General features: G+C 61.5%; 82 protein-coding genes. 66 read left to right on the plus strand and 16 right to left on the minus strand.

Translation table 11 applies throughout. From position 1 onward, the window contains the following. The 42 genes from K8I61_11500 to K8I61_11705 all read left to right on the plus strand — a co-directional run. On the plus strand, positions 1-796 hold a 796-nt coding region (locus tag K8I61_11500), incomplete at its 5' end, for a phage head morphogenesis protein (GenBank protein ID MBZ0272653.1). Position 797: 1 nt separating this feature from the next. Next, a complete protein-coding gene (locus K8I61_11505) occupies positions 798-1,295 on the plus strand; it encodes a hypothetical protein (GenBank protein ID MBZ0272654.1) in 498 nt (165 codons plus the stop codon). Then, a complete protein-coding gene (locus K8I61_11510) occupies positions 1,292-1,639 on the plus strand; it encodes a hypothetical protein (GenBank protein MBZ0272655.1) in 348 nt (115 codons plus the stop codon). Before K8I61_11505 ends, K8I61_11510 begins: the two co-directional genes overlap by 4 nt. Before the next feature lie 388 nt (positions 1,640-2,027). Continuing rightward, positions 2,028-5,459 carry a DNA adenine methylase gene (locus K8I61_11515; protein ID MBZ0272656.1) on the plus strand — a complete coding sequence of 1,144 codons (3,432 nt, stop codon included), beginning with the start codon at positions 2,028-2,030 and terminating at the stop codon, positions 5,457-5,459. A gap of 1 nt (position 5,460) precedes the next feature. Then, entirely contained in the window at positions 5,461-5,832 is a 372-nt protein-coding gene (locus K8I61_11520) for a DUF2190 family protein (GenBank protein ID MBZ0272657.1), read from the plus strand. Positions 5,833-5,842: 10 nt separating this feature from the next. Further along, the gene (locus tag K8I61_11525; GenBank protein ID MBZ0272658.1) at positions 5,843-6,712 is read left to right on the plus strand and encodes a hypothetical protein; all 870 of its coding nucleotides are present in this window, start codon (positions 5,843-5,845) and stop codon (positions 6,710-6,712) included. 13 nt (positions 6,713-6,725) lie between these two features. Continuing rightward, positions 6,726-7,067 carry a hypothetical protein gene (locus tag K8I61_11530; protein ID MBZ0272659.1) on the plus strand — a complete coding sequence of 114 codons (342 nt, stop codon included), beginning with the start codon at positions 6,726-6,728 and terminating at the stop codon, positions 7,065-7,067. Beyond that, positions 7,051-7,497 (plus strand): hypothetical protein, encoded by a 447-nt coding sequence (locus K8I61_11535; GenBank protein ID MBZ0272660.1) that lies wholly within the window; start codon positions 7,051-7,053, stop codon positions 7,495-7,497. Before K8I61_11530 ends, K8I61_11535 begins: the two co-directional genes overlap by 17 nt. Next, the gene (locus K8I61_11540) at positions 7,488-7,862 is read left to right on the plus strand and encodes a hypothetical protein (protein MBZ0272661.1); all 375 of its coding nucleotides are present in this window, start codon (positions 7,488-7,490) and stop codon (positions 7,860-7,862) included. Before K8I61_11535 ends, K8I61_11540 begins: the two co-directional genes overlap by 10 nt. Before the next feature lie 4 nt (positions 7,863-7,866). Beyond that, the gene (locus K8I61_11545) at positions 7,867-8,430 is read left to right on the plus strand and encodes a hypothetical protein (GenBank protein MBZ0272662.1); all 564 of its coding nucleotides are present in this window, start codon (positions 7,867-7,869) and stop codon (positions 8,428-8,430) included. An 18-nt stretch (positions 8,431-8,448) separates the two neighbouring features. Beyond that, positions 8,449-8,871: a hypothetical protein gene (locus tag K8I61_11550; GenBank protein MBZ0272663.1), complete on the plus strand. Its 423-nt coding sequence runs from the start codon at positions 8,449-8,451 to the stop codon at positions 8,869-8,871. Positions 8,872-8,901: 30 nt separating this feature from the next. Next, positions 8,902-9,432: an HK97 gp10 family phage protein gene (locus K8I61_11555; GenBank protein ID MBZ0272664.1), complete on the plus strand. Its 531-nt coding sequence runs from the start codon at positions 8,902-8,904 to the stop codon at positions 9,430-9,432. Next, complete coding sequence (locus tag K8I61_11560; GenBank protein MBZ0272665.1) at positions 9,429-9,974, plus strand: hypothetical protein; 546 nt, start codon at positions 9,429-9,431, stop codon at positions 9,972-9,974. Before K8I61_11555 ends, K8I61_11560 begins: the two co-directional genes overlap by 4 nt. 2 nt (positions 9,975-9,976) lie before the next feature. Further along, entirely contained in the window at positions 9,977-10,231 is a 255-nt protein-coding gene (locus tag K8I61_11565; GenBank protein MBZ0272666.1) for a hypothetical protein, read from the plus strand. A 3-nt stretch (positions 10,232-10,234) separates the two neighbouring features. Next, positions 10,235-12,475: a DUF2586 family protein gene (locus K8I61_11570; protein MBZ0272667.1), complete on the plus strand. Its 2,241-nt coding sequence runs from the start codon at positions 10,235-10,237 to the stop codon at positions 12,473-12,475. A gap of 14 nt (positions 12,476-12,489) precedes the next feature. Further along, complete coding sequence (locus K8I61_11575; protein MBZ0272668.1) at positions 12,490-12,966, plus strand: hypothetical protein; 477 nt, start codon at positions 12,490-12,492, stop codon at positions 12,964-12,966. 8 nt (positions 12,967-12,974) lie between these two features. Beyond that, positions 12,975-13,298 (plus strand): hypothetical protein, encoded by a 324-nt coding sequence (locus tag K8I61_11580; protein MBZ0272669.1) that lies wholly within the window; start codon positions 12,975-12,977, stop codon positions 13,296-13,298. Positions 13,299-13,507: 209 nt separating this feature from the next. Continuing rightward, positions 13,508-13,678 carry a hypothetical protein gene (locus K8I61_11585; GenBank protein MBZ0272670.1) on the plus strand — a complete coding sequence of 57 codons (171 nt, stop codon included), beginning with the start codon at positions 13,508-13,510 and terminating at the stop codon, positions 13,676-13,678. A gap of 4 nt (positions 13,679-13,682) precedes the next feature. Beyond that, the gene (locus K8I61_11590; protein MBZ0272671.1) at positions 13,683-16,103 is read left to right on the plus strand and encodes a phage tail tape measure protein; all 2,421 of its coding nucleotides are present in this window, start codon (positions 13,683-13,685) and stop codon (positions 16,101-16,103) included. Then, positions 16,093-16,812 (plus strand): hypothetical protein, encoded by a 720-nt coding sequence (locus tag K8I61_11595; protein MBZ0272672.1) that lies wholly within the window; start codon positions 16,093-16,095, stop codon positions 16,810-16,812. Before K8I61_11590 ends, K8I61_11595 begins: the two co-directional genes overlap by 11 nt. After that, a complete protein-coding gene (locus tag K8I61_11600; GenBank protein ID MBZ0272673.1) occupies positions 16,812-17,597 on the plus strand; it encodes a hypothetical protein in 786 nt (261 codons plus the stop codon). The genes K8I61_11595 and K8I61_11600 overlap by 1 nt, the downstream gene beginning before the upstream one ends. Then, positions 17,587-18,747 (plus strand): phage baseplate assembly protein V, encoded by a 1,161-nt coding sequence (locus tag K8I61_11605; protein ID MBZ0272674.1) that lies wholly within the window; start codon positions 17,587-17,589, stop codon positions 18,745-18,747. The genes K8I61_11600 and K8I61_11605 overlap by 11 nt, the downstream gene beginning before the upstream one ends. A 38-nt stretch (positions 18,748-18,785) precedes the next feature. Continuing rightward, positions 18,786-18,995, plus strand: a complete 210-nt coding sequence (locus tag K8I61_11610) for a hypothetical protein (GenBank protein ID MBZ0272675.1) — start codon at positions 18,786-18,788, stop codon at positions 18,993-18,995. Beyond that, positions 18,992-20,251: a hypothetical protein gene (locus tag K8I61_11615; protein MBZ0272676.1), complete on the plus strand. Its 1,260-nt coding sequence runs from the start codon at positions 18,992-18,994 to the stop codon at positions 20,249-20,251. The genes K8I61_11610 and K8I61_11615 overlap by 4 nt, the downstream gene beginning before the upstream one ends. A gap of 1 nt (position 20,252) precedes the next feature. Beyond that, a complete protein-coding gene (locus K8I61_11620; GenBank protein ID MBZ0272677.1) occupies positions 20,253-21,320 on the plus strand; it encodes a GPW/gp25 family protein in 1,068 nt (355 codons plus the stop codon). Next, complete coding sequence (locus K8I61_11625) at positions 21,317-22,447, plus strand: baseplate J/gp47 family protein (GenBank protein MBZ0272678.1); 1,131 nt, start codon at positions 21,317-21,319, stop codon at positions 22,445-22,447. Before K8I61_11620 ends, K8I61_11625 begins: the two co-directional genes overlap by 4 nt. Further along, positions 22,444-23,088 carry a hypothetical protein gene (locus K8I61_11630; protein MBZ0272679.1) on the plus strand — a complete coding sequence of 215 codons (645 nt, stop codon included), beginning with the start codon at positions 22,444-22,446 and terminating at the stop codon, positions 23,086-23,088. The genes K8I61_11625 and K8I61_11630 overlap by 4 nt, the downstream gene beginning before the upstream one ends. Beyond that, positions 23,085-25,277 carry a hypothetical protein gene (locus K8I61_11635; GenBank protein MBZ0272680.1) on the plus strand — a complete coding sequence of 731 codons (2,193 nt, stop codon included), beginning with the start codon at positions 23,085-23,087 and terminating at the stop codon, positions 25,275-25,277. Before K8I61_11630 ends, K8I61_11635 begins: the two co-directional genes overlap by 4 nt. 12 nt (positions 25,278-25,289) lie before the next feature. Next, positions 25,290-25,688 (plus strand): hypothetical protein, encoded by a 399-nt coding sequence (locus K8I61_11640; protein MBZ0272681.1) that lies wholly within the window; start codon positions 25,290-25,292, stop codon positions 25,686-25,688. 12 nt (positions 25,689-25,700) lie between these two features. Continuing rightward, a complete protein-coding gene (locus tag K8I61_11645; GenBank protein MBZ0272682.1) occupies positions 25,701-25,991 on the plus strand; it encodes a hypothetical protein in 291 nt (96 codons plus the stop codon). After that, positions 25,991-26,521, plus strand: coding sequence for a peptidoglycan recognition protein family protein (locus K8I61_11650; GenBank protein ID MBZ0272683.1), 531 nt, complete (start codon positions 25,991-25,993; stop codon positions 26,519-26,521). Before K8I61_11645 ends, K8I61_11650 begins: the two co-directional genes overlap by 1 nt. A 156-nt stretch (positions 26,522-26,677) precedes the next feature. Beyond that, positions 26,678-27,595: an amidoligase family protein gene (locus K8I61_11655; protein ID MBZ0272684.1), complete on the plus strand. Its 918-nt coding sequence runs from the start codon at positions 26,678-26,680 to the stop codon at positions 27,593-27,595. Next, positions 27,570-28,025, plus strand: coding sequence for a gamma-glutamylcyclotransferase (locus tag K8I61_11660; protein MBZ0272685.1), 456 nt, complete (start codon positions 27,570-27,572; stop codon positions 28,023-28,025). Before K8I61_11655 ends, K8I61_11660 begins: the two co-directional genes overlap by 26 nt. A gap of 190 nt (positions 28,026-28,215) precedes the next feature. Beyond that, positions 28,216-31,446 carry a DISARM system SNF2-like helicase DrmD gene (gene drmD / locus K8I61_11665; GenBank protein ID MBZ0272686.1) on the plus strand — a complete coding sequence of 1,077 codons (3,231 nt, stop codon included), beginning with the start codon at positions 28,216-28,218 and terminating at the stop codon, positions 31,444-31,446. Then, complete coding sequence (locus K8I61_11670) at positions 31,443-36,452, plus strand: hypothetical protein (GenBank protein MBZ0272687.1); 5,010 nt, start codon at positions 31,443-31,445, stop codon at positions 36,450-36,452. Before drmD ends, K8I61_11670 begins: the two co-directional genes overlap by 4 nt. Beyond that, positions 36,449-41,281, plus strand: coding sequence for a DEAD/DEAH box helicase (locus K8I61_11675; GenBank protein ID MBZ0272688.1), 4,833 nt, complete (start codon positions 36,449-36,451; stop codon positions 41,279-41,281). Before K8I61_11670 ends, K8I61_11675 begins: the two co-directional genes overlap by 4 nt. Further along, positions 41,278-41,865, plus strand: a complete 588-nt coding sequence (locus tag K8I61_11680) for a hypothetical protein (protein MBZ0272689.1) — start codon at positions 41,278-41,280, stop codon at positions 41,863-41,865. Before K8I61_11675 ends, K8I61_11680 begins: the two co-directional genes overlap by 4 nt. 31 nt (positions 41,866-41,896) lie before the next feature. Further along, the gene (locus K8I61_11685) at positions 41,897-43,303 is read left to right on the plus strand and encodes an SIR2 family protein (protein MBZ0272690.1); all 1,407 of its coding nucleotides are present in this window, start codon (positions 41,897-41,899) and stop codon (positions 43,301-43,303) included. Next, entirely contained in the window at positions 43,293-45,506 is a 2,214-nt protein-coding gene (locus K8I61_11690; GenBank protein ID MBZ0272691.1) for a DUF87 domain-containing protein, read from the plus strand. The genes K8I61_11685 and K8I61_11690 overlap by 11 nt, the downstream gene beginning before the upstream one ends. 216 nt (positions 45,507-45,722) lie before the next feature. Beyond that, a complete protein-coding gene (locus tag K8I61_11695; GenBank protein ID MBZ0272692.1) occupies positions 45,723-46,184 on the plus strand; it encodes an ATP-binding protein in 462 nt (153 codons plus the stop codon). Between the two features lie 1,022 nt (positions 46,185-47,206). Beyond that, positions 47,207-47,773 (plus strand): hypothetical protein, encoded by a 567-nt coding sequence (locus K8I61_11700; protein ID MBZ0272693.1) that lies wholly within the window; start codon positions 47,207-47,209, stop codon positions 47,771-47,773. Positions 47,774-48,037: 264 nt separating this feature from the next. Then, the gene (locus tag K8I61_11705) at positions 48,038-49,426 is read left to right on the plus strand and encodes a hypothetical protein (GenBank protein ID MBZ0272694.1); all 1,389 of its coding nucleotides are present in this window, start codon (positions 48,038-48,040) and stop codon (positions 49,424-49,426) included. 107 nt (positions 49,427-49,533) lie between these two features. On the opposite strand, the gene K8I61_11710 is transcribed toward K8I61_11705, so the two are convergent. The 5 genes from K8I61_11710 to K8I61_11730 form a co-directional block, all read right to left on the minus strand. Continuing rightward, positions 49,534-49,689 (minus strand): hypothetical protein, encoded by a 156-nt coding sequence (locus tag K8I61_11710; GenBank protein MBZ0272695.1) that lies wholly within the window; start codon positions 49,687-49,689, stop codon positions 49,534-49,536. Between the two features lie 84 nt (positions 49,690-49,773). Continuing rightward, positions 49,774-50,820 (minus strand): carboxypeptidase-like regulatory domain-containing protein, encoded by a 1,047-nt coding sequence (locus K8I61_11715; GenBank protein MBZ0272696.1) that lies wholly within the window; start codon positions 50,818-50,820, stop codon positions 49,774-49,776. Between the two features lie 57 nt (positions 50,821-50,877). Then, a complete protein-coding gene (locus K8I61_11720) occupies positions 50,878-52,335 on the minus strand; it encodes a neutral/alkaline non-lysosomal ceramidase N-terminal domain-containing protein (protein ID MBZ0272697.1) in 1,458 nt (485 codons plus the stop codon). A gap of 10 nt (positions 52,336-52,345) precedes the next feature. Continuing rightward, the gene (locus K8I61_11725; GenBank protein ID MBZ0272698.1) at positions 52,346-52,558 is read right to left on the minus strand and encodes a DUF433 domain-containing protein; all 213 of its coding nucleotides are present in this window, start codon (positions 52,556-52,558) and stop codon (positions 52,346-52,348) included. Positions 52,559-52,601: 43 nt separating this feature from the next. After that, positions 52,602-53,537 carry a decaprenyl-phosphate phosphoribosyltransferase gene (locus tag K8I61_11730; protein ID MBZ0272699.1) on the minus strand — a complete coding sequence of 312 codons (936 nt, stop codon included), beginning with the start codon at positions 53,535-53,537 and terminating at the stop codon, positions 52,602-52,604. A gap of 266 nt (positions 53,538-53,803) precedes the next feature. Here K8I61_11730 and K8I61_11735 point away from each other — a divergent pair, with 266 nt between their 5' ends. From K8I61_11735 to K8I61_11765, 7 genes are all read left to right on the plus strand, one after another. Beyond that, entirely contained in the window at positions 53,804-54,151 is a 348-nt protein-coding gene (locus tag K8I61_11735) for a hypothetical protein (GenBank protein ID MBZ0272700.1), read from the plus strand. A gap of 40 nt (positions 54,152-54,191) precedes the next feature. Then, positions 54,192-54,623 (plus strand): DUF3592 domain-containing protein, encoded by a 432-nt coding sequence (locus K8I61_11740; GenBank protein ID MBZ0272701.1) that lies wholly within the window; start codon positions 54,192-54,194, stop codon positions 54,621-54,623. Between the two features lie 56 nt (positions 54,624-54,679). Next, positions 54,680-55,603 (plus strand): zinc ribbon domain-containing protein, encoded by a 924-nt coding sequence (locus K8I61_11745; GenBank protein MBZ0272702.1) that lies wholly within the window; start codon positions 54,680-54,682, stop codon positions 55,601-55,603. A 467-nt stretch (positions 55,604-56,070) separates the two neighbouring features. Beyond that, entirely contained in the window at positions 56,071-57,480 is a 1,410-nt protein-coding gene (locus tag K8I61_11750) for a hypothetical protein (GenBank protein ID MBZ0272703.1), read from the plus strand. 106 nt (positions 57,481-57,586) lie between these two features. Further along, on the plus strand, positions 57,587-58,144 hold the full coding sequence (locus tag K8I61_11755) for a DUF1579 family protein (protein ID MBZ0272704.1): 558 nt from the start codon (positions 57,587-57,589) through the stop codon (positions 58,142-58,144). A gap of 56 nt (positions 58,145-58,200) precedes the next feature. Then, positions 58,201-59,706 (plus strand): hypothetical protein, encoded by a 1,506-nt coding sequence (locus K8I61_11760; GenBank protein MBZ0272705.1) that lies wholly within the window; start codon positions 58,201-58,203, stop codon positions 59,704-59,706. Positions 59,707-59,761: 55 nt separating this feature from the next. Beyond that, complete coding sequence (locus K8I61_11765) at positions 59,762-60,499, plus strand: hypothetical protein (protein MBZ0272706.1); 738 nt, start codon at positions 59,762-59,764, stop codon at positions 60,497-60,499. Between the two features lie 28 nt (positions 60,500-60,527). On the opposite strand, the gene K8I61_11770 is transcribed toward K8I61_11765, so the two are convergent. The 8 genes from K8I61_11770 to K8I61_11805 form a co-directional block, all read right to left on the minus strand. Then, on the minus strand, positions 60,528-60,947 hold the full coding sequence (locus K8I61_11770) for a PIN domain-containing protein (GenBank protein ID MBZ0272707.1): 420 nt from the start codon (positions 60,945-60,947) through the stop codon (positions 60,528-60,530). After that, a complete protein-coding gene (locus K8I61_11775; GenBank protein ID MBZ0272708.1) occupies positions 60,934-61,233 on the minus strand; it encodes a CopG family transcriptional regulator in 300 nt (99 codons plus the stop codon). The genes K8I61_11770 and K8I61_11775 overlap by 14 nt, the downstream gene beginning before the upstream one ends. Next, positions 61,230-61,472 (minus strand): hypothetical protein, encoded by a 243-nt coding sequence (locus K8I61_11780; protein MBZ0272709.1) that lies wholly within the window; start codon positions 61,470-61,472, stop codon positions 61,230-61,232. The genes K8I61_11775 and K8I61_11780 overlap by 4 nt, the downstream gene beginning before the upstream one ends. 172 nt (positions 61,473-61,644) lie before the next feature. Continuing rightward, the gene (locus tag K8I61_11785; GenBank protein ID MBZ0272710.1) at positions 61,645-63,222 is read right to left on the minus strand and encodes a GTP-binding protein; all 1,578 of its coding nucleotides are present in this window, start codon (positions 63,220-63,222) and stop codon (positions 61,645-61,647) included. 89 nt (positions 63,223-63,311) lie between these two features. Then, positions 63,312-64,112: a sulfate adenylyltransferase subunit 2 gene (locus K8I61_11790; GenBank protein ID MBZ0272711.1), complete on the minus strand. Its 801-nt coding sequence runs from the start codon at positions 64,110-64,112 to the stop codon at positions 63,312-63,314. Positions 64,113-64,172: 60 nt separating this feature from the next. Next, the gene (locus K8I61_11795) at positions 64,173-64,883 is read right to left on the minus strand and encodes a phosphoadenylyl-sulfate reductase (protein MBZ0272712.1); all 711 of its coding nucleotides are present in this window, start codon (positions 64,881-64,883) and stop codon (positions 64,173-64,175) included. A 271-nt stretch (positions 64,884-65,154) separates the two neighbouring features. Continuing rightward, complete coding sequence (locus K8I61_11800; protein ID MBZ0272713.1) at positions 65,155-65,604, minus strand: Rrf2 family transcriptional regulator; 450 nt, start codon at positions 65,602-65,604, stop codon at positions 65,155-65,157. 243 nt (positions 65,605-65,847) lie between these two features. Then, positions 65,848-67,329, minus strand: coding sequence for a chitobiase/beta-hexosaminidase C-terminal domain-containing protein (locus tag K8I61_11805; protein ID MBZ0272714.1), 1,482 nt, complete (start codon positions 67,327-67,329; stop codon positions 65,848-65,850). A 524-nt stretch (positions 67,330-67,853) separates the two neighbouring features. Between K8I61_11805 and K8I61_11810 the strand changes: the two genes are divergently transcribed. The 3 genes from K8I61_11810 (at position 67,854) to K8I61_11820 (ending at position 70,101) form a co-directional block, all read left to right on the plus strand. After that, positions 67,854-68,645 (plus strand): ParA family protein, encoded by a 792-nt coding sequence (locus K8I61_11810; protein ID MBZ0272715.1) that lies wholly within the window; start codon positions 67,854-67,856, stop codon positions 68,643-68,645. Then, complete coding sequence (locus K8I61_11815; protein ID MBZ0272716.1) at positions 68,642-69,580, plus strand: ParB/RepB/Spo0J family partition protein; 939 nt, start codon at positions 68,642-68,644, stop codon at positions 69,578-69,580. Before K8I61_11810 ends, K8I61_11815 begins: the two co-directional genes overlap by 4 nt. A 74-nt stretch (positions 69,581-69,654) precedes the next feature. After that, entirely contained in the window at positions 69,655-70,101 is a 447-nt protein-coding gene (locus K8I61_11820) for a polymer-forming cytoskeletal protein (GenBank protein ID MBZ0272717.1), read from the plus strand. A gap of 9 nt (positions 70,102-70,110) precedes the next feature. Here the strand turns inward: K8I61_11820 and K8I61_11825 are convergent, their stop codons facing one another. Next, complete coding sequence (locus K8I61_11825) at positions 70,111-70,518, minus strand: hypothetical protein (protein MBZ0272718.1); 408 nt, start codon at positions 70,516-70,518, stop codon at positions 70,111-70,113. 159 nt (positions 70,519-70,677) lie between these two features. Continuing rightward, complete coding sequence (locus K8I61_11830) at positions 70,678-71,211, minus strand: excisionase family DNA-binding protein (protein ID MBZ0272719.1); 534 nt, start codon at positions 71,209-71,211, stop codon at positions 70,678-70,680. Between the two features lie 232 nt (positions 71,212-71,443). On the opposite strand from K8I61_11830, the gene K8I61_11835 reads away from it, so the two are divergent. From K8I61_11835 to K8I61_11855, 5 genes are all read left to right on the plus strand, one after another. Continuing rightward, positions 71,444-72,970, plus strand: a complete 1,527-nt coding sequence (locus tag K8I61_11835) for a sodium:proton antiporter (protein MBZ0272720.1) — start codon at positions 71,444-71,446, stop codon at positions 72,968-72,970. 13 nt (positions 72,971-72,983) lie between these two features. Beyond that, the gene (locus tag K8I61_11840) at positions 72,984-73,571 is read left to right on the plus strand and encodes a hypothetical protein (GenBank protein MBZ0272721.1); all 588 of its coding nucleotides are present in this window, start codon (positions 72,984-72,986) and stop codon (positions 73,569-73,571) included. Positions 73,572-73,831: 260 nt separating this feature from the next. Next, the gene (locus tag K8I61_11845) at positions 73,832-74,254 is read left to right on the plus strand and encodes an ATP synthase F0 subunit B (protein ID MBZ0272722.1); all 423 of its coding nucleotides are present in this window, start codon (positions 73,832-73,834) and stop codon (positions 74,252-74,254) included. Between the two features lie 376 nt (positions 74,255-74,630). After that, positions 74,631-76,601, plus strand: coding sequence for a hypothetical protein (locus K8I61_11850; protein ID MBZ0272723.1), 1,971 nt, complete (start codon positions 74,631-74,633; stop codon positions 76,599-76,601). Between the two features lie 69 nt (positions 76,602-76,670). Next, positions 76,671-77,855: an IS1634 family transposase gene (locus K8I61_11855; protein ID MBZ0272724.1), complete on the plus strand. Its 1,185-nt coding sequence runs from the start codon at positions 76,671-76,673 to the stop codon at positions 77,853-77,855. Positions 77,856-77,914: 59 nt separating this feature from the next. Here the strand turns inward: K8I61_11855 and K8I61_11860 are convergent, their stop codons facing one another. Continuing rightward, positions 77,915-78,370 carry a transposase gene (locus tag K8I61_11860; protein MBZ0272725.1) on the minus strand — a complete coding sequence of 152 codons (456 nt, stop codon included), beginning with the start codon at positions 78,368-78,370 and terminating at the stop codon, positions 77,915-77,917. 103 nt (positions 78,371-78,473) lie between these two features. On the opposite strand from K8I61_11860, the gene K8I61_11865 reads away from it, so the two are divergent. From K8I61_11865 to K8I61_11905, 9 genes are all read left to right on the plus strand, one after another. After that, positions 78,474-78,746: a hypothetical protein gene (locus K8I61_11865; GenBank protein ID MBZ0272726.1), complete on the plus strand. Its 273-nt coding sequence runs from the start codon at positions 78,474-78,476 to the stop codon at positions 78,744-78,746. 119 nt (positions 78,747-78,865) lie between these two features. Further along, entirely contained in the window at positions 78,866-80,230 is a 1,365-nt protein-coding gene (locus tag K8I61_11870; protein ID MBZ0272727.1) for a TolC family protein, read from the plus strand. A gap of 1 nt (position 80,231) precedes the next feature. Then, positions 80,232-81,323 (plus strand): efflux RND transporter periplasmic adaptor subunit, encoded by a 1,092-nt coding sequence (locus K8I61_11875; protein MBZ0272728.1) that lies wholly within the window; start codon positions 80,232-80,234, stop codon positions 81,321-81,323. After that, positions 81,323-84,637 carry an efflux RND transporter permease subunit gene (locus K8I61_11880; protein MBZ0272729.1) on the plus strand — a complete coding sequence of 1,105 codons (3,315 nt, stop codon included), beginning with the start codon at positions 81,323-81,325 and terminating at the stop codon, positions 84,635-84,637. The genes K8I61_11875 and K8I61_11880 overlap by 1 nt, the downstream gene beginning before the upstream one ends. Further along, a complete protein-coding gene (locus K8I61_11885) occupies positions 84,634-84,927 on the plus strand; it encodes a hypothetical protein (protein ID MBZ0272730.1) in 294 nt (97 codons plus the stop codon). Before K8I61_11880 ends, K8I61_11885 begins: the two co-directional genes overlap by 4 nt. 14 nt (positions 84,928-84,941) lie before the next feature. After that, complete coding sequence (locus K8I61_11890) at positions 84,942-85,151, plus strand: DUF2892 domain-containing protein (protein ID MBZ0272731.1); 210 nt, start codon at positions 84,942-84,944, stop codon at positions 85,149-85,151. 189 nt (positions 85,152-85,340) lie between these two features. Further along, positions 85,341-86,336: a hypothetical protein gene (locus tag K8I61_11895; GenBank protein ID MBZ0272732.1), complete on the plus strand. Its 996-nt coding sequence runs from the start codon at positions 85,341-85,343 to the stop codon at positions 86,334-86,336. Positions 86,337-86,377: 41 nt separating this feature from the next. Then, positions 86,378-87,136 carry a hypothetical protein gene (locus K8I61_11900; protein MBZ0272733.1) on the plus strand — a complete coding sequence of 253 codons (759 nt, stop codon included), beginning with the start codon at positions 86,378-86,380 and terminating at the stop codon, positions 87,134-87,136. A 67-nt stretch (positions 87,137-87,203) separates the two neighbouring features. Beyond that, a partial coding sequence (locus K8I61_11905; protein ID MBZ0272734.1) for a hypothetical protein occupies positions 87,204-88,369 on the plus strand: 1,166 nt, incomplete at its 3' end.

The raw sequence follows: 88,369 nt of genomic DNA on the forward strand, positions 1-88,369 counted from the left end.
CATCCAGAGCATCGACAACTCGCCGCGCTTCAAGAAGGTGCTGACCTCGATGAAAAACAAAACGAAGCAGGAGCAGGTGCGGGCCATGCGCGATTTCTGGAGCACGGAACTGGGCGTGCCGGACGTGACCGCGCTACCGCATTACGATCCGTTCGGGCAGTTCCAGCAGGCGACGCACGGCAAGCTCGAAGGCGCGGGACGCCGAGTCCAGATGCGTTTCGACCTGACCGACAACGACCTGGAGCGGCAGATGAGCGGCTACTCACTTCGCCACACGCTGACCCACAACAACGACATGGCGAAATTCGTGGAAACGGCCCTGGAGAACAACGGTGCGATGGTCTCCACGGTCGAGAAGATGCGGATCGGACTCACGCCGGGCGGCATGTCGCCGGTCGCCGACATGGAGTCCGGCGGCGGGACGTATTTTTTCACGCGCATCCGCACGACGCCGACGAAGGCGAATCCCGGCAGTGTCGGATTGTACTTCAAGAAGAACCTGCTGCGCCGGATGGACTCGATCACGTATGATAACGACAAATACGGACGTTGCACCGGCGACACGGTTCGGCGGCTCCGCAAGTCGCAGGTCGACCAATGGAAAAAGATTGTCCAGCGCGACGCGAGCGACGAGACGATTTTCAAATACTCCGTGACTCTGGTCGACAACCTGGACGCCATCGTCGCACCGACCCAGAAGGCGCGGATGGAAATTCTCATGTCTTTCAAGAAGCGCGGTATCTCGAATCTGCCGGACGGCCGGAAGATTGAGGACATCGTGTTTGCGAGTTACTGAAATGGGCAAGATCGACGTAAAAACGGAAGCGGCCAAACTGCAGGAGACGCTCGACGGGATCACCAGGAACGGCTTCTGGTTCGGGGTGTATTTCCCGGAAGGCGACAACCTGACGTTCCATCCCTATCGCTTGGAGGTGCTGGGCGCGCATCCCGATCTCGCGCCGGACGGTTCGGTGAAGGCATGGAATTACTCGGTCCTCATGATCGACCGTGGCTTCGTCGACTTCGGGGCGAGCATGCACGGCAACCACCTGCACTTCGTGACGAAGATCGAATGGCTTCGGGCGCCCGATGGCCGGATTTACGCGGGTCGCCTCTTTGACGACGACGGCAACAAGATCGTCATCAACGAACTCGACTGGAGCGAAGACCCGGAGCTTGCCGACGAATGGAAAGCTTACGTCGTGCGGCTCGACGCCATGCCCAAGCGCGTGGAGGAGTGCCGAAAGTGTGTGATCCGGGAATTCATGGAGATGGTGGAGGCGCGGTTCCGATGAAGCTGCGGTACATGATAGACTACGTTTATGATGAGAAGCGTTTTGAAAAGGGCCTTGATCCGTATGTGCCGTGCGGCTTGTGGGTCGTGACGCCGACAGGTTTCGACGCCGGATATCTTCCCGGCTTTGAGGAACGCGAGGACGAGGTCAACTGGCTCGTCAACGGCTGGGTCGAGCAGGACATCAAGCCGTGTTTGAATCCCGGCTTCCTGGAATACTGGCGCGAGAGCCGGTCGCCCTATCGCGGCGCGTTCGGCGAGACCGTCGAGACCGAGGAGTACGAAAGCTCCGGCAAGTGCATTGAGGCTGTTCGGGAACGACTTCGTGGAGAACAGCGAAAGTAGGTTGCGACCGCCGTTGGGGGTGGAAGTAACGCGGGGTGAAAACTTCCATTTTTTGAACTTGCCATATCCGAAACGGAACCATATTCTGCTCGCATGAAGAAGCTGATGGCCTATCTGGAAAAGCTCATTGCCGAGGGATTTTTCGGCACGGTGACGCTCAGTTTCCAGAGTGGCAAGCTCTGCAACGTGAAGGTCGAACGGAGTCTGAAGCCGATCGACCTTTGACAACGAGATAGACACACGGGGTTGTCGAAAACATCGAGCCCCGGTGAAGCCTGAAGGCAAAACCTTCGTTTAGACCGGTGTGGTTGTCGGAAAAACCGAGCCCGCCGGTGACAGAAGGTGAGTTCTTCGGCTTCGCCGGGGCTTTTTGTTTTATGGAGCGAGCGTGGCGCTGCAAACGGACATGAATCGGCTGACCTTCCTGCTCGAAGCGGAAGCGGAGCTTGCGCTCTTCGGCGACGAGGCGCTATCGGCTCAGGCCGCCGACGAGCAGCGCCGCTACGTCACGAACTACATCGGCAGCAAGCAGAAGCTGATCGATTTCATCTGGGAAAACACGCCGGACGACGCCCGCGCCGTGGCCGACCTCTTTTCCGGCTCGTCGGTCGTCGGCTTCATGTTCAAGCAGAAGGGCCTCGCGGTCACTGCGAACGACAAGCTGCGGTATTGCTACCACATCGCCCGCGCGATCATCGAGAACCCCGGCCAGACGATCACCGACGACGAGATCGCGGCGCTGCTGGCCGACAACTCGCAGGCGGGCGACTTCGTCCGCAAGCACTTCGCGGGCATCTATTTCTCCGACGGCGTCCACGGGATCATCGATTCCATCCGCGCCAACATCGACAAGCTCGCCACGGACGGCTTCAAGAGGGACATCGCGCTCTTCGCACTGGGCAAATCGTGCATCACCGGCAAGGGCGGCTTCGGGCATTTCGGGACCACCATCCCGCACGGCGACCGCCAGGACAGCCCCGAGCGGTTCAAGCAGCGCTTCACCGACAACGTCCATACGATCAACTCGCTCGCCTTTGACAACGGCCAACCATGCAGGGCGGCGTGCGCCGACATCATGGACGTCGGCCCGCAGGTGAAGGCCGATCTCGCGTACTTCGACCCGCCGTATGCGACGCACTTCTCGCAGACGAACTACGAGCGGTCCTACCACTTCGTGGAAGGGCTGATGACGTATTGGGACGGCAAGGAGATCAAGGAGGGTACCAAAACCAAGATTTACCGGATCGAGAAATCCGGGATGACGAAGACCAACGCGGCCAACTTCTTCAGGGATTTCCTCGGGGCCTGCACGCACATCCGGAACTGGATCATCAGTTACCGCGACCAGGCTTATCCGACCGAGAACGAGGTCAAGCGGATCATCGCCGATTTGGGCCGCGATGTTTCCCTTAAGAGCAAGGACCACCACTACCAGATCAGCGCCAAGCATGGCGACGCCAGCAACGCGAAGGAGCACCTGTTTCTTTGCTCGGCGAAAGAAGCAGCGCAGGAATTGGACGAGGCCGCCGATTTCCACGAACTGGGAATGTTTGCGCTGGGCGACTGCGATCTCGATCTGCTGTCGGCGTTCGCGGCCGACGACAAGGTCCGCGTTTCGCCGTACATGGGCAGCAAGTATTTCGCGCTGGAATGGATTTGGAAGAACAGCCCGCAGGATGCGAAGTCCATGCTGGACGCGTTTTCCGGCGGCGGGAACGTCGCGTACTTCTTCAAGCACAAAGGGCTGACGGTCTACGCGAGCGACCTGATGCGCTACCCGTGGCACATCGCCAGGGCCGTTGTGGAGAATAAGACCGAGACGGTTTCCGATGCTGAGATCGAGGCGCTGCTCGCGGATAACCCCGACGCCGGGAAGTTCTGCGAGAAGACGTTCACCGACTACTACTTCACGCCGGAAATCCTCCATTTCCTCGACAACACCTGGGCCAACGCCCAGAAGCTCCCCGGCTACAAGAAAGACATCGCGCTTTTTGCGATGGGCTACGCCTGCATGACGAAGGCGCGGTTCGGCGAATTCGGCCGCAGCAAGAAGGGCATGACCGGACGCCCCGAAGACGAGAGCAAGCGCGACACGAGCCTGGGCGAGATCCCGATTGAGGATTTCCGGGATCTGTTCGTGAAGAACGTCCGCAAGATCAACAATCTCGTGTTCGATTCGGGGACGCTGTGCAAGGCGTTCTGCGGCGAGATTCGCGAGATCCTGCCCAAGCTCGACGTGGACCTGGTTTACGCCGATCCGCCGTACATCACCGAGTTCGGGGCCAACGATTACGAAGGCAAGATGCACTTCGTCGAGGGCCTCATGACCATGTGGGCGGGGAAGCAGATCCGCGACAACGCCCGCCGCGATTACGAGTCCGGCACCAAATACAACAAGGAGACCATCGCGGCGCTGATCGGCGACGTCGTCGATAAATCCCGCGCGAAGTCAATCTTGATGTCTTACCGGGACAAGGCTTTCCCCCGCGAGCCGGAAGTCGTCGAGATGCTCAAAAAGCGCTTCGGCCAGGTTGCGGTGAAGCGCATGGATGTCCGGTACAACATCGCCCGCTATGGCGCGCCGGGCGGCGGTGCCGACGCGCAGGAACTGCTCTTCGTGGCCAGCGGCCCGCTCGCGGCGCAGGCCAATACCCACGCCAACTTCCACACCCGGATCACCGGGCAGGTCATCACCAAGTCGCTCATCGCGCAGGCGCAGACCGACGAGGGCGACAAGCGGTTCTCGTTCATCCTGACGCACGTAGGCGCCAATAAGAACGGCGATTTCTTCACCGAAGAGGAATGCCGCCGAGCCTACCAGACGGTCGTCGGCACGAAGATCGACGTCGCCCACAGCCAGGATTTCCGCGACATCGTCGGCGGCGTCGTGTCCTCGGAATACGTCGAGGACGGCGAGCAGAGCCGCATCGAGTGTGTGGGAGAGATTTACACCGGTGTGACCGAAGCGGCGCGCCAGGCTTACGCGCTCGTCCGCAAGGGGATCATCAAGCAGGTCTCGATGGAGTGCGATTACGCCGAGGGCGAGTGCTCGATCTGCGGAAAAAAGGTCAAGAGCAAGGCGGAATACTGCGTCCACCTCAAGAACTACAAGGGCGGCGCGTATCAGAACAAGCCGTGCTTCGAGATTTTGCACGGCGTCGTGTTCACCGGAGTGGGTCTGCTCGACAAGAAGGGCGCGGACGAAAACGCGCGGATCAAGAAGGTTGCCAGCAAAACGGAGGTACATCGAATGGCCGACAAGACCAAGCAGAGCAAGGGCCAGGACGAGTTCCTGGACCAGGAAGATCCCGGCACAGACGTCCCGGCCGAGGAGCCGTCGACCGACGGTCCGGACGCGGAACTGAAAAAGCTGCGCCTGGAGAACAAGAAACTCAAGAAACAACTCGAGGAGGCGCAAACGCGCATCTCGGAACTGGAGACCGAGCAGGCGGCGGCCGCGCGGCGGGCCAAGGCCGAAACGGTGCTCAAGAAGTGGGAAGGCAAAGGCCGCAGCTTCGAGAACGACGAGGCGCGCACGGCGGAACTGAAACGCCTGGCGGGGCTGACCGAGGAGGCGATCCTGGCGACCGAGCAAGTCATCGACTCGCTCACCACGCCCAAGAAAGAGGACCCCGCCAAGCCGCCGCTGCCCGGAGATCTGACGAAGAAAGCCGAGGCGTCGCTGCGGCCCCGGATGAAGGCCGACGCGGGGGTCGATCCGCTCGTCGTGGACGACAAGAAGCCCGCGAACCTCGAGGAGAAACTGCGAACCGGATTCATGGCGGCTTACAAGGCCAACGTGAGCCAGGAGGTAGCGTGACATGGGCCACTATCTGGATGTGAAGCACGACACCGGGATCGCCTACGGCGACGGGTTCGCCCAGGGCGACGCGGTGTGCGGATCGGTGATGAAGCTGGTGGGCGGCGATCTCTTCGCCGTGGCGGATGACGCGACAGAACCCGCGTTCGGCATTCTGTTCCGTGATGTGAAGTCGGGCGAGATGCCGACCATCTACACCGGCGGCGGCGTGTACGAGACCGACAACTTCACCGGCACGATCCAGGCGGGCGACCGGCTGAAGGTCCACGCCACGAACCACAACCTCACGAACGGCGCACAAGCCGGGGATGTCATCGTGGCGCAGGCCATCTCGATGTCCGGCGGCGTGCTCAAGTTCAAGCTGCTGGTCTAAGGAGGGGCACATGGAAACGACCGCAATCGACGTTCATTCCCAGGAATACATGGAGGCGATGGCCGCGCTTTTGAGCGAGGCGGTGTCGTCCGAGGAAGGCCTGAAAGCGCTCGCAACCGCTATCGCCGCACCCATCGACATGGAGATCAAGCGCAAGGAGATCACTTCGCTCCTGCTCACGAAGCAGAACCTGCCGAAGGGCGAACCGGCCAAATACCAGAAGAAGCCGAAGGTGAAGGCGTACTGGATTTCCCGGAACGGCGAGGCGCAGGAGTCGGTGCTGGGCGAGGACGAGGTCGAATTCCCGATCAACCGGATTCACTCGACCCCGATGGTGGATATCTCGGTTCTCAAGCACGGCAACATCGGCACGCTCACCGACATCCAGAAGGCAGCGGCCAATGAAATCCGCAAGGAGATCGACAAGCGGACCATCACCATCATCAGCGCGGCGGTGCCCCCGGAGAACACCGTCACGGTGACGAGCGGCGGGAAGCTGACCGAAGAGGCGCTCAATGAAGCGCTCTCGATCCTCGAGGACCTGGAGCTTGCGCCGGGCACGATCATCATGCGCGGCAGGCGGTTCAACGACCTGCGTTCGTGGCAGGGGATCGACCCGCAGACCAAGCTCGAACTGCGTCAGAAGGGCATCTACAAGGTGTTCGGCGGCGCCAACATCCTCACCACGGCGGCCGCGAACCCAAACGAGATCATCATCGTCCCCGACGAGGAGATCGGAAAGTGGGCGATCCGCCAGGCGCTCTCGACCGAAAGCGTCTACAAGGCGCTCAAATTCAAGACGGGCTGGCTGGTGTGGATGGAGTGCGCCCAGGGCATCACCCGTCCGGAAATTCTGGCGAAGGTCGTTATCAACCCGTAGGCAGGAGGCGGCCATGCCGGACATTCGCAATCTGACGAAAACGTATTTGTCGCTGCCGCACGAGGACGGCGCGGTGTTGATCCATCCCGGCGGCAAGATTCACGTGACCCGCGTGACGGGCACGGTGCTCAAGGCCGTGGCGAACGGCCTCGTCGAGGTGCTCGGGGCGGTACGGGCGAAGCTCGCCTTCCCCATCAACGACCTGCTCCCGCACGAGGCGGTCGCGGCGGTGGACTCCCTGCAGGATGTCGATCTGCTGCGGTCCCTGCTCGAAGAGGCCAAGAACAAAAAGGTGCTGGAAGCGATCAAGCGGCGGCTGAAGGTGCTGGAGGGCGGCGATGACGCAAGTCAGTGACATCCTCGCCCTGCTCCGCACCGACCTCGGCGACGCGGCGGGTGAACTGCTCGGGGACAACGACGTCCTGCGGGCGCTGACGCGGGCGATCCTGGCGGTGAACCGGGACATCGGTCGCATGTATCAGATCGCCGGGGATGACATCGCGCCGGATTTGACCGGCGACGACGCGGATCTGATGGTGCTGCGCGCCCACGCCTTCTGCTGCTCGATGCTGCGGTCGGCGGCGAGCGCGAACTTCTCGTTCGGATCGGGCGACAAACGCGTGGACAAGACCATGCAGGCGCAGGCGTGGGGTGATTTGGAAAAGGATCTGTTGACCCGTTACCGTGAGGCGGTTTCGCGGATCAACCCGGCGCTGGCGGATGGACTGCTCGACGTGGGCAACATCCGTCCGCAGATCTTCGAAGTGGGGAAACGATGCCACTGATCACTGACCGCGAGAAGCGCGTGATCGAACGCGAGACGACCGGCCTGGTCAAAGCCGAGGGCACGACCTGCCGGATCACGCGGTCGCAAGTCGCCGGTGCGGGAGAGTTTTACGGCCCGCGCGAGGGCGCGGAAACTGTGATCGCCGGGGCGCTGCCGGTCGAATTCCATTACGGGCGACCGGACAACCTGGAACAGGAAGGCGCGGACGCGACGAGCGATGTGGAGTTCGGCGCGGACGTGAAAGAGGGAGATTTTCTGGAATTCGAAGGCGTGCGCTACCGGGTGACCGACGTGGAGCCGCACACGCTGTACGGGGCGCGGGCCTACAAAACGCTCGTCCTCGAGCGCGAATACAAGGAATGAATCCATGCTGATCAAGCTGCGAAATATTTCGACGACCACCATCGATGTGCCCGGTCAAGGGATGGTGCTGCGCCCCGGCGCGGCGATGTGGGCCGATAATCTTACCGCCGATCTGCAGGCGGCCATCGAGGGCGGATACCTGGAAGTGATCGACCAGGTCGGCGGGCCGGGGTCCGAACTGCCGGACGGCGCGGTGACCGCCGCGAAGCTGGCCGCCGGTCTTCTGGACAAATTTGCCGTCGTCTCGTGGGGAACCGTTTCCACTGTGAACCCCACGACGCGCTCGGTGCCGCTGCAAATACGCAACCTGCTCGGCCAGAACATCGGCGCGGCGCACGTCGTGCGTGTGACCTGCGACGAACGCGCGGCTCTGTCCGTCGGTCAGGCGGGCACGGCGCTGTCCGGCGACGGCACGGACGATCTCATTGCCCGCACCGACGCCACGGGCCGCCTCGATCTGACCATCGTGTGTGAAGAGTCCATCACCGTTTCACTCGCCGCCGGGTCGACGCAATCGAGTCCGATGCTCGATGCCCGCACCGGTTGCGATGTCTCGTATCAACCGTAACGACCAAGGAGAAAGACCATGCCCATTCAGGATGCCGTGAAACCCGTTCAGAAAGTGACCACCTCGGAGTTGGCGAAGGACTTCGCCGATCACCTGGCCGTCGTGACCTGGGATACGCCGGGCGCGGAAGCCGACAACAAGATCGCCGTGACGCTCAAGCTCCAGAACGCGCTCGGCGACGACCTGGCGGCCAAGGAGCGCATCCGTCTGACCTGCACCGAGGGCGCGACGATGGACATCGTCTCGGCGGGCGACGGGACCGTGCTGTCCGGCGCGGACTCGGACGACATCATCATCGAGACCGACGAGGCTACGGGTGAGTTCGACCTGGAAGTGACTTTTGCCGACGCGGGCACGGTCACCGTGGTCGGCGGCGTGACGCAGGGCTCCGGTTTCGTGAACTGCGGCGAGAGCGTCGATCTGACCTTCGCGGGCGTGTAATCGCCAAAGGGAACCATGAAGAAAGACGGCGTGATTCAGATTGACCTTCCGGCGGTGGAGTCGCTCGGCGCGGCGCTGGGCGACTTTTCCGTCGCATTAGAGAAGGAACTGAAAACGGCCATGACCGACACGGTCACGACCATCGAGAAGTACGCCAAGCACCGGTGCCCGGTGGACACCGGAAATCTGCGCGCTTCGATCACGCCGGAAATCGACGGTTTCAAGGAAGGCTCGGTCGGCACGAACAGCGAGTACGCCATGCCGGTCGAATATGGATCGCGGCCGCACGACATCAAGCCGCGCGAGAAAGAGGCTCTCGCCTTCAAAGTCGGCGGGAGCAAGGGCCGGTACGTGACGACGAAGAGCGGCAAGCGGCGCTACCAGAAGGGCAAGCCCGGCGAGCCGGTGGTAGTGGGCCGAGTGAAGCATCCGGGTACGAAGGCGCAGCCCTTTCTGGAACCGGCGTTTCTCGTCGGAGGCAAGGTCGCGCAAAAGAACGTGGACGCGGCGGTCGCGGCGGCGCTCGCCAAGGCCAAGTCGCAGATGAAGGAAACGACATGAAACTGCGCCGGGCCATCGCCGCATACCTGCACGAACGTATCGCCGAATTGAACGTTCTTGCCGGGCGCCCCGATGGCAAGGACGTCCGCTATCCGCTGGCGACCTTCACGGTGCTGGATCGCAGCACGCAGGTCCTGGGGTGCGGCGCGAGCGATTACCGGCGCAAAGACGGCGACGGCATGGTGGTAAAAAAGGGCCGCGTGCTGCCGCAGGAAACCTCACTGAGGATTGATCTGTGGGTGCCGGGCGTCGCCGACAAGAGCGCGGAAGAACGGGTGGAGGAATTGGCGGCCTCGGTGGAGGCAGCTTTTGAGGCATGGCGCTTCGATCCGAACCCGCCGCGCATCGTCGATCCGGTATCGCACGACGATTTGCGCGTGACGGCGATCCGGCACCTGACCACGGTCGATCTGCCTACGGACAAAACCGGCGAGCCGTTTCTGGCAAGAAAAAGCCTGACCTATGCGGTGACGCATCGCCGTTACCGCGAACGCGACGTGACGAGCCGGATCGAGCGCGTCCATCTCGCGTATGGAGCATGAACATGGCCAAGAAAAAGGACGTTCCCGAAAAGCCGCTTCCAGTCCTACCGGACCTGTCGAAGCTGACGATTTCCATCACCGGCAAGGCCGAGACAGCGGTGCCGGTGGATACGCTCGCGGCCGATCTAGGCATCTCGCCGCCGGTCCTGGCGGGGTTGAAGACGGCCTTCGGTTGGACGCCAAGCACGCGGATTACGCGAAGCGAGTTCGCCGGGAAGGTGAAGTCCTGGCTCGGCGCGTCCGCGGGCGGGAGGTAAGACATGACGACCACGAGGATCATCCCCGACGCCTATACCGAATACGAGGATGGGCATATCGGTGCGGTCGCGCCGTCGCTTGCCAACGTCGAGGCCAAGATCGGCGCGGCGATGGGGGGCCTGGCCAACCGGCTGTATGTGTTCTCCGGGCCGGACGCCAAGGCGCAGGCGAAGCAGGTGTTTCGCGGCGGCCCGCTGCTCAAGTCGATTGAAGAGGCGTTCGACGCGGGCAGTTCGACGATCTACGTCTGGCGCGTCGGGCAGACCAGCAAGGCGTCGCTTAATTTGAATCGCAAAAGCGGCGGCACAGGCATTCGACTGGTCGCGCTCGAAGCGGGCGACTACTGGAACCGCGTGAACGCCACGGTCGGCCAGGAGATCGCGGAACTTATTGCGAATACCTGGTATCTGAACGCGGCCGCGAACACGCTCGTGTTGCTCGACGAGGACGGCCAGCAGGAGCGCAGCGTCGACCTCTCGGCGCATTTCACGGCGGCGCGGGGTTGCGCGATTCAGTTCGGCGACGATCCGGAAAACGATCATTTCCTGTCGGTCTGGGTCGGCGGCACCGACGCGGACGGCCACGAGATTCTGCGCCACTTCGACGCGGACGGCACGCTCATTCCCGAACACAACATGGACCTTTCGACCGTCATCACGGTCGAGCAGATCACGGCGATTCCCTTCGTGATGATCAACGAAGAGCACGGTTCGATGATCATGGTCTCGACGCCGACGAAGCTCTACGTCTTCGAACAGATCACGGCGCAGCCGACCGAAGCGGCCCAGACCATCGATTACGCAACGCTCGGCATGACGAACCCCGCCGTGTCCGGCGGCTCCATCAGCTTCCTCGTGCAGGGTGGTCAGCCGACGCAGCCTGACGGCCTGTTTCTTCTCGATCCCGGCGCGCGGAAGATTTACAAGATCGGCCCCTTCGGTCCCGGCGGCGATCCGTCCTCGATCATGCGCACCATCGATATCGCGGGCATCACCAACTCGAATCAGGCGACCGGCCTGACGCTCAACATTTTGACCGGCGACTTCCAAATGTGCCTGCGCGACGCGGACGACGCGTGGCGGATCATCCGCTTCCCATCGCTGCCGAACACGCCGAACGACGGCAGCGTCACGCAGACTTTCAACCTGGCCCATCCGATTCAGGACGTCAGCTTCACCATCGAGGAGATGATCTTCGACACGGTGGTGACGCTCTGGGACGGCAACGAGGACGACCCGCAGCAATACGTGTTTCGAGCGCGGACCAACCAGGCGCTCGCCGGTCTTATCACCGGCGGCCAGAGTCTGGTCGAGGCGCAGTTCGTGGCCGAAGGCGAACTCGACAACTTCGATGACCCGCAGACGCTCGGCGGCGGTTCGGATGGCCTCAATCCGACGAACGGCGATTACCTCCATGCGTTGGAACTTACCGAGGCGCGGACGGAAATCTCGTGGGTCCACTGCGTCGGCGCGACCGGCGCGGACATCTGGAATTCGATTCTCGTCCATTGCGACCGGATGCTGGACGTCTTTTTGTCCGAGCGATTCGCGGTCCTGGAATGCCCGGCGTTCTCGTCCAATAACGAGATTGGCTCCACGGGATACGTGGGTGATCTCCAAGCCTACGTCGATTCCATCGTGTCGCGCATGGCGACTGTGGCCAACAAAAACGGCGTCGTCTTCGCGGGCGGATCGGAATTCATGGGCAGCGACGGCGTGCGCTACACGGCGGGATCGCTCACCTCGGCCTGCGCGGGCGTGATGGCCTCGCTCGAAGTGCAGCAGTCGCTGATCAACAAGCAAGTGCCGAACATCCTGCGGCTCGTCCCGGAATTCTCGCCCGGCCACATCCAGCAGCTGATCCAGGCCCGCGTGAACTGCGTGCGGCTCAAACCGGGGCGCGGTTACATCATCGCCCATTCGCTCACGGCGGCCCCGCCCGCATCGGACTACTCAAGGGTCAACGACCTGCGCGCGGTCTACTACGGCGGCAAGGCGGCCCGCGAGGCGGCTCAGCCCCTGGTCGGCGAAGAGAACGACGAGGAAGGAAACGGCCTGCGGCTGCTCGAATCCTTCATGTCGCGGCCGCTGGACGTCATGGAGGACCACGGCCAGATCGACGACTACGAGATCGAGGCGGTTTCTTCCGAGAACGACCGGCTCCTCGGCGACGTGTACGTGAGCCTGGGCATCCAGCCGCTGCGGGCGATGGAAAAGATTTACACGAAGGTCTTCCTGAAGTGACGGAGGAATAGGCGATGGCCAACGAGGAATACATCAGCGGTTACGCGGGGGAGGAAATCTCACTGCTCGTCGAGGGCATCAAGATCATGGCCCTGCAGAATTGCTCGTACAAGGAGTCCCAGGACAAGGAGCCGATCTACGGCGCGGGGTTCGTGAAGGCCCATGCAATGGGGCGCGGCAAGCGGAAGTTTGAACTGGACTTCGAGGTCAAGGAATTGAACCAGTCCGTCGTCGAGGAGCCGACGAACGCGCCGCGCTCGAAGACCACGCAACTCAAGGTGGTCAAGATCAACGGGACCGAATACGCATCGCTCCTCGATATCAAGAACGCCACGGTCCTGATCGTTTACCCGGCGAAAAACGGCATCCAGAAGATCAAGAAGTTCACCGGCTTCGAGTTCACCGACGTCGAAGAGGGCTTCGCCTTCGACGACTCGGCGGTGGGCAAGAAGTGTAGCGGCCTCGCCATTTGGGGCGAAGGCATGGTGTAGGAGGAAAAATGGACGACAGACTGCAGGCGGCCATCGCCATTGTGCGCGCGGAATATCCCGAGGCGCGCTTGTTCCACATCGGCATTCCCGGCGACGAGGAAATCTACCTCGCCCGCAAGTGCGCATGGAACGAGTACAAGCGGCTCATTGGCGCGGTGAAGGATGAGGTCACCGCGAACGAAATTCTCGTCCAGAAGTTCCTGGTCCATCCCAAGCTCACCTACGAGCAGATCGATTTGCAGATGGACCCCGGCAAGGTCGTGATCCTGGCCCAGCAGATTCAGAAGGGCCTCGGATTCGTGACTGACGGGGTGACCTTAAAAAACGTCTGAACCGGGCGCGGCGGGAGGTCGATGCCTCCTGGTACCGGCAGGCCCGCGCCCATATCTGCGACCGGTTCGGATGGCGATTTTCCGATGTGGACGCGCTTTTGCCCGAGGACGTGATCGAGGCGCTGGCCAGTGTCCAGTACCTCGCGGACCTCGAGGAGAAGGCCGCCCGGAAGAACCGACCTAAAACGTCCAACAAACGGAGGTAACGCATGGGCATCGTCACGGACACCATGAACCTGGTGAAAGACCTCAAGCAGTCGCTCGCCGACGGCAAGGTCGACAAGAGCGAGGCCGCGAAGATCGCGGCGGATGTGGCCGAGGTGCTGAAGGAACTGGCCACGCTGATCCCGCTCATTCTCAAGTACGCGCCGAAGGTCTGACCCCATGCCCGCCGGTCAAGGAATTCTTCACCAGATCAAAGTCCGACTCGTCGGCTCGGACGAGCTTTCGTCCGTCCTGAAAAAGGCGACCGGATCGGTGGAGAACTTCAAGAAGGCGGGCGAGCAGATGAAGTCGGCGGGCGCGAAGATGCTCGGCGTGGGCGTGGCCTTGGGGTCGGCGCTCGCGGGAGCGGTCGCGCCCGCCATGCGTCTCGAAGAGTCGCTGGCGAATCTGTCTTCTGTTTCCACCCTCCCGATGGACGGCTCGTTCAAGGACATGAAGACCGGAATGCTGGCGGCCAAGCAAGTCGCGCAGGAGTGGTCCTCGAAGCACGTCCAGTCGGCCAAGGAAGTCAGCGACGCGATGTACGACCTGGCCTCGGCGGGCCTGGACGTGAACCAGGTCAACGAGGTCGCCAACCAGACGATGGCGCTCTCCACCGCGACGCGGGCCGAGGCCGCCGAGTCGTCGGCGATGATGGCCAAGGCGCTCAAGACCTTCGGCGAAGCGCAGTTGGCGAATCTGCCGATCGGCGAACGGGCGAATGCCATCATGGACAGCTTCGCCGCCGTCGTGAAGGGCGCAAAGATCACGCTGCCGGAACTGGGCGCGGCGCTCAAATCCGTCATGGGCACGGCGGCCAACGCGGGCCTCACTATCCAGGAGACCTCAGCGGCGGTGGGCCTGCTCTCGACGCGCGGCCTTCCGGCGGAAATGGCGGGCACGGCATTGTCGGCGGTGCTGCGCCAGCTTCCGAAAGCCGCCGAGAAGATGGGCCTCGCGGTATCGGACGCGAGCGGACGGCTCCTGCCTCTGGGCGACATCGTCTCGCAACTGACGAAGCGGTACGCGGCGAACGGAATCTCGGTCAAGGAGATGGCCGAAATCTCGGAAGTGTTCGGGGACGAGGCGGGCCGGGCTGTGCAGCTGATGATTGGCCAGGAGGGAGCGCTCAAGGATCTGACTGCTGCCGCGAAAACGTCCGGCACGGCGATGGGGATGGTCGCGTTGCAAGAAGATTCGCTCGGCGCGCAGGCCAAAATCGCGTGGAACAACATCAAGGGCGCGGCGGGGATTCTCGGCGACGCCATGCTGCCGAATCTGCGCTCGGCCGCAGAGTGGCTTGGCCGGGCGGCGCAAGGCTTCAAGGCGTTCGCCAAGGAGCATCCGACGCTCGTAAAGGTCGTCGGCACGCTGGCGCTGGCCTCCACGGCCATCCTCGTGCTCGGCGGCGGCGCGCTGTATCTCGCGGGCAGTTTCGCTGGGACGATCAGTTCGGTTTTGTCGCTATCCGCCGCGGTCGCCAAAGCTGGCGGCCTCATGACCGTATTGAAAACGGGCATCATGGCCGTAGGCCGCGCGTTGTTGTCGCTCTTTCTGAATCCGGTGGGGCTCGTGATCCTGGGCGTCGTCGCCCTCGGCGTGGGCATCTATCTCCTCTACAAGCGCAGTGAAACTTTCCGGAACATGGTCGCCCGTGTGGGCGCGGCGCTTAAAACCACATTCATGCCGGCGCTGATCTCGGTCGCCTACGGCGTCGGGTATCTTGTCGGGACGCTGACCAGCGCCTGGCAGATGGTCAGTGCCTACACCGCCGAGGTCTGGCCGCTCGTCAGCACGTACCTCGTCGGCTTCGGCAAGATCGTCTACGCCTATCTCGTTCCGGCCATCGCCTTCCTTAAAGGATATCTCGTATTCGCCTGGGGCGTGATCAAGACCGTCACCGTGGCCTCGTGGGAGTTCGTGAAACTCACCATCGCCACGGTCTTCAACATGATCAAGAACATCGTGTTCATCGGGTGGTCCATCGTCAGCGGGATTTTCAAGGCGGGCATGCAGATCCTCACCGGTGACTGGGCGGGCGCGTGGGAAACCATCAAGCAGATGTTCGTGAACGTCTGGGAGGGGATCAAAGGCTACTTCGGCGCGGTCTTCGGATGGTTTTCCGGCCTGGGCACGATCTTCTACGACGCGGGCGTCGGCCTCATGACCGCCTTCAGGGACGGCATTATGGCGACCTGGGAGTCGCTGAAAGGCGGCGTCACCAAAGTGCTGGGATGGATTCGGGACCTGCTGCCCGGCTCGGATGCCCGGCGCGGCCCGCTCTCCGATCTGACCGCTTCCGGCAAGGCGTTCTTCCCGACCTTTACCAAGGGTCTCGTCCAGGAATCGGATGCCCCGATGCGTGGCGTGGAGACCGCGCTGAAAGATGTGACGTTGGCGCCGGGCGCTATCGAGATGCCCACGCCACGGCAGAGGTCTGAATCCGCACCCGCCAGTTCCGGCAACTCCCTGGTAGTCGAACGCGGGGCCATCGTCATCAACGTGAATAGCGGGGCCGAAGCGGTCGACGATCTGGAGACGCGGCTAGAGGAATTGTTCGCCCGGCTCAACCGGCGATGGGGGGCGGCCTATGCCGGATGATTACACCAACGACGGGCCGACCTACGTGAAGCTGGGGGACGTGAAATCGGACGGCACGCCGGATATCGCCAATGTCCTGTTCGAGTTTCCGGTGCCGCACGGCCAGATGCGCGTGCGCCAGGAAGTGCGTATCGACGAGGTCGAGGCGCCAGGTCGTTCGGGAAAAATCAAGCAGGCCGTCGGCTACCAGGACAGCGAGATCAGCATTGGATTGCGTTTGTTCTCCGACGATGACGGCGATACCGCGCTGGAGAAATACGCCGTCCTCCAGGACGCCTTCCGCAAGCGCGACAACGCGGATTCTCTGCCCCGCGTGTTCTCGATCCAAAGCCCGCTCACCGACGCCTGTCGCATCCAGACCGTGCTCTTCAAGGGCCTGGAGATTTCCGACGCTGAAGGAACGGACCAACTCGATGTCACGGTTTCGCTGACTGAGTTCGAACCCATCGAAGCGGCCGTCGATGATCGCGGCGGTAGTGGCGGCAGCGGATCGGGCGGCGGGTCCGGTGGTGGTGGTGGAAGCGGCGACTCCGGAAGTGGAGGCGGATCGGGAAGCGGCTCCGGTTCCGGCGGCGGCAACCCCGATGCGAGCGGCGCGGACGACGCCGCGGGGCACAGTTCGGAAGATTCCGCGCTGCGCGATGCCTTCAACCAGGGCAAGCGCGACGCGATGGGCGGCGGCGGGCCCGGCAGACCGGGGGCGCAGTGATGCAGCCGCAGTCCATCAACTACCTCGGCCCGAAAACGGAAGTCGCTCTCGGCGATCTGACCCTCACGGCCATCGCAGGCATGAGCGTCTGGTCCTCCCGCGAGCCGACCGCCGACACCTGCGAGATCGTGCTACCCGATCTGCCGGGCGCCCTGGCGAAAAAGATCGCAAAGGACGCGCCGCTCGTCGTGCGCCACGGCTACAAAGGCTACGACCTGGAGACGATCTTCACCGGCACCGTGGTCGACGTATTGCCCAAAAAGCGGCTCACCGTCTTCGGCGCGGATGCGATGCGCCTGCTCTTCGAAACGAAATTGACGATCACGTTCCAGGATGAAACGCCCACCTCGGTCATCAGGAAGATGGTGGGTGACCTGGGCATCGATGTTTCTCTGGTCACCGAGATCGAGGACGTGCTCGACCGGCTTCCCCTTTACCGCAACACAGTCTGGCAGGCGGTCAAGATGATCAACGACCGCACCGGACTGCCCCACGATTTCTTCGTGGACGAGACCGGCGCGTTCCGCTGGGAGCCGCGCGACCTGGAGCAGGAGCCGTCGTTCGAGTTCGTTTACGGGCGGAACATCCTCGATTGCGATCTGAAGGTTTCCGGCACCTCCACGCTGTTCACCGTTGGTATGCCGGTGCGTCATTCCACGGTCGTCACGGTGACCGACCGCCTGGGCGAGATCGCCGATTTCTACGTCATGGCTGTGCGGCATTTTCTCGCGCCGAAGGGCGGGAGCCGGACCTTCCTCAAGATGGAGCGCGTGGATGAGTCTTGAGCAGGAACTCAAAAGCCTCGTCGAAAAGCTCGCTCCGGACCTGCGTTCGCACATGCGCCTGTCGCTTTCGGGCGTGGTGACGAAAGTCTACGAGGACGACTACCGCGTCGACGTGGAGATTCCCGGCGATAACGACGAGGTTCTTTCGCTGCCCTTCATCCCCGTGAAGTCGCCGATGGCGATGGATGGTTGGGGCATTTTCGCGCTCCCGGAAGTGGACAGCGAGGTCTCGGTTGCGTTCTGGGGCGGCGATCCGACCAACCCGTATGTGGACGGGTCGGTCTTGATCCAAAGCCGAACGCCAGTCGGGGCCAAGGTCGGGATGATTGTCATCACCGACCGCGTCGGCCAGTGCATCAAGCTCAAGCCGCAGACCGGCGAGATCATCGTCAACGGCTACAACCTGAAAACCGCTGTCACCGGCTCAGAAGCAAAATCGGTTGACGGTTCGGTCGCCGAGACCATCGGCGAGAACCGGAACGTCATCGTCGGACGCAAAGCGACAACGACCGTCAAAGGCAAGTCGGTGCGCGTCCTGGAAAAAGGCGAGACGGCGGTCCACGGCGTGCTCGACGACGCGGCCACGTTCGACGATCCGGAGGACGAGAACTACCTGAAATTGAAGTCGGCCGCGACGCTCGCCCAGGTCATGGGCAACCACGTCCAGCGGGTTGAGGGCGGGCAGACGGTCGATATCGACGGCCTGCAGAGCGTCACGGTCGGTTCGGATCGCAAGACCAAGGTGCTCGGCGCGGACTTCGAAGCCGTGGCCAAATCCAAGCAGGTCCTGGTCGGCGGCAACCTGGACATCATGGTCGCCAACGCGATGGGCGTACCCATGCCCGCCGCGATCCAGATCGGCAGCCCGCCGCCCATGATCAACTGCTGGGGCGGAATATTCATCCCCGGCGCATCCGCGCCGATGGTCAACGGGACGCTGCTGGCCACGGCGTTCACCACTTACACGACGGCCATCACCACGGCACTGGCCACGCTCGCGGGGGCGTTCTCCGGACCCAATCCCGTCATCGGTTCGCAGATCGCCGGGGCGCTCGGCACGTTTGCAACCGCCGTCGGCCTGGCGGTGGGCGCGCTGTTGTCGGCTATCACCGCGTCGCTGTCGCTGCGGCAGTTCTTCGCGGTGCCGTAAGGGAAGGATTGGGGCTTGAGGAAATGAGGCTTGAGGGAATGAGCAAGAAAGCGATGTGGAAAAAGCCGGATGCGTCGGGATTCATCCCGCGTCTGCGGCGCATCGCGGAACTCGTGGAGACGATTCAACGTGAATACCTCGCGCAGGAAATGCAGCGCATCGAGGGCATGGCGAAGACGGCGGCGTACTTCCGACCGCAAGCCACAGGCCCCAGGCCGCAAGCCTGCGAACGGAGTGAAGCACCGTGAGCACGTGGGCTGAGTTCAATCTGCAGGCGCTCTTTCCGGGGCCGGTCGCCGAGGCGACTGAGCAGGTGGGAAACGTCTGCGAACAGATCGGCGCGACCGCCGAGACCATCGCCTCTGCCATTGAGACGCTGGCGAACCTGCTGGTGGACGTCACCGACCCGCTGCGCGCCGTGATTCAGGAACTTATCACGCTCCTCGAAGAGACGATGTCCGACGTACTGCATACCGGTCTCTACTTCTATTACGACTGCGCGGGCTGGCCCTTCTACCAGGTGCGCTCTTTCGATTGGGACAAGATCAAGCAGGCGATGGCCGAGGGCGAAGCCCACGGCGCGGACATCCGCGAAGGCGACGTGAAGCCCGAGGACCTGCCGCTCGGCACGACCGCCGTCGCTTATGGTTGGCCCGGTTGGCAGGCGCGGTGGAAGAAATCACTTGACGACCTGGGCGACATCGCGCGGCCCGTGTTCTCGGACAACGCCGAGGTCGGCGCGATCTTCTTGGTCGCGGGCACGCCGTCGCTCGACGGCTTCCTCATGCTGATCCGCGCCATTGGCGAACTGCTGGGCATCAAGGCGTTCGAGGACGCCTGGGACCGTTTCGTCGTCACCATCCTCGACGCCGACGCCAAGAAAGGCGACCGCAGTATCGTGGTCAAGGACATCACCGGCTTCGCCGAGGACGACTGGATTGTCGTCGGCCCGCTCGCGGTTGCGTTGCCGTCATTCACCTACATCAAGTCCATCGATAAGGCGACGCGCACCTTCGTGCTGACCGATCCGCTGCCGCAGGACTTCGCCAAGGGGTCGCCGGTCGCCATGACAGGCAGCGCGGCCGCCGCAAACAACCGATTACCGACCGCGCCGGACTGGTCGAGCCTCACGCTCGTCGAGATCATTCCGTTCCTCGAGGAAGTCGATGCGCTCGTCAAAAAGATTTGCGGCCTGCTGCGCATGGCCGACGGCTTCCTCGCCCTGCTCCAGGAACTCGCGGAAATCCTCAAAAAGCGTGCCCAGAAGCTGCGCCAGATCGCCCAGATGATCACCGACCTTATCGAACGCATCATGGCGATCCTCACGCTCACGGGGTTGTTCGTCCTCAAGGTCGAATCGTCCACCGGCTTCCCCGGTCTCTACGAGGCCATCACCGAGGCCGACGACTCCTTCCCGCTGCCCGCCGATTCGTTCGTGTTCGGCGCGTGCCTGCTCGCGGGCGGCGCGGACTTCGGGCCGTTGGCCAGCTTCCTGGGGGTGTGAGATGGGCTTCATCGACACCTTCAGTGGCGCGACGCTCGATCCGGCGGCCTGGGAATCCGTCGTCCAGGGCGCGAACTCCATCTCCCTCGTCGGCGGTCGTCTTAATCTCCATGCGACGAGCGGCTCGATGGTTCAACCCGGCATGGCGGGCGTGCTGCGGCGCACGGCCCTCACCGGCGACTTCAGTCTGGTCGTGGACCTCGACGCCACGATCACTCTCGGCCCGGCGCTGCCATTTGGATGGGCCGTGATCGTGCTCGGCCCGTTGCACGAGTCCCCGGAAATCATCGGGCTGTTCAAATTCGGGGCGCTCGACCTCGTGCTCGCGCACGTGCGCGTCCAAAACGGGATCGGCGGTGTCGGCGCGATCCAGCTGACGCCGGGCATCACGCGCCAGGCGGCGCGGCTTCGCATCACACGCGGCGGCAGCACCTGGAGGACCGAAGCCGATCTGCTCGACGGATCTGGCTATCGGTCCATGTCGCAGGTTGACGGATCGACCGCCGATGCGCAGTCGATGCTGCTCGCCCTGTGCTGCGGAAATCCCGTCGAGGCGTATTTCGACAACTATCTGGAGAACGCCGCGCCGGTGGATCAGCCGTCGGTGGTGACCAGCTATCTTTATCCGAACCTCGGATGCGACCTGCTGCTCGACGCCGATGGCGACCTCGCAGTTTCCATTACCGGCGATCTGGCGCTCACCCCGCGCGGCTCGGTCTGTCTGCTCCAGGACATCGCGGATCTGCTGGAGACGTTGCCGGGCGACCTGTTCGGTCATCCCGAATACGGCGCGGGCATCGGGCGGCTCTTCGGTGAAAATTACAAGACAGGGTTCGTGCGCCACGTTGAGCGCGCCGTGCGCGACGCCTTGGTCAACGATCCGTCCGTCGCGCCGCGCCTGCTGCCGGAAACGGTCCAGGTCGATATGGAAAGGTATTCGGAGCGCGAACTTTCTGTGGCCATCGCTGCCAATGCGATCAGCGACGGCCAGATCGTGCCGCTCAACTTCGTCTGGCAATACGGCCTGGACGACGTGTCGCGTATCTTCACGCGGGAGGCGGCGCGATGATGATCCGCACCTATGACCAGATCGTCGCCGACATGCTGGCCAAGATCGCGGCCCGCACGAAACTCACCAATTTCAACGTCGGGTCCGTCGTCCGCACGCTCGTGGAAATCCTCGGCTCGGCCATCGCAGATCTAGGCGATCTGACGCTCGCTTGCCTCAAGGCCGGATTCATCGCCACGGCGGAAGGCTACTGGCTCGACCTCAAGGCCAAGGAATTCGGCGTCACGCGGCACCCGGCGAAGGCGACCGAGGGCACGGTGTTCTTTGTCCGCTCGGTCCCCCGGAATGAAAACATCGTCATTCCGGCGGGAACTATCGTCTCGACGCTCAAGGACCAGGAAGGCAAGGCGTATCGATATTTTACGCAGAACGAGGCGATCCTCGCGGCGGGGACGTCCGAGATTTCCGTCGCGGTCGTCGCAGAGCAGACCGGCGCGGCCCACAACGTCGGGCCTGGCTCCATCCAGAAAACCGCCATCCACATCCGGGGCGTGGACACCGTCGAAAACCGCGACGACTGGATCACGAGCGAAGGGACCGACGCGGAAAATGATGCATCGCTTCGCGCCCGTTGCTTCCTCGCTTGGGAGGAACTTACGCAGGGAAGCACCGAACGCGCCTACATCTCCTGGGCGCTGTCCGATCCGCGCGTCACGAGCGCCTTCGTCAACTCGCAGCATCCGCGTGGCCAGGGCACGGTCAACGTCTACATCCTCGGCGCGGGCGGCATGCCGTCGCCGGGGCTTATTACGGCTGTCCAAGCCGTCATCGACGCGAACCGGCCTCTGTGCGTGGACGCGCTCGTGCTCGCGCCCGACGAGATCGAAGTGGACCTCGATCTGGCGATCATCCCCCGGCGCTACGTGTCCACGGCGACCATTGAAGCCGAGGTGCGCAGGCGGCTCGCGGCGTATTTCAACCCGCAGGGCGATCCGGCCTACTCGTGGATCGAGCCGCTCGGCGTGGGCAAACAGATCGTCTTCAACCAACTGGTCGAGATCGTCATGAGCGTGGACGGCGTGTACGACGTCCGGTTCGTTTCGCCAGTCGCTGATATCGACGTGGACACCGACGAACTGCCGACCATCCGGACACTCGCGATCCGGTTTGAAGGAGCCGTGGCATGAGCGCGATCGGCGAATATCTGTGGTGGTTGCTGCCCGGCTTCCTCAAAAAAAAGGGCGCCGTCGATCCTGCCGCGTCGACGACCTGGAATCTCGTCACGATCCAGGGTGAAACGCTCGACGCCTCCAAGGCCGAGATTGTCAGCATGCGCGCCCAGCACACGGTCGAGACCGCCGAGGGCGAGCATCTGGATGACCTGGGCGAGGAGCGCGAGACGCGGCGGTTTGATAGCGAAACGGACACCGCCTATCGGCAGCGCATCTTCCAGGCGGCGGCGCGCAAACAGAAGGTCGGCACCAAGCCGCACATGGTGCAGATGCTTGTCGACCTGGGCTTCGGTGCGCAGGTGGTCGAGGTCTGGACGATCACCCGGCGCTACTGGGCCGAGTTCGTCGTGCGCCTCTGGAACGCGGGGCGCCCGATCACCGTCACGCAGGACGAACTCTACCGCGAGGTGGACCGCAACCGCCCGGCGCATGCACGGGCCGTCTACGTGATTGAACTGCCGCTCCGGACTTTTGATGGATGGGATTTCAGTCTCGAAGAGGGGCTGACCTTCCCGGAACGCATTCAGACCATTCGGGCGACCGGCGACCACCTTCTTGATAACGCATCGAAATTTGATTCGTGGAGACTGCCATGACGCAGAAAATTTCCTTCCAATACCGCGACCCCGAGGACACCGAACTTCTGAACCATCGATGGGAAGGCATCATCGAGCCGGGCGTGAAGCAGGGTTTCGAGGTGACGCTCGGCACCGATCCGCCGCAAACGACCATCACGATCAGGCGCGGCGTGCTAGTGACGGGCGATTTCTGCCGGATCGAAGAGACAGAGCCGATCATCGACGCGCTCCCGATCCCGCCGAATGAAGAGGCGCATCCGCGTTGGGACCTGGTGGTCTGCGAGCATCGTTATTTGCGCTCCGTGCCGCCCCCCGTGGCGATGTACGCGATTATTCAGGGCGAGGCGGGCAACACGCCGACGCTTCCCGCGTTGCCGCCCAACTGCGTCCCGTTGGCCTATTGCTTCATTCCGGCAGGCGGCGTGCGCTACACCGACATCCTCAATTTCGTCACTCAGTTCAAATACAACTGCGCGTGGGACGACGCGGCGAGCGCCTGGCGGATCGTCTTCGGCGCGAAGATGGCCCTGCTCGTCGCCATCACACCGAATGCGGCCCCGGCGATGTCCGTCGCACCGGGGCTGCGGGTGTTCGTCCACGCGGGCAACGTGCCGGACGGCTCCATCATCACCTGGACCCGCGTGATGGAACTGACGCCCCAGGGGTTTACGGAATTGGTCGCGCTGGCCCAGGAGGTCATCGCCGCGCGGGGCAGCAAGACCTCGCTCGATGCGCGGCTCGACATCTCTCTCAACGAGGACGGCACCTACAAGCGCACTGGTTTCCTCGACCAGGTCATGGACGAGGTGGAGGCGGCGCGCGGATCGGCGGTCAGTCTCGATGCGCGGCTCGATGTGTCCATCAACAACGACGGCACCTATCGCCGCGTCGGGATTCTCGATGACGTCCTGGACGAGGTGGAGGCGGCGCGCGGCAGCAAGGCCACGGTCGACGAGCGCCTGGATGTGTCCCTCAACAACGACGGCTCGATCAAGACGGCCGCCTTGCAGGAAAAGATCAGCCATACGGACTTGACCAACATGCCGGACACAGGCGGTTCGAACGGCGATCATGATGTCCGCTATTACCGCAAGTCCGAAATTGACACCGCCCGCGACCGCATTCATGGCGATGGCGTGTTGTCGGGCCTTGATTATCTGGGCGCGGTGTATTTCTCCGGGGAAGGCCTTCGGTTGCATTTCGATTCCGGTTACGTCCTGCGAAACGGCCAGGTCGTTTACGCGAGCGGCGGCTATTCCGCGCCGGTGACCGGCACCGACGGCGACTGGTACATCTCGGTCGACGGTGATGGCGGTTTGGTTACGACGCAGGACGGATGGGTCGGCAGCGTGCCGATCCGCAAGCTCCATGTTTCGGACGGTGCGATCACCGCCAATTCCGACAAGCGAAACCTCATCAGCTTTCCCGACCGGCGCAACGTCTTCCGCCATGCCGAGGACCACTACGATCCGGGCTTCACGACAATGGGCGGCGCGAGCCTGGCCTGGGAAGGCGTGCTTGCAATCGGCAAGGTCGCGGGATGCGGCACGACCACTTACGACGGCCAGACGCGCGGCTACTGCCGGATGGTGGACGCGACGTTCGCCTCGGTCTTCGAAACCGGGATGACCGTCACCTTCTGGAACACCGAGGACATGGAGACGCATAAGCGGATCGTCCATGCAGTGAATGCGGACCACGTCTACTTTACGTCGAGCACGTCCGTCGGACAGAACAGCGCAGGAACCCTGGCCGAGTATCGCAAGATCGACACCAGCATCGACTTCCGGGATCGCATCCTCACTGTGCTCACCACGTCGCGCTACTCGCTGTACGACGCCGCCAACTTCATGCCGAACGGCACCGACAAAGGGACCTGGGGCGCGACGGCGGGCGGTGAGGCCTACGGCAACTTCCGCATGAACCTGAGCCAGGTCTACACCGAAGCCGGGATCGATTTCTCGGAAAACGGTTGGTCCGATCAGCCGACCGACTGGAGCGCCGCGATGGCCTATATCCCCGGCGGAAGCCAGGACGCGGGCACGCAGGGATGGCGCATCTTCGCCGAGGACTATGACGGCGAACTGTGGATCGCCTACGCCCACTCGTCTTGGGACGGCATCTTCGACGCGAGCACCTACAAGGGCGGCCGCGCCAACTTCTACGTGATGATTCTCGCGAGCCCCGACCTCGGCGGCTATGTATAAGGAGGAACCGCCATGCCGGTGAAATTCGTGTTCGACGATGCGGGCAACCTGGTGATCCGGACGCGCCTGCGGCCTCTCGCGGAGATACCTTCCGACGAGGAGATGCTGGATCGGGCGAAAGCCCGGGCCGGTGCTCAGTCCACCGAGGGTTGGCACGTCATCCAGGCGGACGATGCAACGTTCCACGCTCAGTACAAAACCGCCGCGTCTATCGCCCGCGACGTCCAGACCGGACAGATCGCGGTCGTCCAGGCCACACCGACCGTCGTCTCCTCGGCTGAACTCGCGCGGGACGCTCGCGTCAAGGAAATCAGCGGTACAGCCGCCGCCGCGTGGGGCGTTCTCACAGCCGAGCAAAAAACCAACCTCGTTATCGAGTACTTCGAAAAGGCGATCCTGCGGATCGCATAGGGGGATATGACAATGGAATCGAAATTCGTCTACGAGCTACTCGCCTTGATTGGCGGCGCGATGGCTGGCTACGGCGCGATGTTTGTCTTTTTGATCAAGTGGATGACCCGCAAGAACGACGAACTCCTCAAGATCATGCTCGGCAACGACCGCGCGTGGAAGGCGCAGACCACCGAGTCGCTGGCCGACATCCGCGAGTGTGTCGATCACGGCGACTGCTGCGCGTATAAGGCCGACAAGGAAAACGTCCACGAGCGGCTGAACGAGATCCGCACGGCGGTCGTGGGACGGGAGGGCGCGTGATGGCCGAAGCGAACATCATCCGCCTAGTCGAGAAACTGCCGTGGAATCCGAGCCGACCGCGCTGGCCGCAGAAGCGCAACCTGGAAAAGATCGACCGCGTGATCCTGCATCAGAGTCTCGGCCATGCGGACGTGTCCGGCAACCGCGATGTCTTCGGGATCAACAACTACCACATCAGCCCCGGCAACCACATCTCGGCCGCGGGCTGCCCGCATATTTGCTATCACGCGTGCATTGACGACGATGGCTCCATCTACCTCTGCAACGATCTCACTGACGTTGTCTGGCACGCCGCCGCCCAGAACTCCCGCTCCATCGGCGTCATGCTGGTCGGCGACTTCGCGGGGCCGGGACACGAAGGAGGTGAACCCACAGCGGCGCAGGAGCAGTCGTTCTTCGCCCTGGCCGAGCATCTGATGGCCACGCTGGGGCTTGTGCCCACGGCATTTTTCGGCCACTGCGACTTCGGCAAACCCGCGTGTCCGGGGACGACGGTCTACGGATGGGTCCAGCGGCTCCGGAATTGCTGAAATAGCGCCGCTTTTCGCGCCGAAAAACTTCTCAAATACAAGCAGTTAAAGCCCACATTCGCCTTGACTTCCCCGCCCCCCGAAGCGATGTGTTTGACCACTTGAAAGGGGGCATTGTCGATGGAACAATCTGGATCAGAGAATCCCAAGCACACGCTGCGCACCCTGCGCTTCGGCGTCGAGATCGAACTCGTGATGATCTCCCGCGAGCGCGCGGCCAAGGCGGTCCAAGCGGTGGTCGGCGGCGCGGCCGCGTATCGCGGCTACGTCGATGGCCTCGATACCTGGGTGGTCGATGACGCTCGTGGTCGCACATGGAAAATCGTATCCGACGCCTCGCTCACGAACGCGCCCGCGCACCTGCGCGTCGAGGTCGTCACGCCGATCCTCGAATGGAATGATATCGCGGAACTCCAGGAGGTCGTGAGGGCGCTGAGGCAAACGGGCGGTCGCGTCAACGACCAGTGCGGAGTCCACGTCCACGTCGACGGTGCGCCCTTCGACGCCGCCGCGCTCGCCCGCCTGGTCAAGATTGTCAACAAACAGGAACGGCTGATCATCGACGCGCTCGCAGTCGACGAAGATCGTCTGCGCCGGTACGCGAAGGCGAACAGCCAGGAGTTCGTCCAGAAGGTATCGACGCAGCGCGTCCGGTCGATGCGCACGCTAAATCGACTGTGGTACGGGAAACACAACGGCCATCCGCAGCACTACGATCCGTCGAGATATAGAGGCCTAAATCTTCACCCGCTATGGTACGACCAATCGTTCGAACTCCGCTGGTTCAACGGATCGAACCACGCCGGGGTGATCCGCGCCTACATCGTGTTTTCGCTTGCCCTCGCGGCCAAGGCGCTCAATTCCAGGGCCGCCAGCGCCTCGCGCCGCGAATACGATCCGAACAACACTAAGTTTTGTTTCCGTGTTTTTCTGCTTCATCTCTCGCTCTCCGGCGACGAGTTCAAAAACGTCCGAAAGCACCTCATGGCGCATCTCACCGGCAGTGCCGCATGGCGGCATGGGCGGCCGACGAAGAAGGGAAAGGGTGATGGGGCCGAGCAAGAAGCGAGATAAAGCTGGCAGCCGCTCCACGATCCTTTTCGTCTACGGCACATTGAAGCACGGCCAGCGGAACCACGGCCTGATGCGCGAGGCACGATTCCTGGGCGAGGCCATCACCGCGCCCCACTACACGCTACTCGACCTGGGGCCGTTCCCCGGCCTGATCGCGGGCGGCAACACCGCCGTCCACGGCGAACTTTACGAGGTCGAGCCGAAACTCCTGGTGCGCCTCGACCGGCACGAGGGTGTGCCAAGGTTCTACATCCGCGAGGCCCTCCACCTGGACGGACGTGACAACGTCCAAAGCTATTTTCTGGTCGACTCAGATCGAGTCCGAGACGGTATGCCTCTTATCGGCGGAATATGGATTCCGTCTCGCTCCACCTGGAATCCTGAAATCGGAAAAAACGGAATGACCCTCGCTGTCACATTCGTTTTCTAGTATGATGCGCGGAAACGACCTGTAGGCGCTGAATACTTCCCAGGATTTTCACGCTGGCCATGCGCCACGACAGGGCTAGGCTTGCTCGTTTGCGAGCGGCTTTTCCTTTGTTTGTCGATGGATTTCGTTTTGGGGACAGACGCTGATGGCCCAGAAAACTCTTGACCCGATATCGATTCCTCGCGTGGGCATGATGGCCACGCTGCGGAACCGCCGGGCGCTCGTGGCTTCCGTGGAACCGTTTGATGCCGGTCCTGACGGTCGCCTTCACCTTGTTCGCGTCGAGTACACCGACCTTGACGGCGTACCGGAAGACGCCGTGCTTTGGGAACGCGAACAAGGCGCGACGCTACTGGAGCCGACAACCCTTCCGCAAGTTTCCGGCAGCGCGCCAATGATCCACGCTGAATACGACGCCTTGCTTCGGGCAACCCGCTGGAGCGCGATCACACCGTTCTTGAGTCCTGACGGCTCCGGAGAACTGTCCGAGTTGCCGATATCCTCACCGTTTCACGGCGCGATCCAGGTTGATGACTTCCAATTGGTGCCGCTCCTGCAGGCGCTACAGATGCCACGAGTGTCTCTGCTGCTGGCCGACGACGTCGGCCTCGGCAAGACCATCGAAGCGGGCCTCGTCCTTACGGAACTCCTGATTCGGCGGCGCATCCGACGCGTCTTGATCATCTGCCCGGCGTCGCTGCGAAACCAGTGGCGGCAGGAGATGGAGCAAAAATTCGCGCTGTCCTTCGACATCGTCGACCGGCCAGAAACCCACGCACTCCAGAAGCGCCTTGGTTTGCACGCCAATCCTTGGCGCGTCTTTCCACGCGTCGCCACGTCCTACCATTACCTGCGCCAACCCGACGTGCTGGAACAGTTTCTTTCCACTTGCCGTCCGACCGATCCGGACGCGCCGCTCGCTGCGCAGCTTCCCTGGGATCTGCTCGTCGTCGACGAGGCCCACAACCTGATGCCCTCGAACTTCGGCGACGACAGCGACCTGACGAAGATGTTGCGTAGCATCACCCCATACTTCGAGCACAAACTCTTCCTGACCGCGACGCCGCACAACGGACACACGCGGTCGTTTTCAGGTCTTCTGGAACTGCTCGACCCGGTTCGCTTCACCCAGACAAGCGATTTCAGCGATGACGAAAAGGCCCGTGTCGAGACGGTGGTCGTTCGACGCCTCAAGCGCGAGATCAACGAACTGGACGACCGCCTGAAACGGCCTCGTCGTTTTGCAGAACGCTACTTGGTTCCGGTCCCACTCTACTTCCACCGGGAGGAAAAGCTCCTGGCCGAAGCAGTCGAGTCGTTCCGTAAAAAGGTCAAGACGCTGATCGCCGCCTCAAGCCGGACGGAACAATTGGCCGGATCGTTTGCGGTCGAGGTTCTGAACAAGCGATTGCTGTCCTGCCCCTATACCTTTGGCGAATCCTGGTGTCGATTCAAAAACGGACTCTCCGAAGAGGAAGCTGCCGATTCTGAAGAGGTCGCGGCCGCCAAGCGCGCCAGCGAAGCAGACATCGACGACGACCGGGAGCGTGAAGATCGAACGCGCCATGCGGTGCGAACTGTCGGCGCGTGGTTGAAGCCTCTGGTAACCACGCTGCAGGAACACATCAGTGCCATCGATACAACGCTACAGCATCTCGGTATCGCTTGGCGCGACGACTCGCCCACCGATCCCAAAAAGGACAGCCGCCTGGACCGAGTCATCGAACTGATCAACAAACACCTGCGGCGCGACCGGCAGTGGCTCGATGATGAGCGCCTGGTCATTTTTACGGAATACAAGACGACGCTCGACTACCTCGAACGACGCTTGAAGGCAGCCTTCGAGGACGACGGTGAACGCATCCGTATTCTGTATGGCGGCATGGATCAGGCTGACCGCGATTTGATCCGCGACGCTTTCAATGACCCCAACGACCCGATCCGAATTCTGATCGCTACGGACGCGGCCTCGGAAGGTCTGAACCTGCAAGAGACCGCCCGCCTGATGCTGCATTTCGACATCCCCTGGAACCCGTCGCGTCTTGAGCAACGCAACGGCCGCCTGGACCGACATGGTCAAGCGCGGGACGTGAGCGTCCATCACTTCGCCAGCGAAGACGACGCCGATCTCAAGTTCCTTGGGCACGTGGTGAAGAAAGTGGAAACCATCCGAGAGGACCTCGGATCGATGGGCGAGGTTTTTGATGCAGCGTTCGCCCGCCGATTCGTCGACCTGGAGGACTCGGATCGAGTCATTAGCGGCCTCGACCGCGATGTGGAGACGAACCGCAATCGCGCCGAGGTGCCCCGGAAAAAAAACATGTCGACCGGCGAGCAGGAAAAGAGCCGCCTCGAACAGATGTGCCGCGAGATCGATCTCACTCCGGAGACGCTTCGCTCCACGCTTGAAATCGCACTTGGCCTCGGGATCGGAATGCGCTGTTTGGAAGGGCCGGACGAACGAGGACGGTTCAAGCTTGGTCATCGGCCGCCAAAGTGGGAATCACTGATTAACGATTCCGTTCGCTTGAAAGGCAAGAGCGGTGTTCCCGGCCCTATGCCCGGTCTCATTTTCGATCCTCTGCTATTCGTCCAAAGGAACAATGGGCGCCCGGTTTTCAGGCCTGCCAAGGACACCGTGCTCCTTCATCTGGGACATCCGATGTTCCGGCATGCGCTCGTCACCTACGCCCGAGCGCGTTTTCCGGGGGCTGGGGGCGATTTCGCCGCGAGCCGATGGTGTGTGCGGCATGGCGATGTTCCGGCAGGAACCGATGCCTTGGTCCTGCTGACCGTGGAAGAACTGGGCGTCAACGAATTGCGCGAGCCGTTTCACCATTGGGTTCGCACGATCCAGATTCCAGTCAAGGGCGGCGAACTTAAAAATCCTCTGCCCCATGTTGTTCCGGCGGCCTGTTCCAGCGGAGCCGCTCCTGCGGGTGATCGAGCCGTAAAGCGAGCAAAGGACCTTTGGGAGGAGATCGATCCCGACCTCGCCACGATGTTGAAGTCCGAAACCGAACGCTTGACCACCCTCGTTCGGGCGCACATGGAGAAGCGATTCAAGGTCGCCGCTGTCGAGGAGAAGAAGACCTTCGATCATCGCCAGAAAGAGATCGAGCGGCTGATGAGTGAGAACAACATCAAGAAGCTCGAAAAAGAACGCGACAAGCTCCTTGCCGTGATGAAGCAGCAGGAATTATTCGCGCCACAGGTGCGCGACCAAGAGGAGCGCCTGCGTGACCTGGAAGAGGAATTGAAGAGGCGGCGCAGCCACTACCAGGATTTGCTCGACCGTCTCAAGATCGAACGTAAGCGGGTCCTGGAGCAGATCCTGCCCCAGCGATACAGCCTGCGTGGGAAGGTCCAGGTTTTCCCCGTTGCCGTGGAGATTCTCTTACCGAGGGAGGTTCGGCCATGACGACCGCGATCTCCCGCGAGCGAGCATGGTGGGTTTCGCTGAAGCATGGCGGCCTTCTCATCGCACCGTCAAAGCTGGCTGAGTTCTTCCCCGAGGATATCGATCCGCTTCCGAAATACGTCATCGAGCGCCTGCGCCGGGATGTTACGAGACTTCAGAGCGGCGAGGATAAATACCTTCCGACGCTCTTCGACACGCTCGTTGAACACGTCCTCGGCTATCCGAAAAACCAGTGGACTAAAGGCAGCGTCGTCGATACCAAGTGGTCGCGCCGAGCGATTACCGGTGAGATCGTCAAACCTCGCTACCTGTGGCAGGACGCTTCAGGAGAAATCCTGCCCGTATTCGTTGCCGACGCCGCGTTGGGTGCTGGGCACGATCACGAGACGGTGAGTCGCCTGGGTATCGGTCGCGGTCGCCGCTCGGTATCGCGTGTCATCGAGTGGCTTCGCCATACGGGCGAGAAGATCGCCCTGCTGACGAACGCTCGCCAATGGCGATTGATCCATGCGGGCGCGGACTACGACGCTTGGTGCGAGTGGGACATCGACTTGTGGTTTGAAGAGGGTGCGCCGGGTTCCCAGGTGACGGCGCTGCGTCAACTCCTCGGCGTGGACGCGCTTAAGAAGCGCTCGGCTGACGAACCATCACGCCTACTCGCGGCGATCCAGGCTTCCCGCAAAGGCCAAGCGGAACTGAGCAGCGCACTTGGCGAGCGGGTGCGCCAGGCGGTCGAACATCTCGTTCACGCATCGAGCGAAGCCCTCAACGTGTTTGAAGGCAATGCTCCGACCCCTGAAACGCGACGCGCCATTTACATTGCCGCCACGCGGCTCATCATGCGTTGCGTTGTCGTGCTTTTCGCCGAAGCCAGGGAATTGCTGCCTCGCAACAATCCTATCTACAACGACTCCTACGGATTACAGGGCCTGCGCGAACAACTGGATCGGCTTGCCGGTGGACGCGGCCCAGAACGGCTTCGACATTCCTGGGGCGCGTGGCCGAGGATCATCTCACTGTTTCGGCTGATCTTTTCCGGTTCCGGCCACGAGGCGCTGCCGATCCAGCGTTACGGCGGCGGTCTTTTTACACCGGGCGATCCGAATGCTGACGATTCGACATCAAGGGCCCTGGCCGCATTGGAGAACCAGAAGGACTGTCCCAGCGACGCCGACGCGCATCGGATTTTGGAACTGCTGTGCCACAGCAAGGTGAAGGTTCGCCAAGGGCGCGGCAGCACTTGGGTACCCGTTCCGGTGGACTTTTCCGATCTGTCCTCCGAATACATCGGCATACTCTATGAAGGCTTGCTCGACTTCGAGTTGCGTCGCGCCGAGACCGATGCGCCTATCGTGTTCTTGAACATCGGCGACCAACCGGCACTGCCCTTCTCGCGTTTGGAGGCAATGGATGACAGCGGACTTTCTTCGCTCCTGTCCAAGCTGAAGGTCTCCACGAAGAAGATGGCTTCCGAGGAAGAGTCCGAGGAAGGCGGTGACGAGGGTGAGGACGAGGGCGAAGAGGAGGAGATCGAAGCCGAGAGCGCAGACGACGACGAACCTGTCGAGGAACTCGATGTCGACCAAGCGATCCGCGATGCGGTGTTTGGTTGGGCCGAGCGCGCCGTCAAGGCTGCGAAGATCGTCAAGGCGCCCAAGGGTAAAAAAGAAGGCCGCGCTAAGGCGGAATACGAGGAGCACGTTGGGAAGGCCGCAAGAGGGCTTGTTGGGCGAATCATTCCACCCGGCGACTGGTATCTGGTTCGTTGGGGCGGAACTCGCAAGGGCGCGGGCACGTTCTACACGCGGCCGCAACTGGCGGTTCCGACGACGCGCCGGACCCTGCAACCGCTGGCCTTTGATGTAGGCTCGGACGGTCAGGCCGTTCCCAAGAAACCCGAGGATATCCTGGCGCTCAAGGTCTGCGATCCGGCGATGGGCAGCGGTTCCTTCCTGGTCGCTGCCTTACGCTTCATCACCGACGCACTGCTGGTGAGCCTCCATCACCACGGGCGACTCGAAGAAACTGTGGGGCGAACAATCTGCCGTCTGGCCGACGGTGTACCGCTCGACCACCCTTCACAGGAATCGTTGCCCGTACCGAAAGACCATCCAGAATTCGAGGACCGTCTGCGCGCCCGACTCAAGCGCCACGTCGTCGAACGATGCATCTACGGCGTCGACCTCGACCCTCTGGCGGTCGAACTGGCGCGCATGGCGCTCTGGATCGAGACGATGGATCAGCGGCTGCCGTTCAGCTTCCTCGATCACAAGATCAAATGCGGCAACAGTCTGGTGGGATGCTGGTTCGACCGCTTCCAGGAATACCCGGCGATGGCCTGGGAGCGACAGGGTGACGAATGGACCGATGCCATCAAGCAATTCAAAAACACGAAGGTCAAACCGGCCTTGGCCGCTTGGATCAAGGCGCGTCGGGAAGACGTTCTGCCCTTCATGAAAAAAGGCTTCACGCTCGACGATCTGCATCGAGACGCGGTGCGCGTGTTTGAGGAATTGCATGCGCTGCCGGTGCAAGAGACCGAGCGGCGCGAGACGATCTATCGAGAGCATATCCTGGCGAACGAGGAGTTTTCACGTCTAAAGTCGGCGTTCGACACGTGGTCCGCCGTCTGGTTCTGGCCGGGGGACCAACTGAACCTCGCTCCGATGCCAAGGGATTTTGTTGCTCCTTCCAAATCCACAATGGACATGGTGCGAAGCCTGACTGCTCACCATCGGTTCTTCCATTGGGAGTTGGAGTTTCCGGATGTATTTTCGGGACCGAAATCCGGATTCCATGCGCTGATCGGCAACCCGCCGTGGGAAATCCAGAAGCCGAACTCGAAAGAGTTTTTCTCGAACATCGACCCTTTGTACCGAGCCTACGGCAAGCAAGAAGCTCTCGCCAAGCAGCGTGAATTCTTTGCCAGCAATTCCGACCTCGCGCGGAATTGGCTGATCTACAGTGCCCAACTAAAGGCACTTTCAAACTGGACGAAGCACTCCGCGTTCCCATTCGGCGACGTAAAGGAGGGCGGTGATAAACTCTCGTTCTCCAGGTCGACAACTGACAATGTCAGCCTGCACGATAGCTGGCGCAAGCAACGCCAGGGAAGGAAAGGCTATTCGGACCCGGAACACCCCTACCGGCACCAGGGATCGGCAGACATCAATACGTACAAGATGTTCCTTGAAATCGCGCACGCTCTCGCGGCAAGCGGCGGGCAGTTCGGATTCCTCGTACCATCAGGCGTCTACACCGACAAAGGCAGCACAAGCCTTCGGCAATTGTTCCTGACCAAGTGCGAGTGGCTGTGGCTGTTTGGTTTTGAAAACCGTGAAGGGATCTTCGACATCCACAGGTCGTTCAAGTTCTGCCCGGTAATCGTGAAGAAGGGCGGCTCGACCAAGGCAATCCGCGCCACGTTCATGCATCGCTCTCTGGAGGACTGGGAGGACGCGGAGCGGCACGTGCTCGCCTATCCGCGTGAACGCGTTGAGCAGTTCAGCCCGAAATCCAAAGCGATTCTTGAAATCCGGACTGAGCGCGATTTGGAAATTCTGGAGAAGCTCTACGCCAAGGGAGTGTTGCTCGGCGACGATAGTCCGGATGGGTGGGGAATCAAATACGCCACTGAGTTCCACATGACCAACGACTCAAAGCTCTTCCCGCCGACGCCCAAGTGGGAGGAGCAAGGGTATCGACCCGACGAATACGGTCACTGGCTCATGGGCAAGTGGAAGCCCTACGACGGTCCGAGATCGATCTTGAATAGGAAGAAAGGGTTGGTCCTCTCGTGTGATGGAACTCAGACCATTTATGTGGACGAGATCGAGGACGTCGCGTTACCGCTGTACCAGGGTGTAATGATCGGGCAGTTCGATTTTGCGGCCGCAAGATATCTAAGCGGTGCCGGAAATAGGGCACATTGGGAGCCCCTTAGCTGGGAGGAGAAACGCCTGGCCCCCCAGTTCCTCATGGCCGCTGAGACGATCTTCGAGAAGAACGGCGGCGGGTTACGTGGATGCAAGCTCGGCTTCCGAGATATCTCGAATGCGACCAACGAACGCACATTTATCACTTCTGTCGTGCCGGATGTTCCATGCGGGAACACGCTTGGGATACTACGCACCGACCGCGAGCGACCACTCGGGCTCGCGGTGGCGCTCACGAGTCTAGCTTGTGACTGGGCGACCCGACTGCGCATGGGCGGCATGCACCTCAACCTCTTCGTGATTGAAGACGTACCTGTCTTGCGTCCCGGCTGGTCGGACCAACATCGCCGCCTGCCGGTTCTCGGCGCAAGTTTGGCCTTCGGCCATCTCATTTTCGCCCACGAGTGGTTGACCCTGTCGATGGCCGAACGATGCCACCCGTGGAAGGCGCTCTGGGCCGTCACGCTCCATGAACGCCTCCGATTTCGAAGCATCGTTGACGCAGTTGTTGCTGACCTTTATGGCCTCACCTCTTGGGACTTGGCTTGGATCATCCGCGATTGCGACAACCCGGCGGCAGTGATGCATTCGGACGACTTCACACGTGCTCTCGATCCCAAGGGCTTTTGGAGAGTCGACAAAGAGTGTGACCCGGAACTGCGACATCCCGTTTTAGCGTATGTCGCCTTCTGCGACCTGAAAGAAAAAGGGCTGGATGCATTCCTCTCGCAGAACGATGGCGAGGGTTGGATGATTCCAGAGAAGTTGCGGCTCGCAGACTATGGACTTGGCCACGACGACCGCGCCAAGGAATACCAACCCGTGGCGTCTCGGCTAGGTGACCGGTTTTTGCCCTGGCAGCTTGAGCAATCTGTCGAAGAATCGTGGGAGGAATGCGAGCGGCACGCCGAGCTAATCGAGAGGATCGTGCCGCGACCAAAGCCCTCTCAAACGGCAGTGCCAACGGCAGGTTCGAGAAGTGACGCACCCAAGGACCTGTTTGGAAATCCGGAACCGACTGACCTATTTGGAAAAGTCGTTGAACCGACGCGGAAATCCCGGAGGAAATGAGCGTGCTGAATCCGATTACATACACGGAAAAAGTGGTCAGCGATTTTCTGAAATATCAATTCACGACCTACCAGCTTGCCGACCGCGATCTGAATGCCCAAATGCGGCGCCTTCTGAGCTTGGAAGAAACCCGCGCGACGCCACTGATGAAAGGTCCATACATCAGCCTGAGCCGGTCGTTTCGCAAAGGCGCAAAGGTCGCGGCCTTGATCGCAGAAGGGCTGCTGCATCCTCACATGGCCAGTCTTGTTCCATTCCAGAACGTCTATGGGCACCAGGAAACGGCTATCCGAGAGATCGCCAAACGACAGTCAACATTGATCTCGACGGGAACCGGGTCTGGGAAAACCGAGTGCTTTTTGTACCCCATTATCAGTCGGTGCCTGAAGCTACGGGATGAAAACGCGGCCGAGGGAATTCTTGCGGTCATTGTCTATCCGATGAACGCACTGGCTGAAGACCAGTTGGGGCGTCTGCGAGACCTGCTGACAGGCACTGGCATCTCATTTGGAATGTACGTTGGCAAGACGCCCGAACACAAAGCGGATGTGGCGGGGGCCAGACTTCCGGCAGGTTCGTCACGCGCCGATTATCAGGCGAAACTTAAGCAGCTTCGGGAGCAAAAGGACTCGCGGGCTGTTCATCCGTCCGAGGAGAGCACATCGCGTGAGGAAATGCGCATGCCGGGCAAGCAGCCTCGCATTCTGCTGACGAACGTGAAGCAGCTTGAATTGCTCCTCACGCGGCATCAGGACGTGGAGCTATTCGACAACGCTCGCCTCGAATTCTTGGTGTTCGACGAGGCGCACACATTCGCTGGAGCGGCAGGCGCGGAAACCGCTTGCTTGATCCGCCGCCTCCGCGCTTTCTGCGGCAAGGGACCGAAAGACACGGTGTGCGTCGCCACTTCAGCAACCATCGCCGATCCTGTTCGAGGACCGGATGCCGGACGCGCATTTGCTTCGCGGTTTTTCGGCGTTGAACCCGACAACGTCTCGCTGATCGGCGAGGAGTACGAGGAAGATACCTGGGCTAAAACCCGCACGCCAAGCGCGCCATTACCCGGCGATCCGGTTGTTCAGTTGCAGACAGTCTTGGACGCGATCTTCGAACTGGAAAAGACCCCGCCGTCCAAGGACGCCGTGAAGATGCTGCGTGGAGTTTTCCAGGCGATGACCGGTGCCGCACTCGATCCAACGAAATGGCACCAGAGCCTTTACGACAGGCTCGCCGCGAACGAGATCGTGTTCCAGATCGCCGAAGCCCTCAAGGAACCTCGTGCGTTGTTGAAACTCGTCGAGGATCTGACAGCGCGACTCGGGCGTCCCGTTCCGGTCGAGGAGATTCTCACCTGGTTGGCGCTCGGTGCCGCGTCGCGCAGCGAGGATGAACGGCCGCTATTGCGGCCCGTGGTTCACTGTTTTGTCCGTGGCGTCAGTGGGGCGGTTGTGACGTTCCCGCCCGATGAACAGCTGCCGCGCCTCTGGTTGTCCGCTGAAGACGCCGCCGAAAAGGAAGGGAGCCTGTTCCGCCTTCAAGCGACGACCTGCACCACTTGCGGCCAACACTACTTCGTCCATTTCGTCAAGGATTTCGATCTGAGCGGGAAGACCCCTGGAGGTGGTGAGGCGAAGGAAGATCGATTCTACTGGCCGCCTCTCGATCAAGCCCTCAACGGCAGTCGAGTGGTCTTGCTGGATCGATTGGCCCTTGGTGAAGATGACGACGAGGACAACGATATCCCACGTAAAAGCACACCGCTTTTCTTCTGCCGATATTGCGGCACGCTTCACCCAAAGAAAATTGATCGGTGCGACGGCTGCGGCCGCGAAGGCGATTTGGTCGGCCTATTCGCTGTCTGGCAGGACAAGGACAATCCAGGATATCTCTCCAGGTGTGTCGCCTGCGGCTCACTGGGGCGACGGTATCTGGGGACCTACCGTGAACCGGCCCGCCCGATCCGTGCGTTGACCGTATCCGATGTCCACGTCTTGGCCCAGAGCATGATCCAGCACGCCGTGCGCAAGCGCCTTCTGGTATTTGCCGACAACCGACAGGACGCCGCGTTCCAGGCCGGGTGGATGCAGGATCACGCCCGTCGGTTCCGTCTGCGTTCGCTGATGTACCAACAAATTGAGAAGGGACCGATTTCCATCGGGGATCTGACAGCGCATCTTGATCGGCTCCTTGATCTGGACGACGACCTCTCGGCGGCGCTGATTCCCGAAGTCTGGCGCGTGGCGCGGAAGGAAGCCACGGGCCTTGAACACGCCCGCGAGCGAAAACGGTTTCTGCGTATCCAGATCTTGCGAGAAATCACCACAGGAGCGCGCCAACGCATCGGTCTTGAGCCGTGGGGCCGCATCCGCGTGGAATACGTGGGGTTGGACGCTAACCTTGACTTCTTTCAAAGGTGGGCACCGGAAACTGGATGCACACCAGAGGAGCTTCTGGCGGGTGTCGCTGCGCTTCTCGACGTCGCGCGGCGCAATCGCGCACTTCTCGACCGCGAGGACCAGGTCTTCAGTAAGATTTGGTTTGAAGGCGACCGCGAAGTGCAATACGGCTATCTGCCGATTCTGAAAGGCGGTCCCAAGGGACTGAAGCTCCGATACGAAGCGAATGACGAACGTAGCCGAATCATCCAGTGGTTGGGTCAGCGAGCGGGTACGGCGGCACGTCAGGCCGCCAAGAACTGGGGCGTCCCCGACGATAAGATCAAGGAATTCTTTGAAGAACTCTGGCGCTTGCTCACCGACAAGCTTCGCCTGTTGGCGAGCGTGACGCTCGTCGGCCGCCGAAACAATGCGCTGCCCGGATGCGCGGACGTCAAGCAAATAGATGCTGACCGGTTACTGATCCACGCGAACAAGGGCGTCTATCGGTGCGATGTCTGTCGTAGGCCAAACGTCCGAAAGACACCGCATTCGGCCTGCATGGTGTTTCGATGCAGCGGCACCTTGAAGTTCGAGGACGAGGACTCGGACAATTACGACCTGATGGTGTTGGATCAGCAGTTCAGCATGATTCGCCCGCGCGAGCATTCGGCACAGATCCCTGCATCGGATCGAGAACTCATCGAGCGGATGTTCAAGGGGGATGGCGAGCGGCTCAACACCCTAGTCTGCACGCCCACATTGGAACTCGGGGTCGACATCGGTGCCCTGGATTCGGTATTGATGCGGAATGTCCCGCCTCTCCCCGCCAATTACTGGCAGCGTGCCGGTCGCGCCGGTCGGCGGCACCGCATGGCCGTGAACATGACCTACGCCCGCCCCGCAAGTCACGACCGGGCTTATTTCGTCGATCCGATGAAGATGCTCAACGGCCGCATTCTGCCGCCAAGCTTCAACCTAAAAAACGGCGTGATGATTCAGAAGCACGTCCACGCCTCGGTCCTCACTGTTCTCCACGGCCTGGCCAAATCGGGGCGCGCCTTGCCGGAACCCGACCGGACTGAACTCGCGGCCGCACTGGATCATTGCTTTCCCGCGCAGATCAAAGCCTACCTTTTCGATGATAGTGGAAATGTTCGATCTGAGCCGTTCGATTTAACCCTGTTCGCCCAGGCGCTAGTAAAGCATAGGGCGCACGTCCTGGATCATGTTCGCACGGTGTTCGCGCAGGGCTGGCCGGTCGCGGATTCCAACGTCGTCGAGGCATCGGTACTGGAGGGATATGTCGACGGCATGGGCGAGGCGCTAAAAAACGTGCTCGTCCGACTGAGCAAACGGCTCCATTGGGCGTTGGAACAATTGAGTCGTTTGGATTCGGTACGACACAGAAAAGGAACGCTCGATCCCGAAGAGGATGCGCTCCGCAATCGCTGTGACCGCCTCGTCAAGAAGCTCAAAGGGATAAGTCGCAAGAAGCGGCGCGAGGCCGAGGGCTACGACGACACCTACACCTACTCTGTATTGGCGGCCGAGGGGTTCTTGCCGGGGTATGGCCTCGATACAGGCTCGGTTGTCGGATTCTATCTGGCCCCGCCGTTCGCTTCGGACATTCGGAACTGGGAACTGCGGCGAAGCCAATCGCTTGCCCTACACGAGTACATTCCGGGAAATCTGATATACGCGAACGGCCATCGCTTCCTGCCAAGGTTTTTCCACCTCGAGCCCGTAGAGCCGTTACTCTTTCAGGTCAGTAGCGCACAGGAAGCTATCCGAGAGGTCGGCACGGCAACGGATGGTGCAACATCGACGTTGGCGACCGCCGCGTTGAAGGCGGTGCCGATCTGCGATGTCGATCTTCCGCACAACTCCCACATCACGGACGAAGAGGACTACCGATTCCAACTCGGTGTCGCGGTCTATGGATACGAGCAGGCACGACACGAGGGTGGAAAATCGTTCACTTGGGGGCCGAAGGCCGTTACTTATCGCTCGGGCGTTTTCTTGCGATTAGTCAACGTCGGCGTGGCGAACCAAGTTCGCTCGGGCAATGGTCTGGGCTATCCGGTCTGCCGAATCTGCGGCCAGAGCCGTTCGCCGCTGGCCTCCCACGCCGATCTCGACCAGTTTGCGAAAGACCATCAGGAGCGGTGCGGCGCTCCCGTGGAAAGCATCGGTTTCTATGCCGACATCGTGGCGGATGCGATCTGTCTGCAAGATTGCGCCGACCGCGAAGAAGCCTTCAGCGTCATGGAAGCACTGCGCAAAGGTGCGGCCCACGTGTGGAAATGGAGATCGGCGATTTGCAGTTGCTCGCCATCGGGCGACCGGGTGACGAAAAACTCGACATTCTCCTTTACGACCCAATGCCGGGTGGGTCGGGACTTCTCGAACAGATGTTGGGGCGGTGGAACGAGGTCATCGATGCGGCGTTGAAGTTCGTCCGGGAATGCCCGGCGGAATGCGCGCGGGCGTGTGTTGACTGCTTGCTGCAGTTCCGCAACGCTTTCTACCACCGCTATTTGAATCGCCAACTCGCGGTCGAGCGGCTGTCTGATTGGGGCGCAAGCCTTGCTTATTCTCATGATCTGCCGCCGCGTCTGCCTGATGAACCATCGACGGAGATGCCCGTCAACCAGGCCGAAAAAGCGCTAAAGGCGATGTTGGAACGCGCGGGTTTCCACGGCTTTAAGGCTCAACATCCCATCGATCTCGGACGACCGCTTGGGACGACGACGCCGGATTTCTTCATCGAAGATCCGACCGGGGCAAGAGAAGGCATCTGCATTTACCTCGACGGCATGAGCAAGCACATCCACGGTAATCCGAGGACCCTGAAAAAGGATCGGGAAATTCGAGATGAACTGCGCGGTCGGGCCTATGAGGTGATCGAAATACCTTATGGGCATCTAACGGACCTAGAAGCGATGCGCCGTCACTTCTATCGTCTCGGAAGAATTCTCGCTGGCCGCGAGATGGCGGATAGAATCCGCGACAACGAAAATTGGTTCAAAACATGAAAATTTACCCGTGGGTACTGGAGGATTTCTGATGGACACAGCAGAGCGGCTTTTCGATGGCCATATCCTGATCGGTGGTCGCGAGCTTCTTGATTTTACTGATTCCGAAATGACGGAAAATGATGATGCTAAGGACAAAGCGAAGTCGCGATTAACTGAGGTCATGAAGGAGATGCGAGTCAGATTTGGCACGCTCCTCAAAATGGACAATGTCTCCTTTCTTCTCGGAGCAGGAGCTTCAATTGATGCTGGAGGAATATCCCTTGCCACCATACCAATTCCGATAGAGAAGGCCATTGTAAAGGAAGCGCTTGAAAGCAACACCAGTTCGACAACTGTGCCTGCATGGGTAGAATGTTTCTATCAGACGGCATCGCTCCTATCAGGACGTACCATTCGCCTTGAAGATCGTAAAACGAAACTACTTGGCGACTCCGACCAACACCCTGAGCCAATACCATTTAATTTTGAAGAATATTTGGGTCGCCTTTACACGTGGCTTGCAGGGTTCGTGTCCGATGCTATTTCCTTGAAAATAACCACACCATCTGACGTACCTATGGAAATGGGAGATCTCCGCACTCTCACTCGACACCTTACCCATAGCCTGACAGCCGTTTTGAATTTGCCACACAAAGGCAAAGAAGACTCGATTCGAACACATCGACGTTTTCTGAAAAAGCTGCTAACGCGGCCACTCAATCTTCGAAGGGTCAACTTATTTACACTCAATTACGACACCATGCTGGAACAAGCCGCCGATGCTGAAGGGACTGTTCTGGTCGATGGTTTTATAGGATCACTAAGGCGAGTATTTCGACCGGAATCCTTCGATATTGATTTCTACTTTCCTGCGCACACAACAGAAGGGCGGGTTCATAGGTTTGATAGAGCAATTCACCTTTATAAGCTGCATGGCTCTCTGACTTGGCATCGCTGCGACCAAAATTGGGAGAATCCATTCGGGCTTTACGCCACTTACCACGACCAGGACGCCTCTTCTTCCGACGATGTTGTCATCTTTCCTTCCCCGCTAAAATACGGACAAACGTTGGCCATGCCCTATTCCGAGCTTTTTAGGCGGTTCGGCAATGCCATTGCCCAACCCCAGTCAGCCCTTTTTGTCATAGGCTATGGCTTCGGCGATGACCACGTAAACGCTCTAATAAGGCAGGCGCTCGCAATTCCCAGTTTTACCCTCGTCGTCGTCGATCCAAACCCAACAAGCGGATTTGTGAGGGACCTTCAAAACCTCCGAGACGAGCGAGTGTGGATGCTAACAGGAATGGACATCGGAACGTTTGCGAAATTTGTCGAGAATCTTTTACCTGACCTTCGTGAAGAAGAGATTAGCCGAAGGGTCATGCGTACCTTCCAAGCGCTGTCAACGAAAAGCAATACGTCAATCGACTCCGGAGAAGACGAAAATGATCAGTGACCACGAGATTGGGCGACTCGTTGCAGTAGACACCGCCCAGGTTACTATTGAATTGAGCAGGGATCTCAAAGCGCTCACACGGTCAACATTTGAGGGTGCCCTGGAGGTGGGCAGAATCAATTCTTATATTGTTATTCCGGTCGGCGCACAACGGATCGTAGCGATGATTACTAGAGTGGTTTTAACCGAAGAAAGCGAACTGAAGGCCGAAAAAACAATGGTTACCCTTCCTTCGGCTAGGCGTTTAATGAAAGCTACGATGATTGGCACTATCGATGAAGGCCGGTTTCGCCAAGGTATCAGCTTGTTTCCTGTACTTGATACACCAGTATTGATGACAACTCGGCAGGATCTCGATGCCATTTTTGGTAACGAACCAGGGCTAGAACAGTTTTCTCCAGAAAGGCCTGGGTATTGCATTAACATAGGCCGGTCGGTGGTATTTCCAGACTATAATATACGGATTGATCCAGACGCGTTCTTTGGTAAGCACGCGGCGATTATTGGGAGCACCGGCTCTGGCAAATCTTGTACAATAGCAACGATTATTCAATCTGTTCTCTGTAATCCTGCTGTAAAGCACACGCGTTTCGTTATCATTGACACTAACGGAGAATATAGAGCGGCCTTTCAAAAGGAAAATAGCGACCATGAATGGGTCGAGGCCGATGTACGCTTCCAGCCACTTTATATACCGACGGACACAAAAGAACCCCGAAGGCTTGCAATTCCTTACTGGTTTATGGACGCCGATGATTTTGTACGGTTGTTCCGTGCTTCACCTGGTGTACAACGTCCTGTCTTAATGAATGCACTTTCGACGGCAAGGAACACGGAGAGTGGTGAGGAGACATGGTTACAAATCAGAGAAAATATTATTAAAGAATGCAATCGTATTCTCGGATTAAGTTCAGGCTCCGATAAAAACGACGCCAAATCGATCCGTCAGTTGTGTGACGGCTTTGTTGCCTATATCAGTGATATCTCTGTTTCGAAGCAACTAAAAATGTTGTCGGATAATTATCCAGAAGTGACAGGCACGAATTTAAAAGTAGGGTTTGAAGAAATGCGCGAGATTGTGCGTGAAGGAATAAAGAGCGAAGGTGAAAAGTTCGAGTCCTATGCGACTATTGACATCAATAAACGTAGACGCATTGAGGAAAAGGTAAAACCAATATTGAGCGCTTTAACACGACTTCCTAAAAACAGTTCTGAACTGAACTTGTCATCTGCGGATTGCCCACGACATTTCAGCAAATCAGAGTTTAGATATCGTTATTTAGAAAACGCGATGACCAGAGACGAAGCAAATTCAACCAGGGCACGTGATAACTGTTCAACTATGTTGATGCGTATTTATCGCTTGCTTGAGGACTCACGATTTGAATTTATTTTTGGCCCAACATGCGCGGAGTGGCCATCGGTAAAGCATTCCTTGGCAACCTTTTTACGTCATATTCTCGGTAGCGAAAGTTCGCCACCGTCCATACTGAGCAATGTCGATGAGTGTTGTGAGGGTCAACTGCCATATTACGATCAACAAAGGGAGGGAATGTCACGGTCGAACGTCGTCGTCATTGATTTAAGTTTAATGGCATCTGAAGTTCTCGAAAACGTGACTGCGCTAATTGGTAGATTAATACTTGAGTTTTTGCAACGACTTAGCGATCCATTAAGCGGAATTGGTCGGGGTGAATATCCAGTGGTCCTTGTTCTTGAAGAAGCGCAAAACTATATCCATGAGGCCAGGAAGTCGGAGGAGGAGTCGATTTCTAAAATAACATTTGAACGTATTGCACGCGAAGGGAGAAAATATGGATTAGGACTCGTTGTCGCTTCGCAACGTCCAAGTGAGCTATCAAAAACAGTATTATCACAGTGCAACAGTTTTATTGTCCATCGGCTGCAAAATCCGGAAGACTTAAGATATTTTCGAGAGATTGTACCCGGAATTTACGGTCAGCTTCTTGACCAACTTCCGGCGCTGGCAGCGCGAAGTGCTTTGGTGCTGGGAGAGTGTGTTCAAGCCCCAGCATTGGTCGAGATGCGAGAAGTCAACCCAGCACCCAAGAGCAAAAATCCAAAGTTTTACAAGAGTTGGACGCTTGAGGAAAAGGAGCCGGATTTTGAAGCAGTGTGTTCCAAATGGGAGGGTGCAAACATTGAAAGCGCCCAGAAGGAATCTGACAAGAAAAGGGTTTAGGGAAAATCACGCCAACCAGAAGTGCTGAGAAATCGTCACGCGCAATTGCTACACAGAGTGACGGATCAGTTTCGTAAAAAGAGTTTTCTTCCAGAAACGAAATCGATTGGTTCCGCCTTTTTCGACCGTCAAGAATCGGGCTACATCATTTTCTCTCTTCTATCCGTTTGTCTTTGTCCATTGCTCGGATGCCCCTGCGGCTATTACGGAGACTCGATGCACGAGTGCCGCTGCGCGCCGGGCGCCGTCGCACGCTACATCCAGCGTATTTCGGGGCCGCTGCTCGATCGCATCGATCTGCACGTCGAGGTTCCGTCCGTGCGTTACAAGGAGATCGCCAACCCCGCCGCGGCGGAATCTTCGGAGGCGATTCGCGCGCGCGTGGTCGCGGCGCGCAATATCCAGATTGAACGATTCGCCGGCACGCGGGCGCGCTGCAACGCGGCGATGAGCGTCACGCAGATCCGCCGCTACTGCCGCATCGACGCGGACGGTCACCGCATCATGGAGGCGGTGATGGAGCGCCTCGGACTGTCGGCCCGCGCGCACGACCGTATCCTCAAGGTCTCGCGCACGATCGCCGACCTCGACGGCGTGCCGGACATCCGCGCAACGCACATCGCCGAGGCCGTCCAATACCGCGGCCTCGACCGAACATTCACCAACGCGGCCGCGTAAGCGTCGCGGACTCGGGGCGCATCGGCGCCCCGGGAAGGAGCGCGAAAGACAAGGCGCCAACAGCGGCGCGACCGGTCCGCGCGGCGCGCCAAACAGAGCCGCGACCGCGAGGGAGCGGTCGCCCGGTTCGCGCGACGAGCCGCCATCGCAAGAGGCACGAGCGCGGCGTGACAAACAGAGCCGCGAGCGTGAGCGAGCGGGTTATTACGCCCTTGCGATAACGCCGTCGCGCGGCAGACGAAGCGCCGTCGCGCGGACGAAACGGATCGCGCGGCGACAAACAGAGCCGCGAGCGTGAGCGAGCGGGTTATTACGCCTTGGCGACAACGCCGTCCCTCGGCGGGAGCGGTCGCGCGTGAAGGCGTTGTGTCGCCGCCGCAAACGGTCGCGTCCCTTTGCGGCGTGGCAATGCCGCCTGCAAACGGCGGCGCTTCGGCATGGACGCGGCCGGCAGGTTCGCTACCGGCGGGATGTGCAGTCGCGCTTACGCGTGAACCTCGCCGCCCCGGAATTCGGTTCGGGGCAGGCGGGATGTCGTGCGAGCGCGGTGGCGAAAGCGCGCGGAACGCCCACATAGCGCGCCGCGGTCTTCTTTCTCATTCGAATGCCTTCCGGCAAAGCAACGGGCGCGCGTTGCCGGGAGGAGGACCAAGAAAAATATCTTTCGGAGAAACCATCCCATGCTGCCGGGCACGGTGGACTCCAAGAAAACAACAGGCCGGGGCGGTGGCCGCAAACCGCCGCCCTGGTCGAATTCGAAATGGTGTGTTTGAAATTCCGAATAGCAATATTACGTAATATACGAAAAATCTAATGTCATGTCAACGGAATTTTTCGGTTTTTTTTCAGGCACCACCGGCGGTCGTTGCGGTGCGCGGAGTTTCGTGGGACGCCGCTCGTTCCGAGAACGAGGCGGAATACGGCGGCGGCGCGCCGGGACCGGAAACGACAGGAAATCGGCGTGATCCGCGAATGGACCGTCGTGCGCGTGGTACAATGGTTTCGAACTTATGGTCGCTTGTTTGCCCGAAATCGTCCTCCAATTTTCCTCCGATCTCGACGCTCCCCCGGCCGACGTGTGGGCGCACGCCGGCACGATGGAAGGCGTCAATTTCGAGCTTGGGCCGTGGGTGCGCATGACGCATCCGCCGGGAACGTTCGAGGAGATCATCCGCGCAAAGGCCGACGAGGTGCTGCGCGCAGGTCGCCAGGCGCCTCTCGCGGCAGATACCGTGCCCGGTGCGAACATCGCCGCGGACCGCGTCAACGCTCTTGTCCGCGGGCGCGTGCTGTTCAAAAGCGTCCTTCTCGCGTTCGGGTTTTTGCCGTTCGACGTTCATTCGCTCGCGCTTGAGCGCGTCGATCCGGGACACGGCTTCGTCGAGGAATCGACGTCATGGCTTGGGCGGCGATGGCACCACGAACGCTCGTTCGAGCCACTTGGCGAAAACGGCTGCCGCGTCACCGACCGGCTGACGGTCGCGCCGCGCGCTGCTTTCGCCGCGCCGATCACGCGCGCGGTCGTGCGTTTTCTGTTTATCCGGCGGCATCGGCGATTGCGCTCGCGTTTCGGTGGACGGCCCTCATAAAACGGTACCTTGCCGTCGCCCCGGTTGTTGCGAAAATTTGCCGGAGTATCGAGGAAAAAAACACACGAGCGTCGTTGATTTTGCCCTTGTGTGCTGGCACGATGAATGCGTTGCCACGTTGAAAATTCGTCATTCCGACGCCGCGGGATAAGCCCCATCAGCACGAAACGCAAAACGACGGAAATTGCATTTCCGCTTAGCCGCGCCGGCGCGCGCCATCCGCGCGTCACGAGGTTATTGTTCGCGTTCTTCGCGGCGCTCGCCATGCTTACGCCCATCGAATCGTCGATTCGCGGCTCGGGGGCGACGCTGATTTTCAAGGACTATGTGGCTCAGGCGATTGCCGATGCCATCTTTCTTTTTGGTTTTCGTGCCTACAAAATCGCGCGGAAGCTTTCGGAAGCGGTTCGGATCGTCATGGTCCAGGATATCGAGGAATTTTTCGTCATCGACATGATCATCATCGCGATCGTCGCCGGCACCGTTATTTACGTCGCGCGATTACTGATCGGCCAGCGTTTTTTTCCCACGCTGCTCGTTGTGTTCACCGGCGCCGGCGAGCTTGTGACCATGGCGATTCTCATCATGATCTGGTCCGTCACCTGCTCATGGCAACCGCTCATGGGGATTGTCATCGCCGGCGCGTTTGCGGTCGCCTTTTATCGATTGCGAAATCGTGAGCCATGGCATGGGCGCGTTCTCGTCGCGATGCTCGTGACCGGCGCGTTCGGATTCGCGGCCGCAAACGCCTGGCAAGCCATCGCGGCGGATACACCGCCGAGCGTCAACATCTATCCCCACCCCGCTTACGACGCCGAGACAAATCCGAATGGACAGACGGTGGTGCTTTCGCGCCACGAGGACGCGATCTTTTTCGATCAAGGTCGGCAGCTCCCGGTCCCGGGAAGCGAACGCCCTCAGCGCCTGGCTTGGAATAACGACGAGCGAGCCTTTTTCATCGCGAATTACCTCACGAACGAGATCGGCGCGATTTCGATGATGCGCGAAGGCGGCGAAAGCGGCACCTTCGACATCCCGCGTTGCAACCGCCCCATCGACATCACGGTCTTCTACCAGATCCCTCGCCTGATCCTCGCATGCGAAAGAAGCAATATCCTGTTAATCCGCAATTACGCGCGGCCCGGCGCGCCCGATGTTTTTATTGAACTCGACGGTTTGATCTACCATGTCGACGTGGACGAGCGACGGTATTTCGCGTACGTCACCGCGCAAATGGGACAGGTTTACCGCATCAATCTGCACCGAAATCATCCATCGATCGGCAAGGAGCGCTGGCTCGGCCCGACCATCGTTTGGGGTGTCGCCGTCTGGTCCGAGGACGGGAGCGTCTGGGTGACGCGTCCCGCGCCTGGCGAGGTGATGATCCTGGACCAGGATCTTAACACGTTGGGCCGGGTCACGGTCGGTTTCGGTGCGCGCGACATCGAGATCGATCAAGAATTGGATGTCGCTTACGTCGCCAATTACATTACCGGAACGGTCGACGTCATCGATCTGAAAACACGGAAGCGAACGCGGTCCGTCTGGGTGGGCGACCGCTCGCTCGTTCAGCAGGTGCGCGGCGTCAGCGTGACCCCCGATCACTCGATCTTGATATCGAAAAGCAGCGGCGTCTGGTCGGTATCTCCGTAAAAGCCGGCCGGTGCGAACATCGCCGCGGACCGCATCAACGATCTTGTCCGCGGGCGCGTGCTGTTCAAAAGCGTCCTTCTCGCGTATGGATTTTTGCCTTTCGACGTTCATTCGCTCGCGCTTGAGCGCGTCGATCCGGGAACGGCGCCCGCGCCCGGGTCGAACGGCGCGGTCTCCTCGCCTTCGCATGAACACGCGGGCCCGCCGAACGCCAGTATGGCGATCGCGCCAACGATGCACCAACCGCGCCGCGTTCGTCGCATGACGATTCCCTCCCTCATCGTTCAAACCATGAAAACGATGTGCCGGCCAAACCCGGTCACACGATGGCCTCGCCGGTCCCGATTTCAAATCAGCGGATTGAAGACGATAAAACTCAGCGCCCGTGTCACGTCGCGCGTCTGGCCGTCCTCGTGATGGAACGAGGTGTAGGTGACGCGGCCGGCGCCGAAAGGAAATTGCACGAGCAACGGGCCGTCGGTCACCGTCGCGATATCTTCAAAGCCGAAGACCTCGTAATCTCCGCGAACCAGCACCTGCGTTTCGTCGCCCGTGTCCGCGATCGAGACCCACGCCCCGAGATTGAATTCGATCTCCATGACGCCGGCGCCCAGGTATGCCGCGAGCGCGTCGCTTTCGACGACGCCCTCCGCGTAAGTGGAATAGCCGATGTGCGCGAAATCCGGAAACGCGATCGCGTCCGGCCACGCGTCGACGATGTAAGTAAACGCCCAGTCCGACACGTACAGCCCGCCGCCGGCCTTCACGTAGCCGCGCAACGCCTCGATGATTTCGGGGTCGCCGACGATCGGATTGTTCGTGCAGTTGATGAACACGTAGTCGTACTGTTTGAGAAGGGCTTCGTCGCGCAGATCGCGCGGGCGGATGATGTCGAAATCCTGCCCCTCGCGGTATCCCATCCGGGCGAGCAAATCCTGAATCGCGTCGTAGTCGAAATCGCCGGTCTGGAAATTTTCCTTGGTGACGACGACGGCCATGTGGAAGTCGATCGGCCGTATCGGCACCTCGACGTAGTTTCCCCGCGAGACGCAGATCTTCACCGTCGCTTCGCCCGCGAAGCCGTTCTTTTCCGCACGAATACGCTGGTCACCGCCGGGAACTTTGTCGAAGTGGAAATCGCCTTGACCGTCGGAGACCGTTTGAAGGCTCTCGCCGATCACGGTGACATCGGCGCCGTTGACGGGCGTCACGAAATCCGGAGCGACCACCCGCCCCGACAGTTCGGCGTCCCCGGGCGTGCAATCCTGTTCGTCGGCGCCGCCCGAGTTCGCGAACGGCGCGGTTTCCTCTCCTTCGCACGAGCACGACGGCGCGCCAATCGCCATCGCCGCGACGGCGATCGAAACGAAAAACGCGCGCAGTCTTCCCCGCATCGGATGACCCTTATTTCGATTTTCGACGAGCACGATTCTATCACGAATCGCGTGCGTTCAACGCCGATTCGCCTGGATCTGTTCGTAGATCGCGGCGGTCAGATCGCCGATGTTCGGGTTCGGGCAGAGCACCGTTTCGTAGGCGTACGGCGCGGTGGCGAACTGGTCCGGCGTCAGGATGTAGCCGAGCCAGTCCTGCCCAAGGCCGATCAGCATTTGCGCCTCGCCGCCCATCCCGGTCCGAAGGGGACCGCTGTAATTCGGGACGTATTCGCCGGGCAGCGTTCCGAAAACGACCGGCCCGACGTTGAAGGCGCTGATGCGCGCGTACGCCGTTCCGCCAAGCGGCGGGATGTCGCGGGCGATCAGGCCGAGCTTGCCGGCAAGCGCGAACACCGGGTTCACAAGCGTGCTTTCGAGCGTGACGTTCGCCAAAAAATCGATGGACGGATTTTCGATCGGCTCCGCGACGGCCAAGAGGGCGCCTACGTCGTCCGCGAGCGTTGCGCCGACCGTTTCCACCTCGTCCCATTCGTCGGCGTCAACCCACCGGGGATCGGGCTGGATCATCGCGCCGAGCAGGCCGTTGACGAAAACGTGCACGCCGCCGAAATCTTCCGCCATCTCCCGGCTATACACGCCGGGAAAGTCCGCGGAGACGAGCGTGTTTTCTTCGCCCATCACGGTCGGATGCGCGGCCCAGTTCATGACGGAGCCGAGCATCGCGCCACCTTCGTCGTACGCGAAAAGCGCGGTCATCGTGTCGTCGATCGTCTTGTCCGGATCGTCGATGATGTTCTTGTGCAGCGCCGCCTCCTCGCCCGCCGCAAAGGCGAACGACGCCGGCACGCGCGCATCCCACGCCGCGGCGCCCGCCTCGACCGCGCCGGTGAGGATCGACTCGATCACCGCCGCCTGCCGGCCGGAGATCGGCGGGATGAGCACGCCCCAGATGCCGATGGTGTCCGGACCGTGATGCGTGTGCGTTGACGCCACGATGACGTTGTCCGGCGAAAGGCCGGTCGCCTCGGCGATATCCTCGGCGATGATGTCCACGTCGTTTTTCACAAGGCCGACAAGGTCGAGCACGACAAGGAGGACGGGGCCGCCGCCCGTGGGGTCATCGAAGGCAACGGCGCGCGCGTAGAGGGGATCGTGCACGCCGGTTGACCAGCGGCAGTTGTCCTCGGACAGGAAAAACGTGCCGTAGCCCGCCATCTTCACTGGCTCGACGGGCGTGATATCGACCTCGGCGAAACCGGCCTTGAAACGCGGATCGATATCGTCGTCGCCCGTGTCGTCGTCATTCGCATCGTCATCGTTCGCGTCATCGTCGATCGTGTCGTCGTCGATCGTGTCATCGTCCACGTCATCGTCGTTGGCGTCGTCGTCGGATGCGGAGTCGTCGTCGCCCGCGGTATCCGAATCGTCGTCGTCAGCCGATCCGCACGCGCAGCCCATGGAGAACGTTAAAGGAATCAATAGGGCGGATAGAACAGTGTAAAAAAGACTCATTTTCGCGAAGTCAATATCCAGATGATTCCGAAAATGCCAACGCGGCCTGGATATCGTCGATCGTGAGTTGGGGATAGTGGCCGACGATTTCCTCGTTCACCATGCCGTCTGCGAGTCCGTCGAGGATTACGGCGATCTCAATGCGCGTATCCCGAACGCATGGCTTTCCGCCGCATACGCCGGGATTGACGGTAATCCGATTGAACATCTCTTCGCGTGTCATCGTAGGACTCCCACGACAATTGTCCGTCCGCAAGGGCGTGGCGTCAATCGACGTACAAAAGCACCACGACTACCGCGAACCAGAGCGCGATGTTGGCAAGCAGCGGGCGATCGGAGACGAGCACCTTGCTGGGGCTGCCGCCTTCTTCCCTTTGGTGCACGAGGTAGAGGTAGCGGAAGATGCCGTAGATCACGAACGGGATCGTGAAGGGCAGTTTGTCGGTTCCGAGCTTGGCGACCGTGACGGGATCGAGCGTATAGAGCGCGTAAGCGATGACCGTGCTCGCCGTGACGACGGCGATCATCTGGTCCAGGTAATAGGGCGAGTATTCCTGCAGGATGCGCCGGTGCTCGCCCGCGCCCCCGGAGAGCAGGACCAGCTCGTGCCGGCGCTTGCCGAAGCCGAGAAACAGCGCGAGCAGCGTCGTGCAGATGACGATCCACATGCCGATCGGCACGTCGAGGATCGCCGCGCCGGCGAGCACGCGCAAAACGAATCCCGCGGCGATGCACCCGACGTCCAGAATCACGACGTGTTTCAGGTGCAGCGTGTACGCGATCTGCAAGGCGAGATACGCAAGCGCGATGGCGAACACGTCGAGCCCGGCGGTCAGCGTGATGAGGTTTAGCGCGAGCATCCCGGCAAGCCCCGCCGCCGCCAGAAAAATCATCGCACGATGCGCGAGCGCGATGGGCACCTGCCCCGAGGCGATCGGCCGGAACCGCTTGTTCGGATGGCGGCGGTCCTGCTCCACGTCGCGGATGTCGTTGAAAAAATATACCGAGGACGACAGCAGGCAGAACGCGGCGAACCCCCCGGCCACGGCGGCGACGCTGCGCGTATCCGTGAGCCGGCCGGCAAACACGAGCGCCGGGAAGAGCATGAAATTCTTGATCCACTGCCCCGGCCGTCCCGCGCGCAAAAGCGCGACGCCAAGCGCCAGGCCGCGCGCCCTCCCCCCCGCCGGAGGCGGGTTCATGATGTCGGCGGTATCGTCCATCGGCGCGGATGCTAACGGCGCATGAGGAATTAGGAAATAGGAATTAGGAACCAGGAAAGAGGAAAGAGACGGCGAGCACGTTCGTGTCGCGCGGAAATGCGCGGTTTGCGTCGATGGCGCGCGTTCATCCGTCCACGGCGTCCATCAAGTCCGTTGTGTCCATTTCCCATTTGGGAACTGGAAGACGAAAAGTGAGCGGCGCGGCGACGCATTGACCTGTTAGACGCGCGTGGCAAGATGCGCACATGATTTCCGAGACGTGGAAAGGCCGGCTCCAGATCGCGGGCGCGATCGCGCTATCGATCCTTTTTGGCGCCGTCGTCGTGACGTGCGCGGTATCCGAGAACCCCACGGCGACGCTCGCGCATCTTTTTTCGCCGACGCCCGCGCCGACGCCCCTGCCCGCACGTCCGATCGGCGGCGTGACACGCATGCCGTCGGTCGGCGAGCCCCCGGTTTCCATGCCTTCGGACGAGCAACGGGCCGAGTGGGATTCGCTGCCCGTCGGACGGGACGCCGCGCCCGCGCCCATCGAATCGGCCTGGGCGCCCGGAAGCGCCTCCGCCGCCGCGGCCGACGACGGCACGTCGTAAATTCGGCGCGCGATTTTTTCGCCGTCGATCGGGAGTACACGTGAGTCCGGAATTTTCGGCCGAAACCATCTCGCCGGATCCGATCGAGCCGGGTCGATCCCCGCAAACGGCGACCGCGCCGAAAAGGCCGCGCATCGCGATCCTCATCGCGTTTTTCATTCTCATCGGCGCCGCCGTCCCGTTATTTTCGTTGGTCGGTCCGGAATGCCACAGTGAGCGCCTGCTCAAAACCGGCACACCGGCCCAGGGAACAATTTTATCCATCGACGACACCGGCAACCGCTTCAACGATCAACCGCAGGTGCGCATTCGCCTGACCGTCGAACCACCCGGCGGCGCGCCGTACGAGACGTCGGTGAAGATGATCATCTCCCCCGTGCACCTGCCGCAATTTCAGCCCGGCAAACGCGTGAAATTGCGCTTCGATCCCGGCGACCCGAGGGATGTAGCTATCGAAGCGGTCATGGAATAGGTGCGCGTCGCACGGATGACCTGTCACCGGATGCCGGATCCCGGTAGCCTTCCGTCATGACCTGGCGCAAATGCCCCAACTGCGGCGCGCCCGCCTCGCGCGGGGCGACCCGGTGCCTCTACTGCGGCTCGGAATGGTGGGGGCCCATCGAAGGCGACGGCGACGAACCCGAATTTTCGGGCGATCGCGAACGGGCGCCTACCGGCGGCGCCGCACCCGCCATCGTGCCGATGGGCGCGAACGCCACACGCGCGGGCTTTTTTCGCACCTTCCTGTTCGTCGTCCTTGTTCCGTGCTGCCCGCCGGTCGCGCTTTTGTGGCTGTGGCTGGCGATGCCGTGGAGACGTGGGCGCAAGGCGCTTTTCACGGGGATCATTCTTGCGCTCATCGCCTGGGCTGCTTACGAGATCGACGACGCGACCGTTCGCGTGGATGGCCCGAAGTTTTCGACCAGCGCGCCCGACCTCGCCGGCCGCGCGCACGAGACGATCGGCGTGGATGATGTCTTCCGCCTGATGCGCGACGAGGCGCTCCCGCGCGAAACGCGAAAGGAGCGATTCCTTGCCCAGTACGCCGGGCGGTGGGTGCGTTGGAGCGGAACGGTCGATGAAGTCAGCACCTACACCACGATGGCCTCGGAGGTACGCGTCGACCCATTCGGCGTTCCGCCGCCGGCCCCCAAACGGCTCGTGCGCGCGTTCATGGATCCGGCCGCCAACGCGATGATCAACGATCTCACCGAAGGCGCTCCGGTCACCGTCAGCGGCCGGCTTTTCGGTTACGACTTCTTTTTGCACCGCGTTGAAATCGCCGACGCGATTCCGGTCAACGGCGCCCCCGCGTCGGGCGAACCGTTGCCTGGATTTGACCTGCCCGATAATGGCCCGAACGACGATGCCGTATCTCCGGATTTGGCCCAAACCGCGGACGCCGAGCCATCCCCCAAAACCGGCGACAATCCTCCCGCGGCGTCGAAATAGCGGGCGCAGGATTGGTCGGCGACGGGCTCAAACCGTTGATTTTGCGCTGGAATTGTCGCTTATTTAACCTCCTCTGTTTCTGGCGTTTCTGTTTTCCGTCACACAAATGGGACAGAAAATTCACTTATTCGCTATAATTACTATTGTTTCTATTGTTTGCTCATGGTAGTTATTCGCCCGTCAAGATCTCATAGCAACGCAGAAAACAATGAAATCTTTTTCGGGGCGCGCATGCAGCGTTTTTTCGCCGCGCTTCGGACTCGAGGGGGAATCGGAAATGAAATTGGAGCTTTTTTTCAATGGCTCGGTCGCGGCCGTGCTTCTCGTGACGTGGATCTATCTGAAGGCGCGCTGGTTTTAATTTCGCATCCGGGAAGTTGAAGGCGCGTCACGCAAGGATTGTCGAGACGGCGGCCTGACGGTTTCGCGCCCTTCGCGCGCGCGACGGTCTCCATTACAATCGGCGGATGATCGAACGAGCGCGCGAGCCGGGCAAGGCAAGCGGCCGGCGGATTTTCGCCCCGCTGGTGGCGGCGTTTGTGCTGCTCGCCGCGGGCCGCTCGGTCGCGCGCGTCATCCTGTTTGACTCGTTCGACCGCGGTCTCGAGGACCGGTGGACGATCGTCGATCACGCGACGGGCGGATCGACCTTCATGACCGGTGACGCGGTGCTCGAGGCCATCGGCGCGGGCTGGGCGAATCTCGATGCGCCGTTTTGTTCCGCCGCGACGTATCACACGCCCGGATTCGCGACGGACACCGAGCTCGTCTCCCCGCCGCTCGATCTCACGGGATTCGAGAACATCGCGTTGACGCTCGGCGCGAGTTTTCAAAAGGGAGGGGGAGCGAGCGCGTCGATTCGACTGGCGGCCAGCGCGGGCGACCTGCTTGCCATGACGTTGACCGACGACACCTCGGACACCGTGCTCGATCTTGGCGAATCGACCCCCGTCGGCCCGGCCGACGCGCGCGTTCGCCTTCGCTTCGCTTCACCCGCGGACGCGGGCGCGTATTTCGCCGCGGACGACATTCTCGTCGAGGGGTTTTGTTTTTTGCCCCAGTCGCACGATTTCGTTCACGACGATGGCGAGTGGAACAACGCCCACGCGTGGAGCGTCGAAGGCCGCGAGTTCGTGAACTGCTTTGTTCCCGATCGGTACCCCGCCTATCTCATGCGCATCGAGGCGTTTCACCACACCTTCGGTCCGAACACGGAGGAGTATCGCTGGGTGGTTTACGAGAATCCGGACGGCACGGGTCCGCCCGAAGGCGAACCGATTTTTGAATCCGATCCCGACATGTTCGGATCCACGGGTTGGTCCGAGGCGCTTCTCGGGGTCGAAGGGCTTTCACCTCCGATCGTGTCGGGCGGCTGGTGCGTCGGCGTGCGTCAGGTTGACGCGGCGCCGGCGGAATTCGACCAACGCATTTACATTGGCGAGGACGCCTCGACGCCCGGCGACGGCGTCAGCTACGGCGGATCCGCGACGGACGGCTGGGGTCACTACACGGGCACGGGCACGCTGATGATTCGCGCTCGGGCCGAGGCGTGCTCGACCGCGACGTCGACGACCGCCCCGCCGACCACGACAACCACGCCGCCCACGACGACCACAACCGGCGCGACAACGACAAGCTCCAGCGCGGGCACGACGACCACGACCGCGCCCTCGACGACGACGAGCGTACCCGCCACGACCACCACCACGGCGCCCCCCGGCACGGATGACGACGCTGAGAACGATGACGACGCAGAGAATGATGACGATGCGGAGAACGATGACGATGCGACCGGCGGCGATACCGACGAGGACGACGATCCGGGCGGGCCTACGTCCGCGGGTGACGGGGACGACTCGACGTGCTGCGGGTGCTAGAGCCGCGTCCGGCGCGGGCGCGCCGCCCGCTTGCTCTTGGTGTCTATCGTTTCTAGAATCCGGTTACGCGTCCGATTAATTGAATTTCTTGAAGGAGACTCAAACGATGATGTTTCGAACGTTGTGCGTTTTGTCGCTTTTTTTGCTTGCCGTCACGTCGTTCGTCCATGCCGAGGAGGAGCCCGCGGCGCCCGCAATGCCGACGCCCGCGCCCGAACTTGAGAACGTCGCCTTCTTCGAGGGCGACTGGTCCTGTGACAATCGGCAGGAAGCGCACGAGATGACCGGGCCGGCGCACGATTTCAAAGCGGCGTTGAACGTGAAGAAAGGCGTCCGCGATTTCTGGTACGCATTGAGTTGGAAAGAGGAAGCCAGCGACGTGCATCCGCCGTTCGAGGCCTCGGGGCACATTGGTTACGATGCCCTGGCGAAGAAGTACGTTCTCGTCGGCGTCGATAGTTGGGGCATGGTGGCGCGGTTTGAGTCGGACGGTTGGGCGGACGACCGGTTCACGTTCACAGCCGACATCCCGATGGAGCCCGGCAAGCTGACGCCCGTCCGGTGGACGTGGGAGAAGAAGGAAGGCGGTGAGCTTGTCAGCACGTGGAACATGAAACAGGGTGACGAGTGGAAGGCGTTCTCCCGCTCGGTGTGCAAGAAATAGGCGAGAAATCGCGGCGGCGCCCCGGATCGGCGCATTGTTTCGAAAGGGGAGGGTTCATGAAATCTCGATACCTGCTTGCGGCGTTCGCGCTGATCATTCTCACGTCGGTCGCGACGGAGCCCGCCTTGGCTCGCGTCGTCATCTTTGAGGAATTCGAAAACGGCATTCCGTCGCACTGGTCGGTCGTCAACAACGCCGGCGAGACGTGGATCACCGGTGACCCCGATCTCGAGGCGGTACGCGACAGCACCTGGGACTTGATCTTCATGACGTTCGCGAGCGTCGACAACTACTACACGAATTATGGCGTCGCGACGGATTCGGACATCATTTCCAACCTCGTCGATCTGACCGGGTTCGAAAACATGGAGATCACGGCGTCCATCGACGTTTTCTCGCCAACAAGCGATGTCGCTGCGGCGCTGTATGTCGAGGCGGACGGGGGCGGCTGGCAAGTTATGGTCAGCGGCACGGATGACCAGATCGACGATTCGCTTTTGGAAGTCGATGTGTCCGACGAACTCGACGGCATGCCGGACTCCCGCTTTCGCTTCGGATTCGCGACGACCAACAGCGCGGGCGGATGGTTCGCGATCGACAATGTCCGACTTGGCGGCGATTGCATCGCGGAGGTCAGCGACACGATCATCGAGGACGACGGCACTTCGGAAATCCCGGTCGCACCTGCGCTTGGCATCGCCGTGGTGGTCTGCGTGACCCCGGACACCTACCCCGCGTATCTCACCGGTGTCGAAGCGTTCTTCACCGCGCTCTCGCAGGAGGGCAGTCAGGTGGAATATATCGTGTATTACGATCCGGACAACGACGGGCCCCAGACGGGCGATCCGCGTTGGGTGGATTCGGGTTTCGTGCCGACGGCCGACACCTGGAACTTCGTCGATGTGTCGGGCGAAGGGGAGTTTCTCGTCCCGCTGACGTCCGGAGCGTTTTGCGCCGGCGTCCGTTTTCCGGCGGGCCTCGGTACGGAATTCCTCGGGGTCGACAGCGCCGATCCGGACGGCCATTCATGGATTTCCAACGGGGATCAGACGACGTGGGAGAACTTCGACACCGTCTTCACGCCCTCGCGCGACGCGATGATCCGGCTCGAATACGAGTACTGCGCGGTTTCCACGACAACCACAACGACATCCACGACAACGACGACCGGCGCGACGACGACAAGTACCGGCGGCACCACGACGACAACGGGCGCCACGACGACAACGGGCGCCACGACGACGACCGGTGCCACAACCACGACGGGGGCGACGACGACGACCGGAGGGACGACGACAACGACGATCCCCGGCGATGACGACGATTTTGATGACGACACGGCGGACGACGACACGGCGGATGATGACACGTCCGACGATGACACGTCCGACGACGACACCTCCGACGATGATTTCGACGATGACTTCGACGACGACTCGGATGACGATGACGATTTCGACGATGACGTCACGCCGGACGACGACGCGTTCGAGGACGACGACGACGATTCACGTGATTCGTCGCGTCGCGACAACGACGACGAAAACTGCTGCGGGTGCTAGAAACCCGACGCCGCGGCGATCGAGCCGCGGTGGCTTTTTTCCCGGGATGACGCCGATGACGTGGGCGGCGCGAAGGCTTTCGCTCACCGCGCTCGTTGTGTTTTTCGCCGTTGGCGCGGCTCCAGCAAGCGCTCAGGTGCGCCGCCCGGCGCCACCGCCGTCGGCCGCGATGTCGCGCGATGTCACGGGCTTTTTCATGATCGAGGCGGGCGTGACGATTGCCCCGTCGGTCGGCATCGAAACCGACGGCGCGGCGGCCCGGTCCGTTTCCGGCGCGCAGGCGAACATCCCCGGATTTTCGGCCGCCCTGTTCCTCATCCCCACATGGGGGCGCAACGGGCTCACCTTTGGCGCGTCCTACGACCTCACCGGCGGATCATTCGAACATCGACTCGAATCGGACGGTGAACAACGCACCGTGGAAACGGATTTCGGCATGGCGCAATTCGCGGCGCGCGCCGGGTACGTGCGTTATTTCGGGCGCTACCGCTGGTTTCCGTTCGTGCTCGCCGACGCCGGTCTTGTGTGGGAGCGTGTGCAAGTTTCGTTTGGGGAGGGCGACGAGGAAACCGTGCACCAGGGCCGCGCGAACACCGGGGTTCTTGGCCTCGGGGTGGGCATCCTGCGCGCGGCGCAATCGACGACCGCTGCTTACGGCATCGAGTTAAAGGCGGACATCTACCCGTTTCCGACGACGACCGATCACCCGGACGTCTTTGACCGGCACGACATGACGATCGCGCATCCGGCCATCGTCAAGCTGCGTTTTCTTGCGGGGTGGGGAAAGCTGTAGGATGCCGCCGTCCGTCCGGCCGGCGGTGTTACGCGTAGGGATTCCGAATTCGCACGGCGTCGATGACCTGACCGTCGTTCAGATCCTCCGTCCAGAGCACCTTCGCGCCGACCTGCTTCGCGGCCTGGACGTTCATGGCGTCCCATATGCTGATCCGGTGGCGGCGCGATATTTCGATGGCTTGAAGGACGTCGCCTTCGTTCGGGACGAAGACGAACCATTGTGCGGCTTCGGCGACGATCAACGCCGCCGTTTTCTCGTCCATGCGCCTTTTCAGTTTTCTTGTGAGTCCGTTGTAGAGCTCCAGCAGAATCTGCGTACTGATGGCGCCGATCGAATTGTTGGAGATGCGTTCTATCAGCTCGATCGAAACGCGTTGCTTGCCTGGCGAATTGGCGTCATGCGCATAGATGAGAACGTTCGTATCGACGAACTCAATCGCGCTCATGGAGTTCGTCTCGCGTCCAGGGAATCTGCTCGTTCAGGCCCAGGTTGAACCCTTTTTTCATAAGTTTGAGCGAACGTTTCATCGCCGCGCGATATTTTTCTTCACGGTCGACCAGATTTTCCATCAACTCCGCGACATAGTCGGACAACGACATGCCGCGCTCGATCGCGATGTGGCGCAGGCCGCTTAGCATGTCGGCGGGCAGCGAAAGCGTGATGTTCTGGTGTTCATCCTTCGCGCGAGACCCGGCGTCCTCGTAGGATCGCGCTGTGCGTTGGGCGCTCATTTGCGTTCGCTCCCCGTTTTGGGGGTTTTGGGCTGAGCGCGCTTTTTGCCGCGCGCGCTTACGGCCACCTTCCGGTGCGCTTCCATGGCGCCGCGAAATTGCGGATCGCGATTCATCCGATCCTGCACCAAACGCGCGACAAGGCCCGACACGGAGGTCTCGCGTTCCACCGCCAGGTGGCGGACCTGCTTGAGCAACTCCTTGGGAACCTTGACGGTGACGTTCTTCTTACGCTGCACGATTCGCCTCCTGTTCGCGAGCAGAATAGCACGAAATCGTCGTTCTCGTGCATTCGCGATGTCGTGAAGTCGTGATCTCGTGATCTCGTACGATGGCGAGGAAGAGGAAAAGCAAAACGCGTAGGATTCGATCTCCTTCGTGTTCCTCGCGTCCCTGGCGGCGCCGAAAAACCTAGATTGCGAAATCGCGCGCGTCGTCGGGAGCGGCCGACGCGCTTTTGCCCGCATCCTTGGACGAAAGCAGCGCGGACAGGCCCTGACCCTCGCGCCGGAAGGTGAACACAAGATCGTATTCGTACGCGAGCGCCGTGAGCGGGTGCAGGTGGTCGATCGACGGGAAGCGGAACAGGAAGCGCTCGCCTCGCCCCAGCGCCTCGATGAACGCGGGGTCCGCGTCGAATTCCACGATCGCGTTCTCGCTTGTCATATCGACGAGGTTGGGCTCGGGCCACTGCGTGACGGCATCCGACAAACGCACCACGCGGCGCGCCGATCCGAGGCTCTCGTTGGTGGCGCCACGGATGATGCCGCCGCCGGCAACGCGGCCGTTCGCCGCGATCACGAAGCGGCCGAGCTTCACGTTTTCGTCGAAGGCGTCCGCGGCGACGGGGCGCTTCAGGCGAAGGCGTACGTTGGCGGTTTCGGTGTTGTGGATCTCGGCCGCGTCGCGCTCGAGCACCTCGAGCGTGGAGGAGTCGATGCGCTCTTGCACGCTTGCCAGCTCCGCCTCGACCGACACGGTCGCCAGGCGCAGTTCGTATTTCCGGCCGCGCACGAGCGGATCCCGGCCGAGCCAGAACAGGCTTGCGGAGATTTCCGTCGCGGCGAACGGCGCGGTGGGCGGCGACGCGATGACGTGCCCGCGTTCGGCGAACAGCTCGTCAACCAGCGTCAGCCCGACGCTTTCGCCCGCGCCCGCGGACATGCGTCCGGCTGTCGGCCAGCCCTCGATGGATTTCACGCGCGTCGATTTGCCGGTCGGCGCGATCGTCACCTCTTCGCCCACGCGGATGGTTCCGGACTCGACGCGGCCGACGTAGATGCGTTTGCCGTCCCACTTGTAGATGTCCTGGATGGGCAGGCGCAGCGGCGCGCGTTGATCGACGATCACGGGCAGGAACGCATCGAGCGCCTCCACGAACGTCGGGCCCGAATACCACGGCGCCTTGTCCGTGCGGGAGGCGATGTTGTCGCCGGTCTTCGCGCTCATCGGAATCATGTAGGAGGCGACGAGCCCGACGCTGTGCAGGAAGGTTTTCACCTCGCTCGACACCTGCGCGAACGCCTTTTGCGAGAACTCCAGACGGTCGAGTTTGTTGATGGCCACGATGATCTGCCGGATGCCCAGAAGCGAGAGCACGTAGGCGTGCCGGCGGGTCTGCTCCTGCATGCCTTCCGCCGCGTCGACGATGAGAATCGCCGCGTCCGCGGTGGAGCTGCCGGTGATCATGTTCTTCAGGAATTCCTTGTGCCCCGGCGCGTCGATGATGACGTACGGCCGCTTCTCGGTGCGGAAAAACGTCTGCGCGGTTTCGATCGTGATGTTCTGCTCGCGCTCTTCCTCGAGCGCGTCCATCAGATAGGCGAACTCGAACTCGCGCCCCTGCCGCTTGCAAGCCGCGACAATCTCCGCGTAGCGCTCCGGCGGCAGCGAGCCCGTGTCGTAGAACAGGCGGCCGATGAGCGTGGATTTGCCGTGGTCCACGTGGCCGACGATCACGATCTTGAGGGCGTCGTTGGCTCCCTCCATCATCTCTCCCAAAAACGCGCGCCGCCCCGCCCGGAGCGGGGCGCGGCGCGGAAAATTTCAACGCTCAGGGGCATCTTGAGCGCGGCCGTTTACATGTACCCCAGCGTGCGGAGCTTCTGCATCATGTACGCCTTCTCGTGGTCCTGCGCGCGCCCGGCGCGCTCGGGCGTTTTGGTCACCTTCAACTCGGCGACGATCTCGTCGATCGTCCGGGCGTTCGAGCTGATGGGCATGTTGCAGGGCCAGCAGCCCAGGCTGCGGAATCGCTTGCCGTTGTTGGCGAAATACAAGGGGCAGACGGGGATGTTCTCCCGCTTGGTGTATTCCCAGATATCCAGCTCCGTCCAATGCAAAAGCGGATGGATGCGGATGTGCGTGTCCCTGGAAAAGGTCGTGTTGAATTGATCCCACAGCTCCGGCGGCTGATCGCGGAAATCCCACTCGAAGTTCGCGTCGCGCGGCGAAAAGAAACGTTCCTTGGCGCGCGAGCCTTCCTCGTCGCGGCGGATGCCGAGGATGACGCCCTTGAAGCCCTCGCGGTCGATCACCTGTTGCAGGCCCTTGGTTTTGCGCGCGGTGCAGCACTCGAAGCGGCCCTTGTCAGGCGTGATCGCCTGCGCGTCGGCGTCAGCGTTCGTGTGGACGATGAGGTTCAGCCCCCATTCCCTGGCGTAATGATCGCGGAAGGCGATCAGCTCCGCGGGCTTGTAGGTCGTGTCGATGTGCACGAGCGGAAACGGTACGCGGCCGAAAAACGCCTTGCGCGCCAGCCACAATAGCGCGGTCGAATCCTTGCCGATCGACCACAGCATGGCGATGTCCTCGAAGTGCCGGAACGCCTCGCGGAAGATGTAGATGCTCTGGCTTTCCAGCGCGTCCAGATGATTCATGGTTCTGACGGTCTCCCGAAAGTCTCGTGGATTGTCGCGTATCACTCGCACCATGTCGTTTTACGGCCGCGCCGGATCGTGTCCGACGTGCAGCCCGCACTCCTTGCTTTCCGGGCGCTCCCACCACCAGCGGCCCGCGCGCTCGTCCTCGCCGGGCTCGATCGCCCGCGTGCACGGCGCGCAACCGATCGACGGATAGCCCTTGTCGTGCAGCCGGTTGTAGGGAAGCTCCCGTTCGCGGATGTATTCCCAGACGTCCTTGCTTGTCCATTCGGCAAGCGGATTGAACTTTAAAACCCCGGCGCGGTCGGGATCGGCTTCCACGAGCGGCAGCGCAAAGCGCGTCACGGACTGCTCCTGCCGCCGGCCGGTGATCCACGCCGGCAGATCCTTGATGGCGCGCATCAAAGGCTCGACCTTGCGTATGCCGCAGCACTCGTGCCGGTTCTCGACCGAATCGCGAAACGAATGCAGCCCCTTTTCGCGCTCCAGGCGTTCAACCGCGTCACGCTGAGGAAAATACCACTCGACGCGCAGGCCGAACCGCTCGGCCACGCGGCTGGCCACCTCGTACGTTTCTTCGGGAAGGCGGCCGGTATCGATCGCAAACACCCCCGCGGGTGCGTCGATTTGCGCGAGCATGTCGATGATGACGATGTCCTCCGGGCCGAAGCTGCACGCGAGCTTCAACCCCGCGCCGAAATCGCGCGAGGCCGCCGCGAGCAATTCGCGCGGGTCCTTGATGCCCTTGTATGACGCAACGTTTGACATCATGCGTGCCCGGCGCCCGAAGGCCGTATCCGGCCCGGCGCCTTGCGCCCGTTCGCCTGCTTCAGGCGATTCGGGATCTGCTACCCAAAACCCTCGTGTCCCTCACCCCGCGAAAGCGCTCCGAAACAAGGGCACCTCGCGCCTCTTTTCCGGACTTCGGTTCGCGCGCGTGCGGTTTATAGCGCCGCTTGCGCGAGGACACAACCGACGCCGACTATACTAAATTGATCGAGAAAGTCAAGAATGATCGTCCCACAGCGAGGCGGACCATCTAAATCGTGAAATTTGCTACATATTCTCTCTGCGCCTCGGCCTTATCCACAAGGTCTTGCAGGCTCCAGTTCCCGAAAACGCCCTGCATGGCGCCGCGCGCCTCGCCCCAGACCAGCGCGAGCGTCAGATCGACCTCGTTTTGCGGCGTCAGGCCGTTTTCGCCGGCACCGGGATATTGAACGATATCGCCCTCGAAAAATTCAATGATGTCCTGGACCTTGATCTGCGAGGGCCGCCGCGCGAGGAGATACCCGCCATCGGAGCCTCGGCGCGAATCGACGAACCCCGCCTGGCGAAGCTGGCGGAGGATCGCCTCGAGAAAACGGATGGGGATGTTCTGCCGCTCGGCGATCGTTCCGATCTTGATCGGCGCCTGGCGCTCATGCCGCGCGAGGTGGAACATCGCCTTCAAGCCATAATAGCATTTTTGCGAAACGAGATTGGACAAGACACTCTCCGCGCGGCGCCCGCCAATCACGATAAATTGGCGGCGCGGGAAGTCAAGGAGAAAGAGGATCGGGGATCGAGGATCAAGGATTGAGTGAATCACAAGCGCCGGGAGCGCAGACGTCCCGCCTGCTTCGGAGACGGGCTTCACCTCTCGACGCACTCCAAAAACCACGCTCGTGTCTTCCCAAATCGGCCGCTCGCGGGACGCCTGCGCTTCCGGGAGGTTCCTCGCTCCCAAAGGTTACGGCGCGCTGGTGTAGCCGCGGAAGGCGTCGAACTCCACGGTGCCTTCAGGCGGGCCTTCGGTCGCGAACTTCACGCCGGTCATGTCGCCGGGAAGACCCACACCTTCGTAATACGTTTCGAGATTCACGCACGCCGTCGCGGCCTGATCGACCTTCACTTCGTAACTCGCATTGACGCGATCGACCATCACATCGATCGCGTACCATTCGTCGTACGCGATCCCCGCGAGACAGGTCACCCACGCGCCGAGGCTGTGGTCGTACGCCTTGATGTCGCCGTCGCGGAAGAAAACCATCATGCGCCACGGGTGGCTGATGCCGTCCTCGGTGTAATAGGTGCCGAATCCGCCGTGCGTGTCCGCGCGGATGCGCATGCTGACTTGCACGCCGTAGGTATCCGGCAGCGGTGCCGGTTCCTCGAAATACAACGAAGCCCACGTTTCGCGGATGCCGTCAAACGAAAGGTTGTCGTCGAGGATCTGCAGGATGCTTCCGCCCGGCGGCGTGAACAGCGGCCACACGCGCGGGAAGGTGCCATTCCAGGGATCGTTCGAGAACGACCACGGCGCGCCGGGCACCGACCCGATCGTCCAGCTCTCGAAGTTGTCGTAGTAGAGGATGTCGAACTGATAGTCTGATTGCAGGCCGAGGTTGCCGAGAAAATCCTCGGGCAGGATCTTCAACGCCGTCGTCCCGGGGAATTCGAGACTGAACGGCGCCACCTCGGTGAACGTGCCGGGTTGACCGGGAACGGGGTCGGAGCCGTCGAGTGTGTAGTACACCTCGGGATCCGTATCCGCGAGATCCGTGCAGTTCACGGTGACCTGCAGCGGACCGATGCCGAGCGGCGCGTACGGGCCGCCATAAGTTCCGGAATCGGGATCGGTCACGCACACCGGACCTTCGTAGTCGAACCGGTACAACTCTTCCTGGGGCAGCTCCTCATTGTCGTACACGTCGATCGCGAAAAACTTCACGGTCGTATCCGCGAGGACGCCGCTGATCGTGACCGGCGTCGGTCCGGACATCGTTGTTCCGCCGCCCGGTACGGGATCGCTGCCGTCCGTCGTGTAGTAGATCGTCGGCGTCGGGTCGTCGTTGTCCACCGCCGTCAACGTCACGCCGATCGTGTCGTTGAACCATCCGCCATCGGGCGTCGCCGTCGTGACCGGCGCTTCCGGATCGACCGTGTCGTCGTCGGCGTCGTCGTCGATGTCGTCATCGTCGATGTCGTCATCATCGGTGTCATCATCGTCGAGGTCGTCGTCGATGTCGTCATCCTCGAAGTCGTCATCGTCGAAGTCGTCATCGGAAAACGAGTCGTCGTCTCCCGGCTGCGTGTCGTCGTCGCCGAAATCGGAATACGTCAGACCGGGGCGGCCGCCGTCGTCATCGTCATCGTCGTCCCCGCACGAACAGCCCGCGACGGCAAGCGGAATCGCCAGAACCAGAGCCGCTGCAAACGTAAAATTTTTCATGGCGTACCTCAGCTTTTTTTAATCGGCGCGTGAGCCGAAAACCCCAAGCCGACGCCGCGGGCTCCCGTCACGCCAAACTGCGCGGTGTCGATCTTCCCCATTGTTCATGCAGTATACCAAGGACCTGAAAAAACAGAAGGCATTTTCCGAAAAAATTTCCGAAAAATTGACTTCAAGATTACGGAAATCATTACGAAATTACCCGCGTACGCGCCTGCGGCTACGAATCCACATCATGAATCATCATTCAATTGTCGTCGTATGAATTTGGCGACTGCCTATTCACGCGGGATGACGCACGACGATCCCCGCCACGCGATTCAAAACGGGCGTATCGCCGCGGTTCGATCACGCGTGTTTCGCGCGGCGCCGGTCGCCGTGTCCGCGCCGTCGTCGATCGCGCCGAGCCGGAGCCGGACTTGCCCTTGGCGCGCGCGGGCCGATCATGATACAGCATGTCCCCTCGCGATCCTTTTGAGCGCGGGATTCTCTCGTCGCTTCGCGCACGAATCCGAGATCGACGCATGCCGCAGGTCATCGCTCTGGCCAACCGCAAAGGCGGTGTGGGAAAGACGACGACGGCCATCAACCTGGCCGCCGGACTTGCGCTCGCCCGCCGCAAGGTGCTGCTGGTCGATCTCGATCCGCAGGCCAACGCCACAAGCGGCCTCGGCGTCGGCACGGGCGACCGCGATCCGAACGTGTACGACGTCCTGGTCGGCCGCGCCGCGATGACGTCGGTTGTGCGGCGCACGGAAACCGGCCGCCTGTTTCTGGTGCCGAGCGCGCGCGATCTGGCCGCGCTCGAAATCGAATTGGCCAACGCCGACGACCGTGCGTTCTATTTGCGCCGGGCGCTCGAGCCGATGCGCCGCGAGTTCGACTACGTGCTCATCGACGCGCCGCCGTCGCTGGGCATCCTGACCTTGAACGCGCTCGTCGCCGCGGACGAGGTGATGGTGCCGCTGCAGACGGAATATTACGCGCTCGAGGGGCTGACGGAGATGATGGAGACGATCGACATGGTGCGCCGCCAGGTCAACGCCGACTTGCGCGTCGGCGGCATCATCCTGACGATGACCGACCGGCGCACGAATCTGGCGCGCCAGGTGGAGGAAGAGGTGCGCGCGCATTTCCCGGTCGAGACCTTCGAGACGACCATCCCTCGCGGCATCCGCCTGGCGGAAGCGCCGAGCTTCGGCAAGACCATCTTCGAATACGACATCCGCAGCTCGGGCGCGGACGCCTATCTCGCGCTGGCGCGCGAGCTGGTGCGCCGCGAGAAGGCGATCATCGCGGAGGCCGCCGGCGGATGACCTCGAAGAAGCGACCCGCGCTCGGCAAGGGATTGTCCGCGCTGCTTGCCGGCAAGGAGACGGACGCTCCGTCCGCCGCGCGCACCGGCGAAACGCCCGCGCCGGGCGCGGGCGAGGTGACGCGCCTTTCCGTCGAGGCGATCGTGCCGAACCCGCGCCAGGCGCGGCGCCTGTTCGAGTCCGGTTCGCTTGCCGAGCTGGCCGCGTCGATCCGCGAGGCGGGCATCCTGCAACCGCTCGCGGTGCGCCGGCGCGACGACGGCAAATACGAGCTGATCGCGGGCGAGCGCCGGTTCCGCGCGGCGCGCATGATCGGGCTTTCGAGCGTGCCGGTCGTCGTGCTCGACGCGAGCGGGCGCGAGTCGTCGATCATGTCGCTCATCGAGAACATGCAGCGAGAGAATCTGAATCCGATCGAGGAGGCCGAAGGCATCGCGCGTCTGATGGACGAATTCGATCTGACGCAGGAGCAGGTTTCCGAACGGATCGGCAAGAGCCGCAGCGCGGTCGCCAATTCCGTGCGTCTGCTGAATTTGCCGGACGAGGTGAAAAAGGGGCTTCTCGATGAAACGATCACCGCCGGTCACGCGCGGGCGATCGCGGGCCTCGCGGACATCGGCCTTTTGCTCGCGGCGTACGAGCGCATCGTGCAAAACGATTTGTCCGTGCGCGAAACCGAGCGCATGGTCGCGGGCTTCGCGCGCCGCGACGAGCCCGGGGAGCCGGAGGCCGCGGATCCGCCGGTGCGCGAGGCGCGGCGTCGCGACGCGAACCTCGAGGCTTATGTCGGCGAGCTTTCGCAGACGCTCGGGCGGAAGATCACGGTGAGCGGCGACGAAAAGAAGGGCCGTGTGGAGTTGCACTACTTTTCGCGCGAGGACAGGGACCGTATGCTGGAGCAACTTCACGACTTGGGAAAATCCCGGTCGTCCTGACCGGTCTTACACAAGCAACGCCATTTCGGGGCGCGTCGGCGTCCGTGAGAAGGAGGAGGAACATGGTTGATGAGATGGGGGGCTTCCCGAAGGACGTCAACGCCTTCATCGGCAAGAACAGCGAGTTCGTCGGCAAGCTGACCTTTGACGGCACGGTGCGCATCGACGGCAAGGTCGACGGCGAAATTTTCTCGAAGGGCACGCTGATCATCGGCCCGGGCGCGCAGATCAAGGCCAAGGTGAACGTGGATGTGGTCATCGTGTCCGGCACGATCACCGGCAATATCCACGCAAAAAAGCGTACGGAGCTTCGCGCGCCGGGCAAGCTCTACGGCAACATCGCGACGCCGTCGCTGGTCGTCGAGCAGGGCGTCATCTTCGAGGGCAACTGCAAGATGGAAAACCTGCCGGCCGACGTGGAAACCGAGGACAAGGGCGACAAGACCGAAAAGTCCGAGCGGCCGAGCCAGCCGAACCTGCGCGCCGCGGACAGCGGCCGCGAGCGCGAGCGCGGAGCGTAAACCCGCGGCCTATTTCTTTTTTGACCTGGCGACATGCGCCCGGATCGCCTTCGCGAATCCGGGCGCGTTGATGTCAAGCTCGGTCAACAGATGATCGAGAGATATGGGCGGATCCGTGCAGTCGCGAACTTGTGCGCGAAGCACGTCGGTAACGCCGTCAGGATCGGACTCGAAAATTCGCGTCATGAATACGTCGGGCTTCATCGCGACGACGCCAGGCGGAAGCTTGCTGAAATGCCGGGTGTTCGCGGTGACAATGATGGAAGCCCGCGATTTGACGGCGACGGCGGAAACATGCCGGTCGTGGGGATGATTCGGCATCGTCGGTATCAGAGCGTTGAAATCCGTTACGTCGGCATCCGGAAAGCCTTCATTCAAGATACTTCGTAAACGCGCAGCACGTTCGGGCTTTGACATGCGGCGCGCCACGAGCGTCCGCACCAATTCATCGAGGATGTTTTGCGATCAACGGACCTGAATCAGCCCCGACTCCGCGAATCGCAGCAGGGTGTCGCGAAGGGCGGCGGGTACGAGGACATTTGTGTCGAGCACGGCAATCGGAACCGCCATGATGCCTTAGGAACCCGATTCATTCCGCTTATGATCGTCGATTTGCCAGCCATATCCTCCCGCTTCTTCAGTAATCCGCACGAGCTTGCGCAACGCGGCCCGGCGCCTGCGGTCACGCATTTTTTTATAGGCGAGAACATCCTGCAGTTGCACGCGGCGATGACTGCCCGTGCGTCGCGCGGGCAATGCTCCTTCTTCAATCAGGCGAACGAGATATTGTCTCGATACATTCAGGATGTCGGCGGCTTGCTTGGTCGTGAGTTCGGCGTCAACGCGTACGACCGAAACCGAATCGCCGCGCGCAAGCGACTCCGTAGCTTTCGCCATCACCTGAAGCACGGAATGGGGGATCTTCGATGACTCTCCGTCGGGTCCGACGAACCGGCTTTTTGGACGCCGCCCTTTCGTTTTTGCCAGCGCGACCTTCAAAACCTTGGCTATCTCGGCGACCTCGTCGATCTCGCCCTTGGGTACCGATATCGTAGTCCGGGACTGCGTAACCCGCCGCGTGTCGCGATCGTTTTCGGATACCATTTTCAAAATCACCTCCACGTTTCACATTATTGAAAATTCGACCCAAACGCAACCAGGCCCGCGCGGTCGCCCGGGCCATTCGGCGAGCGATCATCCGGAGGGGCGAGATTGATCTTCGTCAACACGCCCCTAAAGCATCCCCGGTTTTCTTACGATAAGTTCCGCACGATTATTTTCGGTCCCGGACGGCGCGCGCAGGGGCCGCGCGCTTGATTCCCGGGCCGATTTTCATAGGCGGATTCCCATCGTGCGTTCGCGGACGGTTGTTCTTGCGATCCTTTTTGTCGCGGCGTTCGCGTTATTCGCGGCGCCGGCGGCGGCTCAATCCCACGACGAAGGCGACGCTGGCGGCGAGTCCGCCGGCGCCGGGTCGCACGACGCGCAGGCGGCACATGGCCACGGCGAACTCGGCAAGGAGCTTTCGCTTGTGTGGGCGATTCCGTTTGCCGCGATTCTGCTTTCGATCGCCCTGTTTCCGCTCGTGCTTCCGCATTTCTGGCACAAACACTTTCCGAAGGTGAGCGCCGTTTGCGCGCTCGCGTTCGCCGTGCCGTTCCTCGTTGGATACAAGATGCAGGCCGTGTCCGCGATCTGGCACATCGTCATCGCGGATTTCATCCCGTTCATCATTTTGCTTTCGGGCCTATTCACCGTGGCCGGCGGCATCGTCGTCCGCGGATCGTTTCGCGGATCGCCCGCGGTGAACGTCGCGATGATCCTCATCGGCACGATCCTGGCCTCCTGGATCGGCACGACCGGCGCGGCGATGGTGATGATCCGCCCGTTGCTGCGCGCGAATGCGTGGCGCAAGCGCCAGGCGCATGTCGTCGTCTTTTTCATCTTCCTCGTCGCCAACATCGGCGGATCGCTGACCCCGCTTGGCGACCCGCCGCTGTTCCTCGGATTCCTGCACGGCGTGCCGTTTTTCTGGACGATGAAACACGTCTGGCTGGAAACGTCCTTCGTCGCGGCGCTCGTGCTCGCCATCTTTTACGTCTGGGACACCGTGATGTATCGCCGCGAGTCCGCGCCGCCCGCCGACGGCGAACGCGAGCCCCTGCGTATCGAGGGCGCGCACAACTTCCTGTTCCTCCTTGGCATCGTCGGCGCGGTGCTGTTTTCGGGCATGGTCGAACTCGGCGAGATCCCGATGGGCTTTGGCGTGCACGAGTCCGTACAGAATCTCATTCGCGATTTCGCCATCGTCGTCATCGCCATCTCCGCCTACAAATCGACGCAGGCCTCGATGCGCGAGGCCAACAGCTTCACGTGGTTTCCGATCCTGGAGGTCGCGTACCTGTTCGCGGGTATCTTCGTCACAATCATCCCCGCGCTCGAGATCCTGAAGGCCGGGCAGGAGGGCGCGCTCGGCTTCCTGGTGTCCGCGGTGAACACGCCGCCCCGCTACTTCTGGGCGACGGGCGTCTTGTCGAGCTTTCTCGACAACGCGCCGACGTACCTCACGTTTTTCAATGCCGCGCTCGGCCAGCTCTACCCCGGCGTGGCCGAGGCGCAGGCGGTGCCGCACCTCATCGGCGCTGCCGCGGGCGGGCCGCCGCCGGGCATCGACTTCCTCGCGGCGATCTCCGTCGGTGCGGTGTTCATGGGCGCGAACACCTACATCGGAAACGCGCCGAACTTCATGGTAAAATCGATCGCGGAAGAGGCGGGCATTCCGATGCCCACGTTCTTTGGCTACATGCTGAAGTATTCGATTCCGGTTCTCGTCGTCGTCTTCCTGCTGATGACACTCGTTTTCTTCTAAAAGGAGGCGCCCCTTGAGCGCGGCTTATTTCGAATTCGTGCTGACCGGCAACGAGCAGGAGATTCGCGACCTTGTCGCCAACGCGCGAGCGACGATGGGCGCCAACGTCGCCGTCTTCATCTCCCGCGATGTCGGCATCCACGGAGAGACGCGCTTGCACAAGGCGTTGCAGATGGTGCGTCTGGAAAAAGCGCACCTGCACGTGCTCGTGCCCGCCGCGGTATTCGACGATTTCCGCGCGATGGCCGCGACGGCGGCGGCGATCGACATCGAGTCGGCGCACGAGGTGCTTGAACAAAGCTTCAAGTTCCGGTTTCGCTGTTACAACAAGGAGAAGGCGCACGCGATCGCGAGACTGTTCAATCCGCCGCCCGAGGGCGTCACGATGCGCAACTACGAATTCAAGCAGCGCGACGACCCGGAAGCCAAGGGGCAGGAGCTCTACACGCCGACGCACGACTTCGAATACGTCGGACACGGCGAAGCGACCGGCGAGCTGCCGAGGCTCGTCGCCATGCACCGCCGGGCCGAGGAAGAACCGCTCGTCGAGCTTTCGGAGATCCACCTGACGCTCGGCGCGGACGTCGTCAAAAACGATTGACCACGGAGAACACGGAGTCCACAGAGGTATTTCCGTGTTTCCGTCGTCGGATGGAAAAACAGCGCGCATCGGGTCGTTTTTTCCCCTCCGTGTCCTTCGCGCTCTCTGTGGTGAACGGTGTTTTGCGCCTCCTGCGATGAGTTTACAGTCTTTCAGCCTTCTAGCCTCCTACAAGCCCTTTGCGTCTTTGCGGTAAATATCGTAAATAACGCGCCGGACAAACGTGGTCGTCCTTGCCGGGCGGCTTGGGGACATCGGGTATGATCGAAGTCAACTGGACGCTCGGATACGTCGTCGTTTTGTTTCTGGCGCTCCTCGTTTTTCTGGGGCGCGTTCTGATCACGCCGGTGCGCAAGGTGCTCGACGCGCGCGAAGCGGCGCACGAGGCGCCCGCGAACGCGGCGCGCGAGCTTCGCCGCCAGGCTCAGGAGTTGCGCGCCGATCTCGAAACGAGGCTCGAGGAAGCGCACACGCAGGCCCAGCGCGTGTCCGCCGCGCTCGCGGAGGAGTCCGCGCGACAGCGTGAGTCGGTGTTCGGCGAGGCGCGCGGCCAGGCCGAGCGCATCATGAAAGAGACGCGCGCGAACCTGCAATCGACCGTCGCCGCCGCGCGCGAACGCCTGGACGCCGACGCCCGCAAGCTCGCCGACCAGCTCGCCAAAAAGCTGCTCGAAACCGCGTAAGCGCAAGTCTCACGCGGAGACGCGGAGCGCGCGGAGGTCGCCGAGTCAACAGAGCCGCGCGCGTCAGCAAGCGGTTAACCGGTTCGAATCAAGGGCTGGCTGTCGGAAGAGCTACGTACCCGCACCCGATCTCGCTTCTCAATTCTCGCTCCTCACTCCTCGCATTCGTGATATGATGCATCCCTCTTTTCGGGGGTAGTGCATGTCATATCGCGTGCATGTGTTCCGGGGATACCTGTTCCTGGTGCTGGCGGTGGGGTGCGTCGTGGCGGCGCTTGCCGGGTGCGACACCGGCGGCACGCCGATCGCCGTCGCGGACGACAATGATGACGTGGCGGATGACGATGACGATTCCGCGAGTGCGGACGATGATGAGATGGACGATGACGATGCCATCAGCGAGTTCGGTGACGATGCGGCGGGTGATCGCGACGCGGAGTTCGCGACCCGCTGGATCGACGCGACCGGGTTCACTTTCGACGACGGCCCCGTCCATGGCGAGTTGATCGAGGGCGGCGCGCTGGGCGGCGAGGGTTTCGACGTGGCACGGTTTACCGACGGACAATTCGTGGTCATTGCGACGATGGGTTCGTTTCTATTGGAACTTCGCGAAACACCAGACGGCGATTGGACATGGTCGGAAATCATTCGCGCTTGGGGCCGATACGTTCTTGATGTTTCCGTAGCGACCGATTCGCAAGATCATATCCATATCGCGTATTGCGACTCGAATTTTGATATCCGCTACGCGACAAATGCCGGCGGCGATTGGGCGGACGAGACCGTCCTCATCGTGGCTTTGGATTCATTCGTGTGCCCGAGAACGGCGATCACGATCGACTCGAAAAGTCACGCGCGTGTTCTGGTCGGGGCCTATCACGGGCCGATCTATCTGGAGCAAACGGACGCGGGGTGGACCGCGGCAGAGTTCGACCCGCGATTTGATCTCGGGTACACGGTCGCGATTGCCGTTGACGCCGAGGATCACGTTCACGTCGCATACGACGGAGATTCTTATCCGCCGCAATACGCGAACAACGCCGGAGGGATCTGGCAATTTCAGGACATCGACGATGCAGGCTATCTTGGCGGCGCGATGGCGCTTGATGCGGCAGGCGTCGTGCATGTGACGTACACGCGGAGTGACGGCGTTCGATATTACGCCAACAATACGAACGGCGCTTTTCAGCGGGAGGTCGTCGACAACACCTCGCGCTCCGGTTGCGCGATCACGTTTGACCCGCGCGGTGACGTTGCCATCGCTTATGTGGGCGACTCGAACTTGCGGTACGCGCGGCGGACGGGCCCGGCGTGGGAAATCGAAGTGCTACCAGGTACGACGGCGGCTAGCAGCGGCGAATTTCGCCTTGCATTCGACGGCGACGGCGCACCGATCGTATTTCACGATCCAAATGGCGAACAGCTCGATAAGATTGCTCGCGACGAATCCGAATGGATATCAACGACGCTACCGTTTGCGGGTGCGATCTATCTCGAATCCGGTTCGATCGCGATTGATGAGGCGGGCACGGCGCGGCTTGTTTACGAGTTGGACGGGAAAATCGGTATTGCCGCCTCAAGTGATAGCGGCTTAAAAAAACGGGCCATGAATGTCGGGAGTTGCCGGAGCGGATTCGATGCCGCGAGTTCATCCGACGGGTCGCTCTCGGTCATTTGCTCCGACATAAACAAGCTCGTCGCCTGGGAGATTCGCGATGACATGGCGATGCGGACGACGCTCGCGACTGGCGAAAAGCATTACAGCCCGTCGATTGATCGTGACGATGCGGGCCACAGCCATGTCTGTGGTTTCGACCCGGATACTCGCGAGCTAAAGTATTGGACAAATTCGAGTGGTGAATGGACGTCCGAGGCGTTGCCGCCAGGTAAGATGTATGAGCACTCCGCACCATGCATCGTTCTACGCGCGAAAAGTGGTGTTGTGAACATCCTGTATCGAACCGAGGAGAAAGTAACGCACGTCTTTGGCGAAAGGGGTTCATGGTTGACGCAAGCGCTCAGCGAAATTCCAGACGCGGGCGATTCGTATAACGGCACAGGTTTCCGGTGGCTCGGACTTGCGCCGACACGCGACGGCGTGACGTACGCGACGGTCACCCGTGTAGATTGGCGGACGACGCCACACCAACTTACGCGCGTTTACTATCAAACGTATTTTTTCGAGCGCGAAAACAATGCGTGGCGGCGGAAAAACACATGGTTTGATGTCCCTGGAGTCCGACTCGGCTCAGACTCATTTTCGACACTTGTTGGCGGTTTCGATTTTGTGAATCGAGTAAAATCAAGGATTTACGCGCCGAATTTTGGAAAATCGTCGAAAATGTAGTGGTAAAAAAGCGCGTCTGCATGTGGATTAGCTGTTGACAGCAGCGTCGTTGGCATTGAATGTGACCGCATGTTTGTACGGCTGCGGCGTAGTGTGCAGGGCGGGAAGACCTACGAGTACCTGCAAATTTGCGAATCCTACCGGGAAGGCGCGAAGGTCAAACAACGGCTGATCGCGAATCTCGGGCGCATCGAGCATTTGCGGGCGTCGGGCCAGCTCGACGGCGTGCTGACAAGCCTCGCGAAATTCAGCGATCGCGTGCGCGTGATCGAGGCCCACCGCACGCAGGGGATGGTGGCGCGGTCGGCGAAATCCTGGGGTCCGGCGCTGGTTTTCGGCCGTTTGTGGGAGCGGCAGGGTTTGCCGCACGTGCTGGGGCGTCTGGCCGCTGGCCGGAAGTTCGCGTTCGACCCGGAGCGCGTGGCGTTTGCGCTGGCCTTGCAGCGGCTGTGCGAACCGGGCAGCGATCTTCAAGGCTCGGAGTGGTTGAAAGACGTCGAGGGTCTGCCCGAGATCGGCCTGCACCAGATGTACCGCACGGTCGGCTGGCTTGCCGAGGTCCGCGAGGAATTGGAGCGCATGCTCTTTTTTCGCGACCGCGACCTGTTTCATCAGGAGATTGACCTGGTCTTCCTGGACACGACGAGCACGTACGTCTATCGCGACCAGGAGACGGCGTTTTGCAAACGCGGTTACTCCCGCGACAAACGGCCGGACCTGCCGCAGATGGTGCTGTGCGTCGCGGTGGATCGATCCGGCTGGCCGATCGCGTGGGAGGTCTTTCCCGGCAACACCGCGGACAAGGACGCCTTCACGCACGTGGTCACGCGCCTGCGCGAGCGCTTTCAGATCCGGCGCGTCGTCGTCGTCGCGGATCGCGGGATGATCTCGAAGGACTCGATCGAGCTGCTCACGGGGGATAAAGAGGCGCCGTTCGATTTCATCCTCGGCTGCCGGATGCGCCGGGACCTCGACGTGACGGACCTTCTGCACATGACGCGCGAGTTCGACGAGATCGCGCCCGGCCTCGGCGTGGCGGAGCGGACCCTCGAAGGCAAGCGCTACGTCGTCTGTTACAACGAGGTCGAGGCGAAAAAGGACGCCGCCGCGCGCGAGGCGATGGTCCAGTCGCTCATGGAAAAACTCGAAGCCGGCGAGTCGAAGAGCCTCGTCGGAAACACCGGGTATCGCCGATTCCTGAAAGGCGAGAAGTGGCAAAAAAGGGGACAGTCACCTATTACTACTGTGTCATAAACGTTTCGTGCCCACAGCAGGGGCAGTGCCCGAGATTTTTGGTGAGGTATCGTGCGCATTCAAGTCGTTTCGTGGCGATGGACGCGGGGCTGTGTCGTTCGGGACGAACCGGGGGCGCCTCTTGGCCGAAAACCTTTGGGTAGGCGAGCGGCTTTGAGGAAGGCCAGAGGCTCTGGGGGGGAAAGCCTCGCCCGCTCCGCGACGAGGAAGGCATACGCCGCGACGCAAAGGGCACCGTGATGGTGGAACCCCCTCCATCCGCGGCCTTCGTAGTGCCCGAGCCCGAGTTCCTGTTTCATTTCTTCGTAATCCCGCTCGATCCGCCAGCGCAGTTTCACCAGGCGCACCAGATCGTCGAGGGGGACCATCCCCGGGGCCGAGGACAGGGTGTATTTCGTCGGTTCCTTCTCGTTTTTGGGCCATTCGACGAGCAGCCATTCGCGCTCGCGAAGCTCGGACTTTTTATAGTCCCGATGCGCCGCGCGCACCCGGAGGGCCGCAAAGCGCGAGACCAACGCGCCTTTCGTTCCCTCGCGCCAACACACGTCCCGCCACGCGCATTCCGTGGTAGATGATTTTCACGCGAAATGGGGTTGGAGGGACGAAACGCCGTAAATCATGAAGCCGAAAAAGGCGCGTGTTTCGCTTCCGCTTTTCCAGACGGATCTGATTCGCTCCATCGACAAGAAGCACTCCCTTTACGACTTGGCGCACAACTTGGGATTGCCCGCGTTCGAACCGGCTTTTGGCGACTGCTACGCGACGGAAGATAACGACATTCGTGCCGGCCGGGCTCGGCGACCCCGGGCGCGCAACGCAATGAAACAAATCGATGCAACATCAGCGAAACAACGCGAAACATTACGCCGCAACGATCCCGCCAGACATTAACAATCATCAAATAAAACAATAACTTCCGGTGCGGAACGCCGCTTGGCACGGATCGTGGTCTATCCACCCTCGTGATGCTGCAGTTCCAGGAAGTCCCCCAATCGAGACGAGGTGCGTGGATGCGTTTGGCGTGGATGACGACTTTCGTACTTTTGCTGGCTGCGGCAAGCCCGCCGGCTTTCGCGACCGAGACTCTGACACTCGAGCGCGCGATCGACCTGGCGCTCGCGGGCAATCGGGAGATTCAGGCCGCGCAATACGACCGCAACGCGGCCGGTTTCGGAGTCGGCGAGGCGGTCAGCTATTACCTGCCGCACGTTTCGGTGCAGGCGATCCACATGCAAACAAACAACCCCGTGATGGCCTTCGGTACGTCGCTGAACCAGGGGACGTTCTCGCTGATGGAATTCCAGACGACCGATCCGAACGAGCCCGACGTCACCGACGACTACATCACACGCATCGAAGGGACGCAGGCGATCTTCGGCGGCGGGAAGATCCTGACCGGCATCCACCAGGCCCGCCGCATGGTTCAGGCGGCCGGACACGCGCGCGACTGGCAGAAGGTCGATGTGCGTTTCCGCGTCACCGAGGCGTATTACAACGCCCTGCGCGCGCGGCGCTTCGTGGCGCTGACCGAGCAGGTGATCGCCACGATGGACCGCCACGTGAAGACGGCGGGCGACTATTACGACCAGGGCCTTGCGCTCGAATCCGACAAGTTGCAGGCCCAGGTGTATCGCGGCGAGGCGAAGCTCGCGAACGTCGAGGCGTCAAACCATTATCGCCTGGCGATCGAGAACCTGAACTTCCTGCTTGGCGCCGAACGCGGCAAGGCGTGGGATCTCGCGGAACCGCCGGATTTCGAATGCGGGGCCGGAGAACCGGATGCGCTCGTTGACGAGGCGCTCGCCAGGCGCGCCGACCTTGCCGCGATGATGCGCAAGGTCGATGTCGCGCGCGCCGGGCAGGCGATGGCCGCGACGGGCTTTGTCCCCACCGTGGGGCTGAAGGCCGAATACAATTTTCATGACGACGAGGAATGGCTCGGCGATCAGGCGGAAGACTGGTCGGTTTTCCTTGTGGCCAACTGGGAAATCTTCGACGGCGGGCGCGATGTCGCGAAGGTCGGCAAGGCCGTCAACGAGGCGCGCGCCGCCAAAACGCGCCTTGCGCACATGCGCGAGGGCGTCGCGCTGCAGGTGATGGAAAAGCGGCTGAACCTTTCGGCCGCGGAGCAGAAATTCGCCGTCGCGTCCGCGTCGGTGACGCAGGCCGAACGCGCGCTCGAAATCCAGACCAACCGCTTTGAAAGCGGCCTGCTCAAGATCGGCGATCTGCTCGACGCGCAGACAAACGACACCAAGGCGAAAACCAACGAACTCAACGCCACCTACGACCTGATTCTCGCGCGGCTCGCGCTTCGCCACGCCGTTGGCGATCAGCAGTGCGGCCCGGACGCCGAAACGACGGAAGGGAACTGATATGAAAACCAAAAAGAGCACGATCCTTGTCGCGTTCGCGGCGTTTGCGGCGATCGCCGCCGCGGGCTGCGGGCCCGGCGCGACCACGACGCCCTACGTCGAGCCGCCCGTCGCCGAGGTGCGTGTCGAAACACCCGGCGGCGCCGAATCCGGCGCGTTTTTCCAGACCGTCGGCCGCGTGAAGAACGTGCGCGAATCGACCCTCGCCTCGAAGGTCATGGGCACGGTGCGCGACATCAAGGTGAAGGCGGGCAGCAAGGTGCGTCGCGGGCAGACGCTCATGCGCATCGACGACGCGGATATCGCCGGCAAGGCGCAGCAGGCTGCCGGCGCGCTCGCGCAAGCCAGGGCGGCGCTCGCGATTACGGAGGCCAATCACAAGCGCTTCGTGACGCTGTTCGAATCCGGATCGGCGTCCAAGGCGGAGCTCGACAAGGCGACGTTCGATTACGACGCGGCAAGGGGCGCGCTGGAGCAGGCACAGGGCGCCGTCGCCGAGGCCGCAAGCTACCTCGCCGAGGCCCGCGTCGCCGCGCCGTTTGATGGCGTTGTCGTCGACACGATGATCGAGGAGGGCGAGATGGTCGCGCCCGGCCGGCCGCTCGTGCGCATCGAGGGCCAATCCGCGCTGGAGTTCGAGACGACGGTCAACGAACGCGACGTTGCGTTCATCGAGATCGGGCAAAAGGCGCCGGTCCTGCTCGACGCCGTGTCCGGCGAAAAATCGCAAATCGACGGCGAGATCAGCGAGATCGTGCCGGCCTCCGACGGAACGCACAGCCAGGTCGTTCGCATCGCGCTTGTTGACGGTGCGGAGGTTCGGTCCGGCCTGTTCGGGCGCGTGCGTTTCGCGAAGCCGGACGGCGCGGCGAGCGCGCGGCTTGCGCCGTCGGACCGCGTCGTGCGTCGCGGGCAACTGGCGGGGGTGTGGGTCGTGGATCACGGCGATCGCGTGCGTCTGCGCCTCGTGCGCGAGGGGCGTGCGTCCGGCGACAGGACGGAGATCTTCGCGGGCGTCCTCGCGAAGGACCGCATCGTGACCTCCGACATCTCCGAACTCATCGACGGCCAGCCGGCGAAGGTGGTGAACTGATGGACGCGAAGGAACGCGAGGTTCTGCGGCGGCACTTCGAACGAAAAAAGCTCGGCGTCTCCGGGCGGATCGCCGCCGCGTTTCAGGCGAACAAGCTGACGCCGCTTCTGGTGCTGTTCGCGTTTTTCCTCGGCGCGCTCGCGCTCGCGATCACGCCGCGCGAGGAAGAGCCTCAGATCATCGTTCCGATGATCGACATCTTCGTGCCGTCGGCGGGGCTCTCGCCCGAGGAGATCGAGACGCTCGTCACCGACCCGATGGAGAAGCTGCTCTGGGAGATCACGGGCGTCGAGCATCTCTACTCGGTGTCGCGCCCGGGTCTTTCGATGGTGATCGCCCGCTTCAAGGTCGGCGAGAACGAAGAAGACAGTCTGGTGAAGGTCTACAACAAGCTGCACGGCAACGCGGACCGGATTCCGCACGGCGTGGGGCAGCCGCTCATCAAGCTGCGCACGATCGACGACGTTCCGGTCATGGCGGTGACGCTGCACTCGAAACTCTACGATCATTACATGCTGCGCCAGGTCGCGGGGGAATTGGCGACCGAGCTCAAGAAGGCGCCCGACGTCGCGGACGTGACGTTCATCGGCGGGCAGCGCCGGCAGGTGCGCGTCGCGATCGATCCCGCGCGCCTCGCGGGGTTCATGGTCTCGCCGTTGCAAGTGTTCGGCGCGCTTTCGCGCGATAACGCGAATCTTCCGGCGGGCGCGTTTGCCAAGGGCGGCAAGAATTATCTCGTGGAGGTCGGCGACTTTTTCCGCGACGCGCGGGACGTCGGCAATACGGTCGTCGCGGTTTACGGCGGCCGGCCCGTGTATCTGGCCGACGTTGCGGAAGTGATCGACGGACCCGAGGAGATCGCGAATTACGTCTTTCACCGCGCGGGCGCGACGCACGCCGCCGCAAAGGACGCGGGCGATTCCGACTGGCCGTTCGCCGATGAGGCGGCGGTGACGATCGCCGTCGCCAAGCGGCGCGGCGCGAACGCGACCGATTTGACGACCGCGCTTTGGAAGCGCGTGCAGGACCTGAAAGGCGATGTGATCGTGTCGGGCATCGACGCGACGCTCACGCGCGACTACGGCTTCACCGCGAAGGAAAAATCAGACGAGTTGATCTTCCACATGGTGCTTGCCACGGTGGCGGTCATCATTTTGATGGGCGTGTTTCTCGGCGTGAAGGAGGCGGCGGTCGTCGCGGTCGCCGTTCCGATGACGCTCTCACTTACGCTCTTCACGAGCTATTTTTTCGGCTACACGCTCAACCGCGTTACGCTGTTCGCGCTCATCTTCGCGATCGGGATTCTGGTGGATGACGCGATCGTCGTGGTCGAGAACATTCACCGCCACGCGCGCATGAAGTGGGCGCCGCAATCGGTGATGACGCCATACGCTGTGGACGAGGTCGGCAACCCGACGATCCTCGCGACGTTCACCGTCATCTTCGCGCTCATGCCGATGGCTTTCGTCTCCGGAATGATGGGCCCGTACATGAGCCCCATTCCCATCAGCGCGTCGGCGGCGATGTTCTTCTCGCTTGTCGTCGCGTTCGTGGTGACGCCGTGGATGGCCGGCGGGCTGATGACGCTTTCGGAGCGCGTGCGCGCAAGGCTCGGCAAGGGCGAGGCGGCGCACGACGCCGAACACGGCGCGGGCCGCATCGACGCGGTATATCGCCGGCTCATGGAGCCGCTGGTCGAGAACGCGAAGCTGCGCAACCTCGCGCTGGCGTCGGTCGTCGTTCTGCTGTTCGCGTCGATGTCGCTTTTTTACGTGCGCGCGGCGAAGGTGAAGATGCTGCCGCACGACAACAAGTCGGAGTTCCAGGTCGTCATCGACGCCGACGAGGGCACGACGCTCGAGGAAACGACCGCACTCGCGCGCGAGATCGCCGACGCGCTCGCGAAGGACCCGATGGTCGCCGACCTGCAGATCTACGCGGGCACGAGCGGGCCGATCAACTTCAACGGCCTGGTTCGCCACTACTTCCTGCGCCAGGGACCGACCGTCGCCGATGTGCAGGTGAATCTTTTGCCCAAGCACGACCGCGCCGAGAAGTCGCACGACATCGCGCGCCGCCTGCGGCCGACGATCGACGCCATCGCGGCGAACCACGACGCAACGGTGATCGTCGCCGAGGTTCCGCCCGGCCCGCCGGTGTGGGCGACAATGATGGCCGAGGTATACGGTCCGAATATCGAGGGCCAGCGCAAGTTCGCCGCGGACATCGAGCGCGTCTTTACCGAGGCGCCGGGCATCACGGATGTCGATCGGTGGGTGGAGCGCGAGCAGGCGAAGTTCGCCTTCACGGTGGACAAGGCCAAGGCGGCGCTTTCGGGCATCACGACCGAGCAGGTCACGAATACTGTGGGCCTCGCGCTGTACGGCAAATCCGCCGGTCTTTTGCACACCGGCCGCGACCGCGAGCCGGTGGAGTTGATGGTGCACGTGCCCGAGCCGTTGCGCTCGTCGGTCGAGGACATCGAAAGCATCAAGGTCCACGCCGGCGACGGGCGACTTGTCGCCGTGCAGTCGGTGACCGAGCGCGACACGCGCGGGCAGGAGCCGTTCATCTATCGCAAGGACCTGCGTCGCGTGGTGTACGTGACCGGCGAGGTCGTGGGCGAAGACGAAAGCCCCGTCTACGGCATCCTCGACACGAAGGACACCATCGCGAATCTCGTCGCGCCGGACGGCGCCAAGGCCGCGCAACTGTTCTCGGGAATGCCCGAGGACGAGAGCACGTATTCGGTCAAGTGGGATGGTGAGTGGCAGATCACGCACGACGTATTCCGCGACATGGGCATCGCCTTTGGCGTGGTGATGATTCTCATCTACATCCTGGTTGTCGCGTGGTTTCGCAGCTTTGCGACACCGTTCATCATCATGACCCCGATCCCGCTGACGCTGATCGGCATCATCCCCGGGCATTGGCTCACGGGCACGTATTTCACCGCCACGTCGATGATCGGTTTCATCGCGCTCGCGGGTATCGTCGTGCGCAATTCGATCCTGCTCGTCGATTTCATCGAACAGGAACTCGACGCGGGCGCGGAATTGAAGGAAGCCGTGTTGCAGGCGGGCGCGGTGCGTTTCCGGCCCATTGTCCTGACGGCGGCGGCGCTTGTCATCGGCGGCGCGGTCATCATGCTCGACCCGATCTTCTCCGGGCTCGCGGTCAGCCTGATTTTCGGCGTCACGATTTCCACCGCGCTCACGCTCGTCGTGATTCCGCTTTCCTACTACATGTTCCGCAGGCACGAGATCCGCGTTCACGGCGACGTGCTGCACCACCATCAGGAGGACGCGGCATGAAGATGCTGATGATCATCGTCGACGACAAATTCCGCGACACGGTCGAGGTCCTGCTCGAGGAGCACGCGGTCGTCGGTTTCACGGAGATTCCGACCGCGTTTGGCGAGGGGATGCACGGCAAGAAATTCGCCTCGCGCCTTCATCCGGGCGCGAACTCCATCGTCTTTTCCATCGTCACGGACACGCACGCCGAATCCATCAAGGAGGCGCTCGTCGGCGCCTGCCGCCGGGATCCCGCGTGCGAGAAACCCATCCACATCGCCACGATGAACGTGGAAGAATTCATCTGAGGAAAGGAAAGTTTATGAACCTCAACGAAGCGCTACGGCTGATCGCGGGAGCTTTCATTCTCATCTCCGTCGTCATCGGTTACGCCGTGACACCGTGGGCGTACGCCTTCACCGCCTTCGTCGGCGTGAACCTCGTGCAGTCCGCGTTCACCAGGTGGTGCCCGATGATGTCGCTGCTGCGCGCGTGCGGGCACAAGGATGACGGCGCCTCCTGCGCGAGCTGATTGACCGCCGTCCACGCACCCGAATCGCCCCGATCGCCCCACGCCGGGGCGTTTGGCGTTTTTGGACCCGTCCACGGCGCGGGGGCGTGCCGGTCCTGCACGTCAACGGCCAAACAATATAGAAGATTTTTCTTTTCGCCCCATCGCAAACGTGATAGAAACATTTTCATGAATTTGTAGGGAGGCATGATGATTCATCAGGTCCGACAAGCGTTTGTCATCGCGCTTCTCTGCGCGGCGGTCGGCTTCAACCTGGCGTCCGCTTGCGGTGATGACGACGACGATGATGATAGCGGCGATGATGGCGACGCGGCCTGCCCGATCCCGGGCGATGATCTTGGCGACGAACCGATCAGCGCCGTCGTGAACGATTGCGAGGAAATTGGCCTTGCGATCATTGTCGAGGCGTTCGGCGCGAACGACGACTTCACGATCCGCCAAATCCGCGGGCAGTACGCGATCACAAACGAATACACGTATTACCTGCGTGGCGCCGGGCTCTCCCCGGATACGGCGTGCTACGAGCGTCTGTCCGGCGCCGGAACTTTCACCGTGCGTACCGAGTCCGATCGCTGTGAGGAGTCGATCGTCATCGACGTCGTGACCGCGGCGAATCCCGACGCGCGGGCGTTTTGCCGGTTTTCGGTCGACGCGTCCGCGGATTGCGGCGACGACGGCGGATCCGGCGAGGGCACGGATGACGACGACGATGGCGACGACGTCAACGAGGCCTACGAAATGTGCGTCGCGTTCTATGTCGGATGCGGCGTGACCGTCGATGATGCCGAATTGGCTTGCGACTACATCAAGGACTACGCCGACTTCTGGAACGATTGCTTAGACGACGCGATGGCTGACTACTTTGCCTGCCTGCACGATGCGGGATGTACCGGCGGCGCCGCCGCGAATGAATGCGCGAATCAGTTCTCCGAAGACGTGATCGATTGCGACGGCCTCGACGATGACGGCGACGATGATGACGGTGACACTTATTGCAGCGGCGCGTACGCGGCGCTCTACAACGATTGCGGCATGGCTATCGCGGACGATACCGGCCAACTCTCCGAATCCGAGGCGGTTGCGGCCTGCGAGTCGGGCGATCCGTTTGCCGACTGCGTGGCGGGATGCGTCTGGGTTTCGGAATTCTGCGAGGACGTGGAGGAATGCGTCGGGGAATATTGCTGATCGCGTCCGATGACAGATCGTGAATTCGAGGGAGGCGACGCATGGAAAACTTGATGACGCGCCTGGGATTCGGCGCCGCATGCGCGGTTCTTATCGTCGCTCTCGTGCCGGCGTGCCTGTCGAGCGGCGGCGGCGGCGACGACGATGACGGCGACGCGGCAAAACGTGCATCGTGCCCGATTCCGGGCGAAAGTCTGAAATCCGTGCCTTACCAGGATTATGTCGGCGACTGCACGGCGCTTGGGCTCACGTTGGTCATCAAGGAACTCCGACAAAACGAGGACCAGACGATCCGGGAGGTGCGTGGTCGTTACGCCATCGGCAACGCGAACGTCTATTATCTGCGCGGCGCGGGCACGCCCGAAGGGGGCGATTGTTTTGTCGAGATCACCGGTTCGGGATCGTTCGCGGTGCGTTCGGAGGCATCCGCGTGTTCGAGCCGGACGACGGTTGGAGTCCTGACGGCCGCCGACCCGAGCGCGCAGGCGTTTTGCGAGCTGGTAGCCGTTTCGAATGACGGATGCGACGGCGAAGCCGACGATATCGACGACGACTTCGACGATGACGAATCTGACGACGACGCCGGGCCCGGTTGCGTTGACGCGATGAGCTTTCTCTTTGGCGACGACGGCTGCTTCACGCTCGTGGACGGCGAAGGCCATGTGATCGAGCCCGGGGAGCTTTGCAGCAATCCGGATTACGTCCATGAGCGTGACTGCTACATGGCGTGCTACGACAACAACGACGACTGCGACTCGATGGGCGAGTGCCTGGTGGACAACTGCGGCCTGTCGTTTTGATTTCCGCTCGCGACGGCGGCGCCGATGGTGAAGCGGGCGCGAACGGATGATGGAGGGAGGATACTCGATGACAAGCGAACGCATGCGGATTCAGGCGGGCGCCTTTATCGCCCTCGCGTGGCTTATCCTGTCCCTGGCGTGCATTGGCGGCGGGGATGATGACGACGACGATGACGGCAAGAGCGCGTCCTGCCCCATCACCTCGGATAAAATGGTCGAGGCGCCGTTTCGCGAAAGCGGCGGGCGATGCGACGATATCGGCCTGTCGCTCGTCGTCGACAAACTCTTGCTGAACCCCGACTTCACGATCCGCGAGGTGCGCGGACAATACGCCATCAACAACGGCAATACTTATCACCTGCGCGGCGCGGGTGTGTCCGACGACACGGCATGTTTTGCCACCATCTCCGGCGCGGGCGCGTTCGCCGTGCGCACCGAGTCGCTCGACTGTGAGGAGGAGGCCGTCATCGATGTCGTCGCGACGAACGATCCCGAAGCCAACGCGTTTTGCGATCTAACCGTGACCGCGACGATCGCGTGCGACGATGATAGTGACGGCCTGCCGGACGATGATTGGGACGATGACGGGGACGATGACTGGGACGACGACTGGGGCGACGACGATGACGACGGTTACTGCAGCGACGCGCTCGCCGCACTCTACAACGATTGCGGCATGGCGCTCGCGGACGATTCGGGGCAACTCACGGAAGCGGAGGCCGTCGCGGCCTGTGAATCGGGCGATCCATTTGCCAACTGCGTCGCCGGTTGCGTCTGGGTCTCGGAGTTTTGCGAGGACGTGGAAACGTGCGTGGCGGATAACTGCGGAGGTGTTGGCGACGACGACGATGACGCGGACGACGATATGACCGGCGCCTCATGCCAGGACGTCGCGGAGAGTATGTTCCTCGGCTGCGGCATTTCCTTCCTTGACGACAACGGCGACCCGCTCGACGAGCTTGCCCTCGAAGAGTGGTGCGACCTGTCCGAGGATTTCGTGAACGGCACCGGCGCCAAGACCGACAGCCCGACCTGGAACTGCTTCGCGGATTGCATCGAGGTCGGCACCTGCGACGTGAACTGCTTCAACGGCTGCCTTGAAACGCAGACCACAGGCGGTTGCGCGGACACCATCGCCGACATGTATGCGTGCGGCATCGTGTTCACGCTCGGCGACGACTACTTCGTGTTCGCCGAGGACGCCGCTCAGGTTTGCGACCTCATGGACAACGA

This window comes from bacterium (assembly GCA_019912885.1).
Lineage (GTDB): Bacteria > Lernaellota > Lernaellaia > JACKCT01 > JACKCT01 > JAIOHV01.

Bases quoted from the DNA above. Each gene is read 5' to 3' on its own strand.
- K8I61_11505 (MBZ0272654.1), top strand. From the start codon at position 798: ATGGGCAAGATCGACGTAAAAACGGAAGCGGCCAAACTGCAGGAGACG.
- K8I61_11510 (MBZ0272655.1), top strand. From the start codon at position 1,292: ATGAAGCTGCGGTACATGATAGACTACGTTTATGATGAGAAGCGTTTT.
- K8I61_11520 (MBZ0272657.1), top strand. From the start codon at position 5,461: ATGGGCCACTATCTGGATGTGAAGCACGACACCGGGATCGCCTACGGC.
- K8I61_11525 (MBZ0272658.1), top strand. From the start codon at position 5,843: ATGGAAACGACCGCAATCGACGTTCATTCCCAGGAATACATGGAGGCG.
- K8I61_11530 (MBZ0272659.1), top strand. From the start codon at position 6,726: ATGCCGGACATTCGCAATCTGACGAAAACGTATTTGTCGCTGCCGCAC.
- K8I61_11535 (MBZ0272660.1), top strand. From the start codon at position 7,051: ATGACGCAAGTCAGTGACATCCTCGCCCTGCTCCGCACCGACCTCGGC.
- K8I61_11540 (MBZ0272661.1), top strand. From the start codon at position 7,488: ATGCCACTGATCACTGACCGCGAGAAGCGCGTGATCGAACGCGAGACG.
- K8I61_11545 (MBZ0272662.1), top strand. From the start codon at position 7,867: ATGCTGATCAAGCTGCGAAATATTTCGACGACCACCATCGATGTGCCC.
- K8I61_11550 (MBZ0272663.1), top strand. From the start codon at position 8,449: ATGCCCATTCAGGATGCCGTGAAACCCGTTCAGAAAGTGACCACCTCG.
- K8I61_11560 (MBZ0272665.1), top strand. From the start codon at position 9,429: ATGAAACTGCGCCGGGCCATCGCCGCATACCTGCACGAACGTATCGCC.
- K8I61_11565 (MBZ0272666.1), top strand. From the start codon at position 9,977: ATGGCCAAGAAAAAGGACGTTCCCGAAAAGCCGCTTCCAGTCCTACCG.
- K8I61_11570 (MBZ0272667.1), top strand. From the start codon at position 10,235: ATGACGACCACGAGGATCATCCCCGACGCCTATACCGAATACGAGGAT.
- K8I61_11575 (MBZ0272668.1), top strand. From the start codon at position 12,490: ATGGCCAACGAGGAATACATCAGCGGTTACGCGGGGGAGGAAATCTCA.
- K8I61_11580 (MBZ0272669.1), top strand. From the start codon at position 12,975: ATGGACGACAGACTGCAGGCGGCCATCGCCATTGTGCGCGCGGAATAT.
- K8I61_11585 (MBZ0272670.1), top strand. From the start codon at position 13,508: ATGGGCATCGTCACGGACACCATGAACCTGGTGAAAGACCTCAAGCAG.
- K8I61_11590 (MBZ0272671.1), top strand. From the start codon at position 13,683: ATGCCCGCCGGTCAAGGAATTCTTCACCAGATCAAAGTCCGACTCGTC.
- K8I61_11595 (MBZ0272672.1), top strand. From the start codon at position 16,093: ATGCCGGATGATTACACCAACGACGGGCCGACCTACGTGAAGCTGGGG.
- K8I61_11600 (MBZ0272673.1), top strand. From the start codon at position 16,812: ATGCAGCCGCAGTCCATCAACTACCTCGGCCCGAAAACGGAAGTCGCT.
- K8I61_11605 (MBZ0272674.1), top strand. From the start codon at position 17,587: ATGAGTCTTGAGCAGGAACTCAAAAGCCTCGTCGAAAAGCTCGCTCCG.
- K8I61_11610 (MBZ0272675.1), top strand. From the start codon at position 18,786: ATGAGCAAGAAAGCGATGTGGAAAAAGCCGGATGCGTCGGGATTCATC.
- K8I61_11620 (MBZ0272677.1), top strand. From the start codon at position 20,253: ATGGGCTTCATCGACACCTTCAGTGGCGCGACGCTCGATCCGGCGGCC.
- K8I61_11625 (MBZ0272678.1), top strand. From the start codon at position 21,317: ATGATGATCCGCACCTATGACCAGATCGTCGCCGACATGCTGGCCAAG.
- K8I61_11630 (MBZ0272679.1), top strand. From the start codon at position 22,444: ATGAGCGCGATCGGCGAATATCTGTGGTGGTTGCTGCCCGGCTTCCTC.
- K8I61_11635 (MBZ0272680.1), top strand. From the start codon at position 23,085: ATGACGCAGAAAATTTCCTTCCAATACCGCGACCCCGAGGACACCGAA.
- K8I61_11640 (MBZ0272681.1), top strand. From the start codon at position 25,290: ATGCCGGTGAAATTCGTGTTCGACGATGCGGGCAACCTGGTGATCCGG.
- K8I61_11645 (MBZ0272682.1), top strand. From the start codon at position 25,701: ATGGAATCGAAATTCGTCTACGAGCTACTCGCCTTGATTGGCGGCGCG.
- K8I61_11650 (MBZ0272683.1), top strand. From the start codon at position 25,991: ATGGCCGAAGCGAACATCATCCGCCTAGTCGAGAAACTGCCGTGGAAT.
- K8I61_11660 (MBZ0272685.1), top strand. From the start codon at position 27,570: ATGGGGCCGAGCAAGAAGCGAGATAAAGCTGGCAGCCGCTCCACGATC.
- drmD (MBZ0272686.1), top strand. From the start codon at position 28,216: ATGATGGCCACGCTGCGGAACCGCCGGGCGCTCGTGGCTTCCGTGGAA.
- K8I61_11670 (MBZ0272687.1), top strand. From the start codon at position 31,443: ATGACGACCGCGATCTCCCGCGAGCGAGCATGGTGGGTTTCGCTGAAG.
- K8I61_11675 (MBZ0272688.1), top strand. From the start codon at position 36,449: ATGAGCGTGCTGAATCCGATTACATACACGGAAAAAGTGGTCAGCGAT.
- K8I61_11685 (MBZ0272690.1), top strand. From the start codon at position 41,897: ATGGACACAGCAGAGCGGCTTTTCGATGGCCATATCCTGATCGGTGGT.
- K8I61_11690 (MBZ0272691.1), top strand. From the start codon at position 43,293: ATGATCAGTGACCACGAGATTGGGCGACTCGTTGCAGTAGACACCGCC.
- K8I61_11695 (MBZ0272692.1), top strand. From the start codon at position 45,723: ATGCACGAGTGCCGCTGCGCGCCGGGCGCCGTCGCACGCTACATCCAG.
- K8I61_11705 (MBZ0272694.1), top strand. From the start codon at position 48,038: ATGCTTACGCCCATCGAATCGTCGATTCGCGGCTCGGGGGCGACGCTG.
- K8I61_11710 (MBZ0272695.1), bottom strand. From the start codon at position 49,689: ATGCGACGAACGCGGCGCGGTTGGTGCATCGTTGGCGCGATCGCCATA.
- K8I61_11715 (MBZ0272696.1), bottom strand. From the start codon at position 50,820: ATGCGGGGAAGACTGCGCGCGTTTTTCGTTTCGATCGCCGTCGCGGCG.
- K8I61_11720 (MBZ0272697.1), bottom strand. From the start codon at position 52,335: ATGAGTCTTTTTTACACTGTTCTATCCGCCCTATTGATTCCTTTAACG.
- K8I61_11725 (MBZ0272698.1), bottom strand. From the start codon at position 52,558: ATGACACGCGAAGAGATGTTCAATCGGATTACCGTCAATCCCGGCGTA.
- K8I61_11730 (MBZ0272699.1), bottom strand. From the start codon at position 53,537: ATGAACCCGCCTCCGGCGGGGGGGAGGGCGCGCGGCCTGGCGCTTGGC.
- K8I61_11735 (MBZ0272700.1), top strand. From the start codon at position 53,804: ATGATTTCCGAGACGTGGAAAGGCCGGCTCCAGATCGCGGGCGCGATC.
- K8I61_11745 (MBZ0272702.1), top strand. From the start codon at position 54,680: ATGACCTGGCGCAAATGCCCCAACTGCGGCGCGCCCGCCTCGCGCGGG.
- K8I61_11750 (MBZ0272703.1), top strand. From the start codon at position 56,071: ATGATCGAACGAGCGCGCGAGCCGGGCAAGGCAAGCGGCCGGCGGATT.
- K8I61_11755 (MBZ0272704.1), top strand. From the start codon at position 57,587: ATGATGTTTCGAACGTTGTGCGTTTTGTCGCTTTTTTTGCTTGCCGTC.
- K8I61_11760 (MBZ0272705.1), top strand. From the start codon at position 58,201: ATGAAATCTCGATACCTGCTTGCGGCGTTCGCGCTGATCATTCTCACG.
- K8I61_11765 (MBZ0272706.1), top strand. From the start codon at position 59,762: ATGACGTGGGCGGCGCGAAGGCTTTCGCTCACCGCGCTCGTTGTGTTT.
- K8I61_11770 (MBZ0272707.1), bottom strand. From the start codon at position 60,947: ATGAGCGCGATTGAGTTCGTCGATACGAACGTTCTCATCTATGCGCAT.
- K8I61_11775 (MBZ0272708.1), bottom strand. From the start codon at position 61,233: ATGAGCGCCCAACGCACAGCGCGATCCTACGAGGACGCCGGGTCTCGC.
- K8I61_11785 (MBZ0272710.1), bottom strand. From the start codon at position 63,222: ATGGAGGGAGCCAACGACGCCCTCAAGATCGTGATCGTCGGCCACGTG.
- K8I61_11790 (MBZ0272711.1), bottom strand. From the start codon at position 64,112: ATGAATCATCTGGACGCGCTGGAAAGCCAGAGCATCTACATCTTCCGC.
- K8I61_11795 (MBZ0272712.1), bottom strand. From the start codon at position 64,883: ATGTCAAACGTTGCGTCATACAAGGGCATCAAGGACCCGCGCGAATTG.
- K8I61_11805 (MBZ0272714.1), bottom strand. From the start codon at position 67,329: ATGAAAAATTTTACGTTTGCAGCGGCTCTGGTTCTGGCGATTCCGCTT.
- K8I61_11810 (MBZ0272715.1), top strand. From the start codon at position 67,854: ATGCCGCAGGTCATCGCTCTGGCCAACCGCAAAGGCGGTGTGGGAAAG.
- K8I61_11815 (MBZ0272716.1), top strand. From the start codon at position 68,642: ATGACCTCGAAGAAGCGACCCGCGCTCGGCAAGGGATTGTCCGCGCTG.
- K8I61_11820 (MBZ0272717.1), top strand. From the start codon at position 69,655: ATGGGGGGCTTCCCGAAGGACGTCAACGCCTTCATCGGCAAGAACAGC.
- K8I61_11825 (MBZ0272718.1), bottom strand. From the start codon at position 70,518: ATGTCAAAGCCCGAACGTGCTGCGCGTTTACGAAGTATCTTGAATGAA.
- K8I61_11845 (MBZ0272722.1), top strand. From the start codon at position 73,832: ATGATCGAAGTCAACTGGACGCTCGGATACGTCGTCGTTTTGTTTCTG.
- K8I61_11850 (MBZ0272723.1), top strand. From the start codon at position 74,631: ATGGACGATGACGATGCCATCAGCGAGTTCGGTGACGATGCGGCGGGT.
- K8I61_11855 (MBZ0272724.1), top strand. From the start codon at position 76,671: ATGTTTGTACGGCTGCGGCGTAGTGTGCAGGGCGGGAAGACCTACGAG.
- K8I61_11865 (MBZ0272726.1), top strand. From the start codon at position 78,474: ATGAAGCCGAAAAAGGCGCGTGTTTCGCTTCCGCTTTTCCAGACGGAT.
- K8I61_11870 (MBZ0272727.1), top strand. From the start codon at position 78,866: ATGCGTTTGGCGTGGATGACGACTTTCGTACTTTTGCTGGCTGCGGCA.
- K8I61_11875 (MBZ0272728.1), top strand. From the start codon at position 80,232: ATGAAAACCAAAAAGAGCACGATCCTTGTCGCGTTCGCGGCGTTTGCG.
- K8I61_11880 (MBZ0272729.1), top strand. From the start codon at position 81,323: ATGGACGCGAAGGAACGCGAGGTTCTGCGGCGGCACTTCGAACGAAAA.
- K8I61_11885 (MBZ0272730.1), top strand. From the start codon at position 84,634: ATGAAGATGCTGATGATCATCGTCGACGACAAATTCCGCGACACGGTC.
- K8I61_11890 (MBZ0272731.1), top strand. From the start codon at position 84,942: ATGAACCTCAACGAAGCGCTACGGCTGATCGCGGGAGCTTTCATTCTC.
- K8I61_11895 (MBZ0272732.1), top strand. From the start codon at position 85,341: ATGATTCATCAGGTCCGACAAGCGTTTGTCATCGCGCTTCTCTGCGCG.
- K8I61_11900 (MBZ0272733.1), top strand. From the start codon at position 86,378: ATGGAAAACTTGATGACGCGCCTGGGATTCGGCGCCGCATGCGCGGTT.